This is a genomic window from Parasphingorhabdus sp., from assembly GCF_048269865.1.
Classification (GTDB): domain Bacteria; phylum Pseudomonadota; class Alphaproteobacteria; order Sphingomonadales; family Sphingomonadaceae; genus Parasphingorhabdus.
The window spans coordinates 1-115,343 of the sequence record NZ_JBLWUA010000008.1 but is presented as its reverse complement, the minus strand read 5'-3'; the positions used below and the strand labels follow the sequence as shown (position 1 = coordinate 115,343).

The following is a 115,343-nucleotide window of genomic DNA, read 5'->3' as shown; positions in this document are numbered from 1 at the left end:
TTTTGCAACCGGCGCAATAAAACTCTTGTGGCGAAAATCTTCGCGCGCCGCCGGATTGGAAAGATGCACTTCGATGACCGGCGTGCGGATTGCCTTGATCGCGTCGAACAACGCGACCGATGTATGAGTCAGCGCTCCCGCGTTCAGGATCACGGCCTGCGCGTCGTCGGCTGCCGCTTCGTGCAGCCAGTCGACCAGATGGCCTTCGTGGTTGCTTTGGCGGATATCGACGTCGAAGCCGAGCGTCTGGGCATGGTCTTCCATCTGTCCGGCAATCTCGTCGAGCGTTTCCGAACCGTAGATTTCAGGCTCGCGCATGCCCAGAAGGTTGAGATTGGGTCCGTTCAATATAAAGATGGTCTTGGTCGCCAAGATATTGGTCCCTCCCCAAGGCTTTTGGTTGCGACTGAAGCGCCCTCTTTATATGGCTCGTTTTTGAAAAGCGAGATCAAAGACATGAAAGTTACCCAAATGGCTGAAATTCAGATCCGGTTGAATGGCGATGACCATCGATTAGCGGCAGGGGGATCGATTGCAGACCTGGTACGGTCGCTTGATCTTGATCCCGCCAAGGTAGCGGTCGAGCGCAATCGCGAGATTGTGACCCGCTCGACGCTGGACGATGTCATGGTCGAGCAGGGCGATGAGCTGGAAATCGTGCATTTTGTTGGCGGCGGCTCCGGTGACGACAGCTGGACGGTGGCAGGACGGTCATTTCGGTCACGGCTGATTGTCGGTACCGGCAAATATAAGGACTTTGCCGAAAACGCGGCGGCGGTCGAGGCTTCCGGTGCGGAGATTGTCACCGTGGCCGTGCGCCGCGTCAATGTCACCGACCGCAACCAGCCGGTGCTGATGGACTTTATCGATCCGAAGAAAGTCACCTATCTGCCGAACACCGCCGGCTGCTTCAATGCCGAGGACGCGATCCGCACATTGCGGCTGGCGCGCGAGGCTGGCGGCTGGGATCTGGTCAAGCTGGAAGTGCTCGGCGAGGCGAAGACGCTCTATCCGAATATGCGCGAAACGCTGGAGGCAACCGAAGTGCTGGCCAAGGAAGGTTTCAAGCCGATGGTCTATTGCGTCGACGATCCGATCGCAGCGAAACAGCTCGAAGACGCTGGCGCGGTTGCGATCATGCCGCTGGGTGCCCCGATCGGGTCGGGGCTCGGTATCCAGAACCGGGTGACGATCCGGCTGATCGTGGAAGGGGCGAGCGTACCGGTTCTGGTCGATGCCGGAGTAGGAACCGCCAGCGATGCGGCGGTCGCGATGGAACTGGGCTGCGATGGCGTACTGATGAACACCGCGATTGCCGAAGCCAAAGAACCGGTGCGGATGGCGCGGGCGATGAAGCTGGCAGTGCAGGCCGGACGGGAAGCCTATCTGTCCGGCCGCATGGGTCGCCGGATGTACGCAGACCCGTCGAGCCCCCTGTCCGGTCTGATTTAGTGTATTAATACAGCATGATTCGGTGTCATCTGTAACTATCTGAATCGTAACAAAAGTTACATGATGATATATTGGTCGACCAGCGATTGTCGTTTGTCGAAGCCGCGTGCTGTCTGCCGATCACAATAGTGGTTTATCGAAGTTCAAATGCTCATCCGGCGCTATCCGCCTACCTAGGATAGCGAGGCGGGAGCATAACCCCAGTCTCTCCAGAAAGCCCTTCCCCGGCCCGATGGACTTCTGCTCCCGACCTCGTCCCAAGTGGGCAGCGCCGGCCCCCATTTTCCGGCACCGCCCGGAAAATTTTTTGAGGAGTGAGAATATGTCGAACACTATCTTTACCAAAACCCTTAGTGCAGCAGCTGCGATCGCTATGACCGCGACCGGATTTTCGGCGACTGCCCATGCCCAGGACCGGACTATTCGTACGGCCACCGTCGAATATGCTGATCTGGATCTGACCAGCGAAGACGGCCAGTCGACCCTGCAAGGTCGCCTGAAAGGGGCCGTTCGCAAAGTTTGCGGCGCCTATGACGCGAAAAACCTCGTCGATGTCCAGGACCATCGCGTCTGCATGAGCGAGGCCCAGGCTTCGGCACAGCGCGCCAGTGTGACGATCATGGCTGCGGCAAAATCCGGCAAAACGCTGGAAACCGCAATGGTGATCAGCAACTAAGCCAAGGCTGCAAGAGCCGCAGATCCCCAACAAGCGGCCAGATATTGGCTAGTAAAAACCTTCGAAATCCCCCGGTGTCCCTTACACCGGGGTTTCTTTTTAGGTGATCACCACGAAATTTTGAAAAATAAAACACTGTTATTTTAATATTACTTTATCAGTATTTCATATATACGTATTATTAATGTAATATAATCAAAAAATCCTGAAAATATATTTTTGGCGCAAGTATTTCACCTATATTAACCATAGGTTCTAACAGCCGATTAACGTTTCCCGGAGCATATGTAAATTACTGTAACGCAGAGTGGCTCACGGCCTGTTTCGACTGTGACCGATCTGCGGAAAATCGCGAGTCCTGGGAGATTTTATGGAAGTCGGTCGCCAAAGAAAACCGGAGTCAGTTATCGGCCCTTTCGGAGAAGCGATCAGTCTTGATGATCTGCCGAAAGACGCCATGACCAGATGGGTGATCAGGCGGAAAGCCGAGGTGGTTGCCGCGGTCAACGGTGGCTTGCTCAGCCTTGAGGAGGCCTGCGATCGCTATGACCTTTCCCTTGAAGAATTTCTCTCCTGGCAGGAGTTGATCTATGAGTCCGGACTTCCGGGCTTGCGGGTCAGCCAGCTGTCGAAACATCGTTCAGACACGAGGGCCAAGCAGGAGCAGCCCGATCAATCAGGGTCGCACCCACCGAGAGATCCGTTTCCGGATCTTCATTAGTCGAAAGCGCAAGCCATGAGAAACAAGCGTGTCCTCGTCATTGACGAAGAGAGCGCCTTTACCCGCTTCTTGCAGGATGACCTCGAGCAGCGAGAGATAGCGGTAGCGTGCGTATATTCCCCAGGGGATGAAACGGGCGCCACCGCCTTTGCCCCCAATGTCATTGTCGCCGACAAGAAAATGCTGGCGAAAAGCAATGCCGGGCTGTTGCACAGTTTCGACTGCGCTGAGCGGAAATTGCCGCTTGTTCTGATGAGTGGCCCGGACGGCAAGTCGCGCCGCGGCACTGCCGCATCGCTGCGCGACGCCGACTCGCAAATTGTCGCCACGATCCCGAAGCCCTTCGAGCCCAATATGCTGGCCGAGCTAATCGACCAATATGGGGAAGAAAGCCAGCAGGAAAATCTTGATGCGGACTATATCAGCGCCCTGGTGGCCAGCGACCGGCTGCTTGATAATCTCGTCGTGGAATTTCAGTCGAAGCATGCTCTGCAGGATGGTGCTGTTGTGGGTTATGAAGCCTTGTCTCGACTGAAAACCAGGCGCGCGATCAGTCCGGCCACCATCTTTTCGGCAGCGACCGAAATGTCTCTTGAAATAGAGGCGACCCTCAACGTGATCGACCAGACGATGAAGCTGGCCGCTGCGCTCCGCAAATCCCGGAAAAGCGTCCCGGTCTCGTTCAACTGCAGCGCCATCTTGCTGACGCAAAGTGATTTTGTCGAACGGCTTTTTGGTCGTCTGGACCAGGACAAAAATTTGCGGGGGTCGGTGATCATGGAAATCACCGAGGAAAACCGGGTGGCGAATATCAAGGTGGTCGCCGAAATATGCCATATGCTCGGTCGCCACGGCCTGAAGGTGTCGATCGACGACTATGGCACCGGCCACAGCAACCTCGACCGGATTGCAGAAATTCCCTTTGCCGAGTTGAAACTGGACAAGGAAATTTTCTGGGCCTTCTGCAACGACCGCGTCCCGATCACCGTATTGGGTTCAATCATCGACTTCTGTCATATGCGCGGTGCAAAGACAGTGGTTGAAGGAATTGAGACTGCCTTCCATCTCGAAAAAGCGCAGCTGCTTGGCGCCGACCAGGGCCAGGGCTTTTATTGGGGCCGTGCCGTGCCGCCGCAATATCTGGTCAAGCACTGGACTGACGTCTGATCTTTCCTGACAGCGAATGATGAACCCAAACGCCGCTGATTGAGGTTCCGATTGCTCTGATTTTTCGCCACGCAGCGGCTCGTCTTTCCGGCCCGGATGATATCGGGGCGATGGCGCAAACCAGTCTTGCCTGTGAAGCTGTGCTGCCGACTCTTTACAGAGTCGCATATCCGATAAATTTGTCCTATGCTGCGCAGCATTGGAGAGGCTTGAGGGAATTACCATGAAACAGTTGAGCGCACTCGATGCGATGTTTGCCTATACCGAAACCGCGAACACGCCGATGCATATTGGGCAATTGCTGATTTATGATCCCTCCACTGCACCCGACGGCAAGGTCGGTTTCAAGGATATCCTGCGCTATATCGAAGGCCGTCTCGACGGCGCGCGGATCTTTCGTCAGAAACTGGTGCGGGTGCCGCTCGATCTTGATCACCCCTATTGGGTTGACGACGCCAATTTCGACCTCGAATTTCACGTCCGCCATATCGCGTTGCCGAAGCCGGGCGACTGGCGGCAATTATGTATTCAGGCGGCGCGTATCTATGCCCGGCCGATGGATATGAACAAGCCGCTGTGGGAATATACGGTGATCGAAGGCCTCGACAATGTCGAGGGCGTCCCGAAAGGCAGTTTCGCGGTGCTGCATAAAATGCATCACGCAGCGATTGATGGCCAGTCCGGTCTCCAGATGACCCTGGCTCTGCACGATCTCGACGCGGACATGAAAGCCCGAAAATTTGACATGCAGTTCGAACCGGAAGCGGACCCCAACCCGTTCGGCTTGCTCGCCAGGGCCCAGTTCAACAATATCGCCAATCCGGTGCGCGGCTTGCAGAATCTGCAGAAACTGCTTCCGATGCCGAAGCGGCTGTTCGATGTGCAGCGCGAATTCCGCCAGCGCGATGATGCCAAGGGCGCGATCCCGAAGACCCGGTTCAACAAGAAACTGAGTCCGCACCGCGTTTTTGACGGGCGAGAATTTGCCCTGTCGGACATCAAGAAAATCCGGGAAGGCTTTCCGGGTGCAACCGTCAACGATGTGATGATCGCAGTGGTCAGCGGATCGATGCGGGCCTATCTGAAAGCCAAGGACGACCTGCCGGAAAAGACGATGAAAATCGGCGCGCCTGTGTCGGTCCGGTCGGACGATGACAAGGATAGCGCCGGGAATCAGGTGACGATTATGCAGGTCGGCGTCGGCACCCATCTCGCCGATACTGGCGAACGGCTGCAATTCATCATGGCCGAAACCCAGAGGTCCAAGGCGATGACCCAGGCGCTGGGGGCCAAGACGCTGATGGAATTGTCAGGCGCGATGCCGGCCGGCTTGACGGCAGCCGGAACCAAGATGATGGTTCGCGCCGGGCTGGTCGAACGGTTCAATCCTGCGGTAAACACCGTCGTCACCAATGTCCCCGGACCAATGGTCGAGATGTATTTTGCCGGCGCCAGACTGGTCAAAAGTTTCGGCATGGGGATTCTGGCCGAGGGACAGGGATTGTTCCATGTGGTGACCAGCTATAACGGCAATGTCATCCTGACCTTTCTGGCGGACCGCAATATCATGCCGGATCCGGAATTTTACGCGGACTGCATTGCGCAAAGTTTCGACGACCTGATGGAAGCGGCCGACGAGCGAAAGGCAGCCGCCGCGAAGGCCGCCAGGGCGAAGAAGGCCAAGCAGCCGAAAAAACCGAAGAAACGGGTTTCGGCTTCTGCCGCTACGGCAGGCAGGACGAAGGTCAAAACAGCCGCAAAATAGCGGCCTTGCCGCTTGACTCACCGGGACTGATTGCGCATCGGTTCCGTTAATCATCCAATTAAAGAGGGACTCCATTATGAGCACAGTAGAATTCAACGATCGCGTTGCCATTGTCACCGGCGCCGGCGCTGGCCTCGGCCGCGAACATGCCAAGGAACTGGCCCGCCGCGGCGTGAAAGTTGTGGTCAACGACTTTGGCGGTGCCCGCGATGGCACCGGTGGTTCCGCGACGGTTGCCGAACAGGTTGTCGCTGAAATCGAAGCCGAAGGCGGCGAAGCGATGGCAGCGGGTTGCAGCGTGACCGATATGCCAGCGGTTGAAAAGATGGTTGCCGACGCGATCGCCAAATGGGGTCATGTCGACATTCTCGTCAACAACGCGGGCGTGCTGCGCGACAAGAGCTTCCACAAGATGACCATGGAAGATTTCCAGTTCGTCATGGACGTGCACCTGACCGGTAGCGCGAATTGCACCAAGGCGGTATGGGACCATATGCGCGAACGCCAATATGGCCGTATCGTGATGACCACATCGTCGACCGGCCTCTATGGCAATTTCGGACAGGTCAACTATGGCGCGGCAAAAATGGCCGTTGTCGGCATGATGAACAGCCTGCACCAGGAAGGCGCCGGCAAGGGCATCCACACCAACTGCATCTCCCCCGTTGCAGCAACCCGCATGACCGAAGACATCATGCCGGAAGAAGCCCTGAAATTGCTGGTTCCCGAAGCGGTAACCCCGGCTGTGGTCTATCTGTGCAGCGATGGCGCGCCTTCGAAGACGATCCTGACCGCCGGTGCCGGTGGCTATGCTGCGGCGAAAATCTTTGAAACCGAAGGTGTCTGGTTGCCGGAAGACAAGCGCTCTGCCGAAGCGATCGCTGACAATATCGACAAGATCCTCGATGAAACCGGTATGCAGGAATATGCCAATGGCGGCGGCCAGGGCGGCAAATTCTTCCGTCGGATGCAGGAAGAATCAAAGGGTTAGAACAAAGTAGAGCTGTTGAATTTCCGTTAGCCCTGAGCCTGTCGAAGGGCGCTTCTCGACCCGAGGCGTGGTTCGACAAGCTCACCACTAACGGAAATACCCAAGCATTTAGGAGATAGAATATGCCAACAATCAAACCAAGCGAACTCGAATCCTGGAAGGGCAAGGAAGTGGGCGTTTCGGACTGGGTCGAAGTGGGCCAGGACCGGATCAACACATTCGCCGACTGCACCGAGGATCACCAGTTCATCCATATCGACGAGGAAAAAGCGAAGGCCACGCCTTTCGGCGGGACCATCGCCCATGGACTGCTGACTCTCTCGCTGTTGCCGAAGCTTTCCTATGGCACGACGCTGGGCCTCGAAGGCACGGTGATGGGCATCAACTACGGCTTCGACAAGGTTCGCTTCCTCAATCCGGTGCGCGCCGGATCCAAGGTACGCGGCCGCCATACATTGGTCGATGCGGTGGAAAAACAGCCGGGCCGCTGGCTGCTGACCTATAATGTTGTGGTCGAAATCGACGGCATCGAAACCCCGGCGCTGATCGCCACGTCCCTGGTGATGATCGTCGTCGGATAGGCTGAAGCATCATATTTGAATGGAAGGGCTCCGGATCATTTCCGGAGCCCTTTTTCGTGGTGCATCGGGCTTTGCGGATTCCACAATCGGCAGGCTGGCCGCTGCTCATCGTTGCCGGCATGCATTGATATGACAGTGTCCAGCGACGGCGAGATATGCGACTCGCTGACGAGATTTAGATTGATGGGGAGAACCGTTATGCGCACTGTAAAAGCTTATGCCGCGCCAAAGGCCGGAAGCAAACTCGAACCGTTTGAATATGAACTGGGGGCGCTGGGCTCCAATGATATTGATATCCAGGTGGAATATTGCGGTGTTTGTCACACCGACCTCAGCCTCCGCGACAATGTCTGGGGTGCAACCGAGTTTCCCTTTGTCGGCGGGCATGAAGCGACCGGCACTGTGATCGATGTCGGACCGGAAGTGACGCACGTCAAGGTCGGCGACAAGGTCGGGCTGGGTGGCCATTCGCATTATTGTATGACCTGCCCCCAGTGTCTCGATGGCGACCACAATCTGTGCGAATCCGTTCAGTCAACGGTTTCGCCGGGCCGCAACGGCGCTTTTGCCGATATTGTGCGTGCCTCCGGGGTGAGCGTGGTCAAGTTGCCGGACGGTATCGATGTTGCTGATGCCGGGCCGCTGTTCTGCGCCGGTATCACCGTGTTCAATCCGTTTGTGAAATTCGGCATCAAGCCGACCGACCGGATCGCCGTGCTCGGCATCGGCGGGCTGGGGCATCTGGCGCTACAATTCGGCAAGGCCTGGGGCTGCCACGTCACCGCCCTGACCTCCAGCAGTTCGAAAAAGGAAGAAGCCATGGCGCTGGGCGCCCATGAGGTGGTCAATTCCCGCGACCCGGAAGCCCTGGCGGCGGCCGCGGGCAGTTTCGATGTCATCCTGAGCACGGTGGATGTGGCGCTCAACTGGAACCAGATCATCGCCATGCTGAAACCAAAGGGCCGGCTGCACTTCCTGGGTGTGCAGGCGGTGCCGGCCGAGCTGCAGCTGATGCCGTTGATGTTCTCGCAACTCTCGCTGTCCTCGTCGCTGGTCGGCAGTCCGCACACCGTCGCCGACATGCTCGAGTTCTGCGCGCGTCATGACATCAAGGTGGTCACCGAACATTTCCCGTTCGACCAGATCAACGAGGCGCTGGAGCATCTGGAAAGCGGCAAGGCGCGCTACCGGATCGTGCTCGACAACTGACGCCTGCGACCGGCCTGCGGCGTCAGGGCTTGCCCGCCAGCCGGATGCACTGGCCGGTCATCCAGGCCGAGCCCGGCGCGCACAGATAAAGCGTGAGCGCGCCGATGTCGGTCGGCGTGCCCAGCCGTCCGGCGGGCAGGCCGAGCGTGTCTTCAAAGCCGACAAAATCCTCGTCGCTCATGCTCAGCGCCTTCTTGACCGTCTCGGTAGGGACAAAGCCGGGCAGGATCGCGTTGACACGCGTCTTGGGGCCGAGTTCATGGGCGAGGGTTTTGGTCAACATCAGCACACCAGCCTTGGCAGCGCTGTAATGACCGCTGCCGGGAAAGGGTTCCTCCGCCGCCAGTGAGCTGGTGTTGACGATCCGGCTGCCCTCGCCGAAATGCTTACAGGCAGCGCGAACGCCGTGGAACACGGAGGTCAGGTTGGTTGCGAGCGTCTTGTCCCACTCGGCTTCATCCAGTTCGGTGAGCGGTGCCGATACCAGAGAGCCGCCAGCATTGTTGACCCAGATATCGAGCTTGCCAAATTCGTCGACCGCACGCTGGGCGAGGGCATCCATATCCTCGGCGCTGGTTACATCGGCAGCGTGGGCGATGGCGCGACCGCTGCTGTTGCTGGCGTTGATCGCGTCGGCGACACGGCTGATCTGGTCGATGCTGCGCGAGGCACAGACGACGTTACAGCCGGCATCGGCCAGCACCTTGGCCATGCCCTCGCCGATCCCGCGACCGGCGCCGGTGATGACGGCGACATCGCCGGTGAGATCGAACAACGGATTGGTCATGGTGGGTCTCCTGGCATCTTCCTCTCCCTATGGGAGAGGATCAAATTACTCCGCCGCTTCCATCACCGCCGGCTGCTTCGCGCGGACCCGGATCGGGATCGCGCTCATCAGCGGGATGCCGGTGCGCTTGTCAAAGTCGCGGTCGTTGTAGGACAGCCGTCCGGTGTTGCCACCTTCACCAAGCGGATCTTCCTTCTCGTCCGGATTGGTGCCCCAGCTGTGTGGGGTGGAAACACATCCGGCGCGGACGGTCTTGTCGGCCTTGGCAACGCAGCTGATGAAGGCGCGCTCCGATTCCAGCTCGACCGGCTGATCCTCGGTGAGGCCGAGCGCTTCCATATCGGCCGGGTTCATATAGGCGGGGTGGTGCGGCACGCGTTTGCGCTGCACCGGATCTTCGTGCCAGTTGCTGTTGTGGATCGCGGTCATCCGCCGCCCGATCAGCCGGAACGGGAAGTCGCCATCCTCAACCGGCTGGTCCAGCTTGGCAGCATAGGCTTCCAATTCTTCCATCATCGCCGCATTGCCGACGGACAATTTGCCTTCCCAGCCCTCCGGCTTCGGCTGCACCAGCAGCGCCTGCGCATCGACGATCGTGCCTTTCCGCACCTCTTCGTCCGCGTAGAGCGCTTCTATATCGGCGGGGCAGCCGTTGAGCGAGGCTTTCCACGCGCTGATCGGATCGGGGGTATCTCCGGGCGGTATAAGGGTCACTTTTTCCTCGCGCTCCTGCGGGTGAGCGAGAAGCGCCCAGGATTTGACCTTGAGCGGCTTGCCCAGTTCGGAAGCCAGCGCGTGGATGAACTGATATTCCTCGCACAGGTCGGAGCCCTCGGGCACGTCCATGATCGGCAGGCTGGCCTGCGCATAATTATTTTCAAAGCCCCAGCCAGCACCGAAGCCGCCATAGACTTCCGGCGCGGCGGTGTTGCCATGCACTTCATAATGCAGCTTGGGCGCTATCACATAGTCTGCCAGCTCGGCGGTTTTCGACATGCGTGGATCAATGCAGACCAGCAGGTCGAGCGCCTTCATCGCCTCGAACGTCTTCAGCTGATCGGGCCAGGCGAGCATCGGATTGCCGCCCAGGCAGATCAGTGCCTTCACCTGCTTGTCGCCGGGGGTCAGGATTTCGTCGGGCAGGGCGGCCGTCGGCATGCCGGAGATGCTCTGCTCGAGATCGCGGCTGTGCAGCTTGCGGCCAAAGCCCCAGGCCGGGATCGGACCGGGCGTCGCTGCAATCGGAGATGCGGGCTTGGTGAACACGCCGGTTCGGCGGTTGAGATCGCCTTCGCGCAGCCAGTGGCCCATGATCGAGGTCAGTGCCAGATTGAGATATTCGGTGATATTGCCGCCGCCGGACATATTGGTGCCTGTGCCGCCGCTGATGCTCGCTTTTTTCCAGCTGCCGTACATGCGCGCAGCACGGACGATATCCTCTGCCGCCACGCCTGCACGGTCGGCGGCTGGTCCGGCGTCGAAAGGCTGAACGGCTTGTTTGAGCGCTTCGAACCCGTCGACATCGCTAGCAACGAAATCCTTGTCGTACAGCTCTTCGTTGATCACAATTTTCGCGATGGCACCGATCAGGATCGGGTCCTGGCCAGGGCGGCATTGCAGGTGGATATCGGCCTGACGGGCGCTGTCGGTAATCCGCGGATCGATAACGATCAGCTGCATCCCGCGCTTCTTGGCATCGTGCAGTTTCTTGGCCGGATTCATGCCGAGGCCGCCGTTCATCGACACCACCGGATTGGTGCCGACCAGCATCAGCCCGTCCCAGTCCCCGACGCGCGGCGCGCCGGCGAGCCAGGGGCCGATCAGCGCGCGGGCAATGCCCTTGCCCGGCTGGTCGATGGTAACGCTGTCATAGACCGACGTCGAACCGATGGCATCCATCAGCGCCAGCATGAAAGCATGGGCGTTGACATTATTATAGCCGAAGGTCCCGACATAGGACGCGACCGCGTCGGGGCCATGTTCGTCGACAATATGCTCCAGCCGCTGGGCGATATCGCGCGCTGCATCGCGCCAGTGTACCGCCTGTTTTTCGCCGTGCTTCATGCCGGTGTAGCTGGTCAGCAGGCGGGTATCGAAACTGTGATAATTGGCGAGCTGCCGTCCCTTGATGCAGCTATATCCCTCGAATTCCGGGTTATCCTTGTCGCCGTGGGTCTTGACCGGGACACCGTCCTCGAAATCGACGATCAGGCCGCAATGGGCGTGGCAGGCCCGGCACATGACATGTTTCTGCCCGCTAAAATCGTCGCTGACCATATTTCTCTCCATCCGCCTGAATTAGCAGGTCCGAACCATTGCTTTTTGCAATTTAATCGTTCAATTAACCTCACTATTGATTCAAACAATATCCCGGGCAATGGCATCGTGCCACTGGCCCTATTGATAAGCAATCTGGAGCAAGACCCATGGCCGACAAACCGAGTGCAGCCGAACTCAAGGACTATACCGAACAGGCCGACGCCTGGTTCAAGGAAAATACCGTCCGCGATCCCGGTTTCATGCTGCCGCTGACCTTCATGGAAGTATCGACGGACGAGCAGTTCGATTTCCTCCGCGACTGGCAGCGCAAGGTCTATGAAGCGGGCTATCTCGGTGCCAGCTGGCCGAAGGAATATGGCGGCGGCGGTCTGCACAGCGAATATCAGCGGGCAGCCACACGGGCGATGAAGAAATATGATGCGCCGATCATGCTCAATGCGATCGGCAACGGCTGGGCGGGACCGCTGATCCTCGATCTTGGCAGCGAGGAGCAGAAGCAGAAATATATCAAGCCGATGCTCAGCGCCGAGGATATCTGGTGCCAGGGCTTTTCGGAGCCGGAGAACGGATCGGATCTCGGCAACGCGCAATTGAAAGCCGTCCGCGACGGTGACGAATATGTGCTCAATGGCTCGAAAATCTGGACCTCGCTCGGCGACCGCGCGAAATATATGATCCTGCTGGCGCGCGCCGATTTTGACGCGCCGAACAAATATGCAGGACTCAGCTTCTTCCTCAATCCGATGAAGATCGACGGTATCACCACCAGCCGCATCAAGAAACTGACCGGCGAATATGGCTTCGTCCAGACCTTCTTTACCGACGCCCGCATTTCCGCCGACTGCCTGTTTGGCGGCGAGGGAAATGGCTGGTCGATGGCGATGAAGACGCTGGAATATGAGCGCGGCGCCAAGGTCAAGCCGGTCGGCGGCTATTTCGTCAAGGAACTGGACGTGATGGAAATCGTCGAGCTGGCAAAAAATTCGGTCCGTAACGGCAAACCGCTGCTCGACGACCCGGTGATGCGCGACAAGATGACGCAATATATGATCGATATCCAGGCGCTCAATCTCAACAACACCCGCCGCCGGATGCCGCAGTTGATGCAGGACCGGCCGATGGGGCTGCCACTGATGAACAAGCTGGCGCGCACCGAACTGATCCGCGAACTGACCGAATTTTCACTCGCTTTCCAGGGCACCAAGGCGGGCTATTATGTCGGCGACGAAAATGCGGTCGATGACGGCTACTGGCATCGCAGCTATCTGAACAGTTTCTCGGCCACCATCGGCGGCGGGACGTCGGAAATTCAGCGGAACATCGTTGCAGAGCATGCGCTCGGGTTGCCGAAAACGAGATAGGGATTGGAGCTGCCGTTAGTGGTGAGCTTGTCGAACCACGGCTCTCGATCGCGAGGCGCCCTTCGACAGGCTCAGGGCTAACGGTCTGGACCAGCATTTGGGAAATTGAGGGAATATATGGATAATCTAGGCACAATCGGCACGACCGAAGAACAGATCGAACTGATGGACGTGGCGACCAATTTCTGTCGTGATAAAAGCCCGATCGACAAGGTCCGGGGACTGATCGACGACGAACTCGGCTATGATCCCGCGATCTGGAAAGAAATCGGCGAACTCGGCTGGCTGGCGATCGCGATTCCCGAGGCGCATGACGGAGTCGGTCTTTCGATGGCCGAAGTCGTGCCGATCGTCGAACAGATGGGCCGCAATCTGATGAGCACGCCGTTCGGATCGACGACGCTGGCGGCGCAGGCGCTGCTCGCTGGTGGCAGTGAAGCGCAACAGGCGGAATGGCTGCCAAAGATCGCGGCGGGCACCGCAGCAACGCTGGCGCTGCGAGAGGATAATGGCGACTGGGATCTGGCCAATATCGAATGCGGCGCGACCGAGAGCGGCGGCACGGTGACCCTGTCCGGCAAGAAGCAGCTGGTGCTCTGGGCCGACAGCGCGGAACTGATCATCGCTTCGGTCAAGATGGATGGCGCGGTGCGCTTTGCCCTGATCGAACGCTCGGCGCTGCCCGATGGCGCGCTGCGCCGCGAAACGGTGATCGACGAAACCGCGCGCAGCTATGAAGTGACTCTGGACGGCGTGACCGTCTCCGCCGATGCGCTGTTTGACGCGTCGCGGACCCGCGAGACGCTGGAGAAGATCGAGCTGGCAGCCGGCCTGATCCATGCCGCCGAAATGACCGGCGGCGCGCAGGCGGTGATTGATTATACGCTGGAATATCTCAAAACCCGCAAGCAGTTCGGCAAGATCATCGGCAGCTATCAGGCGCTGAAGCACCCGACGGTCAACAATTATGTCGAATATGAAAAGGCGCGGACGCATCTCTACAGCGCTGCGCACAGCTGGGGCGAACAGGGCCGCGGCGAAGTTGCGGTACGGATGGCGGCGGCGCAGTCCCATTCAAGCTATTCCTCGTCGGCGGATCGCGCGATCCAGTTCCATGGCGGCTTCGGCTTCACCCATGATTGTGACGCGCAGCTCCACCGGCGGAAAGCAATTTTGTCAGGCGCGCTGATCGGCGATGCGGCTTATCAACGGTCGAAACTGGCGGGATTGCTGTTTGATTGAATGTAAAATTTGCCGTTAGCACTGAGCTTGTCGAACTGCGCCTGTGGACTTGAAGCGTCCTTCGACAGGCTCAGGACTAGCGGTTTGAGCAAAGATAGGAGAAACAAACATGTCTGAAGTACTCACCGAAATTCGCGATGGTTTCATCATCGTCACCATCAACCGGCCGGAAGCCAAGAACGCGATGACCAAGGCTGCTGCGGAAGGCATTCGTGCGGCGATGGAACAGCTCGACAGCGACAATAGCCTGAACGCCGGGATCATTACCGGTGCGGGTGGCACTTTCTGTTCCGGCATGGATCTCAAGGGCTTTTTGCGCGGTGAAACGCCTGCGGTCAAAGGCTATGGCTTTGGCGGTATCACCGAAAAGGGGCCGGAAAAACCGTTGATCGCTGCGGTCGAAGGTTATGCACTGGCGGGCGGCCTCGAACTGGCGCTGGCCTGCGATCTGTGCGTGGCCAATGTGAACGCGAAATTCGGCATTCCGGAAGTGAAGCGCAGTCTGGTGGCAGCCGCTGGCGGCGTGATCAAGTTGCAGCAACTGGTCGGCAAACGCATTGCCATGGAATGGGCGCTGACCGGTGATTTTTTCACCGCACAGCGCGCCTATGAAGTCGGTTTTGTCAATCGTGTCACCGAAGGCGCTGCGCTGGACGCGGCGATCGAATTGGCGACCACGGTGGCGGCCAATGGCCCGCTGGCGCTGAAAGCGACCAAGAAGATCATCAACGAAAGCTACGACTGGACCAGCGAGGAAGCCTGGAAGAAGCAGGCGGAAATCACGGGCCCCGTCTTCACCTCCAAGGATGCGCAGGAAGGCTCGCTGGCCTTTGCCCAGAAGCGCAAGCCGGACTGGAAGGGCGAATAAGCTCCCCAATGGATGACCATGTGACAACAGCCAGCCCGGATATCGTGGATATCTGGGCTGGTGATCAGGACCTGCCGGCATGGTTTGTCGAGGCAATGGCATTGCCGCGCGAGGAAGCCTTTGTTGAAGTGAATGGGCACAAGGTCCATTATTTCCGCTGGGGCACGCGCGGCAAGCCGCCGCTGCTGATGACTCACGGCTTTCTCGCCCATGCGCGCTGCTTTGCCTTTATCGCGCCATTCCTGGCCGGGGACTATGACATCATCGCCTATGATCTGGCCGGGATGGGCGAGAGCGAAATGTCCGCCGATTGCGATGGCGACAAGCGCGCCAGCGACATGGTGGCGATCGCCGAGGCTCTGGATCTGTTTTCCGGGGCCGTGAAACCGAAGATCATTGCCCACAGCTTTGGCTCCGGCGTCGCGCTGACTGCGATGGAGATGGCGGGCGAACGTTTTGGCGGGCTGATTATCTGCGACCTGATGGTGATGCGGCCGGAACGGCTGGCGGCCCATTTCGAGAATGGTGGTGGCCCTCCCGGCTCCGGTCGATCGGATCGGCCGAACAAACTCTATCCGGACTATCCATCGGCACGGGAGCGCTTTGTGCTGGCGCCGCCGCAGCCGGTGCAGCAGCCGTTCCTCATGGAATATATGGCCTATCATTCGCTGCGCCGGGTCGATGACGGCGAACAGCAGGGCTGGTCCTGGAAATTCGATCCGATGGTGTTTCACCGCAACGAAAATGACATGGCGAAATGGGCGCAGACGCCGCAGCGCATTGCCGATCTGCCGCACCGGCTGGCGATCGTCTATGGCGAGAAGAGCAAGTTGTTCGATGGCGACAGCGCGGCCTATCTCCGCGAACTCGGCGGCGGCCATATTCCGATGATCGCGGTGCCGGACGCCGAACATCATCTTATGCTCGACCAGCCGCTGGCGCTGGTGACGGCGCTGCGGGCGGTATTGGCGCTTTGGACGGACTAATGCCCTGCTAGCTGATCGCCCGATGAACCGGATCGGGTTTCTGCGACAAACCAGTACAAAAAAGTGCGAATCTGACAAAGGCCTGCGACAGCTTGCCCCTATTTCTGTTTGTGACGCCGCAGTTGGCGCCGAACAGAAAAGGAATTCGAGATGAAAAAATTTCTGATGGCTTTGGCAGTCACGACAATGGCTGTCTCGCCGATGGTCACCGCCCAGGCTGCGGCCGCATCGCACCGGACGGTCGAGAAGTCGGTGAAGCATCATAATGGCAAGCGTGTGGTCAAGAAAACGGTGACCAAGAGAAACGGTCAGCGTGTGGTCACGAGAAGCACGACAAGAAACAACATCCAGCGTGGTCGCTACAATGGCCAGCGCTATGGGGCCGTCCAGCACCGGCACTGGGCCAAGGGCCAGCGCTTCGACCGGCGCTATGCGAGCAATTACCGGGTGATCAACAATCCCCGCGCCTACCGGCTGTCCCACGCGCCGCGCGGCTATCAATGGGTTCGCTCCGGCAATGATGCGCTATTGATCGCGGTTGGCAGCGGCCTGATCGGCGCAGTGATCGGCAATGCGCTTCGATAGAATGGAGCGATCTTGACTCAAGCAATGGCTTCCGGAATCGATTCCGGAGGCCTTTTGTTCAGGCGTTCTTGATCGTCAGGCCGCCGTCGACCGGGATCACCGCTCCGGTCAGGAAGGCCGCTGCCGGCAGGACGCAGGACAGGGTCATATGCGCCACCTCTTCGGGAATTGCATAGCGGCGCAGCGGCACTCGGCGCTTGGCATAGATGGTCTTGTGCTCTTCCGGGATGCCGTCGGTGATACCGGTGCGGATCGGTCCGGGGCAGATGCAGTTGACGGTGATGCCTTCGCGGCCAAGATCGACGGCCAGGCCGCGGGTCAGCCCGATCACGCCGTGCTTCGCCGCGACATAGGGACTGTTGCCCGGCGAAGCGCCCAGTCCTTCGGTAGACGCGACATTGACGATGCGCGGATGCTCGGCCTTGCGCAGATGGGGCAGCGCCGCGCGGATCATTCGCTGATGGGCAGACAGCATTACTTCGAGTGTCGGCGACCAGCTCTGCTCATAGCTTTCTTCCGCCACATCCGCCGGAATCGCAAAGCCCGCGTTGTTGACCAGGATATCGATGCCGCCCAGGCTTTGCGCGATGTCGGCGACCACCGCCTTGATCGCGTCGGGGTTGCTGACATCCAGCGCCCATGGCTCTGCGGACCCTGGATAGCCAGCTTCTTCAATTTCGCGCACGACGGCGTCGCATCGGCCCTGATCCAGATCGGTCACTGCGACATGCGCGCCTTCCGACGCAAAAAGATGCGCGGTGGCGCGGCCCATGCCGCTGGCCGCGCCGGTGATGATCGCAATCTTGCCGGCGATGGAGCGGCTGAGCGGCTGATAGGGTTCCACGATCAGGCCGCCAGGAAGCCTTTCAGGCGCCCATTGATGATCTGGTCGGCTTCGGCCATGATCCGGTCGATCAGTTCCTGACAGGTCGGGATATCGTTGATCAGGCCAGCGACCATACCGCAGCTCCAGGCACCGGCGTCCATCGTGCCTTCCAGCATGATCTTGGGATAGACGCCCGCGACCTGCTCGATGACATCCTTGAATTCCAGATCGGCACCCTTTTCCTTCTCGATTTCGAGCAGCCGTTCAACCGCCGGGTTGGTCAGTACGCGTTCGGTATTGCGCAGTGGGCGCATCACCAGGCGGGTGTCGAGTTCGCTGGCAGCGACAATTGCGTCTTTCACATTCTGATGCACTGGCGCTTCCTTGGTGGCGATGAAGCGGGTGCCCATGTTCATGCCTTCCGCGCCCATTGCCAGCGAGGCGACGAGGCTGCGGCCGTCGGCCTGACCACCGGAGGAGACAAAGGGAATCTCCAGCTCATCAGCAGCGCGGGGCAGCAGGATCATGTTTGGAATATCATCCTCGCCAGGATGGCCGCCGCATTCGAAGCCGTCGACCGATACCGCGTCGCAGCCGATGCTCTGCGCCTTCAGCGCGTGGCGGACGGCGGTGCATTTGTGGATCACCTTGATCCCGGCATCGTGCAGCGCGGGCAGCACCTGCACCGGATTATTGCCGGCGGTTTCGACGGCCTTGACGCCACCGTCGATGATCGCCTTGACCATGCCTTCATAATCGGGCGCATTGACCACCGGCAGGAACGTCAGGTTCACGCCGAACGGCTTGTCGGTCATGTCCCGGCACTTGGCGATTTCGTCGGCCAGTGCCGCAGCGGACGGCTGGGTCAGGGCGGTTATAATGCCCAGTCCGCCAGCGTTGGAAACCGCTGCCGCCAGTTCGGCAAATCCCACATAATGCATGCCGCCCTGGATGATCGGATGTTCGATGCCGAAAAGCTCGGTGATGCGTGTTTTCATGGGATTTTGCTCCTGTTTTTTAGAAGGATTGGAGGCATGTTTGCTCCATCCGGGAATCATTTAATCGCGCGATTAACTAGCAGCCGGTTTGTCCCCCGTCCAGTCGCCTGTAGTCACGCCTTGCCAGATTTGATCCGGGGTGGTTGCGGCCAGTTCCTCGCCCAGTTGGCGAGACCAGTGATGCTCGTTGCCCAGCGCATCGCGCCATGCCCAGAGCCGCCTCGTATAATGGTGCAGATCATATTCCTGCGTATAGCCCATCGCGCCGTGGACCTGATGAAAGGGCACGGTCACTGCCTCGACGCTATGCCCGATCTGGACCTTGGCGATCACGGCCTCGTGCCACGCCTGTTCCGGATCATCGGCGTGGCGAGCGATGGCGCTGGCCGCCTGGGTCGCGGCCATGGTCGCGGCGGCGCATTCCGACGCGGCGACCGCCAGCTGGTGCTGGATCGCCTGGAATTTGGATAGCGGCCGTCCAAACTGTTCGCGCTGCGAAACATATTCGATCGACAGGTTGAGCGCGCTTTCCATGGTCGCAGCCATCTGTACGGCGCGAACGGTCAGGATCATTGCCTCGAAGGCGCGCCGCGACAGGTCGGTCTTGGCCGATTGCTCCGCCAGATGGCCGGAAAAGACAAATTGCGTCATGCCGTCGGGAGACAGGGCTTCCTCTGGCGAGCGGACGCCAGCGCGATTATCAAACAGGGCGATTTCGTGATGGGCGGCGTCGAACAGCACGATCTTGTCGGCGTGCATGCCAAAAGGAATGTCAGCACTCGGCGTATGGCCGCTGAGCGCGAAGCTGGCGCTGCCGTCGGCGGGTGGAAGTCCGCCTTTGTCGAGCATCCAGTTGGCGATCAGCGTTTCGGCAAACGGCACCGGCGAGGCCGCCTGCGCGGAGGCCCAGATGGCTCCGAACGTCTCGGCCAATTCGGCGCCAAAGCCGCCATTGTCTTCGCTGACCCAGGCCAGCGGCAGGCCGTTTTCGGCAAGCGCGTCCCATAGCGCCTGCGGATATTCACCGGCTTCTGCCAGATGCGGCACGTCCCGGCCGCACAGATCGGTGTAAATTTTCGTGGCCGTTTCGGCGACCATGCCTTCGGTGTTGATCATATGACAGTCTCCGACCGTGCTCCGCACTGGATGCGGAGCTCTGTGTTACAGCGTGCGCCTGTGCCTTCAGGACTCCGCATCGAGTGCGGAGCGCATTGCTCTGCCGCTCTCATCACCGGAGCCCCAGCTGGCGGGCGATAATGCCGCGCATCACTTCGGTGGTGCCGCCGCGCAGTGTGTTGGGTGGGGAGCGCAGCACGCCGATATTCATGATCCGGCGCATGTCCGGGCTCCAGTCTTCGGGCGGCAGGTCGTTCAGCATCGCCCGGACTTGCTGGGTCAGGTCATTTTCCAGTCTATTGCCGAGATCCTTGACCAGCGCTGCCTCGGTTTCGGGCGAAACGCCCTGATCGAGCAGATTGGCGATCGCCCAGGACATCCCGCGCAGCGTGCGCAGATTGGCGATCAGCTTGCCGAGGCGTGCCTGGGAGTCGGAACCCATTTTCCCGCTCAGCTGTCCCAGCGCGGTCTCCAGCGTGATATAGCTCGACAGAAAACGCTCCGGACCCGAGCGTTCCATCGCCAGTTCGCCGGTGACCTGTGCCCAGCCGCCGCCCTCTGCGCCGAGCAGACAGTCGTCGGGGACGATCACATCCTCGAAATAGACCTCGTTGAAATGGGCATCGCCGGACAGGTCGACGATCGGCTTGACCGTGACACCGGGCAGGCTGAGGTCGATCATGATCTGCGACAGGCCGACGTGGCGGTTGCGGCCATCGGCGGGCGAGGTGCGCAGCAGGGCCACCATATAGTGGCAGATATGGGCGCCGGACGACCAGATTTTCTGGCCGTTGATCTTCCAGCCGTCGCTGACCTTTTCGGCTTTCGTTTTGACATTGGCGAGGTCGGAGCCGGCACCGGGTTCGCTGAGACCGATCGCGAAATAGCATTCGCCGGCGGCGATGCGGGGCAGGATATCGAGCTTCTGCTCCTCGGTGCCATGGGCGAGCAGCATCGGCGCGTGCTGGCGATCAGCGATCCAGTGCGCGGCAACGGGCGCGCCGGCGCGCAAGGTTTCCTCGGTCACGATATAGCGTTCCAGCGCCGACTTGTCGTGACCGCCATATTGCGAGGACCATGTCAGGCCAATCCAGCCGCGCTTGCCCATTTTTTTCGAGAATTCCGGATCGGCGGAGGCCATCCAGCATTCCGGTTCGGGGCGAAAATTGCCCGCCTCGTGCTCTTCCTTCAGAAAAGCCTGCAATTCGCCGCGCAACTCCTCGAGCGCCGGATCGGGCTGGATGACGGGGAAGTTAAATCTTTGCATCATTTAGGCCTTTGTAACTATCGCCGTTCGTCCTGAGCCTGTCGAAGGACGCTTGCCATGATGCTTCGACAAGCTCAGCATGAACGGGTTTGGTCTGTCCGCCGCTGTTCATGGCGTCACAATATCGAACTGCGGATTGACCTCGTCGAGCGCCATAAACATGTTGGCCATCAAGGCATCATCGCCGCTGATGATCATCTGTTTGTCCCGGATCAGCTGCATCGGACTGGTCTGCCGCATCAGCAGTTTGGTAAAGTCCACCCGGCTGATCGTAATCTGCACATCCGATCCGTCGGCGGTAATCGAATAATCCTCCCCGCGCGGGAACAGGACGCTCTTGCCGAGATCAATGCTCACCGCTTCCTTGCGGTCCGGGAACCAGAAGCGGAGGATGCCGCCGTCGCCCTTCATCTTGGCGGGATTGAAGCGGGTCGCGATGGCGTCGAACAGGTCGACCGCCGGGATGCCATTGAGCACCTTGGCATTGGCAGTGCTGATCGCATTTTTGATATTATTGCCTTCGCGCAATTCATGGGCACCGACCAGATAGATATTGCGCCAGGTGCCGGCTTCAGACTGGAAGCCAAGCTGCTCGTAGGTAGAGGCGAGCCATTGTTTCGCCGCTTCATCGGCGGGATCGGCAAACACCAGATGGTTGAAGACCGTGGCCGCCCAGCGGTAATCGCCTTCGTTGAAAGCCTTCTCTCCGACCGCCAGCGCCTTGGCGGCACCGCCCATCGCTTCCACATATTTTTTCGAGGCTTCTTCGGGCGGCAATTCGTGATAATGCGCCGGCACCCCGTCCCACCAGCCGAAATAGCGCTGGTAAACCGCCTTGCTGTTGTGGTTGAGCGTGCCGTAATAGTCGCGCACGCCGAAGTCGGTCTTGGCGAAATCCGGCTCGCCGATATTCTCTGCAATCTCGTCCATGGTCGCGCCTTGGTTGGCCTGACGCATGGTCTGGTCGTGGACATAGCGATAGATGCCGCGCTGGTTCTTCAGCGCTGCCTGCACATTGTCCGATCCCCAGGTCGGCCAGTGATGGGAAGCCAGCATGACGTCCGCCTTGTCGCCATATTTGGCGAGCATCGTGTCGATCACCTTGCTCCATTTCAGCGTGTCGCGAACCAGCGCGCCGCGCGGCGTCAGCACATTGTGGAAGGTGCGGGTTGCGACCTCTGCGCTATGCAGGGCGTTGAACTGCGGGATGTAGAAGACCATCTCGGCCGGTGCCTCGGTTTCGCCCGCATCCATGAAGTCGAAGGTGATGCCGTCGATCACCAGTGTCTCGCCATCCTTGCTGATCGATCGGGTCGGCGGCACCAGCGACACATCGCCGCTCGACAGTTTCTGGCCGAGGCCGCCGCCGACATTGCCGGTAGTACCGACCGGCAGGGCGGTGCCGAACTGATATTGCACCCGCCGGTTCATCGCGGTGCCGGCGATCACGCTTTCACCCACGGATTCGGCGAGAAAGCCGTGAGGGGCAATGACCTGGATCTTGCCCGCCTTGATATCCTCGGGCGAAGCGACTCCGGCGATGCCGCCGAAATGATCACCATGGCTGTGGGTGAAGATCACCGCGACCACTGGCCGCTCGCCAAGCGTCTCGTTGGCCAGCGCGAGCCCGGCTTTCGACGGGGCAGGGGTTGTGAGGGGATCGATGATGATCCATCCGGTCTTGCCAGCGATCAGCGTCATCTGCGCCAGATCATAGCCGCGGATCTGGTATATGCCGGGCACGACCTCGAACAGGCCGTGGATGCTGTTCAGCTTTGCCTGCCGCCAGAGCGACGGATTGACCGTATCGGGAGCTGCGCCGGTGATAAAGTCGAACTGGTGCGAATCCCAGGCGACCGAGCCATCCTCGTTGAGAATTTTATCGCCCTCGATTTTCGCAAGAAAACCGCGATTGGCATTTTCGAAATCGGTCTGGTCGGCAATCGGCAATTCCGCCGCGACCCTGGCATTGGCGGCCTTGGTCGCCTCGGTGGCGACGCCTTCGGGAGGGGCTGCCCATAGAGGCGCTGCCGAGATCAGGGCTGCGATCAAAATTGCGGACTTTTTCATTCTATCTCTCCTATCTGTTCCCCTGCGCAGGCAGGGGCCCATCTCCTGGAATTTCTTCTAGGCACCATTGGAAGATGGACTCCCGCCTTCGCGGGAGAACATCCTACGCCCCCTTGAACACCGGCTTGCGCTTTTCGAGTATCGCATCAATTGCTTCGCGGTGGTCGTCGAGTTGTTGCAGGACGCCCTGAAACAGTGCGGCCTGATCGAGATTTTCCTTGAGCGTCACGCTCTGCGCGGTGCGCACCAGTTCCTTGGTCTTGCGGATCGCCAGCGGCGGCAGGCCGACGACCATTTCCGCCAGTTCATAGGCGCGTTCGAGCAGCTTGTCGTTGGCCACCACTTCCGACACCAGACCATAATCCAGCGCCTTGTTGGCATCGATAAACTCGCCGGTGAACAGCATCTGGTTGGCCCGCGCCTGACCGATGATCCGCGGCAGCAGCCAGGCCCCGCCGTCACCGGGGATGATGCCGACGCGCAGGAAGCTCTCGGCGAAGATCGCGTCTTCGCCGGCGATGCGGATATCGCACATGGTGGTCAGGTCGTTGCCCGCGCCGATCGCATGGCCATTGACCGCAGCGATCACAGGCACGGAGATTTCCAAAAAGGCCAGCGGAATGCGCTGGATGCCGGTCTTGTACCAGTTCTCGATGTCCAGCGGCGTCATATTCTGCTCGGCGGTCATCGCCTTGATCTCGTGCAGATTGCCGCCGGAGGAAAAGCTCTTGCCGTTGGCGGCGAGCACGACGCAGCTGACACCGGTATCGGCGTCGGCCTTGTTAATCGCGTTGACCAGCGCCTCGCACAAATCTTTCGATAGCGCGTTGCGCGTTTCCGGCTTGTTCAATGTGATTGTCACGATGCGGTCATTTTTCTCGTAGAGAATGACGTCTGCCATCAAAAATTCCTTTGCCCTGCGTTTCTGTTCTTATGCCGCTGTCATTGCAGGGCTTCATGGATTCTGCAAGACTCGCTCCGCTCAACTCGCTAAATGAACGATAATGATCCGACAGAAAACCCCAGTCGCAAGCGAAAATACATCGGGCTTCACTCTGGTGGAACTGATGGTTGTGTTGCTGATCATCGGGCTGATGGCTTCGGTCGTGGTTTTCTCTTTTCCGAGCGGCAGCAGCGCGCTCGAAGAAGACGCGCAGCGCTTTGCTGCACGCACTGCAGCGCTGCGTGACAATGCGATCCTGCAATCCCGGCCGATGGCGGTGCAGGTCACGCCGTCCGGCTACAGTTTTCTGGAGCGACGCAAGGGCAACTGGTCGGTGATCGAGGACAAGCCATTCGTGTCGACCAACTGGTCCGATGGCGTCACCGCGCAGACCGGCGAGGCCGGCCCGATGATGATCAGTTTCGAAAGTACCGGTTTGCCCAGCGATCAGGCCGAGCTTGTGTTGCAGGCCAGTGACCAGAGCCGCAGCGTGCTGATTGCAGCAATGGGCGATGTGAAGTTGGCGGGGACGGCACCGTGATGAGATTGGGAAAGTCGGGAGAGCGCGGCTTCACCCTGATCGAAATGCTGGTCGCCCTGTCGGTGTTCAGCCTCGCTGCCCTCTCGCTGATCCGGTTGCAGGCCTATACCACCAACAATGCCGCTGAGCTGGAAATGCGCGTCGTCGCCCAGTCGGTCGTCCGCAACCGGGCGGTCGAAATTCTCACCGACCCGCGTCCGCCAGCGCTTGGCCAGGAAAGCGGCACGGTCGAAAATGGCGGCTGGCAATGGCAGTGGGCGCAGGATGCCAAGCTGACCGAGGATCAGCGCTTCATCCAGATCGATATCAGCGCGCGGGAGAAAGACAGCGGCGCGCCCGCGTCACTGACGATATTGAGGCCTTCGGCGCTGGTGCTTGATGAACCACCGGTGGAGCCACCCGCAAGCTAGAAGAACTGGCCGACGAAGTTGGTCGCATTATGGGCGATGATTGGCAGCAATATGCTGCCGGTGCGCAGCCGGATCCACATCAGTGCCCAGCCGAGGATCGCGGTGTAGATCATCGCGATCCAGATCGTCTGGATTTGGCCGTCGCTGACGATGATGCTGTGCCCCAGAGCGAAGATTATCGTGACCAGGATCGCCGCCCAGCCGACGGGTGCGCCCCACAGATTCCAGGTCCTGCCGGTGACTGCCATCGACAGGCCAAGCAGCAGCAATCCGCGAAACATGAGCTCCTCGTCGATGCCGGGGATGGTCGCCTGATAGAGCAAAGTTTCGGTGTCGAGCGTGGCGCCGTCATTGGCGAGCATCTGCAGGCCGATGATGAAGGCGATCATCAGCGCGATCGCGATCAGCGCCGGACCAACTGATCCCTCGCGCTGCCTGAAGGTGAGACCGGCATCGGCAAAGGTCAGTTTTTCGGAGGATCTGACGGTCACAATGATCATCACCGCCGAGGTCGCGATGGCCAGCAGCTTGCCGGACCAGTTATACTGGGTCTCGCCAAAGGCCGCCTCAAACCCGGGAATGTGAAAGCGGGAAAAGACTGCAGCGACATAGATGGCGTAAAAGGCGATAGAGGCGACCAGCCAGGGGGCGGAAACCTCAATCTTGCCCAGCAGGGCGAGGACGCCGATGATGACCAGCACCGGTGCCCACCAGATTGCCAGCATGACAAGAATATCCAGCATCGTCTCCTCCCCATTTGTAGTGATTTACTGTAGTAATACGGCATGACGGAATATGTAAAGCGAATTCGGGTCCGACCCTCTGCAAAAGTGCCATTTTCGCGCCCGATTCCTCCCATTTCGCACCAGATAATCTGATGTTTCACCTTTGTTTCGTCCGGAACAGTCGTTAGAAGCGCAGGGAAACTGGATTGACGGAAAGAAACATGAGCAAACTCGAAGACGCACTAGAAGAATTTGATATGGACGACCTTCCGGAGGAGGATGAATCCCTGCCCGAATGGTGGGACTTTGACGATCAGGCAGAGATGGTCGATGCGGTTGCTGGCGATATCCAGTTCATTATCGAAAGCGCTCTGGATGCGCGCGGCGATGCGCTGCTGGCGCTGCCCGCCAGTGATGAGGCGATGCCTATCCTCGAAGCGCTCGCCGAAAAGCCGATCAAGTGGAAATATGTCACGATCATCCCGAGCTACGACCTGCTGGTTCCGCTCGACGATCCGCGCAGCAATGTGAAAAAACTGGCCAGCCTGTTTCTGACCCGCGGAGCGCGCGTGTTGCCGTTGGCACCGGAGCATGAGGATTATCACATGGCCGGTGCCGCGGCTGATGCACGGCTGCGCGACACCAAATGGCCGCCCGATCTGGTCCTGCTCGGCATGGGCGCGGATGGCAGCACCGCCGGGATCATGGAAAGCCCCGACATGGAAGAAGCGCTCGACGGGCCGCCGGAGAAAATAGCCGTCGGCCTGCTGCCCGAGGACGGCGATACGCCGCTGGTGACGATCACCAAGGCGGCAATTTGTGAAGCGCGCACCGTGGTCGTTCTGCTGAAAGGTGCGGACGCCCAGACGATGCTCGAGTCCGAGATCGAACAGGGAGCGACGAGCATGGCACCGATTGGCCGGATATTTGCGGATCTGACTGTGCCTGTGGATATCTATGTGGAGAATTAGGGGGCGATGCCTGGCTTCTATCACCGATTGATGTGACTTTCGATTGATTTAACTGCGCGATTAAACCATGGTGCCGGGAAAGCGAATCGCCAATTAGGGCGATCGAACTCTTGGAGAACGCCAGAACATGCATCCTTCCGTCCACGCACAGGAACATCCGGACAAGCCGGCCGTAATCATGGCGAACTCCGGAGAAGTCATCACTTATGCTGAGCTGGACAAGCTGTCGAACAAGGTCGCGCAGCTCTATCGAAGCCGGGGTCTGCAGATCGGTGATACCGTTGCCCTCTGCATGGAGAATCACCGGCAATTTTTTCCCGTCACCTGGGGATCGCAGCGTTCCGGCCTGTTCCAGGTCGCTATCTCCAGCCGACTGACTGCCGACGAAGTCAGCTATATCCTGAAAGATTCCGGCGCGAAGCTGCTGATCAGTTCGCAGAAAATGTTGCCGATGGTTGACCAGTTGCGGACGTTGAATCCTGAGGTGGACCAGCTGATCTTTGGCGTGGACGACGAGCGCGATATCGAAGCAGTGCTCGAATCGATGCCGGATACGCCGATCGCCGACGAGCGCGCCGGGGTCGACATGCTCTATTCGTCGGGCACCACCGGGCAGCCCAAGGGCGTCAAGCTGCCGTTGCCGGAAGATGAAAATATCGCCGGGCCGAACAAGATTGCCGTACTGGCCGAGGCGATCTTCGGGTTCCACAAGGATTGCGTCTATTTGTCTCCAGCACCGCTCTATCATGCGGCACCGCTGCGCTGGAATATCGCGGTGCAGGCGCTTGGTGGCACCAGTGTCATCATGGAGAAATTCGATCCGGAAGATGCGCTGCGGCTGATCGAGAAATATAAATGCGATGTCGGCCAGTGGGTGCCAACCCATTTCGTCCGCATGCTGAAACTGCCGGAGGAGATCCGCGCCAAATATGACGTGTCCGCGATCAAGAGCGCGATCCATGCGGCAGCGCCGGTGCCGGTACCGGTCAAGGAGGCCATGATCGAATGGTGGGGGCCGGTGCTCAACGAATATTATGCCGGAACCGAGGGTAACGGCTTTGTCTTCTGCAACAGCGAAGGCTGGCTGTCGCACAAGGGCGCGGTCGGGCAGCCGATCAATTGCATTGTGCATATCTGCGATGAAAATGGCGAGGAGGTCCCGGTCGGCGAGGAAGGCCAGATCTATTTCGAAGGCGGCGCACAATTCGAATATCATAACGACCCGGAGAAGACCAAGGCGGCCACGCATGAAAAAGGATGGACGTCGCTGGGCGATGTCGGGAAGCTGGACGAGGACGGCTTTTTATATCTGACCGACCGCAAGAGCTTCATGATCATTTCCGGCGGCGTGAATATCTACCCGCAGGAGATTGAGAATCTGCTGGTCACCCATGAAAAGGTCGCGGATGCCGCCGTTATCGGCGCGCCGGACGAGGATATGGGCGAGAAGGTGGTCGCGGTGGTGCAGCCGATGGACATGGCCGACGCGGGGGACGAGCTGGCGCAGGAACTGGAAGCCTATCTCCGCAAGTCGCTGTCCGGGGTAAAGGTCCCGCGGCGGATCGATTTTCGTGCCGAACTGCCGCGCCATGCTACAGGGAAGCTCTACAAGCGGCTGCTCCGCGACGAATATTGGAAGAAGCAGGAAAGCGAGCCAGCCTGATGGCAACGCAGGCTGAACCCATCTTGTCCGAGGCGGATGCGCAGGCGATTATTGACCCGGCCCATTATGTCAATTGGGATGCGCTCCTCGACCGTTTCGACCGGTTGCGCACCGAGACGCCGGTTGCGAAGGTGGTCAACGACGATATCCACGATCCGTTCTGGCTGGTCACCAGTTATGATGACGTGATGCGGATCAGCAAGGACAACAAGCTGTTCCTGAACAGTCCGCGCAGTGTCACGTTCAGCGACAAGAACAGCGGCGCCTTTGTCAAGTCGATCACCGGCGGCGACCCCAATCTGGTCCGTTCGCTGGTTGCGCTGGATGCGCCGACGCATCCGCAATATCGGCGACTGACGCAGGACTGGTTCATGCCGAAGAATATTCGCCAGATGGAAGACGAGATCAGCGCGCTCGCCAAGGTGACGGTTGACCGGCTGGTCGATGCTGGCGGCGAAGCGGACTTCGTGCCGCTGGTGTCGGCGCCATATCCGCTGCACGTGGTGATGCAGATTCTGGGCGTGCCGGAAGCGGACGAACAGCGGATGCTGTTCCTCACCCAGCAGATGTTCGGCGGTCAGGACGAGGATCTCAACAAGTCGGGCATGGCCAATATGACGCCCGAGCAGATCATGCAGCTAGTGGTGGGCGCGGTTGCCGACTTTGAGGCCTATTTTGCCAAGCTGACGCAGGAAAAACGCGCAAACCCGACCGATGATGTGGCGAGCGTGATCGCCAATGCCAAAGTCGACGGGGCGCATCTCAGCGACCGGGACATGGCCGGCTATTATATCATTCTGGCGGCGGCGGGCCATGATACGACATCCGCCTCGACCGCTGGCGCGATGATGGCGCTGGCGCGCGATCCCGAACAATTTGCCCGGCTCAAGGCCGATCGCGACCTGCTGCCCGGCATTGTCGAGGAAGCGATCCGCTGGACGACACCGGTGCAGCATTTCATGCGCACGGCGGCAGAGGATACCGAGCTGGGTGGGCAGAAGATCGCCAAGGATGACTGGCTGATGATCAGCTATATCGCGGCCAATCATGACCCGGCTGTCTTTTCCGATCCGCGCAAATTTGACGCCAGCCGCTCGCCAAACCGTCATATCGCTTTTGGTGCCGGTGCCCATCAATGTCTCGGCTTGCATATGGCCCGGATGGAAATGAAAATCCTGTTCAACGAGCTGCTCGACCGGATCGAGACGCTGGAACTGGCAGGCGAACCGGTCCGCGCCAAGTCGACTTTTGTCGGCGGGCTCAAGACTCTGCCGATCCGCTACACTCTATCAAATTGAATGGCGCGGACGGCCTTGTAAAACAGTATAAGTGATTCAAATATAAAGTCCCTAAGGAGAACACGATGGTTACCCAATATAAGAATTTGATCAACGGCGAGATGGTTGGCACGGCAGAGACGCTGGACGTCGTCAACCCGGCCAATGAAGAAGTGATCGGCCAGGTCCCCGCCTGTGGCGAGGAAGAGCTGAACCAGGCGGTTGCCGCTGCCCGTGCCGCCTTCAAGAGCTGGTCGAAAAAGCCGATCGACGAGCGCCGCAAGGTGGTCCAGGCGATTGCTGGCGTAATCAACGAGAATAATGACGAGCTGTTCCGCCTGCTTACCGCAGAGCAGGGCAAGCCGCACGCCCAGGCGCAGGGTGAAATCGCCGGTGCTGCCTATATGGCGGGATCGCAGGCGACTCTGGAACTGGAAGACGAGATCAACGAGGACACGGAACAGCGCCTCAGCCGCACCCGCCGCGTCCCGGTCGGCGTCGTCGGTGGCATCGTGCCTTGGAATTTCCCGGTCATGATGGCGGTCCAGAAAATTGCTCCGGCACTGCTGTCGGGCTGCACGATCGTGCTCAAGCCTTCGCCCTTTACGCCGCTGACCACCCTGCGTCTCGCCGAGCTGATCAAGGATGTTGCCCCTCCAGGAGTGGTCAACATCATCACCGGCGAAGACAGCCTCGGGCCGTTGATCACCAGCCACCCCGATATCGACAAGATCACCTTCACCGGTTCCACCGCCACCGGCAAGAGGATCATGGAAGGTGCCTCGAAGGACCTCAAGCGGATCACGCTGGAACTTGGCGGCAACGACGCCTCGATCGTTCTGCCCGACGCCAATGTCGAAAAGGTCGCAGAGCAATTGTTCTGGTCGAGCTTCACCAATGCGGGACAGATCTGCGTTGCTGCGAAGCGCATCTATATCCACGAGGATATCTATGACGATCTCAGCGCCGCGATTGCTGCCTATGCCAAAAATGTGAAGGTCGGCGACGGCTCGCAGCAGGGCACGGCGGTTGGTCCAATCCAGAACAAGAAGCAATATGAGCGGGTGCTGGATCTGATTCAGGATGCCAAGGACAATGGCTATAAGTTCCTGGTCGGCGGCGATGCCAAGGACGAGAATATCCCGGGCTATTATGTGCCGATCACGATTCTCGACAATCCGCCGGAAGATGCGCGGATCGTCGCCGAGGAGCAATTCGGTCCGGTCATGCCACTGATGAAATTCAGCAGCACGGACGAAGCGATCAGCCGCGCCAATGCCAGCGAATATGGCCTGGCCGGTGCAGTATGGACCGCTGATCCCGACGAAGGCGTTCGGGTTGCCGAACAGCTGGAAACTGGGACCGTATGGGTCAACGAATTCCTGCACCTGTCGCCTTTCGCCCCGTTTGGCGGACACAAGCAGTCGGGCTTTGGCGCAGAATATGGCAAGGAAGGCCTGCTGGAATTCACCTATCCGCAGGTGATCACTGTCAAGAAAGACAATGTGCCTGCCTGACCTCGGCATGTCATAACGTGAACAGGCCGGTTATCACTATTGTGATGGCCGGCTTTTTCGTTTGACGCTAGCGCCGGTGCGGTTTAACCGGTCAGTTAAATTCTAGACCCTTAACCAATTGAAGGAATAAGATTATGGCAGAAGCCTATATTGTTGATGCGGTTCGCACCGCTGGAGGCCGTCGCGGCGGTCGTTTGGCGGGCGTCCATCCGGTGGACCTCGGAGCGGCAACCCTGGACGCTATTGGCGATCGCAATGATTTCGACGCCAGCGCGATCGAAGATGTGATCACCGGCTGCGTTATGCAGGGCGGCGAGCAGAGCGGCGACGTTGGTCGCAACGCGGTTCTGGCGTCCAAGCTGCCGGACAGCATTCCGTCGGTGTCGATCGACCGCCAGTGTGGTTCTTCGCAGCAGGCGATCCAGTTTGCGGCACAGGGCGTCATGTCCGGTACCCAGGACATGGTTCTGGCGCACGGCATCGAAAGCATGACTCGCGTGCCGATGGGCTCCACCTTCAAATTGTTCAAGGATGCCGGCCTCGGCACGAACATGTCGGACCGGCTGAAAGAAGCCTATCCCGGCATCCAGTTCAGCCAGTTCATGGGCGCCGAGATGATGGTCAAGAAGCACGGTTTCAGCCGCCAGGATCTCGACGAATTTGCGCTGGAAAGCCATCAGAAGGCAATCAAGGCCGTCGAATCCGGTGCCTTTGAGAATGAAATCGTTCCGATCGAAATCGAAACGCCCGAAGGCAAGGAACAGCACAAGGTCGACGAAGGCATCCGCTTTGATGCGACCATGGAAAGCATCGGTGCGGTCAAGCTGCTGCAGGAAGGCGGCGCAATCACCGCTGCCAATGCCAGCCAGATTTGCGATGGCTCCAGTGCAGTTCTGATCTGCTCGGAACAGGCGCTGAAAGATCATGGCCTCACCCCGCGCGCGCGGATCGTCAATCTGACGGTTACCGCAGGCGATCCGGTGATCATGCTCGAAGAGCCCCTGTTCGCAACCGACCGCGCTCTGAAGCGCGCCGGCATGAAGATCGGTGACATCGATCTCTACGAAGTGAACGAAGCGTTCGCTCCCGTGCCGCTCGCCTGGCTCAAACATGTCGGTGCCGACCGCGACAAGATCAACGTCAACGGCGGCGCGATCGCTCTTGGCCACCCGCTTGGCGCATCCGGCACCAAGCTGATGGCAACCCTGCTCAACGCGATGGAAGCGCGCGGCTCAAAATACGGCCTGCAAACCATGTGCGAAGGCGGTGGCCAGGCCAACGTTACGATCATCGAGCGTCTCGGCTAATGTAAATATGTCGTCATCCTGACATTGTGTCAGGATGACGATTTTTGGAAGAAAGACAGGATTATGGAACTCAATAGCAATATTTCAGCGGTGATTACCGGTGGTGCCTCCGGTCTCGGTGCGGCAACCGCTCGCCGCCTCGCGGCCAAAGGCGTGAAGGTCGCTCTGTTCGACCTCAATGAAGAAAAAGGCGAAGCGCTGGCCTCCGAACTGGGCGGCGTATTTTGCAACGTCAACGTGACCAGCGACGAAAGCGTCGATGCCGGGTTCGAAAAGGCCCGTGCCGCCAATGGCCAAGAGCGGATCCTGGTCAACTGTGCCGGTATTGGTAACGCCATGAAAACCGCCAGCCGCGCCAAGGAAGATGGCACGATCCGCCACTTCCCGCTCGACAAGTTTGACTTCATCATTCAGGTCAACCTGGTCGGCACGTTCCGCTGCATCGCCAAATCGGCTGCTGGCATGCTGACGCTCGATCCGCTGGAAGACGGCGATCGCGGCGCGATGGTCAACACCGCATCGGTTGCTGCCGAAGATGGCCAGATCGGCCAGGCTGCCTATTCCGCCTCCAAGGGCGGCGTTGTCGGCATGACCTTGCCGATTGCCCGTGACCTGTCCCGCGAAGGCATCCGCGTCAACACCATCCTGCCCGGCATCTTCGATACGCCGTTGCTCGCGGGCGCACCGCAGAATGTGCGCGATGCACTCGGTGCGATGGTGCCGCATCCGCCGCGGCTCGGTCAGCCGGACGAATATGCTTCGCTCGCATTGTGCATGATCGAAACGCAATATTTCAACGGCGAGGATGTCCGCCTCGATGGCGGCATCAGGATGGCCCCGCGCTAATCGACCAATCACGGGGCCGCGACAAACTCGCGGCCCTTTTTCTATCCCCGGGAGACCCGCATGACCGATTACACCCAGATCCTCTACGACGTTGCCGACAATATCGCGACGATCACGATCAACCGTCCGGAAAAGATGAACGCGTTCACCGGGACGATGATCAAGGAAATGACCGACGCCTTTGACCGCATCGACGCCGATGACGATGTCCGAGCGGTGGTGGTGACCGGCTCCGGGGATCGCGCCTTTTGCGCCGGTGCGGATCTGACGCCCGAAGACGGCAAGAAACCTTTCGCCAGCGAAGAGCCGGTGGAAGATTATTCCGATCCGCGCGTGCGTGACGGCGGCGGCCTGCTGATCCTGCGGATCTATCAATGTCTCAAGCCTGTGATCGGCGCGGTCAACGGCGTCGCGGTCGGAGTGGGCGCAACCATGCTGCTGCCGATGGACATGCGGCTGGCCAGCGAGACCGCGCGCTTCGGTTTTGTCTTTGCCCGGCGCGGCATTGCGCCCGACGGCGCGGCGAGCTGGTTCCTGCCCAATCTGGTGGGCCGGGCACAGGCGCTCGAATGGTGTCTGACGGGCCGCGTGTTTGACGCGGAAGAAGCGCTCAAGGGCGGTCTGGTCCGTTCGCTGCACAAACCCGAGGACCTGCTGCCCGCCGCTTATGCGCTGGCGCGGGAAATTGCTGACAATACGGCCCCGGTATCGGTGGCTGTCACCCGGCAGATGCTGTGGCAATTGCCCGCTGCCGACCATCCGATGGAAGCGCACAAGGTCGACAGCCGGATCATCTATAACCGGGCGAAATCTGCCGACGCCAAAGAGGGGATCGCGAGCTTTCTGGAGAAGCGCAGTCCGAACTATCCGGACAAAGTATCCAGCGACTTGCCAGACAGCTTCCCATGGTGGAAAGAACCTGTCTATAAGTGACGAAATTGTGACGTGGTGCACAAAGGGGAAGATAAATGGGTGTCGACAAATTGGGCGTTAAAGAAAATGAGGCAGGCGCGCGCGACAAGCTGATCGAGACCGCCAGCCAGATCATGCGCGAAGGCGACACGATCGATATTTCCTTCAGCGAGCTGTCGGTCCTGTCCGGCCTGAACAGCGCGCTGGTCAAATATTATTTCGGCAACAAGGATGGTCTGCTCGAAGCGATTCTCGAGCGCGATATGGACAATATTCTCGTCCAGGTCGGCTTGCTGCTGCAGAAGGACTGGCCGCCGGAAGACAAGCTGCGCCATCATATCGGCGCGGTGATCAATACCTATTACGAATTTCCCTATCTCAACCGCCTGACCATGCGCCTGATCCGCGAATTGCCGCCGGAAGGCGCGCGCAAGATCGCCGACAAATATCTGAAACCGCTGTCGGGCGCTTACAAGACCTTCGTCGGCGAAGGCATCAAGTCGGGCGTATTCCGCGAAGTCGATCCGGATCTTTTCTATTCCGCCGTGACCGGCGCGGCCGACCGTTTCTTTACCGGCAAGCTGGTCTGGAAATATTGCTACGGTCGCGACGATTTCGACGAGCGGATGCGCGACGCCTATCGCGAACAGACGGTCGACCTGATCATGGCCGGGATTCTCAAGTAGGAGTCGCTACTCCTCCGCTTCGCTTTCCGGGTCCAGCTTGTCCTGCGTGCGCAGCTCGAAATCGCTCGCATCATGCCGTTCGCGCAGCTGTCCTTCGGGATCGCCCCAGGCGCGGTTGACCATCTTGCCGCGCTGCACAGCGGGCCGCTCGCCGATCATGTCGGTCCAGCGGTTCATATGCTTGTAGGACGCGGTGTCGAGAAATTCGGCGGCTTCATAGACGACATTCTGGACCAGCGCGCCATACCAGGGCCAGATTGCGATATCGGCAATACTATATTCGTCACCAGCCATATATTCATTGTCGGCCAGATGGCGGTCGAGCACGTCGAGCTGGCGTTTGACCTCCATCGCGAAGCGGTCGATGCAATATTCGATCTTCACCGGCGCATAGGCATAGAAATGACCAAAGCCGCCGCCGAGATAGGGCGCGCTCCCCATCTGCCAGAACAGCCAGTTCAGCGCCTCGGTGCGCTTGTTATGGTCGGTCGGCAGGAATGCACCGAATTTCTCGGCGAGATAGAGCAGGATTGAACCGGATTCGAACAGACGCGTCGGCGTCTCGGTGCTGTGGTCCATCAGTGCCGGAATCTTGCTGTTCGGATTGATGTCGACAAAGCCGCTGCCGAATTGATCACCGTCGCTGATGTTGATCAGATAGGCATCATATTCCGCGCCCTTATGGCCCAGCGCCAGAAGCTCCTCGAGCATCACCGTGACCTTCACGCCATTGGGTGTCGCCATGGAATAGAGTTGCAGCGGATGCTTGTCGACCGGCAGCTCGACGTCCTTGGTCGGTCCGGCAATCGGACGATTGATCTTGGAAAATCTGCCGCCATTTTCCTTGTCCCATTTCCACACTTTCGGCGGGGTATAATCAGGCAGGTCGGTGGTCATCGGGATGCTCCTTTATTTGGCTCGGGCAACCGCTACCATTCGGGGGCCAAACGATCACGCAATTTTTTCTGCGTCCGCCACAAGCGGATTTATAACCGGTGGCTAGGCTCTGGGCGGAATCCCGTGGACCATCGTCAGAAAGTTGAGCGTAGTTCCGGCCCGGCGATAATCCGACAGCGTCTGATACTCGCTGTCATGATACCAGGCGGTTGCCGCCGCTTCATTGGGAAATTTGAACATCACCACCCGGCCCTGCAGCGGTGCAGCCCCTTCAAAGGTGACGCTGCTGTCGTCGAAGGTGATGAACTCCCCGCCATGTTTTTTCAGGATCGGGAAAAAGCCCTTTTCATATTCGCGATATTTCGCCGCGTCCTGAACGGTGAAGTTGGCGATGACATGGACGGGAAGGTCAGACATGGGGAGTGCTCCTAGTTCATTTCCGCGAAGGTTTTGTCCTTGTCGACGCGGACGTCCTGGGGCAGGCCGAGTACCCGTTCGGCGATGATATTCTTCAGGATTTCATCGGTACCGCCGGCGATGCGCAGTCCCGGTGCCCACATGAAGCTTTCCTGGAACACCGCCTCGGACGGTGCCTCGTCCTTGTCGACGATAATCCCGAAATGGTCCTGCATCTCGATCGCGCTGTTGCAGATATCCTGCAGATGATTGGCGTTGATGATCTTGCCGATGGAATTTTCCGGCCCCGGCGTTTCGCCGCGCGACAGCGCGGTCTGGGTCCGGAACTTGGTCAGCTTGTAGCCTTGTGCCGCCACATACCAGTCGGCCAGCTTGTCGCGGAACGCCTGGTTCGACAGGGTCCCGGCGGAACGTGCATAGTCCATGATTTCCTTCCAGTCCGGGCCAGGCGAGCCGCCGACGGCCAGACGCTCGTTCATCAGCGTGACCAGCGCCACTTTCCAGCCCATGCCCGGCTCACCCAGCCGGTCGCTGTCGGGAATGCGGACGTCGGTGAAATAGACTTCGTTAAACTCGCTGCCGCCGGAGGCCTGATGGATCGGCCGGACGTCGACCCCTTCCTGCTTCATGTCGACGATGAACATGGTCAGACCCTTGTGCTTGGGCACATTGGGATCGGTACGGACCAGCACGATGCCATAGTCGGAATAATGCGCGCCGGAAGTCCACACTTTCTGACCATTTATGACCCATTCGTCACCATCTTTGACGGCTTTTGTCTTGAGACCGGCAACATCTGACCCGGCTGCCGGTTCGGAGAACAGCTGGCACCAGATTTCTTCGCCCTTCAGGGCTTTCTGGACGTAGCGCTTCTTGTGCTCATCAGAGCCAAAGGCGATGACAGTGGGGATACACATGCCGAGCCCGATGGCGAACGGACCGGTCGGGGCATCAAATTTCGCCTCTTCCTGACCCCAGATCACCTGCTGCATCACGGTGCCGCCACGGCCGCCCATTTCCTTCGGCCAGGTGATTTGCGCAAAGCCGCCCTCGGCCTTTGTCTTCTGCCAGGCCTTGGCACGGTCGAGAAAATCTGCCCGATTGCCGGAGCGCAGCGCGCCAGGTGTCTTCGGTTTCAGATGCTGCGACAGGAAAGCATGCGCCTCGGCGCGAAATTCCGCTTCTTCGGGGGTATCGTTGAAATCCATGCTCAATTCCCTTTAATTGTTTTTCGCTTCCAGCGCGCTGACCAGCTTCTCTTTCCAGACTGCCGGGCTGCCGGCCTGGACAGCCAGCAATTTGGCGCGGCGGTAGAAGAGATGGCAATCCACCTCCCAGGTGAAGCCCATCCCGCCATGGGTCTGGATATTCTCCTTGGAGGCATACCAGAAAGCTTCCGAGGCCGCGACCCGCGCCGCCGCCGCCGCTTCCGGCAGCTCGGATGCGTTGCTCGACAGCGCCCAGGCCCCATAATAGGCGTTAGAGCGCGCGACTTCGTTCTTCACATACATGTCGGCCAGCTTGTGCTTGATCGCCTGATAGCCACCAATAGCGCGTCCGAAGGCCTGCCGTTCCTTGGCATAGGCATTGGCCATTTCCAGACAGCGCGAGGCACCGCCCAGTTGCTCGAACGCCAGCAGCACTGCAGCCCGGTCATTGATCTGGTCCAGCAACGGCATGCCATTGCCCGCTTCTCCAAGCAGTTCGGCACTAGCGCCGTCGAAGTTGATCACTGCATGGCTGCGGGTCGGCTCCAGCGTCTTGATCGACTGACGCGACACGCCGCTCTGGTTGAGATCGACAATGACCAGGCTGGCGCTGCTGCCATCTTTCACCAGGACGACCGCATGGGTCGCGATATCGCCATCGGTGACCGGGATTTTCTTCCCTGAAATGCTGCCATCTTTCAGCCGCGTGGCAATCGTGCTGGCGGCAATCTCGCCCGGTCCTTCGCTGACCGCGATACAGCCGATGACGCTGCCGTCCGCCACTTTCGGCAGCAGTTCGGATTTCTGTTCTTCACTGCCCGCCAGTTTTACCGCTTCGGCAAAGAAATAGGCGGAGGACCCGAACGGAACCGGGGCCAGGGTCCGGCCCAGTTCCTCGGCGATCACACACAGCTCGAGCATCCCCAGGCCAAGCCCGCCATATTCTTCAGGTATCGCCGCACCGAGCCAGCCCATGTCGACAATCTTCTTCCAGACCCCGTCATTATGGCTCTTGCTGTCGTCGTCGAGCACTTCGCGGACCTGAGCCATCGTGCACTGGGCTTCCAGAAATTTGCGGGCTTCGTCGCGGAGAAATTTCTGGTCGTCGGAGAAATCAAAGTTCATCGAGCGGCTCCTGTCCTGTTATATTTTATGCGTCATTGGCGGGCATGCCGATGGCCCCGCGTATTTCATCATTGTCCGCACCCAGCGTTGGCGGGTCGGCATAGATATTGGCCGGGCTGGCGGAATAGTGAACCGGATGCTTGATCGTGCGATATTTGCCGATCTTTTCGCCTTCCCGTTCCTGCCAGAAACCGACCTGCTGCAAATGCGGGTCGGTCAGCACATCTTCCATCTTGTTATAGCGCATCGCCGGAATATTATGTTCATCGAGCAGCGGCAGCCATTCGTCGGTGGTCTTGGTCGCGGCAATTTCCTCGATCAGCGCATAGAGGGCAGTAATATTCTTGGTGCGCTGGGAATAATCGGAAAAGCGCGGTTCATCGAACACGCCCGGTTTGCCGCCCAGCTCGAAAAACTTCCGCCACTGCGCGTCATTATAGGGCACCAGTCCGATATAGCCGTCCTTGGTCGGATAGGGTTTGCGGTTGGCGTTGATCGATCTGGTATAGGCAAGCTTGCCATTGCCCGGGATGAAGGTTTCGCCCCACAGATTCTCGACCATGTTGAACCAGGTGAAAGCCTCGAACATTGGCACCTGGACAAATTGCCCTTCGCCGGTCTTTTCCTTGTGATACATCGCCGCGAGCGTCGCATTGACGGCGAACAGGCCGATTGTCTTGTCGGCGACCAGCGATGGCATATAGAGTGGCCGCCCGCTGTCGCCGCGCATTTCGAACAGGCTGGCAAAGCCGGAGGCGCACTGGATCAGGTCATCATAGGCCTGCCGCTTCTCATATTCGCCGCCCTGGCCGAAGCCGGCGCAATGGACATAGACGATGCCCGGATTGACCGCCTTGACGCTTTCATAGTCCAAGCCCAGCCGCTCCATGCCGGCGAGGCGGACATTGTGAAAAAACACATCGGCATGTTTCAGCAGCTCGAGAATGACCGCCTTGTCGTCGGCATTTTTGCCGTTGAGCGTGATCGATTTCTTGTTGCGGTTGAGCGAGGTGAAAATCGGGCCAAGGTCTCCGGTCGGATTGTCACCGGCATGGCGCATCATGTCGCCGCCGAACTTGCCCTCGCCATTTTCGATCTTGATGACATCGGCGCCCATATCGGCGAAATTGAGAGTGGCAAAGGGTCCGAGCACCACGGTAGACATATCAACGATTTTCAAACCCTTCAGAGGGCCCGTTGGTTCCGTGTCCCATTTCAATTCCGGCCAGCCGCCCATCAATAATTCTCCATTTTAGCTAGTGCATGATTTCAGCATGCTGTTATCATGTTTAATTGATTGATGAACTGTTTATTTTGAGGGAATTAACAATGGTATTGGCAGATCCCAAGGCACCGGTGCTGGTCGGTGTCGGTGAAGCGAGCGGAAAAAAACTGAAAGAATCGCAAGGGATTGAATGGCCATCAACGGTGGATCTGGCATCCGCTGCGGTCCGGGAGGCGCTGGCCGACAGCGGCGCGGCAGACAAGCTGGCGGCGTCGATTGACTGCCTGTTGTCGATCCGCTTGTTTCACGACAGCGGCCTGCCGCATGATTTCGGTTCGCCGGAGAATCTCCCCGAGGCGGTCGCCACCGCGGCCGGTCTCGACCCGGCCAGCCTGCTCTATGGCGATGTCGGGGGACAGAGCCCGCAAAAGCATCTCAACAAGCTCGCCTGCCAGGTCCATGCTGGCGAATATAAGGCGGTGGTCCTTTCCAGCGCCGAGAATATGGGCACGGTCAAACGCGCGCGGCGGAGCGATCATGTCCTCGACTGGAACCAGCCCGCGACCCGCGAGATGACCGACCTGATAACCAATGAAGACAAGATGCTGACCGCCTATGAATGGCGGCAGGGCGTTATCAACATGCCGATGGCTTACGGGATTGTCGAAAATGCCCGGCGGGCGCGGCTGGGCATGAACCGTGTCAGCTATGCCAAGGATATGGCGGAGCTGTGGGAGGCCTTTGCCGGTGTGTCGCTGACTCGCGAGCATGCGCAATTTGCCCGCGACTGGACGGCGGCGGAGCTGCTGTCCGACGAGCACGGCAATTACCGGCTCAACGATCCCTATCGCCGCTGGATGGTGGCGCAGGACGCAGTCGAGCTGGGCGCAGCGGTCATTCTGACCACCGCTGGCCACGCCGCAGAACTGGGGATTGCCGAAGACAAGATGATCTATCTGCACAGCGGCGCCGACGCCAGCGTGCCGCTGATGAGCCATCAGGACGACCTGTCGATTTCACCAGCGATGGAGGTCGCCTTTCCCAAGGCGCTGGAGCTGGCGGAACTGGAAGCGAACGATCTTGGCCCGATCGATATCTATAGCTGCTTCCCGGTCGCGGTGTCGCTGGCGATGGATGCGCTGGGATCGCCCGACCGGCCGCTGTCCTCTTACACGCTGACCGGCGGGCTGAGCTTCTTTGGCGGGCCCGGCAACAGCTACAGCGCCCACGGCATGGTCGCTCTGGTGCAGGCGCTGCGCAAGGATGGCAGCAAGCCGGGGATGATCTCGGCCAATGGCGGCGTGATCAACAAGGAATCGGTCGGCATTTATGCGGCGCAGCCAGTCGCCGGCGGCTGGTCGCCCGACCGCATCGCGGCGCCGGTGCGGATCCCCAAGCCGGATCATGTGAAGGAAGAGCATTATTTCAGCGGCAAGGCGGTGATCAAAAGCTATGCCATGCCCTATGGCAAGGCCAGCCGCGGCGCGGCGAGCCTCTGGCTGGAGGATGAGCAGGGCCTGCCGGCGATCGGGATCCTGCCGGATGCCCCGGAAGATACCGATCTGATCGGCCTGACGGTAAATGTCACCGCTGCCGATGATCGCAATATAGCGAAGCTTGAGGGCTAGTGGGCGCAAGCTGTTGGTGTGTGATGGAGCGGATTAGATGTCGGGCGGCAGCGCCGGTTTGAGGGGGCTTTGGTTACGTGCGGAAGATAGAACTGTCGTAATCTTTATATCTACTCTCAGCGCCAAGGCCGATATTTATTTTATAACTTGTTGCTTCTTACAGTTTGCAGCAGAGCCGCCGTCAATGAGGTTTTCAAATCCGCAAGTTCTTTAAACACAATAATTCGGCGGCTTTGTAGATCAAACGGCACATCGGACAGCGTATCTGATACTAGCAGAGTTGGTTTACCCAAAGCCATCGCGATGCCCAGTTCAAAGAATACATTAGGGTTCCGGGACGAAATATTTGCGATGACTATCTGCGATGAAATAATACCTGCAATTATCTGCGGAAGAATATCTCCTTCTGCACGACTTTCATCACCGCGCGTTACTAAAAAACCCGCGTTTGAACAGACCGACTTGATAGTCTCGTAAACAGGCTTCTCTTCATTAGAGAATGGCGTGAGTACGAAGATCTTGTCATCGTCTGCGTGAATTGCGTCGGGGTTTATTCCATAAGGTTTTAGAAAGCTATCAACATCAACTGCCTTATTCGAGACGATACCTGATTGATTGCGCTGACCGGATATCAACAGATGGTTTGCATCCTCCCATCTTTCTCTAGTAGCAACCATTTCCCGCGTCAGATCGGCGAGCCTATTTTCATATGATGCGCGCATTTCAGAAAGCACGGCTTCATTTTTTAAATCATTATAGTGACTGCGCTGATGACTTTCGACATATTCCCTCATGAGTCGACGAGTGAGGAAATAGACTACCGCTACCACGGGTATGGTTGTTAGCATTGTTGGTATAGCTGTAGTTGACAAGAGATGAAGGAGGGTTATCATCAGAGCATCCCATCAATCGAAACGGAAACTGCGGTAATGGTGAGCGCCAAGAAGTAGCCAAGCGCAGCTAGGAGTGATGCTTTCTTGGTCTTTGCAAGCACCAGCGCTCTTTCGGACTTCTTTGAAACTACAATGACCGGAAGCAAAAGTGCTATAGCGATGAACGCTGTGGTCAGAACGGCCTTAACGGGAATAGTCGTAGCTGTACTGATTTCAGAAGTATAGAGAATTGCAGAGCCATATGAAAGCGATAAAAATGCAATGTCGACCGGAAAAACCATGATTGCTTTCAGGGTGTCAGCCCCGTTTGTTTCTTGATCGGTTGTCATGCGTAAACCGAATTTAAGCATGATGATACTACCGGGTAATAGATAATCCCAAATTAACAATGCCTTCTCCAACGATGGCCATAGCCAGCGAAAAAATAAATCTGCTTTGACAAAACGCGTTCTGCACCGGCGGTCTTAGGTGACATAATAATAATTTTGCTAGTGATCTAACTACTCTGACACATTGAGCATCTATTGCAACGGCAAATTAAATGCAGGGCGTATTGTTCTTTTCAATGCTTGTAATATTTAATTGAATGTTTGCTTTCGGAATACAACGAACACCAAAAACCCTCCCAATAACCAAACCCCATCAAACCGCGACAACCTCCTGCCGGATCGCGCCAAAGATCGAATGCCCATCCGCATCCAGCATCTGGATTTTCACGGTATCGCCCGCTGACATAAACGGTGTCTTCGCTTCGCCGCTGTTGATCGTTTCGATCATCCGGATTTCAGCGATGCAGCTGTAGCCTAGGCCGCCCTCGCTGACCGGTTTGCCGGGGTCGCCGTCGGGGCCCTGGTTGGAGACGGTGCCGGAGCCGATGATCGTGCCGGCGCACAGCGGGCGGGTCTTGGCGGCGTGGGCGACCAGATCGGCGAGGCTGAAGGTCGCGTCCTTGCCGGCATTGGCGCGGCCAAAGGGCTCGCGGTTATAGTCGACCTGCAGCGGCAGATGGATGACCGAGCCTTGCCATGCTTCGCCCAGTTCGTCGGGGGTGACGCAGACCGGGGAGAAGGCGGAGGGCGGCTTGGACTGGAAGAAGCCGAAGCCCTTGGCCAGTTCGCCGGGGATCAGGCCGCGCAGGGATACATCATTGCACAGCATGACCAGCTTGATATGGCCAGCGGCGTCCTCGGCGCTCGTGCCGGCGGGCACATCGTCGGTGATCACCGCGATCTCGCCTTCCATGTCGCAGCCCCATTTCGGATCGCCGAGCGAAATATCGTCGCGCGGGCCTAGAAAGGCATCGCTGCCGCCCTGGTACATCAGCGGATCGGAATAGAAACTCTCCGGCACTTCCGCGTCGCGCGCTTTGCGGACCAGTTCGACATGATTGATATAGGCGCTGCCATCGGCCCATTGATAGGCGCGGGGCAGGGGAGATTCGGCCAGCCGCTCGTGAAAGCGTTCGCAGGGCACGGTCTCATGCTCGACATCGCGGTAGAGCGCTTCCAGCTTCGGCGCGCAATTGTCCCAGTCATCCAGCGCCGCCTGCAGGGTCGGCGCGACATTGCTCGCTTCGCAGCAGCGGGTCAGGTCTTTCGAGACAACGACCAGGCGGCCGTCGCGGGTGTCATTCTTCAGGGTAGCGAGTTTCATATGCGTTCCTCGAATTGGCAGCCGTTCGTCTCGAGCCCTTCGACAGGCTCAGGATTCGAGAGACCGGTGCGTCTGTGCTCAGTGTCTCGACTACGCTCGACACGAACGGAAATAAAGGCGGTTATGCGCCGCAAGACAACCTAATGCTCGTCGCGCGCCTTGGCGTGCAACCAGGCGGCATGTTGCGGGGCCTTTTTCGTGCGGCTCCATTCCTCGAGCATCTCGGGCGCGACGCGGCGCAATTCGGTCATCTCTTCCTCGGTGCCGATGTCGCAGGCCAGTTCCAGCCGGTGACCATTGGGGTCGAAGAAATAGATCGACTTGAAAATCCCGTGATGGGTCGGGCCGAGCACGTCCAGACCCTCGGCTTCGGCATTGGCCTTGGCCGCCATCAGGTCATCGAGCGTGTCGACCTTGAAAGCGATATGCTGGACCCAGGCCGGGGTATTCTGGTCGCGGTCCATCTGCTTCTGTTCGGGCAGCTCGAAAAAGGCGAGGATATTGCCGTCGCCGGCGTCGAGAAAGATATGCATATAGGGGTCATATTCCCCGGTCGACGGCACTTCATTCTCGGCAAAGGCGAGCTGGAAATCCATGCCCATCACGCGCTTGTAGAAATCGACCGTCTCTTTCGCGTCCTTGCAGCGATAGGCGACATGGTGGATGCCGTTGATCTTTGGTGCAGCCATTATACCGGCTCCTCTACGTTCAGGACCCCGCGCTTGACCTGGTCGCGTTCGATGCTTTCGAACAGCGCCTTGAAATTGCCCTCGCCGAATCCGTCATCGCCCTTGCGCTGGATGAATTCGAAGAACACGGGTCCGACCTGCGCTTCTGCAAAAATCTGCAGCAGCAGGCGCGGTTGGCCGACTGACCCATCTTCATTTTGGGTGGTGCCGTCTAGCAGGATGCCGCGGGCCTGCAGCGCGTTCACATCTTCGCCATGGCCGGGCAGGCGGCCGTCGAGCATCTCGTAATAGGTCGCTGGCGGCGCCGTCATGAATGGCACGCCGAGGTCCTTGAGCCGGTCCCAGCAGGCAACCAGATCTTCGCAGATCAGAGCGATATGCTGGATGCCCTCGCCATTGAATTCGCGCAGGAACTCCTCAATCTGGCCCTTGCCGCCTTCGCCTTCCTCATTGAGCGGGATGCGGATCTTGCCGTCGGGCGCGGTCAGCGCCTTTGAGGTCAGGCCCGTATATTCGCCCTTGATGTCGAAGAAGCGGATCTCGCGAAAATTGAACAGGGTCTCGTAATAATCGGCCCAATATTTCATCCGGCCACTGTAGACATTGTGGGTCAGGTGATCGATGATCTGGAAGCCCGCCCCGACCGGATGGCGGTCGACGCCCGGCAGATATTCAAAGTCGATATCGTAGATCGACAGATTCTCTTCGCGCTCGCCGCCCTCATAGCGGTCGACCAGATAGAGAATCGCGCCGCCGATGCCGCGGATTGCCGGGATATGCAGTTCCATCGGACCGGTTTCGACATGCACCGGTTCGGCGCCCTTTTCGAGCAGCCAGGCATAAGCCTTGCGCGCGTCCTTGACCCGGAAGGCCATGCCGCAGGCCGAGGGCCCATGCTCGCGAGCAAAATACCAGGCGGCGGATTTCGGTTCATAGTTGATGATCAGATTGATCCCGCCCTGCCGCCACAGATGCACGTCCTTGGACCGGTGCTGCGCGATGCGGGTGAAGCCCATGACCTCGAACACCGGTTCCAGCACGCCCTTTTCCGGCGCGCAAAATTCGACAAATTCAAAGCCGTCCAGGCCCACGGGATTTTCAAACAGATCAGCCACAAGATTTCCTCGAGATAATTCGGCGCGATGCCGCAATATAGTTACAAATGAAACTATAGGCTATTCGGGCAGGATATGCAAGGGAATAGCGGCCCATCCTGTCGATTTAGCCAAGATCAGGAGGGTCATCGGGGAGGATGAACATGCAAAAACGCCATCAGCTGGCACTCATGGCCTTTCTGGCCATTTTCATCTGCTATATCGACCGGGTCGCGATCTCGGTCGCGATCATCCCGATGGTCGAAACCTACGGCTGGGATCTGTCCACCCAGGGCCTGGTGCTGTCGAGCTTCTTCATCGGCTATCTGCTGACCCAGGTGGTCGGCGGCAAGCTGGCCGACCGTTATGGCGGCAAGGTGGTGCTCGGCTTCGGCGTGCTGATCTGGTCGCTGTTCACCCTGGTCGCGCCGCCCGCTGCGGCGCTCGGCATCACCGTGCTGATTGTCGCGCGAATATTGATGGGCATGGGCGAGGCGGTCACCTTCCCGGCCATTTACGCGCTCTATGCCCGCTGGATCCCGGTTCGCGAACGGTCGCGCTCCGCAGGCTTTTCCAACAGCGGCATCCCGCTCGGCACCGTCTTCGCCTTGCTGGCAACTCCGGTGATTGTCGCGGCCTGGGGCTGGCAATGGGTCTTCTACCTGTTCGGCGGGGTCGGCTTTGTCTGGTGCGCGGTCTGGTATTTTGCCATTGCCCCGAGCCCGCGCCAGCAGTCCGGCATCAGCCAGGCCGAGCTTGACCTGATCACCGCCGGCACCATTGCCGAGGGGCCCGCGGTCGCGACGCCCTGGCGCGCGCTGATGACCAGCATGCCGGTCTGGGCCGTGATCGTCGCCCATTTCTGCAACAACTGGTGGTTCTACGTGCTGCTTGCATGGCTGCCGACCTATGTCACCAAGGGGCTGGGGGTGGACTATGGCTCGGTCGGCTATTTCGCGATGATGCCGCATATAGCCCTGTTCCTGTTCATCAACCTGTCCGGGGTGGTCGCCGACCGGCTGATCGATCGCGGCATGACCATCACCCATGTCCGCAAGCTGATGATGCTGATCGGTTTCGGCGGCAGCATCGCGGCGCTGCTGCTGGTCGCGCAGGCAGAGGATGCCGTCACCGCGATCACCATCATGACTATCGGCAGCGCGCTCGGCGCCTTTGCGGTGAGCGGCTTTTTCGTCAACCATATGGACATCGCCCCGGAACATGCCGGCACGCTGATGGGGATCACCAACACCGCCGGCACCATTCCCGGCATCATCGGCGTGCTGGTCAGCGGCTGGATCCTGGACGTGACCGGATCCTGGGCGCTGGTGTTCCAGACGGCGGCGGCGGTGGCGGCCTTCGGTCTGGTCTTCTACCTGGTCTTCGGCAGCGGCGAACGCCAGTTCGAGACCGCACCGGCCTAGTGAAAATCGCGCGACTTCGGCAAGATCCGGACATTGCGCGGGTGGCCGTGGCGCGGATAGGCAGGGTGCGGCCGGGCCGCTTCCTGCGCTGACCGCGCCGCCCGCCGGTCCTCGTTGCGATAGACCGGGCGGTTGACCTCGTCGGCGCGGGCCATCGGCACATCGGGGCTCTGGTGAATGGTGATCTCATCGAGCATGGCCGTATAATCCTCGACCCGCGTGGTCATCAGATGGGTCACCCCCTCGACGCTGCGCTGGACCTCGCCGGTGGCGAGCATCAGCCGCGCCGCCATCACCGGGCGGCGCATTTTCTCGAACCGGCTGGCCCAGAGCAGGAGATTGGACACGCCGCTTTCGTCTTCCAGCGTGATAAACACCGCATTGCCCTTGCCGGGCCGCTGGCGGATCAGGACGACGCCGGCGACCTTCGCCTGCGAGCCGTTTTTGGCGGTCGCCAGTTCGGCGCAGCTGAGCACGCCCATCGCCCGGAAGCGCTCGCGCAGAAATTCCATCGGATGGCCCTTGAGCGACAGCCGGACGCTCTGATAGTCGGCGACTACCTGTTCGCCCTTGGTCATCGCCGGGAGCTGGGCGTCCTGTTCCTCGCCCAGTTCCCTGGTTTGCGCCGCTTCGAATAGCGGCAAAGTATTGACCGGCGTGCGGCGGACTTCCCACAAGGCCTGACGGCGATCCAGCCCCAGCGACCGGCAGGCATCGGCATCGGCGAGCAGCCGCAGCGCGCGGGCCGGCAGCTTTGCCTTGTGGGCCAACTCCTCGATGGTCTTGAAGGGTCGCGCGGCGATAATCTGCTCGGCCCAGGCCTCGCGGAAGCCGTCGATCTGGCGCAGGCCGATGCGGAGCGATATTTCCTCCCCGCGCGCAGCGGGGGGAGGGGGACCATCCGAAGGATGGTGGAGGGGTCGGCGCGTAGCAGCCGTCGCACCACCAACCCCTCCACCATCAGCCGCCGCTTCGCTCTGGCTGACGGTCCCCCTCCCCGAAGCTGGCGCTTCAGGGAGGATGTCCCTCTCCACCCGATTATCCCAGTCGCTGAAATTCACATCCGGTTCCCGCACCACCACCCCATGTTCCCGCGCATCCCGGACAATCTGCGCCGGCGCATAGAAACCCATCGGCTGCGAGTTGAGCAGCGCCGCCGCGAACACCGCCGGGTGGTGGCATTTGATCCAGCTCGAGACATAGACCAGCCGGGCAAAGCTGATCGCGTGGCTTTCGGGAAAGCCATAGCTGCCAAAGCCCTGAATCTGCTTGTAGCAGCGCTCGGCAAAATCGGCTTCATAGCCCTTGGCAACCATGCCGCTGATCATCTTCTCCCGGAAATGGTGGATCGTGCCGACATTGCGAAAGGTCGCCATCGCCCGGCGCAGCTTGTTGGCGTCGCTGGGCGAGAAATCGGCGGCGATGATCGCCAGCTTCATCGCCTGCTCCTGAAACAGCGGCACGCCAAAGGTCCGTCCGAGCACTGATTTCAGCTCATCCGGATCATGCGGCGGCTGGGGCGAGGGCAGGGTGATTTTCTCGACGCCCGAGCGCCGCCGCAGATAGGGGTGGACCATATCGCCCTCGATCGGCCCGGGGCGGACAATCGCCACCTGGATCACCAGATCGTAAAATTCGCGTGGTTTCAGCCGCGGCAGCATATTGATCTGGGCCCGGCTCTCGACCTGAAACACACCGATACTGTCGCCCTTGCACAGCATGGCATAAGTGGCAGGGTCCTCGTGGGGAACGTTCTGCAAGGTGAGCGGCGCTTGTGCTCCGCGTTTGACGCGGAGCTCCGGGCGGCGATCGGTGACCTCCGTGCAGGGATCCGCATCAAGTGCGGAGCACGATCCATCAACCCGCCCCTCCAAAGCGTTGAGCATATCAAACGCCTTCCGGATACAGGTCAGCATGCCTAGCGCCAGGATATCGACCTTCATCAGGCCGAGCGTATCGATATCGTCCTTGTCCCACTCGATGAAGGTGCGGTCGTCCATCGCCGCATTGTGGATTGGCACCGTCTCGTCGAGCCGGTCCTGCGTGAGGACAAAGCCGCCGACATGCTGCGACAGGTGGCGGGGGAATTGCAGGATCTGCTGCACCAGATCGCCAAGCCGCCGGATCTCGGGATTGTCCGGGTCGAGCCCGGTTTCGGCAAAGCGCTTGTCGGGCGCGCCGCCGCCATGGCTGCCCCAGACGGTGCTCGACAGGCGACTGGTGATATCCTCGGACAGGCCGAGCGCCTTGCCGACCTCGCGGATCGCGCTGCGCGAACGATAATGGACCACGGTCGCGGCGATCCCGGCGCGATGGCGGCCATATCGCGCGTAGATATATTGGATCACTTCCTCGCGCCGCTCATGCTCGAAGTCGACATCGATATCGGGCGGCTCGCGGCGCTCCTCGGAGATGAAGCGCGAGAACAAAAGGTCATGTTCCATCGGATCGGCGGAGGTGATATGCAGCAGATAACAGACCGCGCTGTTGGCGGCGCTGCCACGCCCCTGACACAATATATGCTGATCGCGCGCCCATTTGACGATGTCGTGGACGGTCAGGAAATAGGGCGCATAGTCCATCTTCTCGATCAGCCGCAGTTCCTCCTCGACCTTGATACGCAGCCGTTCCGGAAGGATGTCGCCATGGCGTTCATGGGCCGCCGTCCATGTCAGATGCTCCAGCCAGTCCTGCGGTGTCCAGCCCTTGGGCACCGGTTCATCGGGATAATGGTAGCTCAGTTCGTCGAGCGAAAAATCGATCTGCCCGAGCAGCGCCTGCGTCTCGGCAATGGCTTCCGGATGATCCCGGAACAGGCGCCCCATTTCTTGCGGCGGTTTGAGATAGCGCTCGGCATTGGCGGCAAGCAAGCGGCCCGCCTTGGCGATGCTGGTCTTTTCCGCCACGCAGGCGAGAATATCGTGCAGCGGCCGCTGTTCGGGCGTCGCATAGAGCGGATCATTAGTGGCGAGCAGAGGGATTCCGGTTGCCTGGGAGAGACTGTGCAGACCGGCAAGATAGCGCTTGTCGGGACCCGAGCGAGGCATGGTTGCACCCAGCCAGATATGGGGGGTTAGGGGGCGGAGCTGGCTGATAATATACTCCCCGCGCGCAGCGGGGGGAGGGGGACCATCCGCAGGATGGTGGAGGGGGCGCCCGATAGAGACGACCGAAGCCCCTCCACCATCAGCCGCCGCTTTGCTCTGGCTGACGGTCCCCCTCCCCAAAGCTGACGCTTCGGGGAGGATGATCAAAGCCCAGTCCTCGCTGCACCATTCCAGCAAATCCGCCTCATATAAAAAACATTCCCCCTTTTCCGCCCGCAGATTCCCGGTCGACAGCAGCCGCGTCAGCCGACCCCAGCCGCGCCGGCCCAGCGGATAGACAATCACTTCCGGCGTATCATCGGCAAAGACCAGCCGCGATCCGACGATCAGCTTGAAGTCCGGCAGCGTCAGGCCCTCTTCCGCCGCATCCTCCCGCGCCCGGCGCAGGGCGGCATGGGCGCGTACGACGCCGGCAACATTGTTGCGATCAGCAATGCCGATCCCGGTCATCCCCAGCGTCATCGACTGCAGCACCATATCGGCGGGCGAGGAGGCACCGCGCAGAAAGCTGTAATGGGTGGAGGCGGCGAGTTCGGCGAAGCTCATGCCCTTCTCCCGTGAGGGAGAAGGATGCGAAGACTTGGCAATTTATTGCCTAGTTGCAGCTGGATGAGGGTGTACCGCTCCACCGTGCGTGCGAACCCCCTCATCCAACTCTGCCTAGCTTGCTTTGCAAGCAAGGCGCCGTATCCTTCTCCCCGCCGGGGAGAAGGTTTCTCAAGCAAACAGCCCATGCACATACCAGTCCGGATTCGCCTTCTCCTCGCCATAAAGCCCGTGCCGGAACAGCCAGTAGCGCCGGCCGCGAGCGTCCTCGACGCGGTAATAGTCGCGGGTCAGGCCGCCGTTGCCGGGCTGCTGCCCGTCGGTGCGCTGCCACCATTCCGAGGCGATCCGCTCCGGTCCTTCATAGCGGATCACCTGGTGGGTCTTGCGCCGCCAGGTGAAGCGGTGCGGCGGGCCGTCGGGAACCTCGGCGATCACCTGCACCCGCTGCGGCGGATCGAACATGTGCAAGGGCCGCAGCGGTGGTTCACCGGAAGGCTTTGTGTTCCACGGTACCGGCGCGGGCGCGCTGAGTGCGGGCAGGGCAAGCAGGCCCTGTTCGGGGATATGGCTGTCGGCGGGCGCAAATTTCTGTACCCGCTCGCGGCCCAGCCTGGTGCTGATCTGGCTGACCAGAGCGACTTGATCGCCTTGCCGGTCCTCACCGCCCGCGAGCCGCAATTGCTGCGGGGCCAGCGGTTCCGAAGCGGTGATGCTCAGCCGGATCAGATCATAGCCGAATCCCGGATTAAGCGCGTCGTTGAGCGCTTCGATCCGCTCACGCAACAGCCGTTTGAACAGCGCTCCATCGCGGGTCGGCGCACCGGTTTCCAGGCCCAGCCGCGCGATATCACCATCGCAGCGGAACAGCATCATCCGGATCATCCGCGCGCCCTGACCACGCTCGTTGAGCCGCTCGGCCGCTTCCGCGAACAGCTCCGACAGGCAGGTGAGCGCACCATCAATATGGGTCAGTGGCTCGGCAAAGCGGCGTTCGGTGACGATATTGCCGATCCGGCGCAGCGGATCAATCGGCCGGTCTTCCAGCCCGAGAATCCGGTCCAGCCGAAGCGTCAATTCCATCCCGAACCGCGCCGCGAGATTGGCGCGCGGGCGCTCGGCCAGATCACCAATCATGTACAGTCCGGCCCGTTCCAGCGCCTGGTGGGTCTTGTCGTCCATCGCCAGCGCCGCCACTGGCAGCTGTGCTTCCGCGCCCTCCTTCAGACCGTGTCTGGCCAGCGCCAGCGCGGCATCGGGCGTCCCGGCGAGCGCCCAGTGGCTGCTATAGCCCGCCGCATCCAGCCGGTCTTCGGCATCCTGCGCCAGCGCACTCTCGCTGGCATAGAAATGCGCTGCACCGCCGATGTCGAGAATCAGCGCATGCGGCGGCTCGACCGCCACCATCGGTGTGTAGCGCTCGCAGGCTTCGGCCAGCCGCGACAGCAGATCGGCATCGGCCAGCGGATCATGGTCAAAGGCGAGCAGATCCGGCACCCGCGCCCGGGCGTCGGCCAGCTTCATGCCCGACCCCAGACCCAGCGACACGGCCTGCCGGTCCGCCGCCATGATCACCATCGCGCCGCGAATCTTTGCGATTAGCGCAAACGGATGTTCAGGCGGCCCGAGTGCCCGGATGATCCGTTCGGACGGCAGCCAGGGCAGGAACAGCGCGAGGTTGCGGCGCGCTCTCTTCATTTGGCTGTTCGCGGAAGATTTGATCGTCACTATTCCACTCCAGTCGGGCGCTGAGCCCGTAAAGACCGCTGCGATGGCGCAGCAGGGTGATGTCAAAAGCACTGTGGCCCGGAGCATTGCCGGCGAGCGCGATCGAAGGCGCAGCGGCGACTTGCCAGCGACTGAAGGCTGCGGTCGGCAGAGGATTGTCGGCGTCGCTGCCCGAGCGCAGCAACAGGCTGAGCACGCCCGATTTTTGCGATGACAGCGACAGCCGTCTGGTCGCCGTCAGGTCGAGCCCCTTCGGTTTCTTGCCCGACAGTTCGACAATCACGGCAGCCATGGCCGGGGACCGCACACCATCGGCGGCCGCGCGCAGCACCGCGACGCTGTCCGGCGCATCGATGTGGATGATGGTGGAGGGATCCACCCCGAGCTCCGCCAGTCCCGGCGGATAGAGCCGGCCCTGCCGCCTGGCTTCGCCGCTTTCGCTGAGCCACAATATCGGCCTGTTATCGGGCTCCAGAGCCCGGCATCGTTGCGCGAGCAGCAGCGCCATTGCCGCTGCGCATGTCCGGTCGCTTTTATCCGCCGCATGCAATTCATGCAGCGCGGCGCAGGGCAGGCCATCGGCACCCGCATTGCCGCGCAGGGCCGCATCGATGCGCTCCGCCCCGAAGCTGAAATGGGACGGCCTGTTTTCATGCTCCTCCGCTTTCACGCCCGATGCAGCCAATATCTTCGCAAGCCGCGCTTTCAGCGCAGCTGTTTTCTGGCTACCCGGTTTCGGCGCCGCAGAAGGCTTAGCTGGTGGGTTCTGAAAAGAGCCACCTGGATCCGAATCGATATTGTTCATGGTTTGTTCTAAAATATAGAAGGGATGGATTTGGTCAAGCAGACTCGTCATCTTCAGGCAAATCCGCGGTCATCCTGGACTGGGCACGCAGACCGGTATTGCGATAAAATATAGCGGAATGAGCGGCTTATACCGGATTCACGATGCGTCGGCGCGCCCATATCAACAGCACGAACAGGATACATGCCGCGCCCACCCCAGCGGGAAAGAGAACCGTGGTCCATGAATAATTTTCCAGAGCGGCCACCACAAATCCGTTGCGCGCAGCCGAGATGGCAAAGAACGCGATATTCTCCTCTTCAGGCCGCTCATAGGCTTTGCGGATCGAAGGCCCGAAACCCAACAGATCAACGACCGTCAGCACGATCACTGCGGACAGCGCGGTGGAGGTGAAAAACCACAAGGGCAGCGCCGTCAGGGCAAGGGCAAGAAATAGCCAGTCCAGCTTCACAATCGACATATCCGGCGTTTTTGCCAGCGCCAGCAACACGACGCCGAATGTCAGCAGACCGGAAACCGCGATCGGCCACGCACCCACGCCCGCTCCGTCGGTCCATTGCGCGATCGCTACAATCAATGTGCCCGCTGCCCAGATCAGCCACGAAAAGACATGGGGCCGGGTCTTTTGCTGCCAGATCGACCGCAAATAGGGAATGAAGGCGACGAACGTCAGGACAAGCGCCAGTGCGGCGAACATTTCTTTATGGGGGCCGTCAAACATCATGCTTTTGATTATGCGATCGGAAAAGTGAATGCACTATCCTTCGTTTCACGCCACCGGCAACCGGTTGATGGGATGCCAGGCCCTGCATGTCGCAATGGCCATATTCTATCGCTGGCAACGCAAAGCTTGTCTTGCTTGGCAGATGCTGTGTGACCAAATGACCGTCAGCTGAAAAACAGCAGCATTGGTCAATGAGGGACGCTTGTGGCTGAACGACTTCGGACATGGATTGAGTCACCGGGTTTTCAATATGCGATCATGGCGGTGATCGTGATCAACGCGATTGTCATCGGGATGGAAACATCGCCTGTTCTGATGACGCGCTTCGGTATCATATTGGGCGCACTAGATAGCATCGCGATCGCCATTTTTGTGATCGAAATCCTGCTGAAGCTGTTCGTCTACCGGGCCGGTTTTTTCAAAAACAGCTGGAATATATTCGATTTTACCATCGTCACGATCGCCTTGCTACCGACGGGCGGAAGTCTTTCCATCCTCCGGGCGCTCAGAATATTGCGTGCCCTGAGACTGGTTTCGGCCATGCCAAAAATGCGCAAGGTGGTGCAGGGCCTGTTTGCCGCCATCCCGTCAATGGGAACGGTGATCATCTTGCTCGGCCTGATCTTCTATATCGCCGCCGTGATGGCAACAAAGCTGTTTGGCGACGCTTTTCCCGAGTGGTTCGGCTCGATAGGCTCTTCGCTTTATTCCCTGTTCCAGATCATGACTCTGGAGAGCTGGTCGATGGGCATCGTTCGTCCGATCATGGACGTCTATCCCTGGGCCTGGGCGTTTTTCATTCCCTTTGTTCTGGTCACCAGTTTTGTTGTTCTCAATCTGTTTATCGCGATCATCGTCAACGCGATGCACGAGGAAACGGACGAACAGCAGGCTGCTCAGAGAAACGAGATTCTGGAAGAAGTCCGGGCGCTGAGACAGGATTTGAACGCACTGCGGGCGGATCGATCGGCCGGCCCATGAAAAAAGCCGCTCCTGATTGAACAGGAGCGGCAGGGCGCACTTCAAAATTGTAAAAACGGTTTAGAAAAAACCCATCACAGCGGCCAGAATGACGATTGCAAGTACCATCGATATGGCAAGCACCAAGGTCATGTGCCGCGTCTTCAAGCCCTGACGGGCGCTGGTTTTATCCAACTGTTTTGTCATATAAATTATTCCTGATTTTTAACTGATAAAGGCAGATTACAAGCTGGCTGACAGCATCCAGGCTGCTTCTTCCAGCGCACCAATCCGCGAGGTCAGCAGATCTGCGGTGAAAACATCATCGGCATCTTCTGCGGTTTTCACAAATTCGCGCATCTGGTTTGCCACGGCAAGATTATCGCCTGCCAGCTGATTGAGCATGGCTTTTGCGTCGCCCCAGTTTACCTGATCGTCGATCACGCTATCGTTGACATAGGTGGACAGGCCCACCGGTGTTTCCGCGCCAAGCGCCCGGATCCGTTCGGCAATTTCGTCGACCGAAGCCGCAAGATCTTCATACTGGGCTTCCGTCAGCTTGTGGACGCTGACAAACAGCGGGCCGGTGACGTTCCAGTGTACCGACTGCGTCTTGTGATACAGCATATAGGTCGACGCCAGGGTCTTTCCCAGCTTCTCAGCCATGTCGGCCCGGTCAGCCTTTTTGATGTCGGTCTTCATTTCGCGAATGTCTGTGCTTTGAATAGTCATAAATTCCCTTTCTTTGTGGTGCGCTCAACGACCAGCAAAGGATCGGAGCGCGGTTCCTGTAAATAGTACACGCCTGCCGCCATTTGGTTCCTTGCAGATCGTGAAAAAGGGACGGCGCAAGGCCTCTTTCAGCCACCCTATAAGTAAAGCATCGGCTTGAAAGAATATGTCGCTGCCCCGTACAATAATGTCTCTGAACGGCTTGGTGATCCGAGTTTTTGCGGAACCAATTGCCCTTCCGACGCGTAGACTCTGTGTAACCTCTAACGAAAGGACAATAGAAATGACGAACATTTCAAACGCAAAAATAGCAATCCTTGCGACAGACGGTTTTGAGAAATCGGAGCTTTTTGAACCAAGAAAACAACTCATTGACGCGGGAGCCGACGTGACCGTCGTGTCTCTGGAATCCGGTGCGATCAAAAGCTGGGACCAGAAGGACTGGGGCGAAAGCATTGGTGTCGAAATGACCCTCGAAAATGCCAGCGAAAGTGATTTTGATGCGCTGGTTCTGCCCGGTGGCCAGATGAACCCCGACATTCTACGCGCTGAACCGAAGGCGGTTGATTTCGTGAAGTCGTTCTTTAACGCCGGCAAGCCGATCGCCGCAATTTGCCATGCCCCATGGCTGTTGATCGAAGCGGATCTGGTGAAAGGCCGCAAGATGACCGGTTACACCTCGATCAAGACCGATCTGATCAATGCCGGTGCACAATTTGAAGATAGCGAAGTGGTGGTCGACAACGGAATCATTACCTCGCGCAATCCCGGTGATCTGGACGCGTTCAGTGCCAAGATCATTGAGGAAGTGAGAGAGGGCATCCACAAACGGATGCAAAAAGCAGCCTGATCATGACAAGGGCTGGCTCTTTTAGGGCCAGCCTTTGTTTTTTCGGGCGCCGTACATGGTGCATTAATCGCACATCAGGCACGTTTTATCTTGCCCATGCGTCGGCTCGGCTCAATCGGCTTAACAAGTCGGAGCCCCGTTTTTTAGCCCGGACAATCTGCCGGCTAATCGCCATCTTGTATCCAAAGGAGTAATAATATGAAGAATTTTCTGACCCTCATGACTGGTGCCGCGTTGCTGGCCGCAACCCCTGCTGTAGCCCAGGAAGCTGCGCCGACCGTCACGGCCGAAGTCGGAATGAAGGTATATGGACCCAATGGCGGTGAAGTCGGAACAGTTGATTCGGTCAGCGAAGGCGCTGTTGTCGTCGACACGGGTGCCCACAAGGCTGCGCTTGGTACCAATGCTTTTGCGAAAGCAGAAAATGGCCTGTCGATCATGATGACCAAGGCTGATCTTGATGCCGCCGTTGAAAAAGCCGCAGCCGATGCGCAAGCCAAATTGCTGGCCAGCCTGACGCCAGGCACCGAAGTCAAATCGGTCACCGGCGCTGCGGTCATTGGGACCGTCAAGGAGAAGGACGAGCAATATGTCACCGTCGATCATGATGGCCAGCCGGTCAAGCTTCCGGTCGCCGCGTTCATGACCCAGCCCGACGGAGCGGTTGCCATCACGATGACCGAAGCCGAGTTTACGGCAGCGGTTAACGGCACCCAGGCCCCGGCCCCGACCGAGTAACGACTGCAATAAGGAATTCGGCTCAGGCCGCAGCGGGTCACATATTTGCTGCTGCTAGTCGGTGAATTTCAAACCCAGTTCGTACATTGAAATTGCAGCAAGGGCGGCCTCGCCGCCCTTGTTTTTGCGCGTCTTGTCGGCGCGCGCCAGCGCCTGCTCCTCATTTTCCGTGGTAATGATGCCATTGCCGATCGCCGCGCCGTCCATGGTCAGCGCCATGATGCCCCGCGCACTTTCACCAGCCACAATCTCAAAATGATAGGTCTCTCCACGGATCACCACGCCGATTGCGACAAAGCCGTCATAGCGTTCGCTGTCGATCGCCAGCGAAATCGCGCCGGGAATCTCGAGGGCGCCCGGTACCGTGATCACCTCATGCTCATGGCCGGCGGCTTTCAGCGCGTCGGTCGCCCCTTCAATTAGCATATCGTTCAGATGGTCGTAAAACCGCGCTTCGACGATCAGGAATTTTGCCATAGTTTGTTTCTCTTTCAAATTCGTCATCCTGAACTCGTTTCAGGATCTGGTGGGTTTGTCGCACGAGATCCTGAAACGAGTTCAGGATGACGGTTGATTATCGGGATGATGGGTGACTCACGCCGTCTCCAGTTCCTTGTTCGCCGCACTGCCATCGTCGGCCGGCACCGCCCGCTGCCCGATGATCCGCAGACCATAAGCATCGAGACCGACCAGATCATGGCTGGTATTGGTCAGCAATTCCATATCCTGAACACCCAGTTCGCTGAGGATCTGCGCGCCCACGCCATAGTCGCGCAGCTGGTCCATCGGCGGCGGTTTGCCACCGGCCAGGCTGAGCACCTGCCGCGAATAGAGATCGGGCACACGCGGGCTGATGAATACGATGACGCCCGCGCCTTCTTCACCGATGATCTTCATCGATTGCTGCAGCATATTGGCGCGGCCCGTGTCTTGACCGAACAGGTCGGCGAAGATCGCGGTTGCGTGCATCCGCACCAGCGTCGGCTTGTCCGGATCGACATGGCCTTTCTGCAGCACGATCTGTTCGCTCTCGGTCGCGGTGTTGTAGAAAGTGATCGCGTTCCACTCGCCACCCCAGCGGCTGGTGAAACGCGCTTCTTCGCGGCGCTCGGTCAGATGATCGTGACGCAGGCGATAGGCAATCAGGTCGCGGATCGTGCCGATCTTCATGCGATGATTCTGGGCAAATTCGATCAGGTCATCGAGCCGGGCCATCTCGCCGTCGTCCTTCATGATCTCGCAGATCACGCCCGAAGGGTTGAGGCCAGCCAGCCGCGAGACATCGACCGCCGCTTCGGTATGGCCAGCGCGGACCAGCACGCCGCCATTGCGCGCCTGCAGCGGGAAGACATGGCCAGGGGTGACAATCTCGTCCTTGCCCTTGGTCCGGTCAATCGCCACCGCCACGGTGCGCGCGCGGTCGGCAGCGCTGATCCCGGTGGTGACACCGTCGCGCGCTTCGATCGAGGTGGTGAAGGCGGTTTCATAGGCGCCGCGGTTATTCTGGCTCATCATGTCGAGGCCCAGCTCCTCGACCCGGTCGCGAGTCATCGCCAGACAGATCAGCCCGCGACCATATTTGGCCATGAAGTTGATCGCATCGGGCGTCGCCATCTGTGCCGGAATGATCAGGTCGCCCTCATTCTCCCGGTCCTCGTCATCGACCAGAATATACATCCGCCCGTTGCGCGCCTCGTTGATAATCTCTTCCGCCGTCGCCATCACGCTGCTGCCGCCGCGCGCCAGATAGGTCTCCAGCTTGCCCAGCGTTTCCGCCGTCGGATTCCAGTCTTCCTGGCCCAGACTGCGCAGGCTGTTCGCATGCAGACCGGCGGCCCGCGCCAGCCCAGCCCGGGTTTCCTTGCCGGACTCGATCAGTTCGATCAGTTGCTCGATCAGGATTTTGCTCATGGACTCGGCCTTTCAATGTGATATTGGATATTCGCTATCACATCATGATGTGATGCGTCTAGGGGCAATATCACATTGAGTTCACACGCTGTGCGATGATCTCGTCATCCTGAACTTGTTTCAGGACCCCGTCCCTCTAGCCATTATCTTCCGGTTTTGCCACCAGAGATCCTGAAACAAGTTCAGGATGACGACAAATCCTGCCGTATCCATTCGCCCTCAACCGGAACCTTTCCCTCTCCAATACGCTATCTCACAATGGCCAAAGCGAAACATTGGATCGAGCCGCACCCGCAGGGCATTTATGTGCGCCCTGCTGATATCTGGATCGATCCGTCCGTGCCCAAGAAGCAAGCCGTCGTCACCCATGGCCATGCCGATCATGCGCGCGGCGGGCATGGGGAGGTCTGGGCGACGCCGGAGACGCTGGCGATCATGGGGCTGCGCTATGGCACCGATGCGGGAACGCCGCTTGGCTATGGCAAGGGCTTTGAGCGCGGCGGCGTGCGCTTCAGTCTGCATTCGGCCGGCCATGTGCTGGGTTCGGCGCAGGTGCTGATGGAATATGACGGCGAGCGGGTAGTGGTCACCGGCGATTTCAAGCGGCGGCCCGATCCGACCTGCGCGCCGTTCGAGCCGGTGCCCTGCGATATTTTCATCACCGAGGCGACCTTTGGCCTGCCGGTGTTCAAACATCCGCCGATCAAAGGCGAGATCGACAAGATATTTGCCCGGCTGGACGCCGAGCCGGATCATAGCCTGCTGGTCGGTGCCTATGCGCTGGGCAAGGCGCAGCGAGTGATCGCAGAGCTGCGCCGCGCGGGCTGGGACCAGCCGATCTATCTGCACGGCGCTCAGGTCAGGATGTGCGAACTCTATGAAGAGCTCGGTGTGTCGCTCGGCGAATTGCGGCTGGTGATGGACACGCCAAAGGAAGAGATGCGTGGCCAGATCATCATCTGCCCGCCATCGGCGCTGATCGACAAGTGGAGCCGCCGGCTGCCCAACCCGGTCACCGCGATGGCCTCCGGCTGGATGCGGGTACGGGGAAGAGCACGGCAGCGCGGGGTCGAAATTCCGCTGGTGATCTCCGACCACGCCGACTGGGACGAGCTGACTGGCACGATCCGCGAGCTGGCGCCGAAGGAAACCTGGATCACCCATGGCAGCGAGGACGGCCTGCTGCGCTGGTGCGAGCTGCACCAGATCAAGGCGCGGGCGCTGGCAATGGTCGGGCGCGAAGACGGGGATGACGGCTGATGCGCCGCTTTGCCGCCCTGATCGACAGTCTGATCTACACGCGCTCACGCAACGCCAAGCTGGCGGCGATCGCGGCCTATCTGCGCGCGACGCCCGATCCCGATCGCGGCTGGGCGCTGGCGGCGCTCACCGACAGTATCGACTTCCCGGCGGTCAAGTCCGCTACCATCCGCAATCTCGCCGGGACAAGGATCGATCCGGAACTGTTCCGCCTGTCGCGCCACCATGTCGGCGATACCGCCGAGACCGTGGCGCTGATCTGGCCAGAAGCCGAGGACCGGGAACAGAGCGACCCGAGCGTTGACGAGGTCGTGCAGGCGCTGTCCGCCACCACGCGGGCCAGTGCGCCTGATGTCGTCGCTTCCCTGCTCGACGCCATGGATGCCAACAGCCGCTATGCGATGCTGAAACTGGCGCTGGGCGGAATGCGGGTCGGAGTGTCGGCACGGCTGGCCAAGACCGCTTTTGCGCAAGCGTTCGAGGTGCCGCTCGACGATGTCGAGGAACTGTGGCACGCGCTCGATCCCCCTTATGAAGCGCTGTTCCGCTGGGCGGAGGAGGGCGGCAAGCGGCCCGACCTGTCGACCACCCCCTTTTTCCGCCCGTTCATGCTGTCGCACCCGTTCGAGGGCGACAGCCTCGATCTCGGTGAATATGCCGTCGAGTGGAAATGGGACGGTATTCGGGTGGAAGCGGTGCATCTCGGCGGCGAGACCCGGCTCTACAGCCGCGGCGGCGACGATATCAGCGCGGCCTTTCCCGATGTGGTCGAGGCCTTTGACCGCGACGGGGTGATCGACGGCGAGCTATTGGTGCGCGGCACCGACCAGGGCGGCGAGGCGGCCAGCTTCAACGCGCTGCAGAAGCGGCTGGGCCGCAAGACCGTCTCGAAAAAGATGCGGCAGGAGTTTCCGGCCTTTGTCCGGATCTACGACCTGCTGATAGAAGGCGAGGAAGATCTGCGGATGCTGCCCTGGCACCAGCGGCGCGAGCGCCTCGAGACCTTTGTGCCGAAGCTCAATGCCGATCATTTTGACCTGTCGGCGGTGGTCGATGTCGATGACTTTGCCGCGCTGGAGACGATGCGCGCGGGCGCCCGCGATGCGGCGATCGAGGGCGTGATGCTGAAGCGCCGCGAAAGCCCCTATCTGGCGGGCCGGGTTACTGGTCACTGGTACAAGTGGAAGCGCGACCCGCTCAACGCCGACTGCGTGATGATGTACGCGCAGCGTGGCAATGGCCGCCGCGCCTCTTTTTATTCCGACTATACGTTCGGCTGCTGGACCGAGGACGGCGAATTGTTGCCGGTCGGCAAGGCCTATTCCGGCTTTACCGACGAGGAACTGAAATGGCTCGACCGCTTTGTCCGGCAGAATACGCTGAACCGCTTCGGCCCGGTGCGCGAGGTGGCAAAGTCGCTGGTGCTGGAAGTTGCGTTCGACTCGATCCACGAGAGCAAGCGCCACAAGTCCGGCCTCGCCATGCGCTTCCCGCGCATCCACCGCATCCGCAAGGACAAGCCAGCGGAAGAAGCAGACCGCATCGCGACCCTGCGGGGGATGATTTCCTGAGAGACCCCTCTCCCTTCAGGGAGTTTGCTTCTGCTTCGGGTAAAACATGCTCCCAGCATGTTTTAGAAACGATCTGGGGGATCGTTTCGACCTGAAGCCGAAGCAAACTGGACGCGCAGACTTGGCAGCTTGCTGCCTAGTCGCAGCTGGGTGAGGGTGTACTGAGGCTGCGGTGGTACAATTGCCCACCGGCAGAACACCCTCATCCAACTCCATCTAGCCGCCTCCGCTGAAGCTCCGGCAGCAAGATTACGTATCCTTCTCCCTCACGGGAGAAGGATTTAGTCCTCCAACAACCCCGCATCCCGATACGTCTCATTCAGCGCATCATGGAAATGCGCCACGCGAAGTTCCTGATCGCTGAGCCAGGCGCGGTCGAAGCCGCTTGACCGGGCGCCGGCCTGGACCCGGGCGAGGAGGCTGATGTCCTGATCTATGGTGTCGGTCATGCTCTTGTCGCCAGACAATATTGCGCCATAGTCAAAACAGTCGCGGGTCACACGGCCTTCGATGATTTCACTATTGCCACTCGCGCCGTGCATCGTCTGCTTATGCTCCGATGCACCGCCGAGCGCCGGATCGGGGTTGAGCTGCAGCGTCCACTTGTCGAGAAAGGATTTTGACGGATCATCGGGGTGCGGACGCGAGCGCATCATCCACAGGCCTTCCGGCGAACCGGACAGGATGATGTTCGGGAACAGATTATATTGAAACACGGTGGTCAGCTGTTCGTCGGACAGCGCCGAATAATCATAGCCGTTCTTGCCGCTCTGCTCGCGCTTGGCCTTGGTGATCGCCGCCGGAATCTCCGCCACCCGGCCGACAAATTCGCTGGCATCCATGCCGAGCGCGGTCAGCTGCATTTCCTGATAGTCGGTCGGCTTGTCCGGCACCGGATAACGGCTGTCGGTGACGAAGCCCGGCACGTACAGGCCGGTATGGCCCTGTTCGAACAGCTCGTCCGTGGCACCGGGGCAGTCGACGAACCGTTTGTGCTGCGGATGGATATGATCGACATGATAAAGTTCGGAGAAATTGTCGATCATCGCCTTCCAGTTGCAGTCGACGCTGACCGTCTGGTCCTCGATCAGGTCCATCTTTGCAATCTGGTAGGGCGCTGCCCGCTCCACCATCTTGCCGAGAAACTCGTTCAGTGGCTCGGCATCCGGATCCATATTGATAAACACAAATCCCTGCCACGTTTCCAGCCGGACCGGCTTCAGCCGGAGGCGGTCGGCGGGCAGGCCCTCGGCAAAACTGTCTGGATCGGGCGCGCCGCGCAGCTTGCCGTCGAGATTGAAGCACCAGGCATGATAGGGGCAGGTGATCAGTGGCGTTCGACTGATACCCTCTTCCAGCAGCCGCGTGCCGCGATGGGTGCAGGCATTGTGATAGCCGTGAAGCGCGCCGTCACTGGCGCGGGCAATGATGATCGAGTCATGGCCGATATCAAAGGTGACGGTGCTCTTCGGTTGCTCGAGATCGCTTGCCAGCGCCGCCAGCAGCCATGACTTGCGCCAGATCTGATCACTCTCGACCTGCGCGTGTCGCGGATCATGATAGCGATCGCCATCGATCGGCACGGACGTCACTTCGCTTGCCTTGAGCATGGCACCGTCTCCCAACATTGTCTTTTTGTCAGGCTAGGCCTTTGCCGGCGTTCTAGGCAGTAGCACTTTTACCAGCGCCGGGCGGCTGGCGTGGGCAGCGGACCGACCGTTATCGCGTCGAGCGTTTTCCCGGCCACATGCGGCGGAACGTATTGTCCTTGACCACATAGTGATGGAATAGCGCCGCCAGGGCGTGCAGACCGATCAGGAAATAGCCGATCGTAGCGATCGTTTCGTGCACTTCCTTGATCTGTCCGGCCAGCGCCTTGTCTGGCGCGATCAGCGCGGGGAGCTCGAGTCCGAAGAACGGGATGGTCGCGTCGGCCGCGCTGAGGATGGCCCAGCCCAGCAGCGGCATTGCCAGCATGAAAACATAGAGGCCGATATGCGTGATTTTGGCGAGCAGGACTTGCCACGCTGGTGGTTCCGGCTTGATCGGCGGTTTCGCCGTCAGCAGCCGGGCCACGATCCGGATGATCACCAGCGCCAGCACCGACAGGCCCAGCATAAAATGCCAGGTCTTCAGATCGGCGCGAATGTCACTGCCCTTGGGGAAGGATTCGTGCAGCAGGATACAGCTATAGACCGCGATGATCAGCAGCAGCATCACCCAATGCAGAAAGATGGAAAGCGAGGCGTAGCGGGCGGGTGTTTCTGACATATTCTTTCTCTCCCTTTCCATGCGGTCCAGTCGGCGCATGTTACCGGCAGCCGCTATTGGCTTATAGTCCGGTAATATACTGACAGGTCCGCGCCATAGCATGGTTGCTGACAGCGCTGCCACTCTTCTGAATGACCAACGGTCCCGCGATTGTGGTCAAAGGAAATCCCGAAGCGTCTTCACAAACAGATCGAACTGGTCATGGTGCAGCCAGTGACCCGCCTGCTGAAATTCCTTCACCGTCACATTGTCACCGAAATATTGCATCCGGCCGTCTTTTTCCGGATTGCTGGCCCAGCTGTCGGCACCATAGTGGAGCTGTGTCGGACAGCTGATATCGCGCCACAATTGCTGAATCGCCTCCTGGCTGAGATCGATGCTGTCCCAGTGCTGGACATAGGGATCGAATTTCCAGCTGTAGCTGCCGTCCTCGTTGCGGATCACCGCATGGGTGGTCAGATGCCGGGCCTGTTCGTCGGACAGATGCTGGTTGGCTTCCTGCATCCGCTTCAGCGCATCATCAAAGGTCGGATAGCGTTTCACTTGCCGGCCAGCGGCCTTCCGCTTTTCCTCGATCGAATTGCGGACTCGTTGCAGGGGGCCGATTTTCTCACGCTCGGCCAGCATTTCCGGGCTCGGGCCCATCCCCTCGATGGCGACCAGCTTGCGCACTGTATCGGGATAAAGGCCGGTGTAGCGCATCGCGATATTGCCGCCCATGCTGTGCGCGACGATGGTGACGGGCGACAGATCGAGCTGATGGATCAGCTGCGCCAGATCGGTGACCATCGCCATCGGCGCATAATTGCCGTCGGTGCTCCACTGGCTGTCGCCATGACCGCGGATGTCAGGGCAGATGATATGCCAGTCGTCACGCAATGCCTGCGCTGTCCAGTCCCAGTTGCGGCAATGATCCTTGCCGCCGTGCAGCAGTATCAGCGGTGGCTTCTCCTCATTGCCCCAGTCGGCATAGTGCAGGCGAAGCCGCTGGGAGAAATAGCTGTGCGAGGCGGGGCCGATCAGGGTCATGGGCGATTCCGTTGCAGAAAGTGAGATTTGTTTCCTGCCTGTAATGGTGCGGACCGGTTTCGACAAGACATTGGTCAGGCGCGGGTCCGGCGGTTGAGTGGCTGCCCCGGAACGCCTCCCCGAAATCCGGCCTTTTTTATCAATTTCCAATAATTGTTTGACAGATCGCGCCGCACATCCCTAATTACAAATGCGAATCATTATCAATAGCAATAACAACAGGGGCGCATCTATGAAATCGAACTTCCGGCGGCGGGGCATGGCAATCACCAGCAGTTTTCTGGCCTTGAGCCTGTCCCAGGCCGCGCTTGCTGCTGACGCGGGTGAGGCTGGTTTTGTTGACGATAATACGATCACGGTGACCGCGACCCGCGCACCGGTCGAAGTGGTGGATGCTCCCGCCACCGTGACGGTCATCGATCAGGAGCAGATCGCCGATGAAATGGCGACCGATGTGCGGGACATCGTGCGCTTTGAACCGGGCGTGACGGTACGCCGGGCCCCGGCGCGCTTTGGTGCAGCCCTCGGCACAACCGGCCGCGCGGGCAATGAAGATTTCAACATTCGCGGCATCGGCGGCAACCGGGTACTGATCCAGGTCGATGGCATCCGCTCTCCCCAGGGCTTCACCTTTGGCGCGCAGGAAGTGGGGCGCGGCAATGCCACCGATGTCGGGCTGATCAAGTCGGTCGAAATCCTGCGCGGTCCTGCTTCGGCGCTCTACGGCAGCGATGGGCTGTCCGGCGCCGTCAGCTTCATTACCTCGGATCCGGTCGACTTTATCAGTGACGGCAACAGTGTCGGCGGCTTTGCCCGGGCACAATATAGCTCGGCGGATGAGGAATTTTCCGAAACCGTGGCGCTGGCGGGCCGGGCCGGAGACTTTTCGGCGATGCTGGCCTATTCGCGCCGGGATTTTCAAGAACTCGATAACCGAGGCACGATCGACACCGAAGATGAAACCCGCACCACGCCCAATCCGCAGGAGGGGGATTCCAATGCCTTTCTCGGCAAGATTGTCTGGAACAGTGGCACGCATAAAGTGCGTCTGACCGGCGAATATCTGGAGCGGGACCTGTTCTCTGATGTGTTGTCCGGTCGCGGCCCGGTGTTTCTGTTTGGCCCGACGCCGAGCTGGATCGTCGACCGTGTAACCGCACAGGACCGGACCAAACGCGTACGGGCCTCAATCGATTATACCTATGATGCCGGCGAAGAGGGGTCCGGATTCATCGACTATGCCCATCTCGCCGCCTATTGGCAGGATGGCAAGGACCGTCAATTTGCGCTGGAAGAGCGCACACCAATAGGCTCAACCCCGCGCCCCGACCGGGAACGGCTGAACACCTTTGACAATGAAGCATTCGGCGCTGTCGCCGATTTCCGGACCGCCTTCCAGACCGGCTCGGTAAAACACACGCTGACGTTCGGCGGCGATATCAGCAAGACCACGCAGCAAGGCCTGCGCGACGGCACCGAACCCCCGGCCGGCGAGGTTTTCCCGGCCCGCGCCTTTCCGAAGACCGATTTCACCCTCGGCGGCTTCTATATTGGAGACGCGATCGAGTTTGGCGACGGCCTGGTGACGCTCTATCCGGCCCTTCGCTACGATTTTTATGATCTCGACCCAACCGATGATCCGCTGCTTCCCGGATTCACGCCGAGCGGGCAGGACGGTTCGAAACTCTCGCCCAAACTGGGCGCGGTGGTTCGGCTCGGCGATGTCCGTCTGTTCGGTAATTATGCCCGCGGCTTCCGGGCGCCGACGCCTAGCCAGGTCAATAATTTCTTCGAAAATCTCGCCTACGGCTATTCGTCTCTGGCCAACCCGGACCTGGGACCCGAAACCAGTGACAGTTTCGAGGCCGGTATCCGCTATGCCGCCGATGGAGTCAGCCTGACGTTGACGGCATTCACAGCCGATTATGACGACTTTATCAGTCAGGAACAGGTGTCCGGCAGCTTCACGCCGTCCGACCCGGCGCTCTATCAGTTCGTCAATCTGGACAGCGTGACGGTCAAAGGCGTCGAGGCGAAAGCCAGCTATGAAGCGGACAACGGTTTCCGGGCGCGCTTCGCCATTGCCTTCGCCGACGGCACGGTCAAGTCGCCGAACAGTCCGCCGACATCGCTGTCGACGATCGACCCGCTCAATGCGATCCTGGGCGTGGGCTATCGGGAACCGAGCGGTGCCTTCGGCGGCGAGCTGATCGTCAGCTATAATGCCCGCAAGGAAGCCAATGAGACCGTCGGCGTCTGCTCGGCCGCGTGCTTCCGTCCGCAAGAATCCACAATTCTCGACGCGACCACTTTCGTCCGGATCACCGAATATGCGAAAATCCGCGCGGGAATCTTCAATATCACCAACCAGAAATACGCGCTGTGGAGCGACGTCAGGGGATTGGCGGCGACGTCCCCGATCACCGACGCTTTCACCCAGCCGGGGCGCAACGCCAGCGTTTCGCTGAGCCTTTCATTCTAACTAAAAGGGGAGAAATACCAATGCATATCAACTGGAAAACACGGATCGGTGCCGCTCTGCTGGCTCTGGCCATGGCGACATCACCGGCGCTGGCTGCCACCGATCAGCAGCAGAGCGCCTCAGCCAACGAGCAGGCGTCCTTCGAACAGGACCGGGCCGATATATTGGCAATGGCCGGGGATTATAAAGTCCGCTTCGACATGACAGAAACGACGCCCTGGCGCGACGATTACAAGCCAATTGACGCCAAGATTGCCGGCGGCCACGAAAGCGTCCGGGTGATCAAGGATACCGGCCGGGAAATCGTCCTGCAGCACCTTCTGGTCGCTGAGTATGAGGGTAACATCTTTGTCATCAAGCACTGGCGGCAGGACTGGACCTATGAACCGGCGAAGGTGCTGGTGTACAAAGAGGCCGGGACATGGGTGAACCGCGATGTACCTGCAGCGGAGCGGAATGGTGTCTGGTCGCAAACCGTCTGGCAGGTCGATGACAGTCCGCGCTATGGCGGCCTGGGCAAATGGGAGACGGTCAACGGTGTTCGCCGCTGGACCAGCGACATGACCGCCCGGCCAATGGCTCGGCGCGATGCAGTGCGCCATCCCGTCTATGATCATTATCAGGGGATCAATCGCCACCAGCCGACGCCTGACGGCTGGATCCACTGGCAGGACAATACAAAGATGAAGACGGCCGCCGGCAAGGCCGTGCCCTATGTCCAGGAATCGGTGCTCAATACCTATAAGAAGTTCGACGGCTATAAGGTCAGCGCGGCGGACGACTATTGGGCGAAAACCAAAGGCTATTGGCAGCAGGTGCGCGACGCCTGGGATGGGGTGATCGCGGCCAGTGGCGGCGTGACGGTCGAAGAGGAAGCGGAGAACGGAACCGTGATCAGCGCCCGGCTGCTGACAATTGGCACCGAGCTCTCGGAAGGCAAACTGACCGAAGCGGATGCGGTGAAGGAAGCGCGCGCGTTAATTCAAGGCGCCACGCTCGCGCAATCCGGCCATTCGGCTGCGTCGGCGGGGTCCGGTCCGGCGGACTATTGATGGCAGAGCAGGTATCGGCCCTGGTGCGGTCGCTGGCGGCGAGACCCGTTCTCGCCGCCATGCCGGCGGCTCAGGTCCGGATCATCGTCGCTCTGCGGCTGACAATATTGGCGTCGCCGAAAAAGCAGAATCCGGCACCCTGTCTGGCCCGACAACTGGGCGACGATGCGGCAGCGGTCTATTTTACGGATATCATCGAGACGATGAGCGATTGCTGGCCCGATCCGATCACGGTCCACCGCCCCTGCTGCCGCGAGACTAGCTATGATGAAATATTGCTGGTCGACCTGATCACCGCTGTGGTGCAAGGGCAGACCGGACCGTTTCATGCGCTGCTCGGGGAAATGATCGCTCCAGCCGACCGCATGCAGCTGTATCGCAATATTGAAAGATTTGTCAGCCGCTTCACGCGGCGAGGAAGATGTGAGTGAACAAAGTCAAAACCCGAAACCTGCTGATCCTGGCGCATCTGTTTCTCGCCTCCTTTCTGGCCCCGTCTTTCCTGATGGTCGGCGTCACCGGTGCGCTCGACCTGGCGGGCGTCGAACCATCGATTGAAGATAGCGATATCCTCTTGCCGTCAGATACAAGGCTGGATCCGGACAGCCCGACGCTGAAGCAGGATATCGAGGCCATTCTGGCCGCCCGGAATATCCATCTGGATATTGAAAGCGTCCGCAGCCGCGATGGCAGGATGACCACGCGGCCGACCTCGCGGACCTTTGTTCGAATCAACCAGACGCCGGACGGATTGCAGGCCTCGCTGCACAAGCCCGGCCTGCAATATGCTCTGATGGAATTGCACAAGGGCCACGGCCCCGCCATTTTCAAAACCTACCAGATCATCGCTGGCATCGTCCTGTTTCTGGTCATTGTCGGTGGCCTGATCGTCGGATTGATGGCCAAGGCCTATCGCCGCAAGACCCTTGGGGCCTTGGCGCTGGGAACCGGAGCCTTTCTGCTTCTGGGCTTTGTCCTCTGATCCCGGACTGACGGGCTAGGCCAGAGCCACACCCTCGATCGTGATCCGGTTGAGATAGCGGCGATGGCCCTGATAGTCGTTCAGGGCGTAATGCCAGGTCGCCCGGTTATCCCACATGGCCAGATCGCCCTCGCGCCATTTGTGGCGGTGGTGGAAGCGGTCTTGTCCGATATGGTCATATAGCTGTTGCAGCAGGGCCTTGCTCTCGTCTGGCTCCATGCCAACGATTTCCAGCGTGAAGCCGGGATTGACATATAGCCCCTTGGCGCCCGATTCCGGGTGGGTCAGCACCACCGGATGGACGGCGGTCTGCCCGGCCCGATCGGCGTTGGTATAGCGGTCGCCCACTGCCTTGCGATATTTGCTTTCCTCACCAAAAATATGGGCATTGCCGTGGCGTGCTTTCAGATCCTTGATCCGGTTCTTCATATCATCATCCAGCGCTTCATAGGCCGCTGCCATTCCGGCAAACAGGGTGTCGCCACCGGTTGGCGGAATGTCCAGCGCGTAGAGGATCGAACCCATGGCCGGTGCCTGGTCATAGCTGTGGTCGGTATGCCAGCCGCCACCGATATTGAGCTTCTGGTCGGGCTCCTTGAGCACTTCGGCAATCTCCGGATAGCCCGGCCGCCCCTGGAAAAAGCGGTTGATGTCAATCGATCCCCAGCGCTTGGCAAAGCGCACATGTTGTTCGGGGGTCAGCGTCTGGTCGCGGAAGAACAGAGCGCCATGGTCAAAAAAGGCAGCGCGGATATCGGCAAATTCCTGGTCACTCAGGTCGTTGACATCGACATCCTCGACTGTTGCACCCACTGCCTCGCTGGCTCTGGTAATCCGCATTTCGTTCTCCTGTTAATCCGTCTCACTGTGGGGCGGAATTTATGTTAGTGTAGCAGCGGATCTGGTTTTTAGGAGTCCTCTCATGGCTGACAAAAATGCTAAGATGTCGCTCAACCGTCGCCAGTTGCTCGCGGCCTCTGCCGCCACCGGTTTTGCGGTCACAACCGGACCGGCCACCGCGGCCGATGCTACGCCCGACCTGACCGGCAAGGCCGTGCTGATCACCGGCTGTTCTTCCGGTTTCGGCTATCTGGGTGCGATACTCTATGCCGAACAGGGTGCGAAAGTGTTCGCCACGATGCGCAATCTCCCGCGTCCCGAAGCGGCGGCGCTGGCAAAGACCGCAGCAGACGAGAATCTGGACATTACCATATTGGAGCTCGATGTCCTGTCGGATGAGTCCGTGGCCCAGGCGGTTGCCGAGGCCGAACGGCTCAACGGTGGTGCGCTCGATGTCGTCATCAACAATGCCGGGATCGGTACCGGCGCGCCGGTCGAGCTGCAGGACCTGGCGATGATGCAGCGGCTGTTCGACACCAATGTGATGGGCTACCAGCGGGTGGCCCGTGCCGCGCTGCCAAAAATGCGCGCGCAAAAATCCGGACTGATCGTCAATGTCTCTTCCCAGCTCGGGCGGGTGATGGTGCCCGGCATGGGGCTGTACAGTTCAACCAAATTCGCGGTGGAATCGATGAGCGAGCAAATGGCCTATGAACTGGTTCCGCACGGCGTCGATGTGACGATCGTGCAGCCGGGCGGCTATCCGACGAAGATCTGGGAAAATGGCAATGAATATACCGCCGCCATGCTGGAAGCCGCCGATGAGGAGCGCAAGGCCGCCTATCAGGCGCTGGTCGACGGCGCGCTGCGCAACAGCGGCGGCTCCACCGATCCGAAAGATGTGCCGCGCGCGATTGCCGCGGTGATCGCGATGGCACCCGGCAAACGGCCACTGCGCCTGCCGGTCCATCCGGGCCGGAAGCCACAGCTGGCAATCAACAGGGTCAGCGCCGAAACACAGGTGGCGATGCTCGGCAACTCGCCCTTTGGTCCCTGGGTCAAGGATGTAAACGGGCGGGCCTAGGCTTGCGGCAATGTGCTCCGCACTCGATGCGGAGCTCTGGCGGCTACAGACCTGCTCGCCCGGCAAAGCTCCGCATTAGGTGCGGAGCACAGGCGCTTCAGACCGCGCGCTTCACCAGCAGCAGCGGCGTCAGAAAGACAAGATTGCGCATCGCGGTCACGCCGGTTAGCATCCGGTAACGGAGGAGAGTGATATGCGTTTGATTTCGGCAAGCATGGCTTTGGCACTGGCGGCCTGTGCACCGGTAGCGCAGGATTCCCCTGCAGCTTCGGCGGCGCCGGACAGCAATAACGTGGACGTACTGGACAGCATCTCCAATCTGGTCGACGACGAGATCCCCGAGCAGTTCGACTGGCAGCAAAATTTTCCCAGCTGGTATGCCGCGGTCGAGCCCTATCAGATCATGGGAACCGGAAAGAGCGGCATCTATTTTGTCGGTACCGAGGGGCTCGGCATGTTCTTCATCCCGACCAGCGCCGGTCATATCGTGATCGACGGCGGCATGCCGGGCGAGGGCCAATATGTTGCCGACGCGATCCGCAAGCTTGGTTTTGATCCGCAAGACGTGAAAATCCTGCTCAACAGCCACGCCCATCTCGATCATAGCGGCGGCCTTGCCGAGCTGAAGGCGCTGACCGATGCGCAGCTGATCGCCAGTGAAGGCGACCGCTCGGCGCTGGAAGGCGGCTTTTATCTGGGATCGGAAGATGACAGCGCGATGAACGCTCCGCCGGTCAAGGTCGATCGGACGATTGCCGACGGCGAGACGATCACGCTCGGCGATGTCACGCTGACCGCTCATATCACGCCGGGCCACAGCCGCGGCTGCACCAGCTGGACGATCCCGGTCGTGCAGGGCGGGGAAACCTATCAGGCGCTGGTCTTCTGCTCCGCCACGGTTGCCGCCAACCGGCTGGTCGGGCCACCGCAATATGAGGGGATTGTCGATGACTATCGCAAGACGTTCGCCAAGACCAAAGACTGGAAGCCCGATATTTTCCTGACCAACCATCCCGAATTTTCCGGCATGGCCAACAAGCGCGAACGGCAGAAAGCGGGCGATCCGCTGGCCTTTGTCGACCGCGAGGGCTTCCCGGCGATGATGGCGAAGCTGGAACAGGCCTTCGAAGCCGCGCTGCAAAAGCAGACGCTGAAATATAACGCAATCATGGCCAATTGAGGGGGTCGAGATGGCACAGGCCAGGCAATTGATCGAGCGGTTCTGGGAGATCCAGAATGACCATGACTATAGCAAGCTGATCCCGCTGTTCGCTGATGATGCGGTGTTCGAGGATCCGGCAATCGGCCGCGTGGAGGGGATAGAAGCGATCAGCGCCCTGCTGCACCGTCTCACCAGGGAACTGGCCGACAAGAAGATGCATTTTGAAGTGCTGGAAATCGCCGGCGATGAACAGGTCGCCTGGTCGCGCTGGCTGTGGAAAAGACCGGACGGCGATATCGAGGGCGTTGGCCTGTATAAAGTCCGCGATGGCAAGCTGATCTACTACCGCGACTGTTACGCAGTTCCGCCAACTGGCTGACTGCAGCGATAATATATGGTTATAGACCGCAACAATATTACGCAATGGCGCCTGTGAGACCGGAAAAAGGCGGACTTTGTTTACACCCGGCCTGACCTGTGCAACCTTGTTCCCCCAGAAACAGGAGCAATCGATGCAGGCGAAACGGGACAAGCGGAATTTTCGATTGGCCCTCGGCGCTGCTGTGACAGCCCTTCTGACCTTGTCAGCGTCCGCGCACGCGACGTTGACCGACCCCCCGGACCCGGACGATGATATCGTCGTCAATGGTATCCAGACGACGAAAGCCGCCATCGCCGATTTTATCAAGAACACGATTGCGCCACCCAAGGGCGGGCGGCATCAGGGGCAATATGCCCGGTTTGCCAGCCCGATCTGTCCGAAAGTGACGGGTCTGTCGAAAGCCAATATTGCGCAAGTCGAAGAGCGCATGCGCGGTGTTGCGCTGGCCGCCGACATGACCGTTGCGGCCGAGGGGTGCAAACCGAACATCTTTGTCATGGTAGTCGCGGACGGTAGTGAAGCGATATCCCTCCTCCGCAAGAAAAACCCTCGGGTATTTGGCGCTCTTTCATTGCCTGAAAGAGCGCGGATCGCGGATCAGGGCGGTCCGGCTTATGGCTGGAAACGGGTTCAGGAATCATCCGCCGAAAATGGCGCGCTGTTCAATTCTGATGATGCGGTTGTTCTGCCCGGCGATGCACAGGAAAAAACCGAGGTTGCGACGCTAAATTCGCACGTGAAGTCGCGGATTAAGCGCACGGTGCAGCAATCGATGACCCACTCTTTCCTGTTGCTGGAGCGGGACGCGCTGGTCGATCTGACCACCGTCCAGATCGCCGATTATGCGGCGATGCGGTCCTATATTGATACCAGCGACGGTGACGCGCAGAGTCCGCCACCCTTTTCAATATTGGCGCTGTTCGAGGACCAGGGCGCGAACGTGCCGGAGTCGGTCAGTGAAATGGACCTGATCTTGCTGAGTTCGCTCTATCATTCCCCGGCGGATGTATCGGCATCAATGCAGAGCGCGGCGATGCTGAACCGGATCCAGAAGGAGTTGACCAGCGAGAAGGGCGACTGAGCGGTTCTGCCGGCTAGCCTTTCTTTCGTATCCTTGTTGCCTTAAGTGCACATGGGCCTCACCGCTGGCCGAACCGGGTTCCAATCAACCTTCGTCGATCCACTCGCTTTTCAGCGGCTTGGCGGCCAGCGCCATCAGCGCGGCTGCGATGAGATAGAAGATCAGCGAGTATAACATCGAATAGCGCAGCCCGTCTTCGCCATAGATCGGCGTGAGAAAGTCGGACAGCGCGCCAAGGAAAAATATCCCGCCGCCAATGCCGATCAGATTGTTGATCAGCAGAAACAGCGCCGAGGCAGTGGCCCTTGAATCGGCTGGCACCAGATGCTGGACCGCCGACAAGACCGGGCCCAGCCAGAAATAGGCCAGGGCCTGCGGGATCAGGAAGAGGATGAAGGCGAGGGTGGCGGAGCCGCTCATGATCCCGGCGGCAAACAGCGGCACCGCCAGCAGGAAGGCGGCTGCCGGAACCAGTCCGTAAGCCGCCTTGTTCGTCTTGCCGAGCCAGTCGCCAATCATGCCGCCGCCGAGCACACCGGCAACGCCGCCGATCAGCAAGATGGCTCCGAAAAACAGCGAGGTGTCGATCAGGCTGAGACCAAAGCTGCGCTGCAGCAGGCTGGGCAACCAGAAGGCAATGCCATAGCCCAGCATCGAGCTGGAGGCCGCGCCAAAGGCCAGAAGCCAGAATGCTTTCTTTCTCGCCAGCAGCCGCACCGTGCCCTTGAAACTATAGGGCACCACAGGCTGATCGGCAGGCACCGGTTGTTTCACCTTGTCCCGGACGAAATATTTGAAGAAGGGCGCGATGATCAGCCCGGCCAGCCCGACCACGAAAAAGGCCAGACGCCAGTCGACGGTCGCGGCAATATAGCCGCCGGCGATGACGCCTGTGGCAGAGCCGAGCGGGATGCCGAGAGAATAGATCGCCAGCGCCCGCGCGCGCTTCTCGCTCGGGAAATGGTCGGCGATGACGGCATAGGAAGGGGCGACGCCCCCGGCCTCGCCGATACCGACGCCGAGGCGCGCGAGAAAGATCGACCAGAAGCCCTGGGCCAGGCCGGTGATCGCAGTGAATCCGCTCCAGATCGCCAGCGAAATGGTGATCACCCAACTGCGGTTGGTCTTGTCCGCCAGCCAGGCCAGCGGCACGGCCAGGGTCGAATAGAGCAGGGCAAAGGCGATGCCGCCGAGCAGCCCCATCTGGGTGTCGCTCAACCCGAGATCCGCCTGGATCGGTCCCGCCAGGATCGCCAGGATCTGGCGATCGACAAAATTGAAAATATAGACGAGCAGCAACATGCCCAGCGCGATATTTGGTGAGGTGACTTTCGCAGCTTTGGGCTCTGTCATTCAGCTTTCCAGTGAGGCAAGAAAGGCGTGGATCGCGTCGAGGGCTTCCGGTTCGTCCAGCATCGGCGCATGGCCGCGGTCCGGAATTTCGACGGCGGTAAAATCCTGTGGGTGGCGGCGCTGCATTTCAGCGACGGTTCGCGCCGACAGAATATCCGACATCGCCCCCCGGATCGAAAGCACCGGGATCGCGGCCAGCAGGTCCCACACCGGCCAAAGGTCGGCTGGCGCGACATTGGCACTGTCTCCGGAGAATCCGGCCGAGATCGCCGGATCATAGGCCGGCTGGATCCGTCCATCGGGTAGCGCCGTGCTGGTGTGCCGGGCGAATTGCATCCAGAAACTGTCGTCGACGCCGACAAAGGCATCGCCGTTGATTCGCTTGCAATGGGCTGCAGCAGCGTCCCAATCTTCGAACGGTTCCCCGGCACCGACATAGCTCTGGATCCGGTCGAGGCCGCTTTGTTCCACATCCGGGCCGATATCATTCAGGATCAGGCCGCTTGCCCGGTCCGGCGTCGCCGCAGCCATGAGCATCGCGATCAGCCCGCCCATCGACGTGCCAATCAGTCCGGCCTTCGGGATCGACAGGTCATCCAGCAGCTTGAACATATCGGCTGCATAGACGGCGGGGTTATAATGGTCCGGCTGCGGATCATAATCTGACCGCCCGCGTCCGCGCTGATCGGGAACGATCAGTTGATATTGTCCCGCCAGATGGTCGGCAAGCGCTTCAAAATCGCCGCTATTGCGGGTGAGGCCGTGCATCAGCAGCAGCGGCTGACCCTCGCCGCCGTATACACGGGCGTAGAGGGTCAGCCGGTCGTCTGCGCTGCGATAGGCATGGTCGGCATATTTCATGATTGGTGCCTATATGCCGATCAGAATTTCACCCCGGCGGTGACAAAGACCTGACGCGGGTTGCCGTAAAAGGCGGTCAGCGTGCCTTCGGGTCCAAGCGTCGGGATCGGCTGGCCGTTGGCTCCAGGAATGATTGCACCGGTGACCGGGTCAGCCGCGACAAAGGTATAGCCCGATGTCTTGTAGCGCTTGTTGGTCAGGTTCTTGCCATGCAGGCCAATGCTCCAGCGCTTGTCCGGTGCATTATAGACCAGATTGGCATCCCACAGGGCATAGCCCTTCTGGTCGATATAGGGATTGGCGATCTCGAACTGGTTGACCTTGCTGCGATAGGACAGCGTGGTGCCGAAATAGATATCGCCGTCACCGACTGGCGTCGAATAGGAAAAGGTTCCGCTGGCGGTCCATTTCGGCGTGTTCTGCACCGACCGGAACTGGGCAACATCGGTTGGCACCGGCAGGCCTGTCGTGGGATCGGTGATATTGGTGATATATTCGTCATATTTCGCGTCGATATAGCCCATCGATCCCGACAGCATCACCCGGTCGCCACTGGCCAGCATATCCCGGCCAAGGCGGGCACTTGCCTCCAGTTCGACGCCCTTGAGAGTGGCCTTGCCAGCGTTGTTGATGACGCCGCAGAAGGAGGCGAAGCCACCGACGTTGCAGGCAACGGACCCCGGAATTTGCACATCCTTATAGTCTGAATAAAAACCGGCGATCGCGACGTTGAGAGCGCCGTCGAGCAGGCTGCCCTTGTAGCCGATTTCATAGCTGTCGACCGATTCCGGACGGAAGCTCAGGAAAGACGCAACTTCGGCATCGCTGGGAACGCCGCTGGCGTTGCTGGTCGGCGCATTGATACCGACGCCGCGCGGATCAAAGCCGCCGCCCTTGAAGCCCTGCGAGAAGCTCGCGTAGATATTGTGATCGGGATTTGGTTTGAAGCTTACCGAAGCACGGGGAGTAAATTTCTTGAAGTTCGCGCTACCTTCGAAATCGGTGGCGGGCGCGCCGGCCGGAATGCCCGCGCCGCCAAAGGTTGGCGAACCGCCGCCGACATAGTTTTGCCGCAGGATGTTGGCGCTGCGCTCGTCCCACGTATAGCGGCCACCGACCGACAGGCTGAACTGCTCGGTAAAGTCATAGGTGAAGTCGCCGAAGACCGCATAGGTTTCGGTGTCGACGTCAGCCTGTGTGAAGGCGGTGAGCCCGGCGACCGTGGTAAACAGCCGGACGTCGAACAGCGTGTCGGCCTTGGCATCGAGATAATAGAAGCCGATCAGGCCGTTCAGCTTGTCGCCTTCATAGAGCAGCTGGAATTCCTGGCTGATCTGCTGATTCAGATAGAGACCGGGCACATCAAGATCGACCGCAGGCAGCGCGTCGAAATCGATCGGTGTCGCCGTGTCATCCTTGCGCCAGGCACTGATCGAGCGGAAGGTGACGCTGTCGCTCAGGTTGGCGGTGATGTTCATCGCCAGACCATAGGCCTCGATATCCTGGATCGGGTCATTCAGTCCGCCACGGGTATCAAAGACATCGTCGAGCACCGGCGCACCGGAGACGGCACCGGGAATGAGACGATGGCCGCCGCGCGGGTTGCTCTTGTCCTTGGTATAGTCACCGGAAATCCGGATCAGAACGGGCTCGCCATAACCGCCGAGTTCGACCGTGCCGCGTGCGGCCCAGATATCCTTGTTGTAATTTTCGAGACCGGTGGTCAGATTTTTGCCGAAACCGCCCCGGGAGAGCCGCGCGCCGGATGCACCGACACGAATGATGTCAGACACCGGCAGGCTGGCCGTGACCACTGCTTCAGCCTGGTCATAGGTGCCATAAGTCGCACGCGCCTTGAACGAAGGCTCTTGCGGCAGCCGCTTGGTAACATATTTGACGGCGCCGCCGATCGTGTTGCGGCCATAGAGCGTGCCCTGCGGGCCGCGCAGCACTTCGATGCGTTCGACATCATAGATGTCGAGCACGGCAGCCTGCGGACGATTGAGATAGACATCGTCGAGATAGATACCGACGCCCTGCTCGAAGCCGGAGACCGGATCCTGCTGACCGATACCGCGGATGAAGGCGGAGAGCGTGGAGTTGGTGCCGCGCGATGCTTCCAATGTGGTGTTCGGCGTGGTCTGGCCAATATCGGTAATATCGATCGCGCCCTGCTGTTCCAGCTTTTCGGACGAGAACGAGGTGATCGCGATGGGAACATCAATCTGCCGTTCTTCGCGGCGGCGAGCGGTGACGACGATGAAGCCGTCTTCGGAGCCCTGGTCAGCCGATTCGCTGGTCTGGGCGTGAACGCTGGCAGGAGCGATAAGTCCAGCCGCGAGGCCGGTGACAATTGCTGCATAGCTGACGGTGTGCTGGAATTTCATGATAGCATCCTCCTTGAAAATGTGCCTGGCATTTCCAGGTCATTAAGGGCGCTATATTGAAACATGAATCAAACTTCAACTTAGAAATTTGCCAAGCGGGATAAATCCGGTTAGCCGTGACATTATGGCCACTGAATATACCGATCACACCGAGTCTAACGGCAAGCAACCGCGCACGGCGCGGGGGCTGAAGACAAAGCGCAAGCTGCTGGATGCGGCGGCGCTGGAATTTGGGGAAAAGGGCTTTCACGAAGCCTCGATCACCGGAATTACCCAGCGCGCGGGGACCGCCCTCGGCAGTTTCTATACCTATTTCGATTCAAAGGATGAACTGTTCAGCGCACTCGTCAAGGACATGAGCGCCCGGGTGAAAAGCCATGCCGCGAGCGCGATGACGGAGTGGCAGGATGCGCTGGAGCGGGAAAAGCTGGCGCTGGAGGCGTTCATGAATTTCGCCCGCGAGCACAAGGAAATCTACCGGATCATCGACGAATCGGAATTTGTCGATCCGGCCAGCTATCGTCTGCACTATGAGGAGACGGCAAAGCGGATCCACGAGCGGCTGCAGGAAGGCAGTGCCGCCGGTGATTTTCGCGGCCCGCTGGAAGAGGCCCATGCCTGGGCGATCATGGGGATGAACGTGTTTCTGGGGTTGCGCTACGGCATCTGGTCGGAAGAAAAATCGCCCCAGGAGATTGCCGGGATCGCCAATGGGATATTGGCTGGGGGAATCGCGGCGGGGAAAGGGTAACGCGATCCATAGTTTTGCTGCCAAAGAGCTGCCACGCGACTAGATAGATTTAACTTTTAGACATTATTTAAGCACTGGCGTTAAAGAGAATCCTGCTTTCATATGAGGGGTGTTGCCCGCAGTAATTGACTTTACGGGTACTGTTCGATCAGCATCCAGACGACTTCAGAGTCGTCGCTATTGCTCGTTGATGCAATGGTGAAGCCAGTGCCCGGAGAGATTGAATAAGTTAGCTCACCTAGGGTTCCTGCACCTGTCTTTCGCTGGATTAGGAGGATATCGTCATCAGTTACCGACGTGTTCGACACGGTGACGCTCCCGCTTGAAAGAGTGGCTTCTCCGATTCGCCTGTTGGTTCCTTTTTTCACCGCCAGCCCGCTATCGAGCAGGATCTTATTCGTCTGGACGAATGTACTGGTCAGAGTCCAGCTATCGGTTGCTGACGCGTACCGTGCTTTGATGAAGCCTTGGCCCTCGGCGATTATGATGTTATTTGACAGGTCTGTAGCTAGGCCACCAACATTATTGCCGATGATTGTATTGTAGCTACCTGTCACTATACCTGAACCCGAGCTATCCGGATCGGAACCGACGCAAAGATTTTGTTCACCGGTGGTAATGCCGAGACCACTCGCATAGCCGAGGAAGACGTTAAAATCGACAGCTTTGGCATCGGCTCCGGCAAAGTAGCCGAGGTAGGTATTAGAATTTCCCGTCGTGTTGCTGAAGCCGCAGTGGATGCCGACGCCGGTATTGTTGAGGCCGGTACTGCAGTCGCGCAACGCTTCGGTTCCTAAAGCGGTGTTGCCGAACTTAGCCCCCGGTTTTGACATCGCATCCGATCCGATTGCAACGTTGTTCGAGCCGTGAGTCATCCCCCCGAGAGCGGTATCGCCCATGGCCGTATTGTTATCTCCCCACACGTTGTAGACCATCGTGGAATTACCCACGGCAGTATTATTGCGGCCAGATGTTGGCTCTTCCGTGTCGCCGTCTGTCGCGTTTCGGTTGAGGGCATTTAGTCCGACTGCCGTGTTCCCATAACCGACGGTGTTAAGGGCAAGTGTCCCGCTCCCCAGAGCTGTGTTATAGTTGCCGGTCGTATTAGCATGCAGAGCATTGTCGCCAAATGCGGCATTCGACTCGCCCGTCGTATTGTTAGCGAGGCTACCTATTCCCTTAGAAGTATTCGCCATTTCTCATCCCCTAACCTAATTTCACTCGATTGCTCCCGTCCCAATGAGATGCAGGATTGCCTCCAGAAACAGCAAAACCACGCGGTTGCGAGTAAAGTGTAAAGCAGGAGACCGGTTAGTCAAAGGTCATTTGTTGCGGCATTCCAAGGTTCCGGGCTTTCTTTAACCGGCACTAGAGATACGGCTGCGGCAATGCGATACGCCGTTCCCGATCCAGAACGATTTTGCCACATGCGGCAAAGCGGATCCACGAGCGGCTGCAGGAAGGCAGCGCCGCGGGTGATTTTCGCGGCCCGCTGGAAGAGGCCCATGCCTGGGCGATCATGGGGATGAACGTGTTTCTGGGCTTGCGCTACGGCATCTGGTCGGAAGAAAAATCGCCCCAGGAGATTGCCGGGATCGCCAATGGGATATTGGCGAAGGGCATCTCCGGGGGCGACTAGCTATTGGTGCTGCGCAGGTTGGTCAGTCGTCGGCCATCCAGCGTTCAAGATTTTCGTGGAAGAAGCGCACGCGGCGTTCCTGCCAAGCGAGATAGTCGCGCTTGTAGCCACGCGAGTTCAGGCCGCGCTGCTGCACTTCCCAGACCTCGACATCCTGATCGATACCGGGGCCCATTGACACTTCGTCGACGTTGCCCTGCACATGCGGCGCCGGAACCGACACATCAACCCACTCGGCCATGCTCTGAGAATAATAGCGCTCGGTACCTTCGGGGAACAATGTCATATACCACATGTCGAAATAGCATTTCTGCGGATCGCTTTCATGGGGCCGGGCGCGCAGCCAGATATTGCCGTCCGGCTTCAGGCTGAACGAAAGGTTCGGGAAAATCGTGTAGTGCCAGTGATCGGTCAGCTGGGAATCCTTGTAGCTTGAGAAATCAAAGCCTTTCTCTGCTCCCAGTTCCCGCTTCGCTTTCTGCAGGGCTGCGCGAATTTCGCCGGTTTTTCCCTTGCGGAAATCGTCCGGGTTGAGGCCCCAGAATTCCAGTTCCTCGGCCATCTGCTCGAGCGTTTCCTTCTCGCCGCCGCGCAAAGTCTTGGTCGGCCCGGCACCGGGCATGATCATATGTGCATGGCCTTCAGGATAGAGGTCGAACTGGCAGTGGTGGTGCGAATATTCCATCACAAACTTGGTTTGCGGATGGACGAAGGGCACGTGGTAGCTTTCGTTGAAATTATCCTGGACCAGCTTCCAATTAAAATTGCCTTCGATCGTCATCCAGTGGGTGCGCACCATCTTGTCCATCGGATAGGTTTCGATCTGCTCGGCGATCGGTCCGAGAAATTCGCGCAGCGACACGGCATTCTCGTCCATGTTGATCCAGATGAATCCGGCCCAGACCGTGCACTGCACGGGTACGAGATTAAGTTTGCCGCAAGGCGAACCCTGCAGGAAATCAGCTTCGTCGGGTACCGATTTCAGGCGGCCGCTGAATTCATAGGCCCATCCATGATAGGGGCAGGTCAGGCGTTTGCCGGTCGCATTGCCCTCCTCGCCGGTTACCAGCGGCATGCCGCGGTGCTGGCAGACATTGTAGAAGGCGCGGACCTCTTCATCTTCGCCGAGGATGCAGACAATGGTTTCCGGTCCGAAGTCGGCTGTGATCCAGTCGCCCGCTTTTTTCAGCTGGGCAGCGACGCCGGCAATCTGCCAGGTCTTGGTCCAGATCTTGTCCCATTCCTTGTCGGCCCATTCCTTGGACGAATAGCGATCCGGGGTGATGGGCGTGTTGCGAAATTCCGGATCGCGCAACTTGTCGGTCTGCGCTTTGAGTGTGGCGTCGGACCGGTCTTCGCTGATGACATTGGACATTGGAATATCTCCTGAAAAACTTCGGTTTTGGGCTCATATTAACATAGAACGGGCTAGCTGTCGAAATGCCGATAGGATGGGTCCTCCTTGCCCCGCAGCCCGAAACTATAATCGGGCATATTGGTGCGGTCCCAGATATCGGTCGATGGACTGATGCTGCTCCAGTCATAGACGGCGCCGCGATGGGCCATACGCCATTCGCCGTCACGGCGCTCGAACCGGTCAAGATACCGGCCAGCGGCGATCATGAAATTGTCGGTGCCATCCTCTGCCGGAATGGCATGATGGGCAATAAAATAGCTTTCCCCGTAGGCGGTATCGCCATCAAGCTTGATCAGGATATTGCCAACCATGTGCTGGGTTCGATGCATGCCTTTCAGCACCTCCATCACCCAGGGCACAAAATCCTTGGCGCTGCCCTTGTAGCTGCCGTGATCATCTGTCGCGTCGGGATGGAATAATTGATTGACCAGGTCGCCGTCGCAGCGATCAATCGCTCGGGCCATGCGAAGCACCAGCTCCGTACAATCCTGCTTGTCCAGCATGTCGGAAATCCGCTGTTCCCGGGACGGCGAGGCCGTGTTGGTTTTTTGGGCTGAGGTCATTGTAAATGCTCCGCTATATTAGGTGTCCTTGCTCTCGCGCGTCTCGTACCGGAGAAGGGAGAGAGGCGGACAATACCGGTGCCGGACCGGAAACCGCCTGAACTGAAAATCGCCCGGCGTCTGGGTGCAGGGCAACGACTATTCGCCGTTGCCCTGTCACTTTTCTGTTTCTTCGCCATAATCTGTTTCTCCACTATGGCTTGGAAGTTCAAATTCCGATCAGAACCGGATGGTAGCCTGTACACTCACCGTGCGCGGGAAAGCGCCATAGCCGAGGGAGTCTCCTCGGACTGCAGCAGCGGTTCCGGTTCCGGAACCGGTCAGCGGAGCCGTGCCGCCGCCGGTAAAGTAGAATTTATTGGTCAGGTTCTTGCCGATCACGGCCAGTTCCCAGCTGTCATCACTTGCCCCGAACCGGATGCCCGCATCCAGAACGACATAAGAGGATTGCGTCGTCGCCTTGTCGCCGAAGCTCGAGGCGATATAGGAATCGCTGTACCGCATGTCGAAATTGGTACCCAGTTTCAGACTGCTCGACAGCTCCGTCTCGTAGGAGATGCCGGCCGTGCCCGTCCATTCCGGTGCAACCGCTGTCGGAACGCCGCTGAGATCCTGCGATGGAACGCCGCCGATGTTAAGCGTGCAGCCCGCCGCGATCGACTGACCCGAATAGCAGGGCGCAATGAAGTCTTCATAGCGCGCCCGGTTATAGTTCAAATTGCCGCGCAACCTCAGCCCGGGGACCGCATAAGGGGCATATTCCAGTTCCAGCTCGACGCCTTCGGAACGCGCGCTACCGGCGTTGTAGGTGATGTAGGCAAAAATCTGCGAGTTGAAAAAGTCGACCTGAAGATCGGTATATTTATAGTTATAATAGGTGATGTTTGCCTGCAACTGGTTGTCCGCAAGCGTCGACTTCACGCCGAATTCATAGCCCTTGCCCTTTTCCCGGTCGAAGGTCAGGTCGGTAGCCGGCGTGGCCGACAAGGCGGAGTTGATCGCGCTGTTCGAAAAGCCGCCGGATTTATAGGCCACCCGATAGGCGCCATAAAGCATCACGTCGTCGGTCGGTCTCCACCGCAGGGTGAAATCCGGTGACCAGTCGTTAAACGTCTGGTTGCCGAAGATGGTGCCGTTGACGGCTGCGCTTTCTGGCACAAACAGTCCCTGCAAGCCGACGTTGACGTAAGGCTGGGTAAAGCTGCTGTCCTTGGTTTCGTGAATATAGCGCACGCCGCCGGTTGCTTCCAGCGTCGGTGTGATCTGCCACATGACCTGGCCATAGCCGGAGAGCGTTTCACCCTTGGTCTGGGATTGCTTGGAATAGGCGACATAGCGATTTGCCGCACTGGCCGACGAATCTTCGGCCCCCGCAAACATCACGGCCTGGAAGAAATCACGGGTGGTTTTCTGATACAGGCCGCCAATCATAAGATTGACCGGTGCATCAAAGTCGGTGAGGACCCGCAGTTCCTGGCTGAACGCATCATAGCTGGCATTTTCCGTTGCCCAGGTGCCACCGCTCAGAAAGTCGCAGTCGCAGGCGAACTTGTTGTTGTTCCAGTTATAGTTGGTGACCGAGCTGATGGTTACATTGTCCAGCGCGTATTCCAGCGAGCCGGTGGCCGACCAGGACTTGTAGGTATTGTACAAACCGCCGTCTTTGCGAGCGTACGGATAGTCCTGCGCGATATCGAGCGGGAAATCATTCTGGTGAATGGTGAAATTATTGCCGCAGGTATAGTTGGGCGCAATGGTTGTCTGGCCGGTCGGGCAATTGACTGCCACATAGTTCCAGCCATTGCCGACGGTGCGGTTATAGGTGCCGGAGACCTTGAGCTTCGCGGTCAGGCGATCGTCCGGCTCGTATTTCAGGGTGATACGGCCGATCAATTCGCGTTCCTGCGGCTGCTCAGATGCAGCGGGCGCAGCGGTATGCGGGTTGGTGTTGCCGGTGGCCGCGTCCACGGTCGGATAGCTGATCGTCTGCTGCTGGTTGTCGTAATAGCCGCCCCACATCCGTGAGCCACGCAAAGCAAGCCGCACACCAAACGTATCGGTCAGCGGCTGGGAGATGATCGCTTCGGCATAGGCCCGTTCGGCGGCGAATTCATAGCCGATGCGACCGATATATTCCGGATCATAGCCGGGATCAGCCGTGGTCAGGGAAATAACACCGGCGGTTGCGTTCTTGCCGTAGAACAAAGACTGCGGCCCCTTGAGCACTTCAACCCGGGCCAGATCGAAAAAGCCTTCGTTGATAATGCGGCCTTGGCCATAATAGACGCTGTCGACAACAATGGCGACCGACTGCTCGATGCCGATCGACGTCGCGGACGACCCGATACCGCGCAGGGTAAGCTGTGCGCCGGCACCGTTTGAAGAACGTGCGATGGTGAAATTCGGTGTCGCTGCGGCGATTTTTTCGAGGCTGCTCAAATCGCGCGCCGCGATTTCTTCAGCGGTGATAGCCTGCACGGAGACGGGAATGGACTGCACCGATTCCTCGCGCCGCCGGGCAGTAACCACGATCGTCTGCACACCGCCGCTTTGCACGGCCTCTGTGCTTGCTGTGTCTGGGGCAGCAGCGTCTTCGGTAGCGGATTGGGACAATAGCGATGCGGTCAGAGGGGCCGCGACCGGCTGGCTGGCCGCTGCGGGCGCCGTTGCTGGAGCCTGGCCATAAGCCGCTCCTGATGCCGCCATCATGGCGACGACGATAGACGTCCGATAAAGTAATTCTGCACGCAAAGCGGTTTTCGCCATTCCGAATCTCCTCCTGATTAATTGACCTGCAGCGCTTTTTCTACGCTTGCGGGCAATTTAAAGAGGCGGTGGCGGATTTGCGCCTAGCATTTTGGCCTAACAAATTTGGCCTATTAAAAATGGCGATTGTCTTGGTGGGGGTCAGCCCGGCGAGTCCCTGTACGGGAAAGGCTCAGTCGGTTCGATATAGGCCGCAGAAGGTTTTTGGCAGGCTCCATGGAGACTATGGCGGGCGGAATGTTCCGGTCAGCCTGAGCGACCAACCGGAACCGTCCTGAATGGCTTAAGCAGCATCCTTGATTTCGCGAAGGGTGACATCGAACGAAAGATCCTCCCCGGCGAGCGGGTGGTTGCCGTCGGCTTTCACCGTGTCTTCGCCCACCGCCACTATGTGGAGCGTGATAGAAGAACCGTCCTGCTGCTGCGCCTCAAGGACCATGCCCGGCTGCGGGTCCGCTTCGGCTGGCAGGTTCTGCCTGGGAATGTCGACCACCATCTCTTCGCGCCGGGCGCCAAAGGCATTTTCGCAGTCGATCGCGATCGTCTCCTGGTCACCGACGGTCATGCCGCCCAGCTTTTGTTCAACCTGAGGAAAAATCGCGCCGTCGCCGAGCTTGATGGTTTGAGGTCCTGTCTCTTTGGTATCGCCGACGACTGTGCCATCGCCTTTGCGAACGCAGTAGTCGATTATGACTGTATCGCCTTGCTTTGCATTTTGCATATTTGTCCTTTCATTAGGGGGGAAACGGTATCGTTAAACCGTCTTTCGGCTGCGCATTTAACGGATGCGCGCACATACAAGTGTCGCGATCATGAGCCTGCTAGTCAAACATAATCTCCGGTTGGCCGCTGTGCCTTGAGCGTTTGAGGTACCAAGCGAGCATCAGCATTTCTCTGCTTGCACAGGACATGTGCAGGACAGAAGCACTTGGCGACACATGGCCGGTACCGGTTGCTGATAGCAACGACTAACAGGATCGCAGCGCTTCTTCGACGGGTTCGACATCATTCTTGCGGAGCAATTCATCGATGCCCCAGCGTCGCTCGATGACGCGCCAATTGTCTCGCGCCTTTTTGTACAGTCTGCACCCTTCTGCCTTGTCGCCGGAATTTGTAACCACATCTGCGAGGGTCATCAGCGCCGTTGTCTTGTCGCGAAAATAGCCGGCATTGTCGGGCTCGGCTGCCGATGAAACCTCACGGTCGCTCACCAGCCGTTGCGCCATTTTCTTCGCTTCCTGAAAACGGCCCAATTCCGCCAGAACAGGAGCCAGCTGACTATAAATTGTTTGAAGACGCCGTGCCATGCCATAGTCGTCTCGGTCTTTTTCCGTCAGCGGAATGGCTATCGCTTCCGCGCTAAACAGATCGGTCGCCGCCTGCTTCAGGTTTTCCAGATCATAATGGATCAGTGCTCGTGTGAAATAGGCGGCGATCAGACTCCGGTCTATGGCGCGCCAGTCGGGATAGCGTTTGTGGAGCGCTTCAAACTGGCGGATCGCTTGATCGCTAGGCGGAATCGCGCGCAAATAATCGGGCGAGTCGATCTCATAATGCCAGGACATGGCGCTGGAGAGTGCAGAAAGCGTGCGCGCCTGATCATAGAGCACTATCCGATTGGCCGGATGTTGTTTTGCCAGGGTCCCGATCTGGCCGGCAAGCTTCGACATTCGCGCGATCGCATCCGCGCCGTTATCATTCCACACGAGCGGCTTGGCCGCTTGCAAGGCGGACCGTATTCTGCCCAGATCATCATCCAATGTGCCAGAACCTTCTTCGGACAAAGACTGGTATAGTTTCGCAGAACGTTCTGCCGGAGCGATGGCTTCTTCGTTCTGGTCCTCGGCTATGAATATGAATATCGACAAGGCATATTGCGCTTCCGCAAGCGATCTTGTGACAGCATCATTGTCGGGATGTTCGCGGTGCAGCGCCTCCAGCCTCTGGACCGCGATGCGCAGCGCTTTGCCTGCGTCCTCGCGGCGGCCCAGGTTAGCGGCTTCGGGATTGCCGAGCACCTGCGACAGCCGTTTGTAGCCCTGCGCTATTTCAAGCTCGAGCTCGGGGTCCGCGCTCTTTTCCCTGCCCAGGAGGTCGAGATAGCGTCTCGATTTATCGGCGATCCGCGTCAGGGCCCTGGTATTGCCGGTCACCGGTTCCAGTTCATCGTAGAGATCGAAAAGCATGAAATTTGCGAGTTCGCGGACTTCGTCAAACCGCTGTTCGGTTTCTGCGCGCGCAATTTCGGCTCGGTTGTAAGCCCATCCGGTCGCTGCCAGTCCGGCTACGAGCAGCAATATGATGGCCGTCAGGCTCCCGGCGGCATACCGCTGGCGCCACAGATATTTGCGAAAGCGATAGCGTTTTTTTTCGGAATAGGCCGCAACCGGATAGCCATCCCGATAGCGTTGCAATTCTTCGGACAGCATGGCTGCACCGCCGAAACGCTCTTCCGGCCGCTCTGCGGTCGCCTTGGCCGCGATCGCCTGCAGTTCGGGAGCGTCCTGGTCTTTGATCAGCAATTGCAGAATCTTGCCCAGGGAATAGACGTCCGAAAGCGTATTGGCTGCCTGTCCCATGGCGCGTTCCGGCGCGGAATAGCCCGGCGTGAGACTCAGCGCAGAAAAGGTGGAACCGCTTGCTCGATCATCATCTTCGGCCTGTGGCCGGGCGATGCCAAAATCGATCAGCTTCGCCTGATCGCCGGCGCTGACCAGAATGTTGCTCGGTGTAAGATCGCGATGGATCACCAGATTCTGGTGCGCAAAAGATACCGCGTCGCAAATCTGCGTAAACAGATCCAGTCGTCTTTCCAGATCGGGCGTCTCGTCGGTCACCCATTGCTGAAGCGGCACGCCGTCAACATATTCCATGACGATATAGGGCGAGCCGGATTGCGTTGCGCCGCCGTCATAGAGCCGCGCGATATGGGGATGGTTCAGCTGCGCCAATATCTGCCGCTCGCGCTCAAAACGTTCAATCAGGCTGTCGGAAAGCAATTTCTGCTTGATCAGCTTGATGGCGACGACATGCTCAAAATTGTCCGTATCCCGTTCGCCCAGATAGACCGATCCCATGCCGCCGCGGCCAAGAAGGCGAAGAATGCGATAGGCACCAATGCGGTCGGGGGTGCTTTCCTCATCCTCCTCCTCATCGGCAAGCCGTGCGCCGCCGGTTCCGAGATCCGCACTCGAAACGCGTTCCGCGTTTAGCAGCGACAGAGCGCGGGCTATCACTTCGGCAGGCGTATCGGGCGCGGAGCGGATAAAGGCCTCGCGCTCGCTTTGTGGAACATCCATTGCCTCTTCGAGCAGTTCCATGGCGGCGCGCTCGATATGAGGGTCGGAGGAATGCATGATTATTCGCTTAGCCGGTCATGGAGCCATGCACGGGTTGCCGCCCAGCGGCGATTGACCGTCGCTTCCGATATGTCCAGCACCACCGCGATATCTGCGATCGACATGCCGCCGAAGAACCGCATCTCCACGATGTCCGCCCGCTGGGGATCAATCTCCTTGAGCTCGTCAAGCAGCAAATCCAGTTCCGTCAGCGCAACCGGTTCCTTCCATTCGGCGATATTGGTGATCAGCGTGACCTTCTGATGCTGCCGCTTGTCCCGGCCTTTGGCGCGGGCGTGATCCACCAGTATCTGCCGCATGATCCGTGACGCCAGCGCCAGGATATGCGCCTTGTTCATGAACTCAAGTTCGGTCAGCCGCGATATCTTGATCACCGCTTCGTTGATCAGGTCTCCGGTCGAAAGCGAGCTGCTGTGTTCCTGTGCCAGTTTGGCAGCGGCAATCTGCCGCAACTCGCGATGAATTTTTGCAAACAGCTTATCGCCAGCGTCGCGGTCACCCTTTTGCCAGCTCGCCATCAATTTCTTATGGTCCAGTGTACCCGACAACCAGCGCCTCCTGATTGCCGGTATACTAAGCCCGCCGGTAAGGGAGCACCAGTCAATATTGGCAGCTGTCCCAAATTCGAAACATGCTCCCGCCGCCAGTTCCATGCGTTATCTCCTCAGAATTTCCATCCGATGGAGACGTTTCCTGCGGCGCTTTGCTCGTCGTTGGTGATGAGGCTGCGGATCGAGCCGCCGATGCTCCAGTTGCCGCCAAGGTCATATTCGCCGGAGACGGTGAACAGGCCGCCTGTGGCATTGGTCAGCGGCGAGCGGACCGGCGTGGTGATACCGGGCGCACCGGCAAAGGCGGTGCCGACCTCGGCGAAACTGCCATCGCCGCCGACATATTGCGCGCTCGCATCGAGACCGCCCCGGCTGCCCTGCCAGTTTGCAAAGACACCGGCGCCCAAACGGGTGCGCTTGTCGGTTGCCCCTCTGCTGGAAAGGTTCAGGCTCTGTGCACCGCTTTCGGCAAAGCGGCCAAGGTCGCTGCTGGCATGGTGGACCGAGACGACCGGTCCCAGAGACCAGCCATCTGCCATTTCCACGCCATAGCGAAGCGCGCCCTCGATGGCGAAGGTGTCGATATCGACCGATCCTTTGGCAATGCGGGCAAGACGGTTGATATTGATCCCGCGGGTAACGTCTGCCTCGCTGTTGGCATAGCTGATCGCAGCCGTAGCGGTCAGGCCCGCACCGCCGGTACCATAGCGGCCATAGGCGCCGACATGCCAGCCATCGCTGTCGGCGCTGCTGTTGCGCGTGGTGAGCTCCAGATCATTCTGCAGATAGCCAAAGCTGGCCCCCAGCGCCCAGGCGTTGCCGGTGCCGCGATAGTCGAGGCCCAGGTCAAAGCCATAGCCGTCATGGCCGGCATTGGCGGCATTGCCGTCGCCATCGATCGAGCCGGTGCGGCCGCTGATGCCGCCCCACATGCCCCAGCCTTCCCCGAAGGCCTCATGGGCACGCGCCACCAGCCGGTCGGTGCGGGCCATGCCGTCATCCAGGCTGTCGGCGAGCAGGCTCGCATAGATCTCGCCCGAGGAGGTATCGAACGCCCGCAGCGCGCCCGGCATGGTCGAGAACAGCACATTCATATAGACCGTATCGGCATCCGAGCCTGCGGTCCGGTCAAAGCCGTCCAGTGCCACTGCCGCCCCGGTCTGGTTGAAGGTCTGGGCTGCCGTCGGGAACAATGGTCCCGGAGTGGGCGTCGGGGTCGGAGTAGGCGTTGGCGTTGGGGTTGGAGTTGGAGTAGGTGTCGGTGTCGGTGTCGGTGTTGGGGTAGGCGTTGGAGTAGGTGTGGGCGTTGGGGTTGGAGTAGGCGTTGGCGTAGGACCATTGTTCGGGGTCAGCGTCAGCGCCACGTCGTTGCCGTCTCCTGCATCATAGGCCACCGTCGGTGTCAGGAATGCCAGCTGGTTGGTGATGGTGCCAAAGACACCGTTCACGGCATCCGCCGCATCATTGTCGATGATCAGATAGTTGAACGGATCATCGCCGGTGAAGTTGCCGATTTCTCCGATCGACAGCGTCGCGCCGCCAAGCGTGACCACGCCGTTGACGATGACCTGGTCGCTGCCGCCATCGTCGCGCACGTCGACCACATAGAAAGAGTTTGCATCCATCGTCAGATCGCCGTTGATCGTCAGCGTGCCGACCGGGCTCAGCCCGGCCTGGGGCGTGACCGGCGCAGCAGGCTGCGGCGCATTGTCGGCGAAGAGCGGGGCGGTGACCTGCGGCTGGTTTTCGACCATCTCGGGCGAACCGGCGTGCGGCTGCTGCTCGGCGAACTCCACGCGCTGGGGCGCATTGTCGACGATCATGTCGCCGCGGCCCTGACCGGCAATGCCGGTAGCGGCAGGCGCTGTGGTTTGCGCGGCGGCATCCGCCGCAACCGGTGCCGCTGCGACCGCAGCAACCGAAGCCGCAGCCTCTGGCGCTGATGGAGCATCCGCCGCAGGCGCGGCGGCAATAGCTTGCCCCGACCCGTCGGGCTCGGCACTGCTCTCGCCGGCCCCTGGCGACAAGATGCCGCCGGTCAGCGTTACCGAACCGATGCTAGCGGTACCCGACAGCCGCGCGCCCGGCTGAACGATCAGATCAAGCCCCGGAATATTGGCGTAGACGCGCAGCGTACCGGCCTCGATCGTGCCGGTCGGCAGCGGCAGACCGGCCGGGACATCGTCGCCGGTGATCGTCCACATGCCCGCACCGCGTTTGCGGATATCCTCGAAGTTGGTGGCGCGGGCGGTATTGCTTTGCAGCAACGCGATCTGTCCCGATGTGCCTGCCGCGCCGTCGAGTATGAAGCTATCGGTCCCGTCACCGCCGTCGATGAGGCCCGTGACCGAATAGGTGGGAAGAAGAACGATCGTGTCGTTACCCGCGCCCAGGTCGACCGCGCCGTTGATGCTGCCCGCATTGGTGACCAGATCGTCGTCGTTGCCGGTGAGCACAGCGCCGACTACCGACCCGGTGGCCGCGATGGTGACCGTATCGTCGCCGTCCCACAAATCGAGCGCGATATCGGTTGCGTTGGACCGCTCGACCGTGCCGGCGATCGTAACGGTGAAATCGATCGGAAGCGGAACGAGAGTGTCTGTGTCGACGCTGCCCTCCTTAACGGTGGTAATCGCGGACGAGTTTTGGGTGACGATGCGTCCGGTCTCGGTGATCTCGATCGTGGCGGTCGGATTGGTGCCACCGTTCAATATCGCGCCCGGATTGGCTTCGACGGCCGAAATCAGAATGCCGTTTGCATAAATGTCTCGTCCTCCGCTCGCGGCGGAGCTGGCTCCGCCCTCGGTCAGGATAGAGCCTGAAATCGTAATGTCGGCTATGTGGCCCAGTTGACTGTTCGGAATAAAGCCGCCCGCATGCTCGACCATAATGCCGACCGAAGCGTCTCCCATCGTACGGATCGTACCACCGGTCTGGTTGATGACCGCCCCGCCAGTTTCGTAAGTGGCCGCGTAGATGCCCGAATAATGGTCACTACCCGTGGTAATATCGCCGGCACTGGTTACCCTGTTGAATGCGGCACCTACACCCCCGACCAGGATTGCTGCGCTGGCATCATAACGGGTAGACGGGCCAGTGCTGTCCACCTGTTCGAGCGAGCCGCCCACGAAATCGACTATGTTGTTGCCCATCCCTTTCGCCAGGATGAGCGGGTCGATCCTGTTCGCGTTGATCAACGTCATCGCGCCGGAAAACTTGAGGGTAATATCGCCCGAGCCTTCGTTTATCGCCTGAATCGCTGGTGCGTCGTAGGCGGAGATCGTATCGATCTGCGCATCGACGACGATATCGGCATCGCTAACATCATTATCATCGGTTATATGCGCGATGATCCCGCGCGTGTTTTGCATCGTCACCGTATCGTCCGCAGTGAGCGAAATCGGGCCGGTGTCGCGCTCAAACTCGATCGCAGAGGCGCTTCCGATAATATCAGTCGTCAGGTCGCGTACGATCAGCGCGTCGACATCGTCGCTGTCGTCCACATAGACGCCGTCCGACTGATCGCCGGTACAGATCATCGTGCGGCCCTGGATGGTGCAGCCGTCCACCACCTCGTTGTTCGGCGTCAGCGTCAGCAGCACGTCGTTGCCTGTGCCGCCGGTGTAGCTGACGGTGGGTGTGAGGAAGGCGTAATCGTTCTGGATCGTGCCAAACGTGCCGTTGACGGCATCGGCCGCGTCATTGTCGATGATGGTATAGTTGAACGGGTCGCTTCCTGCGAACGTCCCCATCTCGACCACGTCGAGCGTCGCCCCGCCGAGCGTGACGGTGCCGTTCACCACCAGCTTGTCGGCATTCCCCTGATCGTCGACTTCCACCTCGAACACCGAACCCGCATCGAAGGTCAGGTCGCCGTTGACCGTCAAAGTGCCGATGCTGTTGCCCGGGGCGATCGTGCCGCCGGTGCTGGTCAGCGAACCGAGGGTGCCGTTTCCGCCGATCCGTGCGTCCGCTCCAACAAAGATATCGAGATCCGGAATGGCCCCGTTCATCACGAGAGTGCCGCCGAGTATCTCGTAGCGCTCGAAGACGGACGCATCGCCGGTCACGGTGATCTCGACATCCTCGCCGCCGAAGGTCGGGCCTTGCTGGAACACCTCAACGCTGGTGAAGTTGAACGCGTTCAGGTCCAGCGTGGCAGAGGTGGTGGTGCCATCGCCCAGATAGCGCGCGGTGTCTTCCTCATCGCCGCCATTAACCGCCACATCATAGTCGAGCGTGACGAGGTTGATGATATCGTTGCCCGCGCCGAGGAAAGCAGTGCCGTTGAGCGCGCCGTTGGCGATGCCGATCGTATCGTTGCCAGCGCCCAGCTGGATATCACCGGTGAATAGCGACCCCGGCCCGCCACTGCCGACAAAGTCGTCGCCAGCGCCAAGATCGGTGATGCCGCCAACCGTAAGTTTGCCGGTGTAAACGAAGCTGTCGTCGCCATCGCCGAAGCGCAGGTCGCCATTGAGCTGCATGCCTTCGTCGGCTTGCAGACTGTCCGAACCGCCGCCCAGCAGCACGTCGCCGTTGACCACGCTGGTCGAGCGCAGGCGCACCGTGTCGTCGAAATCGCCGAGCATGATGGCCGTGCCGCCCGCGCCGGTGATCGTACCGGCATTGTCGATGTCCATCGCCAGCCGTGTGCCGGAAATGCCCGTGGCCGTCGCACCGGTGCCTGCAATCACGCCGCCCATGCTATTGACGATCGTCGAGGCTGCACCTTCGCGGTTACCGAAGGCATTGATCCCGTGTGCCGCACCGCGGATCAGCCCGCTATTGTTGACCCGGGTGGCGGCGGGATCGAAGAAATCGTCCGGAACTTCGTCGCCGATGGTCACCGCCGACGAACTCTCGTGTTCGGCGATGATTTCGCCGGTGTTGTTGAGGATCGCGTTGTTGCTCATCTGGACACCAGGCGAGCCCGACAGGATCGAAATAGGAGTGCCGCCGCTCACGCGACGAACATATCCACCGGCAAAAGAGTTAATCAGTCCGGAGTTGTCGAGAACATCGTTGAACGACAGCGAGACGCCGACCGAGGAGTCTCCGCGAAGAATGATCGAACCGGTGTTGGTGACAGTGGTGACCGGACCGACGGGGCGGCCCTGGACGATCGAACCGCTGGTGGAGATTCCCTGGCCGTGGACTAGGGACGTGGGATCGTTTTCGGTGCTCACCGGACCGAGCGCCTCGATCACGATGGTGCCGTCATTGCGGACGATATCGCCGTCGTTCGCCGAGATGCCACGGGCGAAAGAGCCGCTGACCTCGATCAGACCTGTCCCGGTGTTGACGATAGTGTTGGGTGAAGTGGGAAATTCGGTCCTGATACCGATGACATAACCCTGGTCGGCAGGCCCGACCATGCGCAGGGTACCGGCATTGGTAATCTCGCTGCCGGCAAACGCGTTGCTAAGGCCTTCTGTCGCATCGCTGATGGATGACGACGCGTCATCATTGGGCTCGATCGTAATATCGATCAGCGCGCCTTCGGCATTTAGGATCACCCCGCCGCCCAGAGTGCGGAAGCCATGCGAATTGTGACTGAACACGCCCCTGGCCGTGCCGTAGTTGATCAGAGTGGCACCCGCATTGCCGAGGGCGAAACCCGCTTCGTCCCCGCCATCGACCTCTAGCAAGCCGCTCTCTTCGTTGACGAACAACCCGTTCACGCCAACATGGGCGAGAAGGAGATCGTCCCTGTTGCGATAGATCAGGCTGAGCGTGCCTTCGTTGCGAACCTCGACCGCCTCGCCCAGCGTTTCAATCGTGGTGCGGGAAAAAGCATCCGCAGCAGTATTCGTTACGACCGCCCCGCTTTCGACCAAGACGCTCGCCGCTGGTCCCTTGAAGCCATCAGGATCGACACCGGTGCAGACGACATCAACATCTGCGCCGGCGGGATCGGGACTGCAGCCCTGCGGCCCGCCGACGTCGTTCGGCGTCAGCGTCAGCAGCACGTCGTTGCCCGTGCCGCCGGTGTAGCTGACGGTGGGTGTAAGGAAGGCGTAATCGTTCTGGATCGTGCCGAACGTGCCGTTCACCGCATCGGCGGCATCGTTATCGATGATGATGTACTCGAACGGGTTGTCCCCTGCGAAGGTGCCCGCCTCGACCACGTCGAGCGTCGCACTGCCCAGCGTGACGCCACCGTTCACCACCAACTGGTCGGCATTCCCCTGATCGTCGACTTCCACCTCGAACACCGAACCCGCATCGAAGGTCAGGTCGCCGTTGACCGTCAAAGTGCCGATGCTGTTGCCGGGGGCGATCGTGCCGCCGGTTACCGTCACCGAGCCGATCGAACCGCCACCCGAAAGCATTCCGACGATCCGTGCGTCGGCGAAGCTATTATCCGATTGGCGCAGCGCCCCACTCAGCAGCGCGAACTGCGCATCCGCTCCGACGAACAATTCATAGGAACCCGCGCCGGTCGCATCGAGCGTGAGGTTGGTGTCTTCGGTGAAGGTGAACTGCGCACCCGGGCGCAAATACAGCGCGTGGGCGAGAGCACCCGAGGTCGAGATGGCGATACCGTCATAGAAGAAATCGTCGGTCAGGCTGAAATCATCCAGCCCCTTGCCGACCACCCAGCCATGCGCGCCGTCACCCGTAGTCGCAACATCGACATTGACCACGGTGACCGTATTGGTCGAGCCACTGATCGCGCCATCAACACCCCACAGCTCGAGCCCGATGGCATCGTCGCCGCTGGTGGCGATGCTGCTCTCGGTCAGCTGGAGCGTGAAATCGCTGTCGGTCATGTCGCCCGTCAGTTCGGCGAGGTAGAAACCGCGTGCCCCGATACCTTGTGTGGAAATGTCGAGATTCGTGGCGCTGAGCGAGCTGCTGGAGTCGACCATCGCGCCGTCGGCGCTGGTGCCGATCCAGACGCCGTGCGCATCGGTGCCTTCGGTTGTGACGGTGATATTGCTCATGGCACCGGTCGTGGTGCTGACGTCACCCGCGATGAACTGACTCACGACGAAGCCGCGCGAATTGTCGCCCTGTGTCGAGATGGTGAGGTCGCTGGATTCGGTGTTGAAAACGGAATTTTCAAAGCCGCCGCCGCCGATGAACACGCCGTCAGAATCGGTGCCGACCGTCGAGAGGCCGAGGTCGGTGAGCAAGATAGTGAAGGCGGAACCGACGTCGACGGTGCCTTCGAAGATCATCGCCCCGGCATTGGTAGCGCCGGTGGTGGTGACCGTTGTGTTTTCAATGGTGATAGAAGCTGAGCTTGAGTCACCGTCCAATCCGTGATCGATCCCGCGCGCATTGCTGCCAGCCGTTGTGATCGTCGTGCCGAAGATGCTTGTCGTGCTATTGGAATTTTCGCCAAACGCATCGAACAGCAGAGCGGTCGATCCGTCGCCCTGTGTGGTGAAGCTGCTGTTGGCAATGAAGGCGGTGCGGCTCGACGTATCACCGCCCAGTTCGGCAAGAACGAAGCCGCGCGCATCGTCGCCTTCGGTCGCAATATCGCTGTCGATGATGACGGCATCGCCGATGGAGCCATTGGCCAACTGCGGGATATCGATGGCATCGCTGCCGCCGCCGGTGGTTGCCACGGTCGAGTTCTGGAGCAGCAGCAGAACGTCGCTGGAGCCGCCCACGCCGATATGTATTGCATCGCTGTCCATGCCGCCGGTGATCAAGCTGCTGTCGCCCAACGCGACACTGACCGAGCTGTTGGCACCGCCATCGATGGCGACACCCCGCGCGCCATTGCCCGATGTGGCAATGGCGGTCGCCATGATCGTCGCGGTGAACGTCGAACTTTCGCCAGGGCCGAAGCGAATGGCGTGCGAATTGTCGCCGAACGTTGTGATGCTGGTGCCGACGCCGTCCGCGCTCGCGCCCGACTGGAACGCGCCGACGCTATTAAGTGCACTGCCGAAATCGAACGCAATGCTGTTGTCGCCGTCGGTCTCGGCGATGACGTCGACCAGTCCGACATAGGCGGAGTGATTGTCATCGGCCGTAACCCCGAACAACGGCGCTCCGTTGCTCGAACTAGCGAGCGTCGCACCGTGGGCGAGCAAAGCAGTGGCGTAATTGCCGAGGATACCGGCTGCGCCGCTCGAGGCACTGAGCAGCGCGCCGAGGCCGTTGGTCACGTCCCGGCCAAATTCGATGTAGAGATTGGGCTGGCTGATGATCGCCGCCTGTCCGCCGTCGCTTTCGATCAACGCCCGATCGCCCACGGTAAAGCGGTTATAGAAGGCCGACCCATCCGGCCGGTTCTGGCTTGATGGATCGCGCGGCAATGCCGAACCGGGTGCGACATCATTGCCACCGCTATTGATATAGTCGGCGATCACATTCTTCGCGTAATCGGCCAGCCGCGCCTTTTCGACCGTAACAACGCGCGTGATTTCACTTATGCCGGAATCGCTCAGATTGTTGCCGTTCAGCCGGACCGCGGCGCTCCCTGCGCCGCTGGTCGTGATATCGGCGGTGGTCGAAAAGGCGAGGGTGGAATCCTTATCAATACCGCTGAGGATCACGGCATCGGAATTCGCGCCGGTCGTGCTCAGTGTCCCGCTATTGGTGATCGTCATCTGGTCGGCACTCGCCAATAGCGCGTTGCCCGTACCCATGAAGATATTGCCGCTATTGTCGATGGTCAGCGTGCTGAGCCCGTCCGCGCCATTGGCACTGTTATCGACCGTGTCGAAGGTGGCCCGGATGCCGGAGGACAATGTGCCGATACCGGACGTGAAGTTGAAATTTCCGCTGTTGGTGATGGCGGCGGTCACATTGTCTTCAGCAGTGGCAAAGGCGGTGATACCGATCGTCGCCCCGGCGTCGAAATCAAAATCCGCCTGGTTGATCACCGTGAAATCATAAGTGCCACCGGCTGGCGCACCAAAAGCCGAAATGCCGATGCCGCGCAGGTTGAAGCCGGATCCGGTCATGGTCGCATAATTTTCGACGCGCGAGGTTGCGTTGAGCGCTACGCTCCTGCTGAAAATGCCTGATACCGCACCGTCCGGCGAGTCCATCTGGATTGTGGCACGATTGAAGACATTCATGTCGACAGCGGTTCCGTTGCTCTGCGCCAGAATGCCGTAGCCGCCTTCATTTTCGGTCGTACGGATCGTGCCGTCATTGGTGATGCTTACGGTCGACGGCGTGGAGGGGCTGAGATTCTGGGTGAAGGTTGCAATGCCGCTGGCGAACGGCCCCGTCGCGCTGATCGATCCGGTGTTGCTGATCCTGGTGTTGGTCGGGTCGCCAAAGGCGTAGCTGACAATCCCGGCCGCGAAGCCATTGGAATCGATATCGCTCGTTGTGACGCTGACGTCGATGCTGCCGCTATTGACCACATCGATGTCGTTACCGCCAAGCACGTGATAGGCAAAAATGCCGGACGTAACGCGGTCGCGTTCCCCGGTTCCTCCCGATGAAGCGCTGAGATTCCCCGAATTGTTGACCCGGATCGAGCCAGTGCTCTGGTCGCTAAAGGCCGTAATTGCACTCGCCGAGGGAAAGTCGCTAAAAGCCGTTATATTCCCGCGGTTGGTGACGTCGACATTGCCGAACCCGTTATAGACCGCAGCTTCTATTCCGACAATGGGACTGCCGTTTCCGTCTGACCGGATTGACGCGCCTGTGTTTATTGTCAGATCGAACCCGTTATCGACAACGGCGAGGATACCCTGTCCAAAGCCTTCGATGTTCGGATCGTCATAGGTCTCGATAATGACATCGTCGGCAATGTTGACCGTCAAGTCACCGTCGACCTTGTACAAGCCGATCCCCAATATGCCGGCGGGAGCGATCGGGCCGCTCAAATTCCCAACGTTCAGCGTGTCGAAGACCGGCGACCCCACGCCCGCGACTATCCCGCCGGAGACATCCCCGGTGCAGGTGGCGACGCCATCAACGATCGGGCATTCCGGATCATTGCCGGGGGTTTTTTGCTGCGCCGCAGCCGGGCTGGGAGCCGCAAGCATTGTTGCCAGGGTCGCGGTGGCGAGCGAAGCCATGCTGCATGTCGTTCGAAGCTTTGAAAAGATCGTGGCTGAGTTCGGTTCCGCTGTTCCCATTGACATGATTTTCCCCTGTGCAAGCAAGCCGAAAAAACGCTCTCCCTATGCAAGGCGACATATTTGGAGAAACCCTGTCAAAAAAATCCTGTAGGAAGGTGGCGATCTGGTTTGCAGCACCATTTGATGGTCGCCTGGTGCACGGACATTCATTTGGTTCGGCTGCCGGCCATTCGCATATGCAGATTTTTATACAACCGGAGCACCAGCGTCTGGCGCATGTTGCAAACAGGCGCTTTGGTCGCTGGCAAGCGCGATATCATTCGCGATGGCCTGACAGGGTATAGAATGGAAGATATCAGGCTCCGGAATAACGGCGCTCCATTTCCCGGCATTTTCTCGGAAATTCTTTTTGATCTAGATCAAAGCGTCGCCCGGTTCAGTCGCCTATTGGCTTCCCCATGTGGTCTTATCATCCTGAATTACTGGCTAAACCCGTGCCGCGCTACACGAGCTACCCGACCGCGGTCGAGTTCCATGACGGCTGCGGTGCCGACCAATATGTCCAGGCGCTGAGCGACATGCCCCCAGGCACGCCTTTATCCCTCTATGTCCATATTCCCTATTGCCACTCGATCTGCTGGTATTGCGGATGCAACACCGGGGCGGCGGGCAAAGCCCAGCGGCTGACCGCTTATCTGGACGCGCTGGAAAAGGAATTTGTGTTGATCGGCCGGTTGCTGGGCGGTCGGGGGAAAATACGCCGTATCGCCTTTGGCGGTGGCAGTCCGAACGCCATTACGACCATGGAATTTGTCCGCCTTCTCGACCGGATTACGACAATATTCGATGCCGGCACCCCGGAAATCTCGGTCGAGCTCGATCCGCGCGGCTTTACCTCGGAATGGGCGGTGGCGCTGGCGGCGTCCCATGTCGACAGAGTGAGTCTCGGCGTCCAGACCTTCGCGCCGCACGTTCAGGAAGCGATCGGGCGCATCCAGCCGCTCGCCGATATCGAGAAATCCGTATCTACCTTGCGCCGGCACGGCATCGATTCGATCAATTTCGATCTGATGTACGGCTTGCCCCAACAGTCTTTGCAGGATCTCAACGAAACGCTGACTCAGACAATCGAACTCCAGCCCAGCCGTGTTTCGTTGTTCGGCTATGCCCACATGCCCGGAATGATACCGCGGCAGAGGCGGATTGATGGTGACAGCCTCCCCGATGCAGCATTGCGCTTTGAACAGAGCGAGCTCGGCTATCAACGGCTGACCGAAGCAGGCTATGTGGCGATCGGCTTTGACCATTTCGCCTTGCCCACAGATTCCCTGGCTATTGCTGCGAGCGAAGGCCGGGTTCACCGGAATTTTCAGGGCTTTACCGAGGATCCCAACGAGACCCTGATCGGCTTTGGCGCCAGCGCCATCAGCTGCCTGCCGGGCCTTCTGGTGCAGAATGAAAAAAATGTCGGGCGATACCGGTCTTTGGTCTCTTCAGACATGGTCGCGGCTGTTCGCGGCGTGACCCGCGACCAGGAAACGAGAAAACGGGGTGCGACAATCTCTTCTCTTCTGTGTCAGGGGCATGTCGATGCCGGGGCCGCCAATATGTTGCCGGATGTCCATCTGCTCGATATTTTTGACGAAAAGGGCCTGATCTGTCAGCGCGATGGCCAACTGGTCATTACCGAAGCGGGACGCCCTTATGCGCGCCATATCGCGTGTCTTTTTGATCAGTTTCGGACCCGCCAGGAAGCAATGGCAGCATAGCGATCAGCGGTTGCAAATGCGCAGTAGCAACAAAGATTTCGAGCCTTAATAGCCGGATACATTCCGGCTCCTGCTAGGAAATGAATCTCGGGAGCACATACTGCAAAAGTCTTGGCGAAGGGCAGACCTAGAGCCTCGCTATAAAGGCCTGAGAGACTGCCTAGCTTTCTATCAAAAGCCGTAGCTGTGCTGCCAAGTCCGATGGCGTCAGACCCGAGTCCGAGTACCATTCCGGGGCCCAATTCATCGCGCCAAAAATCAGCATTCGTAGCGCCGACAAGTCGAGCGCGGGTTTGATCACACCCTCTTTCTTTGCCATCTCGAACAGTTCACCGAAGAACCGCCCGAAGTCTCTTTGTCGTTCAAGCGTGCGCTGCTGGATGGAATTAGGCGTTTGATGGAGCATACGCAGCATCGCGACCGCATAATCCGACCGGCTCAAAAGAAATGTCAGATGCGCTTCAAACGCAGCCTCCAGCCGGTCCAGCACGCTAGCATCTGGCGACAAGGCCGCGACCGCCCCTCTTACTGCGGCGTCCGAGCCTTCGACACCCGCAAGCATCACTGCCTCCGCAAGTTCGTCTTTACTGTCAAAGTGATAGTATAAACTCCCCGCCTGCATATCGGCCTTTTGAGCGATATCCCGCAAAGATGCGGCTCCATAGCCCACCTGACGGAACAGGCTCGCAGCAGCATCCAGAATGCGGGTGCGCGTCTGCGCTGATTTGGACGGTGAAGTGACGGTGCTCATTCACGCTCTCTACCCGCTTGGCAAAGGGCTTGCAATTATTCTAACAATCGTTAGAAAATATGCCCATCGAAAGTCAGGACAGGAATTTCTCAATGGCAGCAGCCTCTGATCAGACAGGAAATACGAGCATCGGCCAGAAGCTGGCACAGACGCTGGTGGACCCGAAAGCCTATGCTTCTGGCAGGATATTCGACACGTACGAATGGCTGCGCGCGAACAACCCTCTGGGGATTGCCGAGCCAGAAGCCTTCGACCGCTTTTGGGTTGTCACGAAGCACGCCGACCTGGCTGAGATCGCGAAGAACAACACGCTGTTTCCTTATGGGGATCGTTCTTCGACCTTGATCGACAAGGCGAGTGATGCACGGCAGCGTGAAGTGACGGGCCGGCCATCGATGTTGCAGACACTGGTTCAGCTCGATGAGCCGGAGCATATGCAGCTGCGCAAGCTGACACAAAAGTGGTTTATGCCCGGCAGCATCAAAAAGCGCACCGATGATATTGAGGATATCGCTCGCAAGACGGTTGAAAAATTCGAGGCGACACGTGGCAGATGCGATTTCGCCTCCGACATTGCGCTTCATTATCCGCTGGAAGTCGTGATGCAGATTCTCGGGGTTCCGGAGGCAGATTTCCCGTTGATGCTCAAGCTTACTCAGGAAATCTTCGCACCTCTGGATGAAGAGACGCAAAGGGCGATGGATACGCTTTCGCCCGCAGCTTACGCGGAAACAATCATGGCCATCGTCGCGGAATATTCCGCCTATTTTCTGGCTTTGTCAGAACAACGGCGCGCGGAACCTAAAGATGATCTGGCGACCCTTATCGCCCATGCGGAAATCAACGGCGAGCCGATCACACCCGAACAGGCGCTTGGATATTATTTCATCGTCGCAACCGCCGGTCACGATACCACGTCTTCGTCGGTTGCGTGCGGGATGTGGGCGCTCGCGACCCAGGCTGGATTGCTCGCGACGCTGAAGGACGATCCGGGCCAGATCCCCGCCTTTATCGAGGAATCCATTCGCTGGGCGACACCGGTGCGCAATTTCATGCGCTCGCCTTCTGATGATGTCACCCTTCGCGGGCGCCAGATCAGGAAAGGCGATTGGATGATGCTTTGCTACGCCTCTGCCAATCGCGACGAGGATGTTTTCGAAGCACCGAATGAGTTTCGACTGGACCGAGAAGCGCAGCATATCGCCTTTGGGTACGGCGCTCATATGTGTCTGGGCCTGCACCTTGCCCGGATGGAGATGCGGATCCTGTGGGAGGCCCTGATCCCTCTACTCAAATCGGTCAAGCTGGACGGCGATCCGGTGGGAATTGAGAGTAGCTTTGTCACCGGGATTAAACATCTCCCCATTCAATTCGAGTTGGAGGGATGAACATGGTTTCCAAAACAATCCAAACCGCCTCGCCCTATCTTGAAGGGGTCTATCAACCGGTCCTTGAGGAAATAACCGCACGCGACTTGACGGTCATGGGCGAAATTCCTCGAGACCTGAACGGTTTGTTCGCGCACAACGGCGCCAACCCCCGCTTTCCACCGGGTGCCGGCCATTCATGGTTCGACGGTGATGGCATGGTGCACGGGATCGAATTGAACGATGGCGATGCCATTTTCCGCAGCCGGTTTATCAAGACCCAAGGGCTGGCCGAGGACCTGAAGGCCGGCGAGGCAACCTATGTTGGATCGCTGGCGATGCCTGGACAAGGCAAAAGGCACAAGAACGTCGCCAACACCGATCTTGTCTATCATTCGGGAAAGTTTCTGGCCCTGTGGTGGGAAGGCGGCACGCCTCACGAATTGACCCTTCCCGACCTGGAGACGCGCGGCACGTTCGATTACCAGAATACGCTGACAGGAGGGCTGACCTCTCATTCCAAGCTCGACCCCAGGACGGGCGAGCTGTTCTTCATCTCATGGGCCCCGAAACCGCCCTTTCTAAACATAGGCGTAGCGTCGGAAGATGGCCGGATTACCCGGTTCAGCGAAGTGCCGCTGCCCGGCCCCCGTGTGCAGCACGATATGGCCTTGTCGGACCGCTATATCGGCGTTTTTGATTTCCCCCTGATGATGGATTTCAAGCGCCCGGACCAAAAGGCTCTGGGCTTCGTGCTTGATGATGAAACGCCCGCGCGCATCGCGTTGGTTGATCGCAAGGATGAAAGCGCGGCCATCAAGTGGTTTGATATCAAGCCATGCTTCATGTGGCACATCTCCTCGGCCTGGGATGAGGGCTATGAATTTGTGCTGGTTGGCGCAAGACTGGATGGCGCGACCCGGCATACCAAATCAGGCGCGATCCTCGATGATCTCCCTTTGGTTGACGGCGAGCATCGATTTGATTCCCATCCCTATATGTGGCGTCTCAACACCAGAACGGGCGCGGTCACCGAAAGGCAACTTGACGATAGCTTCGTCGAATTTCCAAGAGTCAATGATCACCATATCTGCTCGGGCGCGCGATACAGCTACATGGCTCGGATCGATATTAATCAGCCCACCCTGGAAGCGCAGGGGATCTACAAATATGATCTTGCAACCGGCAGCAGAACCGATCTGAAACTGCCCATGCACCATATCGCCAGTGAGATGAGCTTTGCCCCCCGCGATGGGGCAAAGCGAGAAGATGACGGCTACCTGATCGGGTTCGTTACGGACAAGCAAAGGATGACCAGCGAGTTCTGGATCACTCCTGCCGACAGCATCGAAGACGGGCCCGTCGCTCGCATCAAACTTCCACAACGGGTCCCGCCAAAATTCCACGGCCGATGGGTCGATGCGGAGGCGTTTCGAACCGCGTAAATGGGAGATCAGAACATGGTGAAAACGGTGGAATTGACGATCGAAGATGGCCTTGCGCGCCTCACACTGGTCAACGGGGACAAAGGCAACCCGCTTGATCTTGAGTTCGGCAAGCAGTTCAAGGCCGCGGCGATCGAGCTTCACGCGTGCAGCGAACTGCGGGCCGTGCTGTTCACCGCGGAAGGCAAGAATTTCAGTGTTGGCGGCAATCTGCTTGCCTTTGCGGATGTTGATGACCTGCCAACCTTTGTGAGAGCATCGACGAGCGAATATCATCAGGCACTGGCGCTTATGATGCGGCTGAACGCCCCGATCGTGTCTGCCGTACAAGGCGCAGTCGCGGGTGCCGGCGTGGCCTTGAGCGTTTTTGCCGATCTGGTTGTTGCCTCCGAGGATGCGAACTGGACTGTCGCGTACACCGCAATCGGGTTTTCTCCCGATGGGGCCTCGACCTTTCTCTTGCCAAGGCTGATCGGTATGCGCCGATTCCAGGAAATGCTGCTTACAAATCGCCGGATCAAAGCCGAAGAAGCCTGCGAAATTGGCCTGGTGACTGAGGTCGTGGCCGCGTCGAAATTGCAGGAGCGGGCCATAACGCTTGCGCAGCAGTTGGCGAAAGGGCCGACGCTTGCCTTTGCCGCATCGCGCCGATTGCTGTTGGAAACGAACGACAATTCGCTCGACACCCAGCTCGCCCGTGAGGCTGAATTGCTGAGCCGCATTTGCGCAAGTGACGATGTCCGCGAAGGGATTGCTGCTGCCCTTGAACGGCGTCCAGCCGCCTTCAAAGGACGCTAAGCGATGCTCGACTATGATGCGGATTTCCTGAGCGACGAACATGTGATGCTGCGCGCCCAATTGCGCCGGTATATCGACGACAAAGTGCGGCCCAATTCTCCGGAATGGGAACAGCTGGGGACGCTGCCCCAATCGGTTTATGAGGACCTCGGCCAGCTTGGCTTTCTCGGCATTGCCATCCCGGAAGACCGGGGCGGGGCGGGGTTCGATGCGCTTGGCTCGGTCGTGTTTGGCGAAGAGATCGGCCGATCAGGAAATGGCGGTTTTTCAGCGGCCATTTCAGATCACGCCGATATCACCGCCTCGATCATCGGGGGCCTTGGTTCCACAGAGCAATGCGCGCGCTTCCTGCCGGATATCCTGTCCGGCAAGCGGATCGCGGGACTTGCGGTGACCGAACCGCGCGGAGGGTCCGACCTGACCCGCATGACCACAAGTGCCCGGCGTGAAGCTGATGAGTGGGTGTTGAACGGTCAAAAAACCTACATCACCAATGCCGTCTCAGGAGATGTTTTCGTAACGGTCGCAAAAACCGATCTGGATGCGCGCGGGGGGCGGGGATTTTCGCTGTTCGTCGTTGAGAAAGGCGGCAAAGGCTTCTCCAACGGAGAGAATTTCCGGAAAACCGGTTGGAAGACCTCTGACATGAGCGAGCTGTTTTTTGATGAGTTCCGCGTGCCTGCCGCCAATATGCTTGGGGACGAAGGCGCTGGATTCTACCTGATGATGGGCGGAATCGAGAATGAGCGGCTCTCCATCGGCGCACAATGTGTGGGCATGGCAGAACGTGCGCTTGAACTGACGCTGGCCTATCTCAAGGAACGCGACGCCTACCGCGGCACCTTGTGGGATCTGCAGTCGATCCGGCATGACATCGCAAAGCTGGTTGCCGAACTCGCCGCAGCAAAGCTTATGCTCTACCACGCCGCGCGCAAGAAAAGCGGCGGCCATTCCGTGCGTATGGAAGCAACGATGATCAAGGCGACGCTTCCCGAGCTGCTGAAGCGGGTCGTGGACATCTGCGTTCAGCACCACGGTGCCTATGGTTATATGCAAGGCACGGAAATCGAACGATTATGGCGCGACACGCGCCCCCATTCGCTAGGCGGAGGCGCCTCGGCGGTGATGCTGGATGAACTGTCGAAGCTGCTTTAGTACAAGCCCAACAAGCCGTCTTCACGAACAAACTAGGCTTGTTCCTACCAGCCGCTCAAAAGAAATGTCAGATGCGCTTCAAACGCAGCCTCCAGTCGGTCCCGGAGGCAAGAGATGAACCGCTCCGGTGGAGTGGGTCGCGCATTCTTGTGTAATCAAAGAGGGGGCAGGCCTCAATCACATTGGTTGGGAGATGGAGAGCGTGAAAGCTCTGCTCGACACTCGCTTGGCTGGGCCGGCTGACGGGGAGCAGCCTGAACCGATACGCGGGTAGGGCGAGCCAGGCCTGTCGGAGAGGAGTTGCCGCTAGACTGACGGCAGCGGTTGGACCGCTATTTTTTCCGCGAAGGGTCAAAGGCCTCATCAAGCATGCCGTGTAGCATCGCCAACGACCGAGAATCGGCGAGCGCGTCATAAGCAAAACCAGGCCGTGCGAAGGCATCAACCGCCTTGTTTGTGAACGAATGTCCGACCCCGCCAAAGATGTGCAATTGCCAGTCGCAGCCAGCCGCTTCCATACTCTCGGTGAAACGAATCTGGTCGTCTTTTGGGACCAATGGGTCATTTGCGCCTATCATCATCAACACACTTGCATCGATCGGTCCCTCGGGGCTGTCCGCGGGCCGCTGCAGACTTGGATGGAAGCCCACGGCGCATCTTACTGGAAGTCGATGACGCGCCATTTCGAGCGCAACCACACCGCCGAGGCAAAAACCGACCGCCGCGATCCGATCGATATCCACACCAGGTTGGCGCGTAAGCGCCTCCAATCCAGCCTTGGCTCGGGAGATCATCAGGCCCGGGGTCGTCATGATTTCGATGACCGTTGACGAGGTATCCTCAAGATCCAGTTCGCCCTCGCCGTAAAGATCGAGCGCAAAGGCTACATACCCTCTTTCGCCGAGCAACTGCGTCCGATGGCGAATATGGTCGCCGGGTCCGGGGCCTTCGTGAATCACGAGCACGCCCGGTGCCGGCCCACCCTCGGCCCCGTCGCAAACGTAGCCCGTCAATTCCACGTCACCGTCAAAGTAGGTGTACTGGGAGATATTCATATTGCCCTGCCTCTTCTGAATGCATTGATGCGCGTGCATCACGCAAACTTTATCCGGTTCCGCACTATCTCGAGCCGAGCGACGTAAATGCGGCTTTCACTATCGACTCCGCCCGCGGATCTTCGCGCTGGCGGTAGGCCATCGTGTTCGTCGTGAAGGCAATCGCAAGATTTGCATCTGGGTCGGCGATGGCGAAAGAGCCTCCCCAACCATTATGTCCGAAAGCGCGTGGGTTTGGACCATAGGTGTCGTTCGAGTTCAGGGCGAACCCTGCGCCCCATCGGAACGGCAGCGCAAGGACCAGGTCGTTACCGTCGATGCGGCAATCGATGGCTCGCCCGAGTGCCGACATTGACAACAATTTTCCGCCGAGCATCACATCATAGAGTTTCGCGAGCGCAGACGCATTGGAAACACCGTTGGCCGAAACAAGTTCGGCTGTCAGCCACTCTTCGGTATTGGCGATCAGAGGGTCGAGAGGCGGTTCGGTAAAAGTTCGGTGCTGGATTTCGGAAAGCACGTCACCGCCTGCTCGGTTGAAACTCTCAGCCACAAAAACCGGGGAAATGCGCGATCGCGCCACCGTCCGTGCGCCAATCTGGATGTCGACTTCGAAAGGTCGAGCAATTTCCTCTTCTATAAAGATCGAAAGGGACCGGCCTTCAATACGCTGGAACAGCGCGTCCAGCAGCGGCCCGAAGGTAACAAGATGATAGCCTGGCGCGCTCCCCGGCGCCCACAGAGGCTCAGCACCGGCAAGAAGCGCTGCCGCACGTTCGAGGTCACACAGATCACTTAGCGTGGTTCCGTTGCCCAGCGCAGAGAGCCCTGCCTGATGCGACAGTAGCTGGCCGATGGTGACGTTGCCCTTTCCGCCGGTCGCGAATTCCGGCCAGTAGCGCGCGACCGGGTGTTCATAATCGAACAGTCCGCGATCGGCCGCCATCGCGAAACACAATGCGCCCACACCCTTGGTCGCCGACCAGATGTTGACGACGGTATTTTCCTGCCATGGCTTCGTGCGGGCTTCGTCTGTCCACCCGGCATGGAGATTGACCACCTCTTCTCCCTCCAGATAGACGCATAGTGCAGCGCCGATCTGGTCTGGCGGGGCCATGATCTTTTCAAATGTCCTTGCAACTGCTTCGAACGCAGGGTGGTAGCTGCCACTAGGCTGGGCTTGTGGGTGATTGACCATGGAGTTAGAATGCGGCCTGCAGTTCTAGACCGAAGACCCTGCCCTTGGTCAGCGAGCCGCCGGCCCCGAATCCGAGCGTTGCCGGCAGCTGGGTGTCGCCTCCATGATTGACTTCGTTCAGCAGGTTCTTGGCATAGGCAGTCGCGGTTATCTTGCCGAAATCCAGCGAGATACTGGCGTCCAGCGCATCGAAAGAATTGAGATACCCGGCATTGTTATCGGTGTAGAAGGCGCGATCCCGGTGCGAGAACGACATGCGGGAATTCATCAGGATCGTGTTGGACACATCCAAGCTATGAATTAACCCCAAACCGTAAGTCCACGGCGACAGTCGCGGAATTTCGAGTGCGGTATCCGCATCGTCTATAATGCCGTCGTTAGTAAGGTCGAAGCGAACGACATCGTAATCCCCATCCAGATAGCCAAGGTCGGCGGTCACGACGAGGCTGTTCGAAATCCGGAATCGTCCTTCCACCTCGAAGCCGAAAATCGTTGCATCTGCAGTGTTCCTGATCACTTGCACCACCCCGGTCAGGGGGTCTGGCAGATTGATTTCCCGCTGCATGTCCTCAATTTTGGTCACAAACACGGCAGCGTTGATAGTGGCTCGACCCGGCTGTGCCTTGAAGCCCGCCTCGAAGGAATCGACCGTTTCTTCATCGAATGGACCCGGGGCAATCGATAGGCCCGAATTGCGGAAGTTGTACCCACCTGAACGCACCCCGCGTGTCCAGCTGGCATAGGTGTTCAGGTCGGGATTGACCTCCCACGTCAGACCTACCTTGGGAGTCAGGTTCTTCCAGCTTTTCGAGTCGGCGAAATCTTCCGAGCATGATCCGGGGATGCGCACGTCGCATTGGGTCGTGTTGAGGATCAGGGTGGAGATGACCACATCCTTTTCCTCGTGCGTATAGCGTAGGCCTAAGTTCACGCTTAGCGCGTCAGTCAACGAAATGTCGGCCTGGCCGAATATCCCCACCGTGCTCTGTTCCTGCCGGCCTCCGCCATTGAAATAAAGATAGCCACCCAGGATCTCGCGACGTTCGTTGTAGAAGATCGACTGGTCGAAATAATAACCGCCCAAGGTTAACTCGACCGCCTCTCCCAGCCGTGTATTCAGGCGCAGCTCTTGCGAAAACTGGTCCTGATCCGTGAGCAGGTCAGCGTGGAAAAGGAAGAACGGCGTGCCATCAAGATCGCCGCGCGTGTCGGATTCGAACTGGCGCCATCCCGTGATGCTCGTGATGGCGGTGTTCGGCCCCAGGTCCCACCTGACCTCCCCGATCAACTGGTCCCAGCTGTTGTCGAAAAATCCGTCTGTGTTGACCGAGAAATCGAAAGTATTGCGGTCTGCGCTGTAGAAAATGTTGGGGATGTCGTTCGCCCCGGGATGGTTCTGGATCTGCGGGCCATCGCCTTTGGTTTGTCCGTGTTCGTAACGTAGCAGGATTTGTACGTCGTCAATCGCTGTCACTTCAAAAGAGGGACGCAAGATGAACGTCTTGCTCTTACCGAAGTTCTCGAGGGCGTCGGGTTGATTCACAGCGATCGGGAAGCCAAGATTTTGGAGAAGCGCAACCGTACCTCCGATGACCTGGGCTTGTCCCTCGAGCCCGGGTCCGCCAAGGTAATTTTCGAACCATCCGTCATCGCGGTTGTAATAGGCCACCAGCTTGGCGTTCAGTACGTCAGGGATAACCGGCCCTCCGACCGACGCCATGGCGTAATAGTTGCCGCCGCTGCCCTTCAGGCCGCTTTCGGCTGCAATCTTCCCGCGCACTTCGAATTCGTCGGGCGGTCGCCGGGTGTTGATCAAAACCGCACCGCCGGTCGTGTTGCGACCAAACAGGATACCCTGCGGCCCTCGCAGTACCTCGACCGATTCCAGATCAAAGACATCGAGCAGCACGCCCTGGTTGATGCCCAGATACATGCCATCGACAAAGACACCTACGGTCGGATCGATGGAGGGTATGGAAGAGTTTATACCCAGCCCCCGGATCGAGAAGTTGGCCACCCCTTTGGTCGTGCCGACATCGTCCAAAGCGACATTGGGCACCGAATAGGTCAGGCTTTGCAGGTTGCGGGTCTGCAGAGCGTCGAGTTGAGCGGATCCGAAGGCGGTTACGGCCAACGGCACATCCTGAACATCTTCAACGTTCAGTCCTTTCGTCCCCGTCACCACGATGACTGAATCGATGGCATCGACCGCCGAATTTACATCGGTCGACTTTTCGGCAATTGGGCCATCGCCTTCCGCACCATCACTGTCTTGCGCAAGGACCGGCTGCCCAGCCATCAGGGCCAGCGCCGATACGCCGTAATACACCAACTTAACGCTCATATCCATACTCCCATCTTCGGCCCGATGCGTTGAACGGCCAATTCATGAGGGCGAGTATGTGGCATTTCCTTTCAATTGAAAAATGCATTTAATATGGTAATGTCCACCAAATTTTGGAGGAATGATTGAACGCAGAACATTTGCGATATTTCCTGGCCGCAGCGCGCCACGGGAGCTTTGCTGCGGCTGCCAAGTCGCTCAATATGTCGCCCACCCCGGTTAGCTACGCGATCGGTGCGCTGGAAGCGCGACTGTCCACCACCCTTTTCAATCGCGTGCGTTCAAAGGGCCTGACCCTGACTCCTTCGGGAAAACGGTTACAGGAACATGCCAACCAGGTCGTGAGTGAACTCGACGCACTGGAGTCTCGCTTCAGAAGCCACAACGGACAGTTCGCGGGCGAGCTTGTCGTTGGTTGCCAGGAATCGCTGGTATGGTCGCTGATGCCGCGGGCCTTGAAGCTCACCGCTGAACGGCATCCCAAGCTGCAGGTGTCGATCCGAACCGTCCCGCTGGCGACTGACTATTCAACGCTGCTCGCCGGCGAGATCGACCTGCTGGTGACCTTTCGGCACGTTGTCGATCAGAACCCGCGAATTTGCGTAACGCCACTGTGCGCGCCGCAGCCTACCGTGATGATGCGCGCTGGACACCCGCTTGACCGGGGGCAGACGGAAATTTCTTTGTCCGAGATTGCGCTGTTTCCTCAGGTGATGAACGTAGAACCTGCAGCCTACGAACTTTCCATGGAGATGTTTCGAAGCGCGGGATGTGTACCGACCGTGAATTGCCAGTGCGATGTCACCGCTGGCAGTCAGGCGATAGTCGGGCAATCAGATGTAGTCGCGCTTCGGGTGGCCTTGCCTGCGAGCAATGTCTCCCCACTCGGCGACAAGCTGGCTTATTACACGCTCGCAGACAGAGTGCCCACAGCCAGCGTCATCGCGGCACGGGTAGCCCGTTCTTCGATAGGCATACCCTCGAAGCGAGATGCTTTCATCTCGATATGCGAGCAGTTGTTTACCACCGGAGCGATGCGGACCCACTTCAGCTACTGAGATTGGGGCGGAAGACCTTTCCCATTCTTCTTAGGCGGCCTCCCCCTACCATTGCCGTAACACATGGCTGTGAGCATTGCGGCAAGTCGATGAAGCGCGATGAGGTCGAAGTCGAGTTTTCAGCATCGCTCAAGCAATTAGAGCCGACACCGCAAAGCAAAGCAGCGAGGGAGTGAAAAGCAACAGCGCTAAACCTGGCGTTTTCCCGTCGTCTGCAATATGGCTGCGATATAGGCGTTAGAACGGCGGATATATCGTTACCGTTCAAGGTCTTAAGTGACTTTTCGATGCTCGAAAACAAAATGGTGCACCCGAGAGGATTCGAACCTCTGGCCTCTGCCTTCGGAGGGCAGGGTCCAATGACGTGTTTTGCAGAAAACTGCGGTTTCAATGCTCAAAACATGCGGAACAGACCCAGATCAAACCATGAATTTATTGCATTTACACCGGAGTTACACCGGAGGTTCGAGTGTTTGCCGCCACAAATTAGTTCGTGCAGCACATGTGCCATTCGCAGTGCCAAGCCTCCAGGGGAGGTGAATGATCATATCTAAATGACCGAAATTGGGGTGTTAACGGACTGTCCGCATTTAGCCTGCAACACCGACAAAGCAGGCGTTGCGGTTCACGTTTTAGGAACGCCCGCTTGCGGCCCAACAACTGTCATTCTCACGGGACAAGTTCTATGTCCGCTTCGCGCCCAATTGCCGTCATTCCGAACGCCGACGCTCGTCCCCGAAAGCGGCCATAGAGGACGCGGAAGGGACTTAATTCAGGGTGTCGGTTGCAAATTGGAATCAAGAAAGTCCAGAATGCGCTCAGAGACCGGCAATTTGGTAAGGTCTGGCGCGAGGCTGACCGCACCCATCGGATAGAAATGTCCGAAGTTAGCAACCCAAGCTGTATCACATTTGATACCCTTAAGGCCAAACAAGGCTGCAATCTGGGCGCTGCCGCCACGAACCCCTGGCAAATCATTTTGGCCAACGAGAACAAGAAGCGGTGGCTGGCCTGATTTGGCCGTGGCTGCCAAGTTATAGCCCCAAGAACTGCCCGAAATCGATACCACCGCTTTGACCGGCGCATCTGCACCGTAAGCCGTGTTGATTGCGGTAATCGCACCGGCGGAGAACCCTCCGATGGCGAGGCGGTCAGGATCGACTCCATATTTGTTGGCATGTTGTTGAATATGGGCAATGGCTGTGCCCATGTCTTCGGACGCTGCAAGAATGGCTCGCCAGAACTGATCACGACCCGCGTCATCCAGAGCCGGCAAACCCATTTGCTGGCGGGAAAAGTCTACGCGTGCTGTAGTCGCAGGTGTTATGGCAAGCGACTGCGGCATGAGCTTTTCTAGATCGATTGGTTTGGCGAGCACTGGGTTCTCCTGCGTCAGGCGATACTCCATAGAAAAACAAACATAACCGCGTCGCGCAAATGTGCGGCAATAATCGGCCATAGAGGAGTCGTGCGCGCCATCTTCCTGAAAGTGCCCTTCTCCTTTATCGCCGCGATGAAATGATCCACCGAATGCCATTAGGACAGCGGCTCGTCCCCCGGAGTTTTTCGAGGCGCCTAGAGGTGCATAGACGTCCATAACCAGGTTGCGGAGATGGCCGCCCCCGGCCTTGCCGACAAGTGCCTCACCATAAACTATATCTCTAGTGACGGTAATGCCTTCAGGGACATTGCCATCCGAAAGATGTTGTGCAGAAACAGAGGTTGTGAAGCACAATACAACCAACAAAAAAAGACTTCGGCTAATCATGTCGTTTCCTTATCTGACATCAGACCGCAGGTTGCCTGAGGTCGCTCCGCGAGAATGTCAACGTATCGATTAGCCCAAGCCACTCAAAATATTAAAAAAATCTATCTCCCCTAGATGCGCCCTCATTAGACCTTAAAGCCGAAAACCTGAACGACTGCTATTGGGACTATTCTGTTGAAGAACTCGGTTGTGGCAATGATCGACATGCGGTGCGGATAGTGGACGAACGGGGTTGCCTTCCCGCTCAGGCGGGTTCGAGGCCTGGCATCGGTCGCATCTTGGCCATTTTCCGGAGGTTTTGGGCCATAGCGGCGAGGTGGAACTCGTCTTTTGCTCCGTTGGGACCGCGCAGGCGCAAGCGGTCCAGCTTCAGTATTCGTTTGAGGTGCGCGAACAACATCTCGACCTTCTTCCGCTGCCGGCGTGACACGAGATAGGCGTCGGTGGTGGCGATAGCCCGAGCCATGTCGCGCGCGCCTTCATGGACTGAGCGCATGATTTTGCGAGCCACCATGTTCGGCGTGCAGCGCTGTTTGAGCTGGCAGGCCTGACAGTCTTTCTGGCTCGCTCGATAGCGGATGAAGCCATCGGCATTGGCAAGCGGCCGCGGCGTCTTGAAGTTGCGGTTGGTGGATCGGAGCCGTTTGCCGCCAGGGCAGATATAGCTGTCGTCTTCTTGGTC

At 59.2% G+C, this 115,343-nt stretch carries 95 protein-coding genes (1 of these 95 running past the window's edge); 46 read left to right on the top strand and 49 right to left on the bottom strand.

The genetic code is table 11. The features are described from left to right. A protein-coding gene (aroQ, locus tag ACN0WW_RS12135) for a type II 3-dehydroquinate dehydratase (RefSeq protein WP_417612832.1) crosses the window boundary here: on the bottom strand, positions 1–372 show its 5' portion. 66 nt of this gene lie to the left of the window's left edge; only the first 372 of its 438 coding nucleotides appear in the window; the start codon lies at positions 370–372; its stop codon lies off the left edge, out of view. An 84-nt stretch (positions 373–456) separates the two neighbouring features. Between aroQ and thiS the strand changes: the two genes are divergently transcribed. The 8 genes from thiS to ACN0WW_RS12095 all read left to right on the top strand — a co-directional run bounded on the left by thiS (position 457) and on the right by ACN0WW_RS12095 (position 8,562). After that, on the top strand, positions 457–1,452 hold the full coding sequence (gene thiS / locus ACN0WW_RS12130; protein ID WP_417612830.1) for a sulfur carrier protein ThiS: 996 nt from the start codon (positions 457–459) through the stop codon (positions 1,450–1,452). Between the two features lie 322 nt (positions 1,453–1,774). Next, the gene (locus ACN0WW_RS12125; RefSeq protein WP_417612828.1) at positions 1,775–2,128 is read left to right on the top strand and encodes a UrcA family protein; all 354 of its coding nucleotides are present in this window, start codon (positions 1,775–1,777) and stop codon (positions 2,126–2,128) included. Positions 2,129–2,498: 370 nt separating this feature from the next. After that, positions 2,499–2,849, top strand: a complete 351-nt coding sequence (locus ACN0WW_RS12120; protein WP_417612826.1) for a DUF1153 domain-containing protein — start codon at positions 2,499–2,501, stop codon at positions 2,847–2,849. A gap of 15 nt (positions 2,850–2,864) precedes the next feature. Next, the gene (locus ACN0WW_RS12115) at positions 2,865–4,016 is read left to right on the top strand and encodes an EAL domain-containing protein (protein WP_417612824.1); all 1,152 of its coding nucleotides are present in this window, start codon (positions 2,865–2,867) and stop codon (positions 4,014–4,016) included. Positions 4,017–4,239: 223 nt separating this feature from the next. Continuing rightward, complete coding sequence (locus ACN0WW_RS12110; protein WP_417612822.1) at positions 4,240–5,781, top strand: WS/DGAT/MGAT family O-acyltransferase; 1,542 nt, start codon at positions 4,240–4,242, stop codon at positions 5,779–5,781. Between the two features lie 76 nt (positions 5,782–5,857). Continuing rightward, on the top strand, positions 5,858–6,772 hold the full coding sequence (locus ACN0WW_RS12105; RefSeq protein ID WP_417612820.1) for an SDR family NAD(P)-dependent oxidoreductase: 915 nt from the start codon (positions 5,858–5,860) through the stop codon (positions 6,770–6,772). 122 nt (positions 6,773–6,894) lie between these two features. Further along, complete coding sequence (locus tag ACN0WW_RS12100) at positions 6,895–7,353, top strand: MaoC family dehydratase (protein WP_417612818.1); 459 nt, start codon at positions 6,895–6,897, stop codon at positions 7,351–7,353. Positions 7,354–7,551: 198 nt separating this feature from the next. After that, positions 7,552–8,562: an NAD(P)-dependent alcohol dehydrogenase gene (locus ACN0WW_RS12095; RefSeq protein ID WP_417612816.1), complete on the top strand. Its 1,011-nt coding sequence runs from the start codon at positions 7,552–7,554 to the stop codon at positions 8,560–8,562. Positions 8,563–8,584: 22 nt separating this feature from the next. On the opposite strand, the gene ACN0WW_RS12090 is transcribed toward ACN0WW_RS12095, so the two are convergent. Both ACN0WW_RS12090 and ACN0WW_RS12085 read right to left on the bottom strand, forming a co-directional pair. Continuing rightward, on the bottom strand, positions 8,585–9,349 hold the full coding sequence (locus ACN0WW_RS12090) for an SDR family NAD(P)-dependent oxidoreductase (protein WP_417612814.1): 765 nt from the start codon (positions 9,347–9,349) through the stop codon (positions 8,585–8,587). Positions 9,350–9,394: 45 nt separating this feature from the next. Further along, a complete protein-coding gene (locus ACN0WW_RS12085; RefSeq protein WP_417612812.1) occupies positions 9,395–11,626 on the bottom strand; it encodes a molybdopterin-containing oxidoreductase family protein in 2,232 nt (743 codons plus the stop codon). Between the two features lie 149 nt (positions 11,627–11,775). Here ACN0WW_RS12085 and ACN0WW_RS12080 point away from each other — a divergent pair, with 149 nt between their 5' ends. The 5 genes from ACN0WW_RS12080 (at position 11,776) to ACN0WW_RS12060 (ending at position 16,671) form a co-directional block, all read left to right on the top strand. Next, the gene (locus tag ACN0WW_RS12080; RefSeq protein ID WP_417612810.1) at positions 11,776–12,990 is read left to right on the top strand and encodes an acyl-CoA dehydrogenase family protein; all 1,215 of its coding nucleotides are present in this window, start codon (positions 11,776–11,778) and stop codon (positions 12,988–12,990) included. Positions 12,991–13,107: 117 nt separating this feature from the next. After that, on the top strand, positions 13,108–14,232 hold the full coding sequence (locus ACN0WW_RS12075) for an acyl-CoA dehydrogenase family protein (RefSeq protein WP_417612808.1): 1,125 nt from the start codon (positions 13,108–13,110) through the stop codon (positions 14,230–14,232). Positions 14,233–14,341: 109 nt separating this feature from the next. Next, positions 14,342–15,100, top strand: coding sequence for a crotonase/enoyl-CoA hydratase family protein (locus ACN0WW_RS12070; protein WP_417612806.1), 759 nt, complete (start codon positions 14,342–14,344; stop codon positions 15,098–15,100). A gap of 20 nt (positions 15,101–15,120) precedes the next feature. Beyond that, the gene (locus tag ACN0WW_RS12065; protein WP_417612804.1) at positions 15,121–16,086 is read left to right on the top strand and encodes an alpha/beta fold hydrolase; all 966 of its coding nucleotides are present in this window, start codon (positions 15,121–15,123) and stop codon (positions 16,084–16,086) included. A 150-nt stretch (positions 16,087–16,236) separates the two neighbouring features. Further along, positions 16,237–16,671, top strand: a complete 435-nt coding sequence (locus tag ACN0WW_RS12060) for an RcnB family protein (RefSeq protein WP_417612802.1) — start codon at positions 16,237–16,239, stop codon at positions 16,669–16,671. A gap of 58 nt (positions 16,672–16,729) precedes the next feature. On the opposite strand, the gene ACN0WW_RS12055 is transcribed toward ACN0WW_RS12060, so the two are convergent. From ACN0WW_RS12055 to ACN0WW_RS12030, 6 genes are all read right to left on the bottom strand, one after another. After that, on the bottom strand, positions 16,730–17,515 hold the full coding sequence (locus ACN0WW_RS12055; RefSeq protein ID WP_417612800.1) for an SDR family NAD(P)-dependent oxidoreductase: 786 nt from the start codon (positions 17,513–17,515) through the stop codon (positions 16,730–16,732). A 2-nt stretch (positions 17,516–17,517) separates the two neighbouring features. Beyond that, positions 17,518–18,495 carry an NAD(P)H-dependent flavin oxidoreductase gene (locus ACN0WW_RS12050; RefSeq protein ID WP_417612798.1) on the bottom strand — a complete coding sequence of 326 codons (978 nt, stop codon included), beginning with the start codon at positions 18,493–18,495 and terminating at the stop codon, positions 17,518–17,520. Between the two features lie 72 nt (positions 18,496–18,567). Next, positions 18,568–19,611: an acyl-CoA dehydrogenase family protein gene (locus tag ACN0WW_RS12045; protein ID WP_417612796.1), complete on the bottom strand. Its 1,044-nt coding sequence runs from the start codon at positions 19,609–19,611 to the stop codon at positions 18,568–18,570. 112 nt (positions 19,612–19,723) lie between these two features. Then, positions 19,724–20,881: an acyl-CoA dehydrogenase family protein gene (locus tag ACN0WW_RS12040; RefSeq protein ID WP_417612794.1), complete on the bottom strand. Its 1,158-nt coding sequence runs from the start codon at positions 20,879–20,881 to the stop codon at positions 19,724–19,726. A 105-nt stretch (positions 20,882–20,986) separates the two neighbouring features. Then, entirely contained in the window at positions 20,987–22,948 is a 1,962-nt protein-coding gene (locus tag ACN0WW_RS12035) for an alkyl/aryl-sulfatase (RefSeq protein WP_417612792.1), read from the bottom strand. Between the two features lie 103 nt (positions 22,949–23,051). Beyond that, positions 23,052–23,849 carry an enoyl-CoA hydratase-related protein gene (locus ACN0WW_RS12030; RefSeq protein WP_417612790.1) on the bottom strand — a complete coding sequence of 266 codons (798 nt, stop codon included), beginning with the start codon at positions 23,847–23,849 and terminating at the stop codon, positions 23,052–23,054. A gap of 103 nt (positions 23,850–23,952) precedes the next feature. On the opposite strand from ACN0WW_RS12030, the gene gspH reads away from it, so the two are divergent. After that, complete coding sequence (gene gspH, locus ACN0WW_RS12025) at positions 23,953–24,432, top strand: type II secretion system minor pseudopilin GspH (RefSeq protein WP_417612788.1); 480 nt, start codon at positions 23,953–23,955, stop codon at positions 24,430–24,432. Continuing rightward, the gene (gspI, locus tag ACN0WW_RS12020; protein WP_417613063.1) at positions 24,432–24,842 is read left to right on the top strand and encodes a type II secretion system minor pseudopilin GspI; all 411 of its coding nucleotides are present in this window, start codon (positions 24,432–24,434) and stop codon (positions 24,840–24,842) included. The genes gspH and gspI overlap by 1 nt, the downstream gene beginning before the upstream one ends. Here the strand turns inward: gspI and ACN0WW_RS12015 are convergent. Continuing rightward, positions 24,839–25,585 (bottom strand): type II CAAX prenyl endopeptidase Rce1 family protein, encoded by a 747-nt coding sequence (locus ACN0WW_RS12015; protein WP_417612786.1) that lies wholly within the window; start codon positions 25,583–25,585, stop codon positions 24,839–24,841. The two genes, gspI and ACN0WW_RS12015, sit on opposite strands and share 4 nt — an antisense overlap. A gap of 203 nt (positions 25,586–25,788) precedes the next feature. On the opposite strand from ACN0WW_RS12015, the gene ACN0WW_RS12010 reads away from it, so the two are divergent. From ACN0WW_RS12010 to ACN0WW_RS11975, 8 genes are all read left to right on the top strand, one after another. Next, positions 25,789–26,538 (top strand): 6-phosphogluconolactonase, encoded by a 750-nt coding sequence (locus ACN0WW_RS12010; protein WP_417612784.1) that lies wholly within the window; start codon positions 25,789–25,791, stop codon positions 26,536–26,538. Positions 26,539–26,665: 127 nt separating this feature from the next. Next, on the top strand, positions 26,666–28,201 hold the full coding sequence (locus tag ACN0WW_RS12005) for an acyl-CoA synthetase (protein WP_417612782.1): 1,536 nt from the start codon (positions 26,666–26,668) through the stop codon (positions 28,199–28,201). Beyond that, positions 28,201–29,499 carry a cytochrome P450 gene (locus ACN0WW_RS12000; RefSeq protein ID WP_417612780.1) on the top strand — a complete coding sequence of 433 codons (1,299 nt, stop codon included), beginning with the start codon at positions 28,201–28,203 and terminating at the stop codon, positions 29,497–29,499. The genes ACN0WW_RS12005 and ACN0WW_RS12000 overlap by 1 nt, the downstream gene beginning before the upstream one ends. A gap of 65 nt (positions 29,500–29,564) precedes the next feature. Further along, positions 29,565–30,995, top strand: coding sequence for an aldehyde dehydrogenase family protein (locus tag ACN0WW_RS11995; RefSeq protein ID WP_417612778.1), 1,431 nt, complete (start codon positions 29,565–29,567; stop codon positions 30,993–30,995). 134 nt (positions 30,996–31,129) lie between these two features. Next, positions 31,130–32,302 (top strand): acetyl-CoA C-acetyltransferase, encoded by a 1,173-nt coding sequence (locus ACN0WW_RS11990; protein ID WP_417612776.1) that lies wholly within the window; start codon positions 31,130–31,132, stop codon positions 32,300–32,302. A gap of 63 nt (positions 32,303–32,365) precedes the next feature. After that, positions 32,366–33,148 carry an SDR family NAD(P)-dependent oxidoreductase gene (locus ACN0WW_RS11985; RefSeq protein WP_417612774.1) on the top strand — a complete coding sequence of 261 codons (783 nt, stop codon included), beginning with the start codon at positions 32,366–32,368 and terminating at the stop codon, positions 33,146–33,148. 60 nt (positions 33,149–33,208) lie between these two features. Next, a complete protein-coding gene (locus ACN0WW_RS11980) occupies positions 33,209–34,081 on the top strand; it encodes a crotonase/enoyl-CoA hydratase family protein (protein WP_417612772.1) in 873 nt (290 codons plus the stop codon). A gap of 35 nt (positions 34,082–34,116) precedes the next feature. After that, positions 34,117–34,746 (top strand): TetR family transcriptional regulator, encoded by a 630-nt coding sequence (locus ACN0WW_RS11975; RefSeq protein ID WP_417612770.1) that lies wholly within the window; start codon positions 34,117–34,119, stop codon positions 34,744–34,746. Between the two features lie 6 nt (positions 34,747–34,752). On the opposite strand, the gene yghU is transcribed toward ACN0WW_RS11975, so the two are convergent. The 5 genes from yghU to ACN0WW_RS11950 all read right to left on the bottom strand — a co-directional run bounded on the left by yghU (position 34,753) and on the right by ACN0WW_RS11950 (position 39,630). Then, positions 34,753–35,643, bottom strand: coding sequence for a glutathione-dependent disulfide-bond oxidoreductase (gene yghU, locus ACN0WW_RS11970; RefSeq protein ID WP_417612768.1), 891 nt, complete (start codon positions 35,641–35,643; stop codon positions 34,753–34,755). 102 nt (positions 35,644–35,745) lie between these two features. Next, complete coding sequence (locus tag ACN0WW_RS11965) at positions 35,746–36,060, bottom strand: DUF1330 domain-containing protein (RefSeq protein WP_417612766.1); 315 nt, start codon at positions 36,058–36,060, stop codon at positions 35,746–35,748. Positions 36,061–36,071: 11 nt separating this feature from the next. Next, complete coding sequence (locus ACN0WW_RS11960; protein WP_417612764.1) at positions 36,072–37,268, bottom strand: acyl-CoA dehydrogenase family protein; 1,197 nt, start codon at positions 37,266–37,268, stop codon at positions 36,072–36,074. 12 nt (positions 37,269–37,280) lie between these two features. Continuing rightward, the gene (locus ACN0WW_RS11955; RefSeq protein ID WP_417612762.1) at positions 37,281–38,393 is read right to left on the bottom strand and encodes an acyl-CoA dehydrogenase family protein; all 1,113 of its coding nucleotides are present in this window, start codon (positions 38,391–38,393) and stop codon (positions 37,281–37,283) included. Between the two features lie 25 nt (positions 38,394–38,418). Next, positions 38,419–39,630 carry a CaiB/BaiF CoA transferase family protein gene (locus ACN0WW_RS11950; protein ID WP_417612760.1) on the bottom strand — a complete coding sequence of 404 codons (1,212 nt, stop codon included), beginning with the start codon at positions 39,628–39,630 and terminating at the stop codon, positions 38,419–38,421. 92 nt (positions 39,631–39,722) lie between these two features. Between ACN0WW_RS11950 and ACN0WW_RS11945 the strand changes: the two genes are divergently transcribed. After that, complete coding sequence (locus ACN0WW_RS11945; RefSeq protein ID WP_417612757.1) at positions 39,723–41,246, top strand: hypothetical protein; 1,524 nt, start codon at positions 39,723–39,725, stop codon at positions 41,244–41,246. Between the two features lie 140 nt (positions 41,247–41,386). Here the strand turns inward: ACN0WW_RS11945 and ACN0WW_RS11940 are convergent, their stop codons facing one another. The 5 genes from ACN0WW_RS11940 to hppD form a co-directional block, all read right to left on the bottom strand. Continuing rightward, a complete protein-coding gene (locus tag ACN0WW_RS11940; protein ID WP_417612755.1) occupies positions 41,387–42,139 on the bottom strand; it encodes a hypothetical protein in 753 nt (250 codons plus the stop codon). Next, entirely contained in the window at positions 42,139–42,528 is a 390-nt protein-coding gene (locus tag ACN0WW_RS11935; protein WP_417612753.1) for a hypothetical protein, read from the bottom strand. Before ACN0WW_RS11935 ends, ACN0WW_RS11940 begins: the two co-directional genes overlap by 1 nt. 253 nt (positions 42,529–42,781) lie before the next feature. After that, the gene (locus tag ACN0WW_RS11930; RefSeq protein WP_417612751.1) at positions 42,782–43,792 is read right to left on the bottom strand and encodes a fumarylacetoacetate hydrolase family protein; all 1,011 of its coding nucleotides are present in this window, start codon (positions 43,790–43,792) and stop codon (positions 42,782–42,784) included. A 140-nt stretch (positions 43,793–43,932) separates the two neighbouring features. Next, positions 43,933–44,481 carry a VOC family protein gene (locus ACN0WW_RS11925; protein WP_417612749.1) on the bottom strand — a complete coding sequence of 183 codons (549 nt, stop codon included), beginning with the start codon at positions 44,479–44,481 and terminating at the stop codon, positions 43,933–43,935. Then, positions 44,481–45,596, bottom strand: coding sequence for a 4-hydroxyphenylpyruvate dioxygenase (gene hppD / locus ACN0WW_RS11920; protein ID WP_417612747.1), 1,116 nt, complete (start codon positions 45,594–45,596; stop codon positions 44,481–44,483). Before hppD ends, ACN0WW_RS11925 begins: the two co-directional genes overlap by 1 nt. Positions 45,597–45,739: 143 nt before the next feature. Here hppD and ACN0WW_RS11915 point away from each other — a divergent pair, with 143 nt between their 5' ends. Beyond that, entirely contained in the window at positions 45,740–46,999 is a 1,260-nt protein-coding gene (locus ACN0WW_RS11915; RefSeq protein ID WP_417612745.1) for an ACS family MFS transporter, read from the top strand. Here the strand turns inward: ACN0WW_RS11915 and ACN0WW_RS11910 are convergent. From ACN0WW_RS11910 to ACN0WW_RS11895, 4 genes are all read right to left on the bottom strand, one after another. Then, the gene (locus ACN0WW_RS11910; protein WP_417612743.1) at positions 46,996–50,652 is read right to left on the bottom strand and encodes an error-prone DNA polymerase; all 3,657 of its coding nucleotides are present in this window, start codon (positions 50,650–50,652) and stop codon (positions 46,996–46,998) included. The two genes, ACN0WW_RS11915 and ACN0WW_RS11910, sit on opposite strands and share 4 nt — an antisense overlap. 171 nt (positions 50,653–50,823) lie before the next feature. Beyond that, complete coding sequence (locus ACN0WW_RS11905) at positions 50,824–52,350, bottom strand: Y-family DNA polymerase (RefSeq protein WP_417612741.1); 1,527 nt, start codon at positions 52,348–52,350, stop codon at positions 50,824–50,826. Beyond that, positions 52,268–53,185 (bottom strand): ImuA family protein, encoded by a 918-nt coding sequence (locus tag ACN0WW_RS11900; protein WP_417612739.1) that lies wholly within the window; start codon positions 53,183–53,185, stop codon positions 52,268–52,270. Before ACN0WW_RS11900 ends, ACN0WW_RS11905 begins: the two co-directional genes overlap by 83 nt. A gap of 127 nt (positions 53,186–53,312) precedes the next feature. Continuing rightward, positions 53,313–53,909 (bottom strand): hypothetical protein, encoded by a 597-nt coding sequence (locus ACN0WW_RS11895; RefSeq protein ID WP_417612737.1) that lies wholly within the window; start codon positions 53,907–53,909, stop codon positions 53,313–53,315. A gap of 204 nt (positions 53,910–54,113) precedes the next feature. Here ACN0WW_RS11895 and ACN0WW_RS11890 point away from each other — a divergent pair, with 204 nt between their 5' ends. Then, complete coding sequence (locus ACN0WW_RS11890) at positions 54,114–54,890, top strand: ion transporter (protein ID WP_417612735.1); 777 nt, start codon at positions 54,114–54,116, stop codon at positions 54,888–54,890. 60 nt (positions 54,891–54,950) lie between these two features. Here the strand turns inward: ACN0WW_RS11890 and ACN0WW_RS11885 are convergent, their stop codons facing one another. Together ACN0WW_RS11885 and ACN0WW_RS11880 are read right to left on the bottom strand one after the other, a co-directional pair. Next, positions 54,951–55,076 carry a hypothetical protein gene (locus tag ACN0WW_RS11885; protein WP_417612733.1) on the bottom strand — a complete coding sequence of 42 codons (126 nt, stop codon included), beginning with the start codon at positions 55,074–55,076 and terminating at the stop codon, positions 54,951–54,953. Positions 55,077–55,112: 36 nt separating this feature from the next. Continuing rightward, positions 55,113–55,601 (bottom strand): Dps family protein, encoded by a 489-nt coding sequence (locus tag ACN0WW_RS11880; protein ID WP_417612731.1) that lies wholly within the window; start codon positions 55,599–55,601, stop codon positions 55,113–55,115. A 283-nt stretch (positions 55,602–55,884) separates the two neighbouring features. Here ACN0WW_RS11880 and ACN0WW_RS11875 point away from each other — a divergent pair, with 283 nt between their 5' ends. Together ACN0WW_RS11875 and ACN0WW_RS11870 are read left to right on the top strand one after the other, a co-directional pair. Continuing rightward, positions 55,885–56,451 carry a type 1 glutamine amidotransferase domain-containing protein gene (locus ACN0WW_RS11875; RefSeq protein ID WP_417612729.1) on the top strand — a complete coding sequence of 189 codons (567 nt, stop codon included), beginning with the start codon at positions 55,885–55,887 and terminating at the stop codon, positions 56,449–56,451. 198 nt (positions 56,452–56,649) lie between these two features. Further along, positions 56,650–57,189: a hypothetical protein gene (locus ACN0WW_RS11870; protein ID WP_417612727.1), complete on the top strand. Its 540-nt coding sequence runs from the start codon at positions 56,650–56,652 to the stop codon at positions 57,187–57,189. A gap of 54 nt (positions 57,190–57,243) precedes the next feature. Here the strand turns inward: ACN0WW_RS11870 and ribH are convergent, their stop codons facing one another. Beyond that, positions 57,244–57,666 (bottom strand): 6,7-dimethyl-8-ribityllumazine synthase, encoded by a 423-nt coding sequence (gene ribH, locus ACN0WW_RS11865; protein WP_417613061.1) that lies wholly within the window; start codon positions 57,664–57,666, stop codon positions 57,244–57,246. A gap of 117 nt (positions 57,667–57,783) precedes the next feature. Then, positions 57,784–59,100, bottom strand: a complete 1,317-nt coding sequence (ribB, locus tag ACN0WW_RS11860; protein WP_417612725.1) for a 3,4-dihydroxy-2-butanone-4-phosphate synthase — start codon at positions 59,098–59,100, stop codon at positions 57,784–57,786. A 258-nt stretch (positions 59,101–59,358) separates the two neighbouring features. Here ribB and ACN0WW_RS11855 point away from each other — a divergent pair, with 258 nt between their 5' ends. Then, on the top strand, positions 59,359–60,360 hold the full coding sequence (locus ACN0WW_RS11855) for a ligase-associated DNA damage response exonuclease (protein WP_417612723.1): 1,002 nt from the start codon (positions 59,359–59,361) through the stop codon (positions 60,358–60,360). Next, the gene (locus tag ACN0WW_RS11850) at positions 60,360–61,931 is read left to right on the top strand and encodes a cisplatin damage response ATP-dependent DNA ligase (RefSeq protein WP_417612721.1); all 1,572 of its coding nucleotides are present in this window, start codon (positions 60,360–60,362) and stop codon (positions 61,929–61,931) included. The genes ACN0WW_RS11855 and ACN0WW_RS11850 overlap by 1 nt, the downstream gene beginning before the upstream one ends. 281 nt (positions 61,932–62,212) lie before the next feature. Here ACN0WW_RS11850 and ACN0WW_RS11845 read toward each other — a convergent pair whose 3' ends face one another. The 3 genes from ACN0WW_RS11845 to ACN0WW_RS11835 form a co-directional block, all read right to left on the bottom strand. Then, positions 62,213–63,541, bottom strand: coding sequence for an aromatic ring-hydroxylating oxygenase subunit alpha (locus ACN0WW_RS11845; protein WP_417612719.1), 1,329 nt, complete (start codon positions 63,539–63,541; stop codon positions 62,213–62,215). Positions 63,542–63,650: 109 nt separating this feature from the next. Beyond that, positions 63,651–64,202: a cytochrome b gene (locus ACN0WW_RS11840; RefSeq protein ID WP_417612717.1), complete on the bottom strand. Its 552-nt coding sequence runs from the start codon at positions 64,200–64,202 to the stop codon at positions 63,651–63,653. Between the two features lie 156 nt (positions 64,203–64,358). Continuing rightward, positions 64,359–65,231: an alpha/beta fold hydrolase gene (locus ACN0WW_RS11835; RefSeq protein ID WP_417612715.1), complete on the bottom strand. Its 873-nt coding sequence runs from the start codon at positions 65,229–65,231 to the stop codon at positions 64,359–64,361. A gap of 232 nt (positions 65,232–65,463) precedes the next feature. Between ACN0WW_RS11835 and ACN0WW_RS11830 the strand changes: the two genes are divergently transcribed. Genes ACN0WW_RS11830 through ACN0WW_RS11815 form a run of 4 tightly spaced genes read left to right on the top strand, consistent with a single transcriptional unit; the run spans position 65,464 to position 69,747 of the window. Further along, positions 65,464–67,713 carry a TonB-dependent hemoglobin/transferrin/lactoferrin family receptor gene (locus ACN0WW_RS11830; RefSeq protein WP_417612713.1) on the top strand — a complete coding sequence of 750 codons (2,250 nt, stop codon included), beginning with the start codon at positions 65,464–65,466 and terminating at the stop codon, positions 67,711–67,713. Between the two features lie 20 nt (positions 67,714–67,733). After that, entirely contained in the window at positions 67,734–68,765 is a 1,032-nt protein-coding gene (locus ACN0WW_RS11825) for a DUF6607 family protein (RefSeq protein WP_417612711.1), read from the top strand. Beyond that, a complete protein-coding gene (locus ACN0WW_RS11820; RefSeq protein ID WP_417612709.1) occupies positions 68,765–69,196 on the top strand; it encodes a hypothetical protein in 432 nt (143 codons plus the stop codon). Before ACN0WW_RS11825 ends, ACN0WW_RS11820 begins: the two co-directional genes overlap by 1 nt. Beyond that, positions 69,193–69,747, top strand: a complete 555-nt coding sequence (locus tag ACN0WW_RS11815; protein ID WP_417612707.1) for a hypothetical protein — start codon at positions 69,193–69,195, stop codon at positions 69,745–69,747. The genes ACN0WW_RS11820 and ACN0WW_RS11815 overlap by 4 nt, the downstream gene beginning before the upstream one ends. A gap of 15 nt (positions 69,748–69,762) precedes the next feature. Here ACN0WW_RS11815 and ACN0WW_RS11810 read toward each other — a convergent pair whose 3' ends face one another. Continuing rightward, positions 69,763–70,587, bottom strand: coding sequence for a TauD/TfdA dioxygenase family protein (locus ACN0WW_RS11810; protein WP_417612705.1), 825 nt, complete (start codon positions 70,585–70,587; stop codon positions 69,763–69,765). Between the two features lie 82 nt (positions 70,588–70,669). Between ACN0WW_RS11810 and ACN0WW_RS11805 the strand changes: the two genes are divergently transcribed. The 4 genes from ACN0WW_RS11805 to ACN0WW_RS11790 all read left to right on the top strand — a co-directional run bounded on the left by ACN0WW_RS11805 (position 70,670) and on the right by ACN0WW_RS11790 (position 74,296). Continuing rightward, a complete protein-coding gene (locus ACN0WW_RS11805) occupies positions 70,670–71,671 on the top strand; it encodes an SDR family oxidoreductase (RefSeq protein ID WP_417612703.1) in 1,002 nt (333 codons plus the stop codon). 193 nt (positions 71,672–71,864) lie between these two features. Further along, positions 71,865–72,851, top strand: coding sequence for a subclass B3 metallo-beta-lactamase (bla, locus tag ACN0WW_RS11800; protein ID WP_417612701.1), 987 nt, complete (start codon positions 71,865–71,867; stop codon positions 72,849–72,851). 10 nt (positions 72,852–72,861) lie between these two features. Continuing rightward, the gene (locus ACN0WW_RS11795) at positions 72,862–73,212 is read left to right on the top strand and encodes a nuclear transport factor 2 family protein (protein ID WP_417612699.1); all 351 of its coding nucleotides are present in this window, start codon (positions 72,862–72,864) and stop codon (positions 73,210–73,212) included. 133 nt (positions 73,213–73,345) lie between these two features. Then, positions 73,346–74,296 (top strand): hypothetical protein, encoded by a 951-nt coding sequence (locus tag ACN0WW_RS11790; RefSeq protein ID WP_417612697.1) that lies wholly within the window; start codon positions 73,346–73,348, stop codon positions 74,294–74,296. Between the two features lie 84 nt (positions 74,297–74,380). Here ACN0WW_RS11790 and ACN0WW_RS11785 read toward each other — a convergent pair whose 3' ends face one another. Genes ACN0WW_RS11785 through ACN0WW_RS11775 form a run of 3 tightly spaced genes read right to left on the bottom strand, consistent with a single transcriptional unit; the run spans position 74,381 to position 78,897 of the window. Continuing rightward, a complete protein-coding gene (locus ACN0WW_RS11785) occupies positions 74,381–75,649 on the bottom strand; it encodes a spinster family MFS transporter (RefSeq protein WP_417612695.1) in 1,269 nt (422 codons plus the stop codon). Further along, on the bottom strand, positions 75,650–76,510 hold the full coding sequence (locus ACN0WW_RS11780; protein ID WP_417612693.1) for an alpha/beta fold hydrolase: 861 nt from the start codon (positions 76,508–76,510) through the stop codon (positions 75,650–75,652). Between the two features lie 20 nt (positions 76,511–76,530). Further along, positions 76,531–78,897, bottom strand: coding sequence for a TonB-dependent receptor (locus ACN0WW_RS11775; RefSeq protein ID WP_417612691.1), 2,367 nt, complete (start codon positions 78,895–78,897; stop codon positions 76,531–76,533). 124 nt (positions 78,898–79,021) lie between these two features. Here ACN0WW_RS11775 and ACN0WW_RS11770 point away from each other — a divergent pair, with 124 nt between their 5' ends. Then, positions 79,022–79,648, top strand: coding sequence for a TetR/AcrR family transcriptional regulator (locus ACN0WW_RS11770; RefSeq protein WP_417612689.1), 627 nt, complete (start codon positions 79,022–79,024; stop codon positions 79,646–79,648). Between the two features lie 131 nt (positions 79,649–79,779). On the opposite strand, the gene ACN0WW_RS11765 is transcribed toward ACN0WW_RS11770, so the two are convergent. After that, the gene (locus tag ACN0WW_RS11765; protein ID WP_417612687.1) at positions 79,780–80,844 is read right to left on the bottom strand and encodes a hypothetical protein; all 1,065 of its coding nucleotides are present in this window, start codon (positions 80,842–80,844) and stop codon (positions 79,780–79,782) included. Between the two features lie 224 nt (positions 80,845–81,068). Between ACN0WW_RS11765 and ACN0WW_RS11760 the strand changes: the two genes are divergently transcribed. After that, the gene (locus ACN0WW_RS11760; RefSeq protein WP_417612685.1) at positions 81,069–81,287 is read left to right on the top strand and encodes a hypothetical protein; all 219 of its coding nucleotides are present in this window, start codon (positions 81,069–81,071) and stop codon (positions 81,285–81,287) included. A gap of 22 nt (positions 81,288–81,309) precedes the next feature. Here ACN0WW_RS11760 and ACN0WW_RS11755 read toward each other — a convergent pair whose 3' ends face one another. From ACN0WW_RS11755 to ACN0WW_RS11725, 7 genes are all read right to left on the bottom strand, one after another. Then, the gene (locus ACN0WW_RS11755; RefSeq protein WP_417612683.1) at positions 81,310–82,662 is read right to left on the bottom strand and encodes an aromatic ring-hydroxylating oxygenase subunit alpha; all 1,353 of its coding nucleotides are present in this window, start codon (positions 82,660–82,662) and stop codon (positions 81,310–81,312) included. 53 nt (positions 82,663–82,715) lie between these two features. Then, positions 82,716–83,267 (bottom strand): nuclear transport factor 2 family protein, encoded by a 552-nt coding sequence (locus ACN0WW_RS11750; RefSeq protein ID WP_417612681.1) that lies wholly within the window; start codon positions 83,265–83,267, stop codon positions 82,716–82,718. Between the two features lie 219 nt (positions 83,268–83,486). Further along, positions 83,487–86,033, bottom strand: a complete 2,547-nt coding sequence (locus tag ACN0WW_RS11745; protein ID WP_417612679.1) for a TonB-dependent receptor — start codon at positions 86,031–86,033, stop codon at positions 83,487–83,489. A gap of 283 nt (positions 86,034–86,316) precedes the next feature. Further along, on the bottom strand, positions 86,317–86,754 hold the full coding sequence (locus tag ACN0WW_RS11740) for an FKBP-type peptidyl-prolyl cis-trans isomerase (RefSeq protein ID WP_417612677.1): 438 nt from the start codon (positions 86,752–86,754) through the stop codon (positions 86,317–86,319). Positions 86,755–87,001: 247 nt separating this feature from the next. Next, positions 87,002–89,389 carry a protein kinase domain-containing protein gene (locus tag ACN0WW_RS11735; protein WP_417612675.1) on the bottom strand — a complete coding sequence of 796 codons (2,388 nt, stop codon included), beginning with the start codon at positions 89,387–89,389 and terminating at the stop codon, positions 87,002–87,004. 2 nt (positions 89,390–89,391) lie between these two features. Next, positions 89,392–89,940 (bottom strand): ECF-type sigma factor, encoded by a 549-nt coding sequence (locus tag ACN0WW_RS11730; RefSeq protein ID WP_417612673.1) that lies wholly within the window; start codon positions 89,938–89,940, stop codon positions 89,392–89,394. Between the two features lie 116 nt (positions 89,941–90,056). After that, on the bottom strand, positions 90,057–99,950 hold the full coding sequence (locus ACN0WW_RS11725; protein ID WP_417612671.1) for an autotransporter outer membrane beta-barrel domain-containing protein: 9,894 nt from the start codon (positions 99,948–99,950) through the stop codon (positions 90,057–90,059). A gap of 461 nt (positions 99,951–100,411) precedes the next feature. Between ACN0WW_RS11725 and hemN the strand changes: the two genes are divergently transcribed. Beyond that, positions 100,412–101,722: an oxygen-independent coproporphyrinogen III oxidase gene (gene hemN / locus ACN0WW_RS11720; protein WP_417612669.1), complete on the top strand. Its 1,311-nt coding sequence runs from the start codon at positions 100,412–100,414 to the stop codon at positions 101,720–101,722. Between the two features lie 160 nt (positions 101,723–101,882). On the opposite strand, the gene ACN0WW_RS11715 is transcribed toward hemN, so the two are convergent. Further along, a complete protein-coding gene (locus ACN0WW_RS11715; protein WP_417612667.1) occupies positions 101,883–102,473 on the bottom strand; it encodes a TetR/AcrR family transcriptional regulator in 591 nt (196 codons plus the stop codon). A gap of 92 nt (positions 102,474–102,565) precedes the next feature. Between ACN0WW_RS11715 and ACN0WW_RS11710 the strand changes: the two genes are divergently transcribed. Genes ACN0WW_RS11710 through ACN0WW_RS11695 form a run of 4 tightly spaced genes read left to right on the top strand, consistent with a single transcriptional unit; the run spans position 102,566 to position 107,238 of the window. Beyond that, positions 102,566–103,861 carry a cytochrome P450 gene (locus ACN0WW_RS11710; protein ID WP_417612665.1) on the top strand — a complete coding sequence of 432 codons (1,296 nt, stop codon included), beginning with the start codon at positions 102,566–102,568 and terminating at the stop codon, positions 103,859–103,861. 2 nt (positions 103,862–103,863) lie between these two features. Beyond that, positions 103,864–105,285 (top strand): carotenoid oxygenase family protein, encoded by a 1,422-nt coding sequence (locus tag ACN0WW_RS11705; protein WP_417612663.1) that lies wholly within the window; start codon positions 103,864–103,866, stop codon positions 105,283–105,285. Positions 105,286–105,300: 15 nt separating this feature from the next. After that, complete coding sequence (locus tag ACN0WW_RS11700; RefSeq protein WP_417612661.1) at positions 105,301–106,083, top strand: enoyl-CoA hydratase/isomerase family protein; 783 nt, start codon at positions 105,301–105,303, stop codon at positions 106,081–106,083. Positions 106,084–106,086: 3 nt separating this feature from the next. Continuing rightward, on the top strand, positions 106,087–107,238 hold the full coding sequence (locus ACN0WW_RS11695) for an acyl-CoA dehydrogenase family protein (protein ID WP_417612659.1): 1,152 nt from the start codon (positions 106,087–106,089) through the stop codon (positions 107,236–107,238). Between the two features lie 332 nt (positions 107,239–107,570). On the opposite strand, the gene ACN0WW_RS11690 is transcribed toward ACN0WW_RS11695, so the two are convergent. From ACN0WW_RS11690 to ACN0WW_RS11680, 3 genes are read right to left on the bottom strand one after another with little or no spacing between them, the layout of a single operon-like run. Beyond that, a complete protein-coding gene (locus ACN0WW_RS11690) occupies positions 107,571–108,332 on the bottom strand; it encodes a dienelactone hydrolase family protein (protein ID WP_417612657.1) in 762 nt (253 codons plus the stop codon). Between the two features lie 25 nt (positions 108,333–108,357). Further along, complete coding sequence (locus ACN0WW_RS11685; RefSeq protein ID WP_417612655.1) at positions 108,358–109,491, bottom strand: serine hydrolase domain-containing protein; 1,134 nt, start codon at positions 109,489–109,491, stop codon at positions 108,358–108,360. Between the two features lie 4 nt (positions 109,492–109,495). After that, the gene (locus ACN0WW_RS11680; RefSeq protein WP_417612653.1) at positions 109,496–111,841 is read right to left on the bottom strand and encodes a TonB-dependent receptor; all 2,346 of its coding nucleotides are present in this window, start codon (positions 111,839–111,841) and stop codon (positions 109,496–109,498) included. Positions 111,842–111,960: 119 nt separating this feature from the next. Between ACN0WW_RS11680 and ACN0WW_RS11675 the strand changes: the two genes are divergently transcribed. After that, positions 111,961–112,893 carry a LysR family transcriptional regulator gene (locus ACN0WW_RS11675; protein WP_417612651.1) on the top strand — a complete coding sequence of 311 codons (933 nt, stop codon included), beginning with the start codon at positions 111,961–111,963 and terminating at the stop codon, positions 112,891–112,893. A 772-nt stretch (positions 112,894–113,665) separates the two neighbouring features. Here the strand turns inward: ACN0WW_RS11675 and ACN0WW_RS11670 are convergent. Together ACN0WW_RS11670 and ACN0WW_RS11665 are read right to left on the bottom strand one after the other, a co-directional pair. Then, the gene (locus ACN0WW_RS11670) at positions 113,666–114,661 is read right to left on the bottom strand and encodes an alpha/beta hydrolase (protein WP_417612649.1); all 996 of its coding nucleotides are present in this window, start codon (positions 114,659–114,661) and stop codon (positions 113,666–113,668) included. A gap of 244 nt (positions 114,662–114,905) precedes the next feature. After that, positions 114,906–115,343: transposase (locus ACN0WW_RS11665; RefSeq protein ID WP_417612647.1), on the bottom strand; the 438-nt coding region annotated here is incomplete at its 5' end.

What these genes read in the sequence shown, in the direction of transcription:
- thiS (WP_417612830.1), top strand. Translation starts at nt 457, where the DNA reads ATGAAAGTTACCCAAATGGCTGAAATTCAGATCCGGTTGAATGGCGAT.
- ACN0WW_RS12125 (WP_417612828.1), top strand. Translation starts at nt 1,775, where the DNA reads ATGTCGAACACTATCTTTACCAAAACCCTTAGTGCAGCAGCTGCGATC.
- ACN0WW_RS12120 (WP_417612826.1), top strand. Translation starts at nt 2,499, where the DNA reads ATGGAAGTCGGTCGCCAAAGAAAACCGGAGTCAGTTATCGGCCCTTTC.
- ACN0WW_RS12115 (WP_417612824.1), top strand. Translation starts at nt 2,865, where the DNA reads ATGAGAAACAAGCGTGTCCTCGTCATTGACGAAGAGAGCGCCTTTACC.
- ACN0WW_RS12110 (WP_417612822.1), top strand. Translation starts at nt 4,240, where the DNA reads ATGAAACAGTTGAGCGCACTCGATGCGATGTTTGCCTATACCGAAACC.
- ACN0WW_RS12105 (WP_417612820.1), top strand. Translation starts at nt 5,858, where the DNA reads ATGAGCACAGTAGAATTCAACGATCGCGTTGCCATTGTCACCGGCGCC.
- ACN0WW_RS12100 (WP_417612818.1), top strand. Translation starts at nt 6,895, where the DNA reads ATGCCAACAATCAAACCAAGCGAACTCGAATCCTGGAAGGGCAAGGAA.
- ACN0WW_RS12095 (WP_417612816.1), top strand. Translation starts at nt 7,552, where the DNA reads ATGCGCACTGTAAAAGCTTATGCCGCGCCAAAGGCCGGAAGCAAACTC.
- ACN0WW_RS12090 (WP_417612814.1), bottom strand. Translation starts at nt 9,349, where the DNA reads ATGACCAATCCGTTGTTCGATCTCACCGGCGATGTCGCCGTCATCACC.
- ACN0WW_RS12085 (WP_417612812.1), bottom strand. Translation starts at nt 11,626, where the DNA reads ATGGTCAGCGACGATTTTAGCGGGCAGAAACATGTCATGTGCCGGGCC.
- ACN0WW_RS12080 (WP_417612810.1), top strand. Translation starts at nt 11,776, where the DNA reads ATGGCCGACAAACCGAGTGCAGCCGAACTCAAGGACTATACCGAACAG.
- ACN0WW_RS12075 (WP_417612808.1), top strand. Translation starts at nt 13,108, where the DNA reads ATGGATAATCTAGGCACAATCGGCACGACCGAAGAACAGATCGAACTG.
- ACN0WW_RS12070 (WP_417612806.1), top strand. Translation starts at nt 14,342, where the DNA reads ATGTCTGAAGTACTCACCGAAATTCGCGATGGTTTCATCATCGTCACC.
- ACN0WW_RS12060 (WP_417612802.1), top strand. Translation starts at nt 16,237, where the DNA reads ATGAAAAAATTTCTGATGGCTTTGGCAGTCACGACAATGGCTGTCTCG.
- ACN0WW_RS12050 (WP_417612798.1), bottom strand. Translation starts at nt 18,495, where the DNA reads ATGAAAACACGCATCACCGAGCTTTTCGGCATCGAACATCCGATCATC.
- ACN0WW_RS12045 (WP_417612796.1), bottom strand. Translation starts at nt 19,611, where the DNA reads ATGATCAACACCGAAGGCATGGTCGCCGAAACGGCCACGAAAATTTAC.
- ACN0WW_RS12040 (WP_417612794.1), bottom strand. Translation starts at nt 20,881, where the DNA reads ATGATGCAAAGATTTAACTTCCCCGTCATCCAGCCCGATCCGGCGCTC.
- ACN0WW_RS12035 (WP_417612792.1), bottom strand. Translation starts at nt 22,948, where the DNA reads ATGAAAAAGTCCGCAATTTTGATCGCAGCCCTGATCTCGGCAGCGCCT.
- ACN0WW_RS12030 (WP_417612790.1), bottom strand. Translation starts at nt 23,849, where the DNA reads ATGGCAGACGTCATTCTCTACGAGAAAAATGACCGCATCGTGACAATC.
- gspH (WP_417612788.1), top strand. Translation starts at nt 23,953, where the DNA reads ATGATCCGACAGAAAACCCCAGTCGCAAGCGAAAATACATCGGGCTTC.
- gspI (WP_417613063.1), top strand. Translation starts at nt 24,432, where the DNA reads ATGAGATTGGGAAAGTCGGGAGAGCGCGGCTTCACCCTGATCGAAATG.
- ACN0WW_RS12015 (WP_417612786.1), bottom strand. Translation starts at nt 25,585, where the DNA reads ATGCTGGATATTCTTGTCATGCTGGCAATCTGGTGGGCACCGGTGCTG.
- ACN0WW_RS12010 (WP_417612784.1), top strand. Translation starts at nt 25,789, where the DNA reads ATGAGCAAACTCGAAGACGCACTAGAAGAATTTGATATGGACGACCTT.
- ACN0WW_RS12005 (WP_417612782.1), top strand. Translation starts at nt 26,666, where the DNA reads ATGCATCCTTCCGTCCACGCACAGGAACATCCGGACAAGCCGGCCGTA.
- ACN0WW_RS12000 (WP_417612780.1), top strand. Translation starts at nt 28,201, where the DNA reads ATGGCAACGCAGGCTGAACCCATCTTGTCCGAGGCGGATGCGCAGGCG.
- ACN0WW_RS11995 (WP_417612778.1), top strand. Translation starts at nt 29,565, where the DNA reads ATGGTTACCCAATATAAGAATTTGATCAACGGCGAGATGGTTGGCACG.
- ACN0WW_RS11990 (WP_417612776.1), top strand. Translation starts at nt 31,130, where the DNA reads ATGGCAGAAGCCTATATTGTTGATGCGGTTCGCACCGCTGGAGGCCGT.
- ACN0WW_RS11985 (WP_417612774.1), top strand. Translation starts at nt 32,366, where the DNA reads ATGGAACTCAATAGCAATATTTCAGCGGTGATTACCGGTGGTGCCTCC.
- ACN0WW_RS11980 (WP_417612772.1), top strand. Translation starts at nt 33,209, where the DNA reads ATGACCGATTACACCCAGATCCTCTACGACGTTGCCGACAATATCGCG.
- ACN0WW_RS11975 (WP_417612770.1), top strand. Translation starts at nt 34,117, where the DNA reads ATGGGTGTCGACAAATTGGGCGTTAAAGAAAATGAGGCAGGCGCGCGC.
- yghU (WP_417612768.1), bottom strand. Translation starts at nt 35,643, where the DNA reads ATGACCACCGACCTGCCTGATTATACCCCGCCGAAAGTGTGGAAATGG.
- ACN0WW_RS11965 (WP_417612766.1), bottom strand. Translation starts at nt 36,060, where the DNA reads ATGTCTGACCTTCCCGTCCATGTCATCGCCAACTTCACCGTTCAGGAC.
- ACN0WW_RS11960 (WP_417612764.1), bottom strand. Translation starts at nt 37,268, where the DNA reads ATGGATTTCAACGATACCCCCGAAGAAGCGGAATTTCGCGCCGAGGCG.
- ACN0WW_RS11955 (WP_417612762.1), bottom strand. Translation starts at nt 38,393, where the DNA reads ATGAACTTTGATTTCTCCGACGACCAGAAATTTCTCCGCGACGAAGCC.
- ACN0WW_RS11950 (WP_417612760.1), bottom strand. Translation starts at nt 39,630, where the DNA reads ATGGGCGGCTGGCCGGAATTGAAATGGGACACGGAACCAACGGGCCCT.
- ACN0WW_RS11945 (WP_417612757.1), top strand. Translation starts at nt 39,723, where the DNA reads ATGGTATTGGCAGATCCCAAGGCACCGGTGCTGGTCGGTGTCGGTGAA.
- ACN0WW_RS11940 (WP_417612755.1), bottom strand. Translation starts at nt 42,139, where the DNA reads ATGATAACCCTCCTTCATCTCTTGTCAACTACAGCTATACCAACAATG.
- ACN0WW_RS11930 (WP_417612751.1), bottom strand. Translation starts at nt 43,792, where the DNA reads ATGAAACTCGCTACCCTGAAGAATGACACCCGCGACGGCCGCCTGGTC.
- ACN0WW_RS11925 (WP_417612749.1), bottom strand. Translation starts at nt 44,481, where the DNA reads ATGGCTGCACCAAAGATCAACGGCATCCACCATGTCGCCTATCGCTGC.
- ACN0WW_RS11915 (WP_417612745.1), top strand. Translation starts at nt 45,740, where the DNA reads ATGCAAAAACGCCATCAGCTGGCACTCATGGCCTTTCTGGCCATTTTC.
- ACN0WW_RS11910 (WP_417612743.1), bottom strand. Translation starts at nt 50,652, where the DNA reads ATGAGCTTCGCCGAACTCGCCGCCTCCACCCATTACAGCTTTCTGCGC.
- ACN0WW_RS11905 (WP_417612741.1), bottom strand. Translation starts at nt 52,350, where the DNA reads ATGAAGAGAGCGCGCCGCAACCTCGCGCTGTTCCTGCCCTGGCTGCCG.
- ACN0WW_RS11900 (WP_417612739.1), bottom strand. Translation starts at nt 53,185, where the DNA reads ATGAACAATATCGATTCGGATCCAGGTGGCTCTTTTCAGAACCCACCA.
- ACN0WW_RS11895 (WP_417612737.1), bottom strand. Translation starts at nt 53,909, where the DNA reads ATGATGTTTGACGGCCCCCATAAAGAAATGTTCGCCGCACTGGCGCTT.
- ACN0WW_RS11885 (WP_417612733.1), bottom strand. Translation starts at nt 55,076, where the DNA reads ATGACAAAACAGTTGGATAAAACCAGCGCCCGTCAGGGCTTGAAGACG.
- ACN0WW_RS11880 (WP_417612731.1), bottom strand. Translation starts at nt 55,601, where the DNA reads ATGACTATTCAAAGCACAGACATTCGCGAAATGAAGACCGACATCAAA.
- ACN0WW_RS11875 (WP_417612729.1), top strand. Translation starts at nt 55,885, where the DNA reads ATGACGAACATTTCAAACGCAAAAATAGCAATCCTTGCGACAGACGGT.
- ACN0WW_RS11870 (WP_417612727.1), top strand. Translation starts at nt 56,650, where the DNA reads ATGAAGAATTTTCTGACCCTCATGACTGGTGCCGCGTTGCTGGCCGCA.
- ribH (WP_417613061.1), bottom strand. Translation starts at nt 57,666, where the DNA reads ATGGCAAAATTCCTGATCGTCGAAGCGCGGTTTTACGACCATCTGAAC.
- ribB (WP_417612725.1), bottom strand. Translation starts at nt 59,100, where the DNA reads ATGAGCAAAATCCTGATCGAGCAACTGATCGAACTGATCGAGTCCGGC.
- ACN0WW_RS11855 (WP_417612723.1), top strand. Translation starts at nt 59,359, where the DNA reads ATGGCCAAAGCGAAACATTGGATCGAGCCGCACCCGCAGGGCATTTAT.
- ACN0WW_RS11850 (WP_417612721.1), top strand. Translation starts at nt 60,360, where the DNA reads ATGCGCCGCTTTGCCGCCCTGATCGACAGTCTGATCTACACGCGCTCA.
- ACN0WW_RS11845 (WP_417612719.1), bottom strand. Translation starts at nt 63,541, where the DNA reads ATGCTCAAGGCAAGCGAAGTGACGTCCGTGCCGATCGATGGCGATCGC.
- ACN0WW_RS11840 (WP_417612717.1), bottom strand. Translation starts at nt 64,202, where the DNA reads ATGTCAGAAACACCCGCCCGCTACGCCTCGCTTTCCATCTTTCTGCAT.
- ACN0WW_RS11835 (WP_417612715.1), bottom strand. Translation starts at nt 65,231, where the DNA reads ATGACCCTGATCGGCCCCGCCTCGCACAGCTATTTCTCCCAGCGGCTT.
- ACN0WW_RS11830 (WP_417612713.1), top strand. Translation starts at nt 65,464, where the DNA reads ATGAAATCGAACTTCCGGCGGCGGGGCATGGCAATCACCAGCAGTTTT.
- ACN0WW_RS11825 (WP_417612711.1), top strand. Translation starts at nt 67,734, where the DNA reads ATGCATATCAACTGGAAAACACGGATCGGTGCCGCTCTGCTGGCTCTG.
- ACN0WW_RS11820 (WP_417612709.1), top strand. Translation starts at nt 68,765, where the DNA reads ATGGCAGAGCAGGTATCGGCCCTGGTGCGGTCGCTGGCGGCGAGACCC.
- ACN0WW_RS11810 (WP_417612705.1), bottom strand. Translation starts at nt 70,587, where the DNA reads ATGCGGATTACCAGAGCCAGCGAGGCAGTGGGTGCAACAGTCGAGGAT.
- ACN0WW_RS11805 (WP_417612703.1), top strand. Translation starts at nt 70,670, where the DNA reads ATGGCTGACAAAAATGCTAAGATGTCGCTCAACCGTCGCCAGTTGCTC.
- bla (WP_417612701.1), top strand. Translation starts at nt 71,865, where the DNA reads ATGCGTTTGATTTCGGCAAGCATGGCTTTGGCACTGGCGGCCTGTGCA.
- ACN0WW_RS11795 (WP_417612699.1), top strand. Translation starts at nt 72,862, where the DNA reads ATGGCACAGGCCAGGCAATTGATCGAGCGGTTCTGGGAGATCCAGAAT.
- ACN0WW_RS11790 (WP_417612697.1), top strand. Translation starts at nt 73,346, where the DNA reads ATGCAGGCGAAACGGGACAAGCGGAATTTTCGATTGGCCCTCGGCGCT.
- ACN0WW_RS11785 (WP_417612695.1), bottom strand. Translation starts at nt 75,649, where the DNA reads ATGACAGAGCCCAAAGCTGCGAAAGTCACCTCACCAAATATCGCGCTG.
- ACN0WW_RS11780 (WP_417612693.1), bottom strand. Translation starts at nt 76,510, where the DNA reads ATGAAATATGCCGACCATGCCTATCGCAGCGCAGACGACCGGCTGACC.
- ACN0WW_RS11775 (WP_417612691.1), bottom strand. Translation starts at nt 78,897, where the DNA reads ATGAAATTCCAGCACACCGTCAGCTATGCAGCAATTGTCACCGGCCTC.
- ACN0WW_RS11770 (WP_417612689.1), top strand. Translation starts at nt 79,022, where the DNA reads ATGGCCACTGAATATACCGATCACACCGAGTCTAACGGCAAGCAACCG.
- ACN0WW_RS11765 (WP_417612687.1), bottom strand. Translation starts at nt 80,844, where the DNA reads ATGGCGAATACTTCTAAGGGAATAGGTAGCCTCGCTAACAATACGACG.
- ACN0WW_RS11755 (WP_417612683.1), bottom strand. Translation starts at nt 82,662, where the DNA reads ATGTCCAATGTCATCAGCGAAGACCGGTCCGACGCCACACTCAAAGCG.
- ACN0WW_RS11750 (WP_417612681.1), bottom strand. Translation starts at nt 83,267, where the DNA reads ATGACCTCAGCCCAAAAAACCAACACGGCCTCGCCGTCCCGGGAACAG.
- ACN0WW_RS11745 (WP_417612679.1), bottom strand. Translation starts at nt 86,033, where the DNA reads ATGGCGAAAACCGCTTTGCGTGCAGAATTACTTTATCGGACGTCTATC.
- ACN0WW_RS11740 (WP_417612677.1), bottom strand. Translation starts at nt 86,754, where the DNA reads ATGCAAAATGCAAAGCAAGGCGATACAGTCATAATCGACTACTGCGTT.
- ACN0WW_RS11735 (WP_417612675.1), bottom strand. Translation starts at nt 89,389, where the DNA reads ATGCATTCCTCCGACCCTCATATCGAGCGCGCCGCCATGGAACTGCTC.
- ACN0WW_RS11725 (WP_417612671.1), bottom strand. Translation starts at nt 99,950, where the DNA reads ATGGCTTCGCTCGCCACCGCGACCCTGGCAACAATGCTTGCGGCTCCC.
- hemN (WP_417612669.1), top strand. Translation starts at nt 100,412, where the DNA reads ATGTGGTCTTATCATCCTGAATTACTGGCTAAACCCGTGCCGCGCTAC.
- ACN0WW_RS11715 (WP_417612667.1), bottom strand. Translation starts at nt 102,473, where the DNA reads ATGAGCACCGTCACTTCACCGTCCAAATCAGCGCAGACGCGCACCCGC.
- ACN0WW_RS11710 (WP_417612665.1), top strand. Translation starts at nt 102,566, where the DNA reads ATGGCAGCAGCCTCTGATCAGACAGGAAATACGAGCATCGGCCAGAAG.
- ACN0WW_RS11705 (WP_417612663.1), top strand. Translation starts at nt 103,864, where the DNA reads ATGGTTTCCAAAACAATCCAAACCGCCTCGCCCTATCTTGAAGGGGTC.
- ACN0WW_RS11700 (WP_417612661.1), top strand. Translation starts at nt 105,301, where the DNA reads ATGGTGAAAACGGTGGAATTGACGATCGAAGATGGCCTTGCGCGCCTC.
- ACN0WW_RS11695 (WP_417612659.1), top strand. Translation starts at nt 106,087, where the DNA reads ATGCTCGACTATGATGCGGATTTCCTGAGCGACGAACATGTGATGCTG.
- ACN0WW_RS11690 (WP_417612657.1), bottom strand. Translation starts at nt 108,332, where the DNA reads ATGCACGCGCATCAATGCATTCAGAAGAGGCAGGGCAATATGAATATC.
- ACN0WW_RS11685 (WP_417612655.1), bottom strand. Translation starts at nt 109,491, where the DNA reads ATGGTCAATCACCCACAAGCCCAGCCTAGTGGCAGCTACCACCCTGCG.
- ACN0WW_RS11680 (WP_417612653.1), bottom strand. Translation starts at nt 111,841, where the DNA reads ATGGATATGAGCGTTAAGTTGGTGTATTACGGCGTATCGGCGCTGGCC.
- ACN0WW_RS11670 (WP_417612649.1), bottom strand. Translation starts at nt 114,661, where the DNA reads ATGATTAGCCGAAGTCTTTTTTTGTTGGTTGTATTGTGCTTCACAACC.